The 112,867-nt window shown below is 69.9% G+C and carries 106 protein-coding genes (2 of these 106 cut by a window edge); 44 read left to right on the forward strand and 62 right to left on the reverse strand.

Annotated elements, in window-relative coordinates; all coding sequences use genetic code 11:
* On the forward strand, positions 1–1,700 hold the 3' portion of the coding sequence (locus tag ACIBG8_RS20115; RefSeq protein WP_397344355.1) for a BTAD domain-containing putative transcriptional regulator. It extends 1,237 nt beyond the left edge of the window; only the last 1,700 of its 2,937 coding nucleotides appear in the window; the start codon falls outside the window, past its left edge; the stop codon is at positions 1,698–1,700.
* Here ACIBG8_RS20115 and ACIBG8_RS20120 read toward each other — a convergent pair.
* From ACIBG8_RS20120 to ACIBG8_RS20160, 9 genes are all read right to left on the reverse strand, one after another.
* Positions 1,681–2,652: a hypothetical protein gene (locus ACIBG8_RS20120; protein WP_397344357.1), complete on the reverse strand. Its 972-nt coding sequence runs from the start codon at positions 2,650–2,652 to the stop codon at positions 1,681–1,683. The two genes, ACIBG8_RS20115 and ACIBG8_RS20120, sit on opposite strands and share 20 nt — an antisense overlap.
* On the reverse strand, positions 2,649–3,998 hold the full coding sequence (locus ACIBG8_RS20125; RefSeq protein ID WP_397344358.1) for a phenylacetate--CoA ligase family protein: 1,350 nt from the start codon (positions 3,996–3,998) through the stop codon (positions 2,649–2,651). Before ACIBG8_RS20125 ends, ACIBG8_RS20120 begins: the two co-directional genes overlap by 4 nt.
* 71 nt (positions 3,999–4,069) lie before the next feature.
* Positions 4,070–4,198: a hypothetical protein gene (locus ACIBG8_RS20130; protein ID WP_397344359.1), complete on the reverse strand. Its 129-nt coding sequence runs from the start codon at positions 4,196–4,198 to the stop codon at positions 4,070–4,072.
* Positions 4,199–4,726: 528 nt separating this feature from the next.
* A complete protein-coding gene (locus tag ACIBG8_RS20135) occupies positions 4,727–6,475 on the reverse strand; it encodes a DEAD/DEAH box helicase (RefSeq protein WP_397344360.1) in 1,749 nt (582 codons plus the stop codon).
* 86 nt (positions 6,476–6,561) lie between these two features.
* Positions 6,562–7,290 carry a hypothetical protein gene (locus ACIBG8_RS20140; protein ID WP_397344361.1) on the reverse strand — a complete coding sequence of 243 codons (729 nt, stop codon included), beginning with the start codon at positions 7,288–7,290 and terminating at the stop codon, positions 6,562–6,564.
* Positions 7,291–7,782: 492 nt separating this feature from the next.
* Entirely contained in the window at positions 7,783–9,174 is a 1,392-nt protein-coding gene (locus tag ACIBG8_RS20145; protein ID WP_397344362.1) for an MFS transporter, read from the reverse strand.
* A gap of 621 nt (positions 9,175–9,795) precedes the next feature.
* A complete protein-coding gene (locus ACIBG8_RS20150; RefSeq protein ID WP_397344363.1) occupies positions 9,796–10,527 on the reverse strand; it encodes a zinc metalloprotease in 732 nt (243 codons plus the stop codon).
* 380 nt (positions 10,528–10,907) lie between these two features.
* On the reverse strand, positions 10,908–11,162 hold the full coding sequence (locus ACIBG8_RS20155) for a DUF3039 domain-containing protein (protein WP_397344365.1): 255 nt from the start codon (positions 11,160–11,162) through the stop codon (positions 10,908–10,910).
* Complete coding sequence (locus ACIBG8_RS20160; RefSeq protein ID WP_397344366.1) at positions 11,159–11,635, reverse strand: hypothetical protein; 477 nt, start codon at positions 11,633–11,635, stop codon at positions 11,159–11,161. The genes ACIBG8_RS20155 and ACIBG8_RS20160 overlap by 4 nt, the downstream gene beginning before the upstream one ends.
* A 49-nt stretch (positions 11,636–11,684) precedes the next feature.
* Between ACIBG8_RS20160 and ACIBG8_RS20165 the strand changes: the two genes are divergently transcribed.
* Complete coding sequence (locus ACIBG8_RS20165; RefSeq protein ID WP_397344367.1) at positions 11,685–13,103, forward strand: cellulase family glycosylhydrolase; 1,419 nt, start codon at positions 11,685–11,687, stop codon at positions 13,101–13,103.
* Positions 13,104–13,154: 51 nt separating this feature from the next.
* Here the strand turns inward: ACIBG8_RS20165 and ACIBG8_RS20170 are convergent, their stop codons facing one another.
* Positions 13,155–14,735 carry an MFS transporter gene (locus ACIBG8_RS20170; protein WP_397344368.1) on the reverse strand — a complete coding sequence of 527 codons (1,581 nt, stop codon included), beginning with the start codon at positions 14,733–14,735 and terminating at the stop codon, positions 13,155–13,157.
* 157 nt (positions 14,736–14,892) lie between these two features.
* On the opposite strand from ACIBG8_RS20170, the gene ACIBG8_RS20175 reads away from it, so the two are divergent.
* The gene (locus ACIBG8_RS20175; protein WP_397344369.1) at positions 14,893–15,510 is read left to right on the forward strand and encodes a TetR family transcriptional regulator; all 618 of its coding nucleotides are present in this window, start codon (positions 14,893–14,895) and stop codon (positions 15,508–15,510) included.
* Here ACIBG8_RS20175 and ACIBG8_RS20180 read toward each other — a convergent pair.
* A complete protein-coding gene (locus ACIBG8_RS20180) occupies positions 15,507–16,085 on the reverse strand; it encodes a YqgE/AlgH family protein (RefSeq protein ID WP_397344370.1) in 579 nt (192 codons plus the stop codon). The two genes, ACIBG8_RS20175 and ACIBG8_RS20180, sit on opposite strands and share 4 nt — an antisense overlap.
* 113 nt (positions 16,086–16,198) lie before the next feature.
* Between ACIBG8_RS20180 and ACIBG8_RS20185 the strand changes: the two genes are divergently transcribed.
* The gene (locus tag ACIBG8_RS20185; RefSeq protein ID WP_397344371.1) at positions 16,199–16,759 is read left to right on the forward strand and encodes a hypothetical protein; all 561 of its coding nucleotides are present in this window, start codon (positions 16,199–16,201) and stop codon (positions 16,757–16,759) included.
* On the opposite strand, the gene ACIBG8_RS20190 is transcribed toward ACIBG8_RS20185, so the two are convergent.
* Complete coding sequence (locus ACIBG8_RS20190) at positions 16,749–17,369, reverse strand: TetR/AcrR family transcriptional regulator (protein WP_397344373.1); 621 nt, start codon at positions 17,367–17,369, stop codon at positions 16,749–16,751. The two genes, ACIBG8_RS20185 and ACIBG8_RS20190, sit on opposite strands and share 11 nt — an antisense overlap.
* Positions 17,370–17,434: 65 nt before the next feature.
* Between ACIBG8_RS20190 and ACIBG8_RS20195 the strand changes: the two genes are divergently transcribed.
* Positions 17,435–18,787, forward strand: coding sequence for an MFS transporter (locus ACIBG8_RS20195; RefSeq protein WP_397344374.1), 1,353 nt, complete (start codon positions 17,435–17,437; stop codon positions 18,785–18,787).
* 37 nt (positions 18,788–18,824) lie between these two features.
* Here ACIBG8_RS20195 and ACIBG8_RS20200 read toward each other — a convergent pair whose 3' ends face one another.
* A complete protein-coding gene (locus ACIBG8_RS20200; RefSeq protein WP_397344376.1) occupies positions 18,825–20,177 on the reverse strand; it encodes an alpha/beta fold hydrolase in 1,353 nt (450 codons plus the stop codon).
* 224 nt (positions 20,178–20,401) lie between these two features.
* Positions 20,402–21,811: an NAD-dependent malic enzyme gene (locus tag ACIBG8_RS20205; protein ID WP_397344377.1), complete on the reverse strand. Its 1,410-nt coding sequence runs from the start codon at positions 21,809–21,811 to the stop codon at positions 20,402–20,404.
* Positions 21,812–21,975: 164 nt separating this feature from the next.
* On the opposite strand from ACIBG8_RS20205, the gene ACIBG8_RS20210 reads away from it, so the two are divergent.
* Positions 21,976–23,106, forward strand: a complete 1,131-nt coding sequence (locus tag ACIBG8_RS20210; RefSeq protein WP_397344378.1) for a phosphatidylinositol-specific phospholipase C1-like protein — start codon at positions 21,976–21,978, stop codon at positions 23,104–23,106.
* Positions 23,107–23,301: 195 nt separating this feature from the next.
* Here the strand turns inward: ACIBG8_RS20210 and ACIBG8_RS20215 are convergent, their stop codons facing one another.
* Genes ACIBG8_RS20215 through ACIBG8_RS20225 form a run of 3 tightly spaced genes read right to left on the reverse strand, consistent with a single transcriptional unit; the run spans position 23,302 to position 25,414 of the window.
* The gene (locus ACIBG8_RS20215; protein ID WP_397344379.1) at positions 23,302–23,931 is read right to left on the reverse strand and encodes an AAA family ATPase; all 630 of its coding nucleotides are present in this window, start codon (positions 23,929–23,931) and stop codon (positions 23,302–23,304) included.
* 9 nt (positions 23,932–23,940) lie between these two features.
* Positions 23,941–24,879 carry a tetratricopeptide repeat protein gene (locus ACIBG8_RS20220; protein ID WP_397344380.1) on the reverse strand — a complete coding sequence of 313 codons (939 nt, stop codon included), beginning with the start codon at positions 24,877–24,879 and terminating at the stop codon, positions 23,941–23,943.
* Entirely contained in the window at positions 24,863–25,414 is a 552-nt protein-coding gene (locus tag ACIBG8_RS20225) for a MarR family winged helix-turn-helix transcriptional regulator (protein WP_397344382.1), read from the reverse strand. The genes ACIBG8_RS20220 and ACIBG8_RS20225 overlap by 17 nt, the downstream gene beginning before the upstream one ends.
* 215 nt (positions 25,415–25,629) lie before the next feature.
* On the opposite strand from ACIBG8_RS20225, the gene ACIBG8_RS20230 reads away from it, so the two are divergent.
* From ACIBG8_RS20230 to ACIBG8_RS20245, 4 genes are all read left to right on the forward strand, one after another.
* On the forward strand, positions 25,630–26,973 hold the full coding sequence (locus ACIBG8_RS20230) for a hypothetical protein (protein WP_397344383.1): 1,344 nt from the start codon (positions 25,630–25,632) through the stop codon (positions 26,971–26,973).
* Between the two features lie 28 nt (positions 26,974–27,001).
* Entirely contained in the window at positions 27,002–27,673 is a 672-nt protein-coding gene (locus ACIBG8_RS20235; protein WP_397344384.1) for a DUF4230 domain-containing protein, read from the forward strand.
* 72 nt (positions 27,674–27,745) lie between these two features.
* Complete coding sequence (locus ACIBG8_RS20240; protein ID WP_397344385.1) at positions 27,746–27,886, forward strand: hypothetical protein; 141 nt, start codon at positions 27,746–27,748, stop codon at positions 27,884–27,886.
* Positions 27,887–27,922: 36 nt separating this feature from the next.
* Complete coding sequence (locus ACIBG8_RS20245) at positions 27,923–29,671, forward strand: bifunctional metallophosphatase/5'-nucleotidase (protein ID WP_397344386.1); 1,749 nt, start codon at positions 27,923–27,925, stop codon at positions 29,669–29,671.
* 58 nt (positions 29,672–29,729) lie between these two features.
* On the opposite strand, the gene ACIBG8_RS20250 is transcribed toward ACIBG8_RS20245, so the two are convergent.
* Positions 29,730–30,905, reverse strand: a complete 1,176-nt coding sequence (locus tag ACIBG8_RS20250) for an acetyl-CoA C-acetyltransferase (RefSeq protein WP_397344387.1) — start codon at positions 30,903–30,905, stop codon at positions 29,730–29,732.
* Between the two features lie 84 nt (positions 30,906–30,989).
* Between ACIBG8_RS20250 and mce the strand changes: the two genes are divergently transcribed.
* From mce to ACIBG8_RS20265, 3 genes are all read left to right on the forward strand, one after another.
* Positions 30,990–31,403 (forward strand): methylmalonyl-CoA epimerase, encoded by a 414-nt coding sequence (gene mce, locus ACIBG8_RS20255; RefSeq protein WP_397344388.1) that lies wholly within the window; start codon positions 30,990–30,992, stop codon positions 31,401–31,403.
* Positions 31,404–31,592: 189 nt separating this feature from the next.
* Positions 31,593–32,906, forward strand: coding sequence for a DivIVA domain-containing protein (locus tag ACIBG8_RS20260; RefSeq protein ID WP_397346150.1), 1,314 nt, complete (start codon positions 31,593–31,595; stop codon positions 32,904–32,906).
* A gap of 115 nt (positions 32,907–33,021) precedes the next feature.
* Positions 33,022–34,083, forward strand: a complete 1,062-nt coding sequence (locus ACIBG8_RS20265) for an AI-2E family transporter (RefSeq protein WP_397344389.1) — start codon at positions 33,022–33,024, stop codon at positions 34,081–34,083.
* 41 nt (positions 34,084–34,124) lie between these two features.
* On the opposite strand, the gene ACIBG8_RS20270 is transcribed toward ACIBG8_RS20265, so the two are convergent.
* The 5 genes from ACIBG8_RS20270 to ACIBG8_RS20290 all read right to left on the reverse strand — a co-directional run bounded on the left by ACIBG8_RS20270 (position 34,125) and on the right by ACIBG8_RS20290 (position 38,181).
* Positions 34,125–34,895, reverse strand: a complete 771-nt coding sequence (locus ACIBG8_RS20270) for an alpha/beta fold hydrolase (protein WP_397344390.1) — start codon at positions 34,893–34,895, stop codon at positions 34,125–34,127.
* Between the two features lie 61 nt (positions 34,896–34,956).
* Positions 34,957–35,718 carry an SDR family NAD(P)-dependent oxidoreductase gene (locus ACIBG8_RS20275; RefSeq protein ID WP_397344391.1) on the reverse strand — a complete coding sequence of 254 codons (762 nt, stop codon included), beginning with the start codon at positions 35,716–35,718 and terminating at the stop codon, positions 34,957–34,959.
* An 11-nt stretch (positions 35,719–35,729) separates the two neighbouring features.
* A complete protein-coding gene (locus ACIBG8_RS20280) occupies positions 35,730–36,443 on the reverse strand; it encodes an alpha/beta hydrolase (RefSeq protein ID WP_397344392.1) in 714 nt (237 codons plus the stop codon).
* Positions 36,444–36,454: 11 nt separating this feature from the next.
* Positions 36,455–36,745, reverse strand: coding sequence for an ATP/GTP-binding protein (locus tag ACIBG8_RS20285; RefSeq protein ID WP_397344393.1), 291 nt, complete (start codon positions 36,743–36,745; stop codon positions 36,455–36,457).
* Positions 36,742–38,181, reverse strand: coding sequence for a 3-hydroxyacyl-CoA dehydrogenase family protein (locus ACIBG8_RS20290; RefSeq protein ID WP_397344394.1), 1,440 nt, complete (start codon positions 38,179–38,181; stop codon positions 36,742–36,744). The genes ACIBG8_RS20285 and ACIBG8_RS20290 overlap by 4 nt, the downstream gene beginning before the upstream one ends.
* Positions 38,182–38,217: 36 nt before the next feature.
* Here ACIBG8_RS20290 and nucS point away from each other — a divergent pair, with 36 nt between their 5' ends.
* From nucS to ACIBG8_RS20305, 3 genes are all read left to right on the forward strand, one after another.
* Positions 38,218–38,880 (forward strand): endonuclease NucS, encoded by a 663-nt coding sequence (nucS, locus tag ACIBG8_RS20295; RefSeq protein WP_397344395.1) that lies wholly within the window; start codon positions 38,218–38,220, stop codon positions 38,878–38,880.
* A gap of 318 nt (positions 38,881–39,198) precedes the next feature.
* On the forward strand, positions 39,199–40,494 hold the full coding sequence (locus ACIBG8_RS20300) for a carotenoid oxygenase family protein (RefSeq protein WP_397344396.1): 1,296 nt from the start codon (positions 39,199–39,201) through the stop codon (positions 40,492–40,494).
* Positions 40,494–41,051 (forward strand): GNAT family N-acetyltransferase, encoded by a 558-nt coding sequence (locus ACIBG8_RS20305; protein WP_397344397.1) that lies wholly within the window; start codon positions 40,494–40,496, stop codon positions 41,049–41,051. Before ACIBG8_RS20300 ends, ACIBG8_RS20305 begins: the two co-directional genes overlap by 1 nt.
* Here the strand turns inward: ACIBG8_RS20305 and ACIBG8_RS20310 are convergent.
* Entirely contained in the window at positions 41,044–41,637 is a 594-nt protein-coding gene (locus ACIBG8_RS20310; protein ID WP_397344398.1) for an SRPBCC family protein, read from the reverse strand. The two genes, ACIBG8_RS20305 and ACIBG8_RS20310, sit on opposite strands and share 8 nt — an antisense overlap.
* 115 nt (positions 41,638–41,752) lie before the next feature.
* Here ACIBG8_RS20310 and ACIBG8_RS20315 point away from each other — a divergent pair, with 115 nt between their 5' ends.
* Genes ACIBG8_RS20315 through ACIBG8_RS20330 form a run of 4 tightly spaced genes read left to right on the forward strand, consistent with a single transcriptional unit; the run spans position 41,753 to position 45,142 of the window.
* Entirely contained in the window at positions 41,753–42,580 is an 828-nt protein-coding gene (locus ACIBG8_RS20315; RefSeq protein WP_397344399.1) for an ABC transporter ATP-binding protein, read from the forward strand.
* Positions 42,577–43,401 (forward strand): ABC transporter permease, encoded by an 825-nt coding sequence (locus ACIBG8_RS20320; protein ID WP_397344400.1) that lies wholly within the window; start codon positions 42,577–42,579, stop codon positions 43,399–43,401. The genes ACIBG8_RS20315 and ACIBG8_RS20320 overlap by 4 nt, the downstream gene beginning before the upstream one ends.
* A complete protein-coding gene (locus ACIBG8_RS20325; RefSeq protein ID WP_397344401.1) occupies positions 43,359–44,528 on the forward strand; it encodes a sensor histidine kinase in 1,170 nt (389 codons plus the stop codon). Before ACIBG8_RS20320 ends, ACIBG8_RS20325 begins: the two co-directional genes overlap by 43 nt.
* Positions 44,525–45,142, forward strand: coding sequence for a response regulator (locus ACIBG8_RS20330; RefSeq protein WP_397344402.1), 618 nt, complete (start codon positions 44,525–44,527; stop codon positions 45,140–45,142). Before ACIBG8_RS20325 ends, ACIBG8_RS20330 begins: the two co-directional genes overlap by 4 nt.
* Here ACIBG8_RS20330 and ACIBG8_RS20335 read toward each other — a convergent pair.
* Positions 45,139–45,912, reverse strand: coding sequence for an alpha/beta hydrolase (locus tag ACIBG8_RS20335; RefSeq protein WP_397344403.1), 774 nt, complete (start codon positions 45,910–45,912; stop codon positions 45,139–45,141). The genes ACIBG8_RS20330 and ACIBG8_RS20335 overlap by 4 nt on opposite strands.
* 110 nt (positions 45,913–46,022) lie before the next feature.
* Here ACIBG8_RS20335 and ACIBG8_RS20340 point away from each other — a divergent pair, with 110 nt between their 5' ends.
* The 3 genes from ACIBG8_RS20340 (at position 46,023) to ACIBG8_RS20350 (ending at position 49,433) form a co-directional block, all read left to right on the forward strand.
* On the forward strand, positions 46,023–47,495 hold the full coding sequence (locus tag ACIBG8_RS20340) for an aldehyde dehydrogenase family protein (RefSeq protein ID WP_397344404.1): 1,473 nt from the start codon (positions 46,023–46,025) through the stop codon (positions 47,493–47,495).
* A 146-nt stretch (positions 47,496–47,641) separates the two neighbouring features.
* Positions 47,642–48,187, forward strand: a complete 546-nt coding sequence (locus tag ACIBG8_RS20345; protein ID WP_397344405.1) for a TetR/AcrR family transcriptional regulator — start codon at positions 47,642–47,644, stop codon at positions 48,185–48,187.
* Between the two features lie 196 nt (positions 48,188–48,383).
* A complete protein-coding gene (locus tag ACIBG8_RS20350) occupies positions 48,384–49,433 on the forward strand; it encodes a hypothetical protein (protein WP_397344406.1) in 1,050 nt (349 codons plus the stop codon).
* Positions 49,434–49,528: 95 nt separating this feature from the next.
* On the opposite strand, the gene ACIBG8_RS20355 is transcribed toward ACIBG8_RS20350, so the two are convergent.
* From ACIBG8_RS20355 to ACIBG8_RS20370, 4 genes are all read right to left on the reverse strand, one after another.
* A complete protein-coding gene (locus ACIBG8_RS20355) occupies positions 49,529–49,846 on the reverse strand; it encodes an STAS domain-containing protein (RefSeq protein WP_397344407.1) in 318 nt (105 codons plus the stop codon).
* 77 nt (positions 49,847–49,923) lie between these two features.
* A complete protein-coding gene (locus tag ACIBG8_RS20360; protein ID WP_397344408.1) occupies positions 49,924–51,093 on the reverse strand; it encodes a sensor histidine kinase in 1,170 nt (389 codons plus the stop codon).
* Positions 51,093–52,196 (reverse strand): ABC transporter permease, encoded by a 1,104-nt coding sequence (locus tag ACIBG8_RS20365; protein WP_397344409.1) that lies wholly within the window; start codon positions 52,194–52,196, stop codon positions 51,093–51,095. Before ACIBG8_RS20365 ends, ACIBG8_RS20360 begins: the two co-directional genes overlap by 1 nt.
* Positions 52,193–53,074 (reverse strand): ABC transporter ATP-binding protein, encoded by an 882-nt coding sequence (locus ACIBG8_RS20370; protein WP_397344410.1) that lies wholly within the window; start codon positions 53,072–53,074, stop codon positions 52,193–52,195. Before ACIBG8_RS20370 ends, ACIBG8_RS20365 begins: the two co-directional genes overlap by 4 nt.
* Before the next feature lie 108 nt (positions 53,075–53,182).
* On the opposite strand from ACIBG8_RS20370, the gene ACIBG8_RS20375 reads away from it, so the two are divergent.
* The 3 genes from ACIBG8_RS20375 to ACIBG8_RS20385 all read left to right on the forward strand — a co-directional run bounded on the left by ACIBG8_RS20375 (position 53,183) and on the right by ACIBG8_RS20385 (position 55,098).
* Entirely contained in the window at positions 53,183–53,770 is a 588-nt protein-coding gene (locus tag ACIBG8_RS20375; RefSeq protein WP_397344411.1) for a cob(I)yrinic acid a,c-diamide adenosyltransferase, read from the forward strand.
* Positions 53,771–53,803: 33 nt separating this feature from the next.
* Entirely contained in the window at positions 53,804–54,757 is a 954-nt protein-coding gene (locus tag ACIBG8_RS20380) for an NADP-dependent oxidoreductase (protein ID WP_397344412.1), read from the forward strand.
* A gap of 98 nt (positions 54,758–54,855) precedes the next feature.
* Entirely contained in the window at positions 54,856–55,098 is a 243-nt protein-coding gene (locus tag ACIBG8_RS20385) for a hypothetical protein (protein WP_397344413.1), read from the forward strand.
* A 106-nt stretch (positions 55,099–55,204) separates the two neighbouring features.
* On the opposite strand, the gene ACIBG8_RS20390 is transcribed toward ACIBG8_RS20385, so the two are convergent.
* The 20 genes from ACIBG8_RS20390 to rpmE form a co-directional block, all read right to left on the reverse strand.
* The gene (locus ACIBG8_RS20390; RefSeq protein ID WP_397344414.1) at positions 55,205–55,828 is read right to left on the reverse strand and encodes a hypothetical protein; all 624 of its coding nucleotides are present in this window, start codon (positions 55,826–55,828) and stop codon (positions 55,205–55,207) included.
* Between the two features lie 145 nt (positions 55,829–55,973).
* Positions 55,974–56,354, reverse strand: a complete 381-nt coding sequence (locus ACIBG8_RS20395) for a DUF2550 domain-containing protein (protein WP_397344415.1) — start codon at positions 56,352–56,354, stop codon at positions 55,974–55,976.
* 20 nt (positions 56,355–56,374) lie between these two features.
* Positions 56,375–56,776: a F0F1 ATP synthase subunit epsilon gene (locus ACIBG8_RS20400; protein WP_397344416.1), complete on the reverse strand. Its 402-nt coding sequence runs from the start codon at positions 56,774–56,776 to the stop codon at positions 56,375–56,377.
* Positions 56,777–56,834: 58 nt separating this feature from the next.
* Positions 56,835–58,268, reverse strand: coding sequence for a F0F1 ATP synthase subunit beta (atpD, locus tag ACIBG8_RS20405; protein WP_397344417.1), 1,434 nt, complete (start codon positions 58,266–58,268; stop codon positions 56,835–56,837).
* A gap of 1 nt (position 58,269) precedes the next feature.
* Entirely contained in the window at positions 58,270–59,172 is a 903-nt protein-coding gene (locus tag ACIBG8_RS20410; RefSeq protein ID WP_397344418.1) for a F0F1 ATP synthase subunit gamma, read from the reverse strand.
* A gap of 3 nt (positions 59,173–59,175) precedes the next feature.
* Positions 59,176–60,825: a F0F1 ATP synthase subunit alpha gene (gene atpA, locus ACIBG8_RS20415; RefSeq protein WP_397344419.1), complete on the reverse strand. Its 1,650-nt coding sequence runs from the start codon at positions 60,823–60,825 to the stop codon at positions 59,176–59,178.
* Positions 60,826–60,848: 23 nt separating this feature from the next.
* Complete coding sequence (locus ACIBG8_RS20420; protein ID WP_397344420.1) at positions 60,849–61,658, reverse strand: F0F1 ATP synthase subunit delta; 810 nt, start codon at positions 61,656–61,658, stop codon at positions 60,849–60,851.
* A complete protein-coding gene (locus ACIBG8_RS20425) occupies positions 61,658–62,212 on the reverse strand; it encodes a F0F1 ATP synthase subunit B (RefSeq protein WP_397344422.1) in 555 nt (184 codons plus the stop codon). Before ACIBG8_RS20425 ends, ACIBG8_RS20420 begins: the two co-directional genes overlap by 1 nt.
* A gap of 31 nt (positions 62,213–62,243) precedes the next feature.
* Positions 62,244–62,477: an ATP synthase F0 subunit C gene (atpE, locus tag ACIBG8_RS20430; RefSeq protein ID WP_397344423.1), complete on the reverse strand. Its 234-nt coding sequence runs from the start codon at positions 62,475–62,477 to the stop codon at positions 62,244–62,246.
* A gap of 73 nt (positions 62,478–62,550) precedes the next feature.
* Positions 62,551–63,345: a F0F1 ATP synthase subunit A gene (gene atpB / locus ACIBG8_RS20435; RefSeq protein WP_397344424.1), complete on the reverse strand. Its 795-nt coding sequence runs from the start codon at positions 63,343–63,345 to the stop codon at positions 62,551–62,553.
* 67 nt (positions 63,346–63,412) lie between these two features.
* Entirely contained in the window at positions 63,413–63,628 is a 216-nt protein-coding gene (locus ACIBG8_RS20440; RefSeq protein ID WP_397344425.1) for an AtpZ/AtpI family protein, read from the reverse strand.
* 65 nt (positions 63,629–63,693) lie between these two features.
* Entirely contained in the window at positions 63,694–64,116 is a 423-nt protein-coding gene (locus ACIBG8_RS20445) for a hypothetical protein (protein ID WP_397344426.1), read from the reverse strand.
* A gap of 131 nt (positions 64,117–64,247) precedes the next feature.
* Positions 64,248–65,510 carry a glycosyltransferase family 4 protein gene (locus tag ACIBG8_RS20450; RefSeq protein ID WP_397344427.1) on the reverse strand — a complete coding sequence of 421 codons (1,263 nt, stop codon included), beginning with the start codon at positions 65,508–65,510 and terminating at the stop codon, positions 64,248–64,250.
* 57 nt (positions 65,511–65,567) lie between these two features.
* Positions 65,568–66,833, reverse strand: coding sequence for a serine hydroxymethyltransferase (glyA, locus tag ACIBG8_RS20455; protein ID WP_397344428.1), 1,266 nt, complete (start codon positions 66,831–66,833; stop codon positions 65,568–65,570).
* Between the two features lie 40 nt (positions 66,834–66,873).
* Positions 66,874–67,248 carry a hypothetical protein gene (locus tag ACIBG8_RS20460; protein WP_397344429.1) on the reverse strand — a complete coding sequence of 125 codons (375 nt, stop codon included), beginning with the start codon at positions 67,246–67,248 and terminating at the stop codon, positions 66,874–66,876.
* Positions 67,249–69,309 (reverse strand): hypothetical protein, encoded by a 2,061-nt coding sequence (locus ACIBG8_RS20465; RefSeq protein WP_397344430.1) that lies wholly within the window; start codon positions 69,307–69,309, stop codon positions 67,249–67,251. It abuts the gene before it with no gap.
* Between the two features lie 83 nt (positions 69,310–69,392).
* Positions 69,393–70,040: an L-threonylcarbamoyladenylate synthase gene (locus tag ACIBG8_RS20470; RefSeq protein ID WP_397344431.1), complete on the reverse strand. Its 648-nt coding sequence runs from the start codon at positions 70,038–70,040 to the stop codon at positions 69,393–69,395.
* A gap of 10 nt (positions 70,041–70,050) precedes the next feature.
* Positions 70,051–70,905 (reverse strand): peptide chain release factor N(5)-glutamine methyltransferase, encoded by an 855-nt coding sequence (prmC, locus tag ACIBG8_RS20475; RefSeq protein ID WP_397344433.1) that lies wholly within the window; start codon positions 70,903–70,905, stop codon positions 70,051–70,053.
* The gene (gene prfA, locus ACIBG8_RS20480) at positions 70,902–71,954 is read right to left on the reverse strand and encodes a peptide chain release factor 1 (protein ID WP_397344434.1); all 1,053 of its coding nucleotides are present in this window, start codon (positions 71,952–71,954) and stop codon (positions 70,902–70,904) included. Before prfA ends, prmC begins: the two co-directional genes overlap by 4 nt.
* Positions 71,955–72,041: 87 nt before the next feature.
* Positions 72,042–72,260, reverse strand: coding sequence for a 50S ribosomal protein L31 (gene rpmE, locus ACIBG8_RS20485; RefSeq protein ID WP_397344436.1), 219 nt, complete (start codon positions 72,258–72,260; stop codon positions 72,042–72,044).
* Positions 72,261–72,496: 236 nt separating this feature from the next.
* On the opposite strand from rpmE, the gene ACIBG8_RS20490 reads away from it, so the two are divergent.
* Complete coding sequence (locus ACIBG8_RS20490; protein WP_397344437.1) at positions 72,497–73,693, forward strand: hypothetical protein; 1,197 nt, start codon at positions 72,497–72,499, stop codon at positions 73,691–73,693.
* 54 nt (positions 73,694–73,747) lie between these two features.
* Here ACIBG8_RS20490 and ACIBG8_RS20495 read toward each other — a convergent pair whose 3' ends face one another.
* The 5 genes from ACIBG8_RS20495 to thrC form a co-directional block, all read right to left on the reverse strand.
* Positions 73,748–74,383: a response regulator gene (locus ACIBG8_RS20495; protein WP_397344438.1), complete on the reverse strand. Its 636-nt coding sequence runs from the start codon at positions 74,381–74,383 to the stop codon at positions 73,748–73,750.
* Positions 74,384–74,393: 10 nt separating this feature from the next.
* Positions 74,394–75,626 carry a sensor histidine kinase gene (locus tag ACIBG8_RS20500; RefSeq protein ID WP_397344439.1) on the reverse strand — a complete coding sequence of 411 codons (1,233 nt, stop codon included), beginning with the start codon at positions 75,624–75,626 and terminating at the stop codon, positions 74,394–74,396.
* A gap of 371 nt (positions 75,627–75,997) precedes the next feature.
* Positions 75,998–78,133 (reverse strand): transcription termination factor Rho, encoded by a 2,136-nt coding sequence (gene rho, locus ACIBG8_RS20505; RefSeq protein WP_397344440.1) that lies wholly within the window; start codon positions 78,131–78,133, stop codon positions 75,998–76,000.
* Positions 78,134–78,590: 457 nt separating this feature from the next.
* Positions 78,591–79,505: a homoserine kinase gene (thrB, locus tag ACIBG8_RS20510; protein WP_397344441.1), complete on the reverse strand. Its 915-nt coding sequence runs from the start codon at positions 79,503–79,505 to the stop codon at positions 78,591–78,593.
* Between the two features lie 10 nt (positions 79,506–79,515).
* A complete protein-coding gene (gene thrC / locus ACIBG8_RS20515; RefSeq protein WP_397344442.1) occupies positions 79,516–80,556 on the reverse strand; it encodes a threonine synthase in 1,041 nt (346 codons plus the stop codon).
* A gap of 142 nt (positions 80,557–80,698) precedes the next feature.
* Here thrC and ACIBG8_RS20520 point away from each other — a divergent pair, with 142 nt between their 5' ends.
* Positions 80,699–82,171 (forward strand): glycosyltransferase, encoded by a 1,473-nt coding sequence (locus tag ACIBG8_RS20520; protein WP_397344443.1) that lies wholly within the window; start codon positions 80,699–80,701, stop codon positions 82,169–82,171.
* Positions 82,172–82,340: 169 nt separating this feature from the next.
* Here ACIBG8_RS20520 and ACIBG8_RS20525 read toward each other — a convergent pair whose 3' ends face one another.
* Both ACIBG8_RS20525 and ACIBG8_RS20530 read right to left on the reverse strand, forming a co-directional pair.
* Complete coding sequence (locus tag ACIBG8_RS20525) at positions 82,341–83,936, reverse strand: glycosyltransferase family 2 protein (protein WP_397344444.1); 1,596 nt, start codon at positions 83,934–83,936, stop codon at positions 82,341–82,343.
* Positions 83,933–84,958 carry a glycosyltransferase gene (locus ACIBG8_RS20530; RefSeq protein WP_397344445.1) on the reverse strand — a complete coding sequence of 342 codons (1,026 nt, stop codon included), beginning with the start codon at positions 84,956–84,958 and terminating at the stop codon, positions 83,933–83,935. Before ACIBG8_RS20530 ends, ACIBG8_RS20525 begins: the two co-directional genes overlap by 4 nt.
* 174 nt (positions 84,959–85,132) lie before the next feature.
* On the opposite strand from ACIBG8_RS20530, the gene ACIBG8_RS20535 reads away from it, so the two are divergent.
* Genes ACIBG8_RS20535 through ACIBG8_RS20555 form a run of 5 tightly spaced genes read left to right on the forward strand, consistent with a single transcriptional unit; the run spans position 85,133 to position 92,900 of the window.
* A complete protein-coding gene (locus ACIBG8_RS20535) occupies positions 85,133–85,567 on the forward strand; it encodes a hypothetical protein (protein WP_397344446.1) in 435 nt (144 codons plus the stop codon).
* Positions 85,564–87,060: a glycosyltransferase gene (locus tag ACIBG8_RS20540; RefSeq protein ID WP_397344447.1), complete on the forward strand. Its 1,497-nt coding sequence runs from the start codon at positions 85,564–85,566 to the stop codon at positions 87,058–87,060. Before ACIBG8_RS20535 ends, ACIBG8_RS20540 begins: the two co-directional genes overlap by 4 nt.
* Positions 87,057–88,904, forward strand: coding sequence for a glycosyltransferase (locus tag ACIBG8_RS20545; RefSeq protein ID WP_397344448.1), 1,848 nt, complete (start codon positions 87,057–87,059; stop codon positions 88,902–88,904). Before ACIBG8_RS20540 ends, ACIBG8_RS20545 begins: the two co-directional genes overlap by 4 nt.
* On the forward strand, positions 88,904–90,562 hold the full coding sequence (locus tag ACIBG8_RS20550; protein ID WP_397344449.1) for a glycosyltransferase: 1,659 nt from the start codon (positions 88,904–88,906) through the stop codon (positions 90,560–90,562). Before ACIBG8_RS20545 ends, ACIBG8_RS20550 begins: the two co-directional genes overlap by 1 nt.
* 22 nt (positions 90,563–90,584) lie before the next feature.
* Positions 90,585–92,900, forward strand: coding sequence for an ATP-binding cassette domain-containing protein (locus ACIBG8_RS20555; RefSeq protein ID WP_397344450.1), 2,316 nt, complete (start codon positions 90,585–90,587; stop codon positions 92,898–92,900).
* Here the strand turns inward: ACIBG8_RS20555 and ACIBG8_RS20560 are convergent.
* Positions 92,897–93,583, reverse strand: coding sequence for a TetR/AcrR family transcriptional regulator (locus tag ACIBG8_RS20560; RefSeq protein WP_397344451.1), 687 nt, complete (start codon positions 93,581–93,583; stop codon positions 92,897–92,899). The two genes, ACIBG8_RS20555 and ACIBG8_RS20560, sit on opposite strands and share 4 nt — an antisense overlap.
* Positions 93,584–93,631: 48 nt before the next feature.
* On the opposite strand from ACIBG8_RS20560, the gene ACIBG8_RS20565 reads away from it, so the two are divergent.
* A complete protein-coding gene (locus ACIBG8_RS20565) occupies positions 93,632–94,783 on the forward strand; it encodes an FAD-dependent monooxygenase (RefSeq protein WP_397344452.1) in 1,152 nt (383 codons plus the stop codon).
* Here ACIBG8_RS20565 and ACIBG8_RS20570 read toward each other — a convergent pair.
* The 3 genes from ACIBG8_RS20570 to ACIBG8_RS20580 all read right to left on the reverse strand — a co-directional run bounded on the left by ACIBG8_RS20570 (position 94,780) and on the right by ACIBG8_RS20580 (position 98,130).
* Positions 94,780–96,060, reverse strand: a complete 1,281-nt coding sequence (locus ACIBG8_RS20570; protein ID WP_397344453.1) for a homoserine dehydrogenase — start codon at positions 96,058–96,060, stop codon at positions 94,780–94,782. The genes ACIBG8_RS20565 and ACIBG8_RS20570 overlap by 4 nt on opposite strands.
* Complete coding sequence (gene lysA / locus ACIBG8_RS20575; RefSeq protein ID WP_397344454.1) at positions 96,057–97,439, reverse strand: diaminopimelate decarboxylase; 1,383 nt, start codon at positions 97,437–97,439, stop codon at positions 96,057–96,059. Before lysA ends, ACIBG8_RS20570 begins: the two co-directional genes overlap by 4 nt.
* 82 nt (positions 97,440–97,521) lie before the next feature.
* The gene (locus tag ACIBG8_RS20580) at positions 97,522–98,130 is read right to left on the reverse strand and encodes an anticodon-binding protein (RefSeq protein WP_397344455.1); all 609 of its coding nucleotides are present in this window, start codon (positions 98,128–98,130) and stop codon (positions 97,522–97,524) included.
* 51 nt (positions 98,131–98,181) lie between these two features.
* Here ACIBG8_RS20580 and ACIBG8_RS20585 point away from each other — a divergent pair, with 51 nt between their 5' ends.
* The 5 genes from ACIBG8_RS20585 to ACIBG8_RS20605 all read left to right on the forward strand — a co-directional run bounded on the left by ACIBG8_RS20585 (position 98,182) and on the right by ACIBG8_RS20605 (position 102,750).
* On the forward strand, positions 98,182–98,901 hold the full coding sequence (locus ACIBG8_RS20585; protein WP_397344456.1) for a hypothetical protein: 720 nt from the start codon (positions 98,182–98,184) through the stop codon (positions 98,899–98,901).
* Positions 98,898–99,887 carry a hypothetical protein gene (locus ACIBG8_RS20590; protein WP_397344457.1) on the forward strand — a complete coding sequence of 330 codons (990 nt, stop codon included), beginning with the start codon at positions 98,898–98,900 and terminating at the stop codon, positions 99,885–99,887. The genes ACIBG8_RS20585 and ACIBG8_RS20590 overlap by 4 nt, the downstream gene beginning before the upstream one ends.
* Entirely contained in the window at positions 99,887–101,218 is a 1,332-nt protein-coding gene (locus ACIBG8_RS20595) for a hypothetical protein (protein ID WP_397344458.1), read from the forward strand. Before ACIBG8_RS20590 ends, ACIBG8_RS20595 begins: the two co-directional genes overlap by 1 nt.
* Positions 101,219–101,287: 69 nt before the next feature.
* Positions 101,288–101,878: an RNA polymerase sigma factor gene (locus ACIBG8_RS20600; RefSeq protein ID WP_397344459.1), complete on the forward strand. Its 591-nt coding sequence runs from the start codon at positions 101,288–101,290 to the stop codon at positions 101,876–101,878.
* Positions 101,878–102,750, forward strand: coding sequence for a CU044_5270 family protein (locus ACIBG8_RS20605; protein ID WP_397346151.1), 873 nt, complete (start codon positions 101,878–101,880; stop codon positions 102,748–102,750). Before ACIBG8_RS20600 ends, ACIBG8_RS20605 begins: the two co-directional genes overlap by 1 nt.
* Positions 102,751–102,819: 69 nt before the next feature.
* On the opposite strand, the gene ACIBG8_RS20610 is transcribed toward ACIBG8_RS20605, so the two are convergent.
* The gene (locus ACIBG8_RS20610) at positions 102,820–104,649 is read right to left on the reverse strand and encodes a hypothetical protein (protein ID WP_397344460.1); all 1,830 of its coding nucleotides are present in this window, start codon (positions 104,647–104,649) and stop codon (positions 102,820–102,822) included.
* Between the two features lie 70 nt (positions 104,650–104,719).
* Here ACIBG8_RS20610 and ACIBG8_RS20615 point away from each other — a divergent pair, with 70 nt between their 5' ends.
* The gene (locus tag ACIBG8_RS20615; protein ID WP_397344461.1) at positions 104,720–106,348 is read left to right on the forward strand and encodes an asparagine synthetase B family protein; all 1,629 of its coding nucleotides are present in this window, start codon (positions 104,720–104,722) and stop codon (positions 106,346–106,348) included.
* Here ACIBG8_RS20615 and ACIBG8_RS20620 read toward each other — a convergent pair.
* The gene (locus ACIBG8_RS20620; protein ID WP_397344462.1) at positions 106,286–107,479 is read right to left on the reverse strand and encodes an MFS transporter; all 1,194 of its coding nucleotides are present in this window, start codon (positions 107,477–107,479) and stop codon (positions 106,286–106,288) included. The genes ACIBG8_RS20615 and ACIBG8_RS20620 overlap by 63 nt on opposite strands.
* A gap of 263 nt (positions 107,480–107,742) precedes the next feature.
* On the opposite strand from ACIBG8_RS20620, the gene ACIBG8_RS20625 reads away from it, so the two are divergent.
* The 4 genes in view from ACIBG8_RS20625 to ACIBG8_RS20640 are tightly spaced (each overlapping or abutting the next) and all read left to right on the forward strand, a layout consistent with a single transcriptional unit that may run on beyond the window.
* A complete protein-coding gene (locus ACIBG8_RS20625) occupies positions 107,743–108,666 on the forward strand; it encodes a DUF1702 family protein (protein WP_397344463.1) in 924 nt (307 codons plus the stop codon).
* Positions 108,663–110,429: an FG-GAP repeat domain-containing protein gene (locus tag ACIBG8_RS20630; protein WP_397344464.1), complete on the forward strand. Its 1,767-nt coding sequence runs from the start codon at positions 108,663–108,665 to the stop codon at positions 110,427–110,429. Before ACIBG8_RS20625 ends, ACIBG8_RS20630 begins: the two co-directional genes overlap by 4 nt.
* Positions 110,429–111,322 carry an enediyne biosynthesis protein UnbU gene (locus ACIBG8_RS20635; protein ID WP_397344465.1) on the forward strand — a complete coding sequence of 298 codons (894 nt, stop codon included), beginning with the start codon at positions 110,429–110,431 and terminating at the stop codon, positions 111,320–111,322. Before ACIBG8_RS20630 ends, ACIBG8_RS20635 begins: the two co-directional genes overlap by 1 nt.
* On the forward strand, positions 111,319–112,867 hold the beginning of the coding sequence (locus ACIBG8_RS20640) for an SDR family NAD(P)-dependent oxidoreductase (protein WP_397344466.1). The gene runs 3,908 nt beyond the window's last position; 1,549 of the gene's 5,457 nt are visible here — the first part of the coding sequence; the start codon lies at positions 111,319–111,321; its stop codon lies beyond the right edge, outside the window. Before ACIBG8_RS20635 ends, ACIBG8_RS20640 begins: the two co-directional genes overlap by 4 nt.

A 112,867-nucleotide genomic window follows, 5' to 3' on the forward strand; every position in this document is an offset into this window, starting at 1 on the left:
CGGACGACGAGGACGCCCGGTTGCTCCTGGAACGCGTCGCGGGCGTGGAGCGGATCAGGTCGGCGGGCGCGGCCGTCGAGGCGATCCTGCGGTCGTGCGGACGGCTGCCGCTGGCCGTACGGGCCGCCGGGGCCCGGCTGGCGACGCGGCCGCTGTGGCCGGTCGGCGAGTTCGCGTCGAGGCTGGCCGACCGGCGCCTCGACGAGCTGGTGGTGGGCGGGATCGACGTGCGGGCGTCGTTCGAACCGAGTTATGCCGCGCTGCCCGACGCGGCCAGGCGCGGGTTCCGCCTGCTCAGCCTCACCGGCGAAGGGAGCGCGCGCTGGTCGGCCGCCGCGCTGCTCCAGCTCACCGAGCTGGAGGCGGACTCCGTGCTCGAGACGCTGGTCGCCAGGGGCATGCTGCTGTCCACCGAGATCGACGTGGCCGGGCAGCCGCGTTACCGCCTGCACGACCTCATGCGGGTCTACGCCACCGAGCGGGCCGTGGACGAGGAGAGCGAGGCGGCCAGGCGGGCCGCGTTACGCAGCCAGGTCGCCGCGTGCCTGGTCAGGGCGCGCGAGGCGACCCGGGCGCTGCCGATCGCCATGGCTCCGCCGTACCCGGGAGGGTGGTCGGAGAGTCCGGGGGTCAAGGAGAGCGTCACGTGGCTGGCGGCCGAGCAGGACACGCTCGTGACGGCCGTGCGTACGGCGGTGCGCCTGGGTGACACGGCCACGGCTGCGGAGCTCGCGCATCATCTGTCCAGGTTCCTGACCATGGAGGGCTTCCTCGACGAGGCCGAGCGGGTGCAGCGGGTCGTGATCGACGCGACCGGCGACGAGCGTACGGCGTTGCGCGCCAGGCTGCTGCTCCTGCACGCCACCACGTGCAGGGGCAGGTTCGCCGAGGCGGAGCGCGAGGCGGGCGAGCTGCTGGGCGAGCTCGAACGCGTCGGCGACGCGCACGGCGCGGCGTACGCGCTGCTCACCCGCGCCGCGTGCCGTCACGGGGAGGGCGACCTCGCCGGCGCGCTCGCCGACGCCCGGCGCGCCGTCCCGATCCTGACGTCGTACGGCGACGCCGACGGCGTCAGTCACGCCTGGACCTGGCCGGTGTGGATCCACCTCGACGAGGGCGACTACGAGGAGGCGGCGCGCATCTGCCTGGAGCGGCTGCACGTGACGCGCAAGGACGACCACGAGGCCAGGGCCGACCTGCTGCGCGCCCTCGGCACCGCCCGCTATCTGCAGGGCGACGCCGCCCAGGCGGTCGAGTGCTACACCGAGAGCCTGCGGCTGTGGCAGCCGACGGGCAGCCGCATGGCGGTGGGCAAGGTGCTGCGCCGGTTGGGCGAGGCGCTGGGCGCTCTGGACAGGTTCGCCGAGGCGGCCGCTGCTCTCTCCGAGGCAGCGCGCCTGTTCAGCTCCTGCGGTGACGAGCTGGGCCGGGCGCTGGCCGGGCACGCTCTGGCCACCGTACGGCTGCGCCAGGGGCGCGCGCAGGAGGCGCGGGCCGGATTGCTCGCCGTACTCGAACAGCTCGGTCCGGACGGTCCCGTACTGTGGCGCGCGCGGGCGCTCAGGGATCTCGGCCTGGCCCATGCCTCGCTGGGGGACGCCGGGAGCGCGCGCACGGCGTGGGAACGCTCACACGAGCTGTTCGGCCCGTCGCAGGAAGGCGACCAGGTCGCCGCGTACCTCACTCGACCACCCGGATGACGACCGGCGTGCCGTCCAGCCCCGCCTGCCTGTACGCCCGCCTGGCCTGGCCGGGCGTCGCCCCCTCTGCGACGGGAACGCCCTGCGACAGCGCCACCCACGCGCCGGGAACCGTGGCAGGAACGGCGGTGAGGCTCTGGTCGACCTCGAACCGTACCGGCGCGTGGGTGCGTGCCGCCTTCCATCGCCGCCAGAACAGCCACTGCGCCACGATCAGCGGGCCGAGGATCGACAGCAGCGGAACGGGTCCGCCACCGGCGAGCACGAAGCCCGTGGAGATCACGATCAGGGCACCCGCCAGCCCGGCCGCCCACCACGCCGCGCGCCTGCCGTACGCGCGCAGGGCCACCAGGGGCCACAGCGCGAGCATCAGGCAGTCGCCCAGCCCGGTGAAGGAGGGGTCCTGGCCGTAGCGGGTGGCCATCATCGGTGCGAAGGGCAGCCCGTCGAGGCGGGCGACGAAGTCACTGGTGAGCGAGGTCAGCCCGGTGGCCAGCGTGTCGTAGACGGTGAGCGCCGCGGCCAGGGCGGCCACCTGGGCGGGCGTCATCGCGACCTGCACCCACATGTTCACCGCGCCGACGACCAGGGTGACCAGGACGAGGTCGTTCAGGACGAGCAGCGCGAGATCCCAGCCGAGGAAATACGCGCCGATGTCGGCGGCGCACACGGCGACAGCGGTCACCGCGGCGGCCCGTCCACCGATCACCGGCGCGAGCGTGAGCTGGACGACCGTGAACATCATCAGTCCGAAGATCGTCACCACGAGCGGCACGGGAATGTTCAGATAGACGAACGGCATGGCCACCAGCACGACGACCATGACGGCGATGTCGGCCCCGACGAACTTGCCCACCGGCGGCCTGGCCATGGTGAACCTGCTCAGGTAGAAGGCGGCCAGCGCCACCGTCACGACCAGCAGCGCGTTGAGCGCGAGCGCGTAGGGGATCATCGCGGCCGCTCGAAGGAATGCTCGATCAGGTCGGCTCGGACGTGGCACGGCGCTGGCAGCTCCTCCGGGCCCTCGACCAGCACCACCCCGGTGGACAACCGCTCTTCCAGCCGTACGGCCAGCGCCCTGTCCTTCTTGTCCGCCACCACGTACAGGACGCCGCCGTCGAGCGCGTAGCGGGAGGGCAGCGGCAGGTCGCGCTCCGCCTGGAGGGCGTCGAGGATGTCGCGGGTGGTCAGCCCCTGGTCGCCGACCATCCTGCCGAGGATGCGGGAGGTGGCGGGGATCGCCGCCCGCGCGCACTCCGGCGGCTCGGAGAGCACCCTGACCAGGTCGCCCGTCACGTACCGCAGCAGGAGCGTGGTGTCGCGGAACGCCGACCACGGCGTCACGACGAGCACGCCGATCGCGCCCGCCTCGGCGGGTTCCATCGTGACGGGGTCCAGGACCTCGACCATCCCCTGGTCGGCGGGCATATGCAGGTGGCCGTCCGCGCACACCTCGCCGCTGACCGGCGCGATCTCCGTCATGGAGTACCCGTCGTGCACCGGGGCGCCGAACATCTCCTCGGCGCGCCCCCGCAGGGCGTCGGTGAGCACTTCGCCGCCCGACCAGACCTCCTCCAGGCAGAAGTCACGCGGCGACCAGCCGCCCCGCTCGGCCTCCTGGACCAACGCGCCCAGGTACGAGGCGTTCAGGTTCAGGTGGGTGATCTGCGGGCGCCTGCCCGGCACGTGCAACGGCGTGGCCAGCCGGTCGAGCGCCACGGCGGGGTCGACGATGCCGAGGTTGACGAAGGCGGCGCCCGTCCTCGTCACGCCGCGCTCGGCGATGACCTGGGCGATAGAGCGGGAGCTGACCGCATTTGCCCAGATGTGGTCCGTACGGAGGCCACCGGACATCATCAGCGACAGCGCGGCCATCGCCGACATCAGCTCCAGCTCGTAGGCGGAGAACCACACCATCGTGGGCGCGCCCGTCGTGCCGGTGGTGTAGGCCAGGAGGGCCGGTTTGGCCAGGTCAGAGACGAAGGCGGACGGCATGCCGCGCAGCGCCTCCTTGCGGGTGGGCGGGATGATCCCGTCGTCCTTCAGGAGGTGGCGGTAGTAGGGCGTCTCTGTGGCGGCGTGCCGTACGGTCTGCTTGAGCCTGCGCCTGGTGAGGTCCTCCTGGATCTCGGGGTCGGTGGCGGCGAGCAGGTCGTCGGCGCCCTCGCCTGGGGAGCCGAACTGTTCCATGGTGGCGCGCATGTCGTCGACCAGGGCCGAGACGTCTTTGAGGCGGAACCGGCGCCCGGAGATCATCGACCAGGCGTAGCCGAGCTGGCGTACCGCGGTGCCGAACAACCTGCGTCCTTTCCGTCCGTTTCCAGCCGTGCCCCCGGGGGCTGCGATCCCCGGGGGCGTGTCGCGGCGGGTCAGCCGCTGTGGACGAAGACGGCGGTGGACAGGGCGCTGACGGCGAACTTGGCGTAACGACGCACGGTCTTGACCATCGGGATCTCCTTCGGTCCAGGCAGGCACTGGTCGCACCCGCTGCCCCCCACGATGAGATCGCCCCCTACAACATCACTACAAACCCCATACAATCGCCGCTATCTTCTGGCGGCGCTCCTGCGAGGCCCCGCAATACCGCCCTCCTCTCGCCAGAGGATCTCGGGGAGGAGCTCACGCTCCACGGATCCCACACACGGGGTCTGCTGAGTCCCGCCTTCACCCATGACAAGGCGTGTGCCGCTGCCGTGAAGCGCGTCAGGCATCGTGAGTGGGAACCGCGCCACGATCGCCGACATGGAACGCGCGACCCAGGCCGTGGTGCGCCACTGGACCAAGATCACGGTCAGGACGGAGGGCACCAAGACGGCCGCCGAGGCGGCTGTGACGAGACACTTTCCCGCCGAACCCAGCCAGTTTCGTTCCGGCGCGAATTCTCGGATCGCGTCGTGCGTGCTCGTTGGATCCCCCGCCAGTCACGCCCGCAGCCCCTTATATGCCACCACGCGCGGCCGGTCGCTGCCAGAGGTCGCCAGTCACAGCAGGACCAGGAGTGGGCGGGGCTTAGGAAGGTTGTTGGGTCAGCGGCGGCTGGTGGCCCATTGGCGGATCTTGTCGATGCGCTCCTGCACCTGCTCAGCCGTAGCCTGGGCGATCGGGGGGCCGCCGCAGGCTCGGCGGAGCTCGGAGTGGATCACGCCGTGTGGCTGCCCCGTGCGGTGGTTCCACGCGCCGACCAGGCCGTTGAGCTCCTTGCGCAGCTCCGCCATCTGCTCGTGCGGCGCCAGCGCCGCCGGTTCCGCCTTCGGGGCCTTGCGGCGGGCCGCCTGCTGGTCGGCCTGGCGTTTGCGGAGCAGTGAGGCCACCTGGTCCGGCTCCAGCAACCCGGGCAGCCCCAGGAAGTCCTCCTCCTCGGCCGAGCCGATCTCGGCGCCCGTGCCGAACTCGCCGCCGTCGAAGAGCACCCGGTCGAAGGTGGCCGTGGCCTCCATCGTCTCGAACGGCAGCTCGTCGCCCAGGACGTCGGGGTTGTCCTTCTTGCGGTTCGCGTTCTCCAGGAGGCTGTCGTCGAGCCCGTCGTCCTGCTGCCGCTTGTTGAGCACGTGGTCGCGCTCGAGCTCCATCTCGTTGGCCAGCCCCATGAGGGTGGGCACCGAGGGCAGGAACACCGAGGCCATCTCGCCGCGCTTGCGCGCACGCACGAAACGGCCGACGGCCTGGGCGAAGAAGAGCGGGGTCGAGGTGGAGGTGGCGTAGACGCCCACGCACAGGCGCGGGATGTCGACGCCTTCCGAGACCATGCGGACGGCGATCAGCCACCGGTGCTCGGAGGCCGCGAAGTCCTTGATCTTCTTGGACGCCCCTGGGTCGTCGGAGAGCACGACCGTGGCGCCCTCGCCGGAGATGGCGCGCAGGTGCTTGGCGTACGCGCGGGCCGTCTCGTGGTCGGTCGCGATCACCAGGCCGCCCGCGTCGGGAACGCTCTGCCGTACCTCGGTAAGCCGTCGGTCGGCGGCCTGCATGACCTGGCGGATCCAGTCGCCCTTGGGGTCGAGCGCGGCGCGCCAGGCCTGGGAGAGCTGGTCCTTGGTCAGCGGCGTGCCCAGCGTGGCGGCGATCTCGTCGCCCGCGCGGGTGCGCCACCGCATCTCGCCGGAGTAGGCCAGGAAGATCACCGGACGGACGACGCCGTCGGCCAGGGCGGGGCCGTACCCGTAGGAATAGTCGGAGACGCTGCGCTTGAAGCCTTCCGCGTCTTCTGCGTACTCCACGAAGGGGATCGGGCTGTCGTCCGAGCGGAACGGCGTGCCGGTCAGTTGCAGGCGGCGGGCCGCTGGCTCGAAGGCCTCGCGGATGCCGTCGCCCCACGACTTGGCGTCGCCCGCGTGGTGCACCTCGTCGAAGATGACCAGCGTCTTGCGCGCCTCGGTGCGCGCCCTGTGCAGCGCCGGGTGCATGGCGACCTGGGCGTAGGTGACGGCGACGCCGATGTAGTCGCGCGAGGTGGCGCCCTGGCTGTTCTTGAACTCGGGGTCGATGCCGATGCCGACCTTGGCCGCGGCGTCGGCCCACTGGCGCTTGAGGTGCTCGGTGGGCGTGACGATGGTGATCGCCTTGATCACCCCGTTGGCCAGCAGCTCGCTGGCGATGCGCAGGGCGTAGGTGGTCTTGCCCGCGCCGGGGGTGGCCACGGTGAGGAAGTCGCGCGGTTCTGTCCGGAAATAGAGGTCGAACGCGTCCTGCTGCCACGCACGCAACTTGGGCGCGGTGCCCCAGGCAGCACGGTCAGGATAGGAAGGCGACAGGTGGGACGCCGCGAAGGTGCTCACAGTGACCCAAGAGTAATCGGGGACACCGACAAGACGTGCCGTGCAGACGTGATCCTGGTCAACCTCATCCTCGCGTGCTATGAGCGTTATCTCACGCTCTCCATCAGGGCGTCGAGCGCCTGTCTCCCGGCTGGTTCGTCGGGTTGCAGCAGGCCGAGCAGCATCGCCGTCCTGCCGTTCCGAGTGAGAATCATCACTCGAAGATAGGCGGGCCGGTTGACCACGTCCTTGTACTCAGCGCGTAGCGAACGGCTGCCCGGTGCGTCCTTGACGATGCCCACGGTGTCGCCCTGCAGGATGAGCTGCGAGTAGACCTCCGCGGCCTCCTTAACGTCGATGGAGTCTCTCACAGGCCTGGCCATGAGCACGGCACCCTGCCCATTCCGGGCAACCGACGTGAACCCGGTCACCGGGGGCACCACGCCCTTCGCCCAGCCGGCGGGCAGCGGGATCGTGACGGCCGCCTCGGCGTCGGTCAGCGTGTTGCTCACCGGCTCGGGCGTGTAGGTGCGCATGATGCCCACGACCAGCGCGGCCACCAGCCCGGTGGCCAGGATCAGCGCCAGGACGGCGCCGACCCTGCGTCCCGTACGCCTGCGTACGGGCACCCGGTGCGGCACGGTCGGCGTGCCGTAGCGCCTGGCCGAAGGTGGCAGGCCGTCCCATTCCTCGCGTTCTGCTGTCCTCCTCAGCTGGGGGTTCCACGGCGGGTCTGTCTCCTCGCCACGGCGCGCGCCCCACGCGGGCTCCGTGTCTTCTGGAGGAGTACGGCGGCGCCCGGGCCCTTCCGGCCAGACGCGGTGATCATCCTCCATGACACCTCCTCGTCCGCTGTCCTATCACTCCTTGGCGCGACGCTCAGGCGTTCCGTGATCACTGGGACGGGAGGGGGAAATGAGTCACCTCGACGCTACATTCCGGCCCCCATGACGCACGGGATCGCACTGTCGGCCACGGGGGGGCGGCCCCCATGCCCGTACGCCACCGTACGGACAACGAACGGACCATACGGCCCCGCACGGTCGCGGACGGCCCATACGGCCGCGCCCAGGCCGCGCAGGCGGACCACACAGCACCGCACGGGTCGCGAACGGACCACATGCGGGCGGACCATACAACGCCGCGCCGGTCGCGGACGGACCGCACGCGGGCGCACCGCACGACCCCGCACGGATCGCGGGCGGACCCGCACGTGGGCGCACCACACAGCGCCCCACGGGTCGTGTGCGGACCACATGTGGGCGGACCGTACGGTGGCGTACGGGGTCGTGGGTGGACCGTACGGGGGCGTATGGAGGGTGGTGGGGTTAGGCGTCCTTGACGCGGGCGGAGACGATCGTTCCGGTGAGGCCGACCAGGGCCATGAGGCAGACGATGACGATGAAGCCCGTCGCGATCTGGTCCTTGGCGTGGCCGACGACGTTGATCAGTGCGCCGCCGACACCCACCGCCAGGGCGGATCCGAGCATGTCCGTCACCGACAGCGCCGCCGAGTTCGCGCCCTGCTCGTTGGCCGGGGACTGGCGCATCGCCGTCACGCTCACTGTCGTCATCCCGATGCCCATGCCGAACCCGGCCACGATCCATGCGGGCACGGCGATCCATCCGGTCACTCCGGGCAGTACGGCCAGCAGGGTCACCAGGCCACCAACCGTCACGCACGCGGCGCCCAGCCTGATCCGCCGGTGGGCCTCGGCGGTGCGCCTGCTCTGCAGGTACGACCCGGTGGACCAGCCCAGTGCGCCCGTGGTGAGCGCGATGCCCGCCTCGGTCGCGTTGAACCCCTTGACCTGCGTGAGCGCCAGCGGGATGAAGTAGTTCACGCCGAAGAACGTCGCGGACAGCATCCCGCGCATCATGATCGTGGTGGGCAGCCCCCGCCCGAACCTGAGCGCGCCCGGTGGCAGCAACCTGGGCAGACCAAAGCCGAGCATGACAAAACCGGCGACGATGGCAGCGGCGCCCCAGGCCGCGTGCAGGTGCACCGTGTCGACGCCGTACAGCAGCACTCCGGCCCCAGCCGCAGTCCCGGTCGCGGCCAGGGACATCGGGATCGGCCTGGACCGTGGGCCCGTCGACGGTTCGCCCGCGATTCCGGCGCTCTGCTTGAGGGCGGGGATCAGCATGACGAGCGCGGGGATGACGAGCGGGATGATGCCGAAGAACACGGCACGCCAGGTCCACGCCTGGGCGACGATGCCCGCAGCGGCGGGGCCGACCATCGAGGGGACCACCCAGGCGGCCGACAACCCGGCGAAGATCTTGGGCCTGGCCTCCGGCGGGTAGACCTTCGCGATCATCACGTAGATGGCCACGACGGTCGAACCCGCGCCAAGGCCCTGGATGACGCGGGCGAGGACGAACAGCTCCTTGTTCGCCGCCGCACCGGCCAGCCCCATGCCGATGACGAACAGCAGTACGCCGAGGAGGAAGGGGATGGTCTGGCCGCGCCGGTCCGACCACAGGCCGGAGACCACGTTGGCGAAGAGGCTGGCGATGAGGAACGCCGACAGGCTCATGCCGTAGAGGTTGAGGGCGTCGAGATCCTTGGAGACGACCGGCATGACGACGCCGACCGACATGCCCTCGAAGGCGATCAGGGTGACGACGAGCAGGATGCCGATGGTGGCGGCGCGGTACTGAGGACCGAAGATCCGGGGCGGGGAGTATGGAGTGTCTAGTGTCTTCGGTGCTGTCACCTGAACATCCTAGTTGCACCGATATGGCCTGTCATGGACCGGGTCGCCGGGCTGTCAACCCCCAGTCAATCCGTACGGCCCAGCCGCCTGCTCGGCCACCCCGGGGAAGGACGCTCGCGGGGAGGGGTCGCGGCGTGGGGAAGGGACGCGCATCACGGGCTTGAGGGTGTGGGGCTTGCGAACGAGGGGTGCAGGCGAAGGAGGGGGTGGCTAGTGGCCGTGGCGGCCGGAGGGCTATGGCGCAGAAGGAGGGTGGATGAGCGGGTGGCGGCTGACCGAGGGCGGGGTGAGCGGGGGCGGGGAGTGGCGGGGCGGGGAGTGGCGTGAGAGCGAGGGAGGGGTGGCTAGTGGCCGTGGGGGGCCAAGGGCTATGGGCGCGGAAGGTGGGTGGATGCGTGGGTGACGCCTGGCCGGGGGTGGGGTGAGCAGGGTGGGGCTGGCCGAGGGCGGGGCGAGCCCTGCGGGCGGAGCTGGGCGAAGCGGGGCTGGGCCGAAGGGGGGCTGGGCCGAAGGCGGGCTGGGTGAGCGGGCGGGGTGAGCGGGTGGGCTGGGCCGAAGGCGGGCGGGGTGAACGTGGGGCTGGCCGAGGGCGGGGCTGGCCTGGAGGGTTAGCGGGTTGGGTTAACGGGGGTCTGGGTTGGTGAGGGTGGTGCGGTAGGCGGACCACATCTCGTGCATGCGCACCGCCTGCCCCTTCGTGAACTCCGACATGCACCGGTCATACGCGTAGTCCATGAAGTTGTGGATCGGGTCCTTGCCCCCACCCGGGCAGGTGTCCTTTCCTGCCGGGCAGCCCTCGGTGGGCATCTCCTCGGCCGGCGTGTCGTCCACGCCGTCGCCCGGTGCGCCGCAGCCGTTTTCGAAGGTGTGGAACAACCCCAGCCAATGGCCGATCTCGTGAACGCCCGTGTATCCCCGGTTGAAGTTACGCAACGCCCCACCAGGCAAGCTGCGCCAGTCGATCACCACCCCGTCCAGCAACGGGCCGCCGTCATACCAGTACGGGTACGTCGAATACCCCAGCACCAGCTCGCTCAACTGCGCGATATACAGGTTCAGAGTCTCCGGCCCGCCCCGCCGCAAAGACGACTTCATCGCGGCCTCGTTCCCCAGCGGGTCCGCGAACCAGGACGGGTTCCTGGTCACCACCACCGCTTCCAGGACGAACCGCACCCCGGTGTCCACCCCGCCGTACCGCCCGCCGTACGCGGCGTTGAGCGTGGCGATCTGGCTCCTGACCGCCGAGTCCGGCGCCCGGCGGCGTCCGTCCGTGAGCACGTGCACGACTGTCGGTACGGTGACCTCGACGGCCGGCGCCCGGTCGCCGAGCCGCCGCGCGAGGTCGTCCAGCATCCCGGGCACGGACGGCGAAGGCCCAAAAGGCACAGAAGCCATAGAAGGCCCGGAACGCCCGGAAGCCGTAGAAGGCCCGGAACGCCCGAAAGCCATAGAAGGCCCGGAACGCCCGAAAGCCATAGAAGGCCCGGAACGCCCGAAAGCCGTAGAAGGCCCGGAGGGCCCGGAAGGCGTAGAAAGTCTGGAGGGCGCGGACGACCCAAGGGCGCACGAGACGGTGGCAACCGCTCGCGTTGCGGCAAAAGGAATGAGCCCGGCCGCGAGCAGGCACACCAAAGAAACGGCGGTCGCGCGCCGGGCCATGCAGTCCCCCGATATGAGCTGGTCAGTTACCCGACCGTAGCTCTACGGAGTGTCACAATCCGTGACCAACACACTTACTGCTTGTCGTCATCGTCGCCGCCCTTGGGCAGCCCTTCGTAGATCTCCTTGCACTCCGGGCAGACCGGGTATTTCTTCGGATCACGACTGGGCACCCAGACCTTGCCGCACAGGGCGCGGATCGGCGTCCCGGTCACCATGCTCTCGGTGATCTTGTGCTTGTCGGCATAGTGCGCGAAACGCTCGTGATCGCCGTCACCGTGTGAGGTCTGCGGCGTGGTTTTCTGCTCAGGGAGGATCTTCGTGCTCACCCCATCGAGTCTAAGCCCGCAGGCAAGCGGCCCGCCGTACGCCTCGGCAGTGACGCGAGCGCCGGCAGCCACCCGAGCGCGATCCCCCACAGCAGCCCCGCGATCAGACCGCCCACGAGGTAGCCCAGATAGCCCCCGAACCCGGCCCCCGCCACCTGCGACAGCACGACGGCCCGGAGCAGTCCCGCAACAAGGGACCCCAGCACGAATGCCCCCCAGGTACCCCAGAAGCCGCGCACGGAGCGGTAGACCACGAGCACCAGCACCAAAGCCGCCACCGAGTCAGCCCAAGTGAGCCACCCCGTCTCCCCCAGCGGCACGACACGCAACCCAGGCAGCCCGTACGGAGCACCGATGGCGGAAGGCACCGTGAGCAGCCCGACACGCGTGGCGAGCAAGCCCCCGAACAGGCCGAAGGCGATGACGATCACCAGGGTCACGATCGCCGGCAACCTATTGCGAACAAAGCTCATGTTCGGCAGGCTAGCGCCGACAATGATTCTGGCGGAAGAGGGTGCCCGGATGAAAGCGGCTCGGCTGATCGCCGGAGTGGCGATGCTCGCCGTCGTGGTCGGGGGCGGCGTCGCGTCGGCGACCAGGGGCACACCGAAGCCCTCCGAGCGCTTCGTGACCGACGACCAGGGCAGGACGCTGATCCTGCGCGGCTTCAACGCCTCCAGCAGCGCCAAGGGCACCCCGGACGCGATGCCCGAACTGACCGAGGCCGACGTGGCCAAGGAATATCAGGACATGGGCACCAACTTCGTGCGCTTCCTGATCCAGTGGCGCGCAGTGGAGCCCCAGCCCGGCGTCTATGACACGAAATATCTGGACAAGGTGGCGGAGCGCGTCCAGTGGTACGCCAAACGCGGCTACCACGTCATGCTCGACATGCACCAGGACCTGTGGGGCAACTCCATCACCCCCACCGGCCAGGCCGGAAACGGCGCCCCAGCCTGGGCGACCCACCTGGACGGCCTCCCCGTGAAGACGGACCACTTCACCTGGGAGATGTACTACCTCGAACCCGGCGTCATCCGCGCGTTCGACCACTTCTGGAACACCACCGGCGACCACCCCGAGCTCCTCGACCACTATGCCAAGGCCTGGCAGCAGGTCGCGGCCAGGTTCAAGGACGACCCCGCCGTCATCGGCTACGACCTGATGAACGAGCCGTGGGGCGGCTCGGTGCAGGGCGCCCAGTTCGAGAGCGGCCCACTCGCCGAGCTCTACAGAAGGTGCATCAAGCAGATCAGAGCCGTCGACGAGGACAGCTGGATCTTCGTCGAACCTCAGGCCGTGGGCGTCAACTGGGGCCTGCAGTCGGCCCTGCCCGCCTTCGACGACCCGCGCGGCGGCCAGCCGCGCATCGGTTTCGCCCCGCACGTCTACCCGCTCCCCCTCGACCTGGGCGACGACTACACGGCGGGCTCCCGCGAGTGGACCGACCGCACGCTGGGCTGGTGGCGCGACAACATCCTGCGTACGGCGGAGCGGCTCAGGGCGCCGATCCTGCTGGGCGAGTTCGGCATGGACATGACCCGGCCGGGCGCGACCGACCTGCTCAACCGCATCCAGGACATGAACGACCAGATGGGCGTGTCCGGCTTCTCCTACTGGTCGCGCGACCCAGGCCCGTGGGGACCGTACGACAAGGGAAAGGCGACCCCGCTGGTCGCCGCCTTCGACCGCCCCTACCCCAGGGCCATCGGCGGCCGCCCGAAGAAGATCTCCTACGACGCGAGGACCCACGCGCTCACCGTCGTATTCGAGGCCAACGAGACGGGCCCGACCGAGATCTACCTCCCCAAGTCGACCTTCCCGAAGGGCGGCAAGCTGACCGAGGAGCTCGGCGAGACCACCTGGGACGCGACCACGCGCATCCTCACCGTCAAGGCCCCGCAGCGCAACACCATCACGCTGACGGTGGTCCCCAGATAGCAGTACGGCTCCCGCCCCGGGCGATGGGGCGGGAGCCGTACCTGGTGAAGGTCAGCCCACGTGGACGGGGGCGCCCTCGGTCTTGCGTCCGGACTTCACGAACAGGGCCAGGACGGCGGTGAGGATCGCGACGCCGGTGCTGACGGTGAACGCGATGTGCATGCCGTCCATGAAGGCGTTGTGCACCGCGTCGGTCAGGATCTTGACCGCCTGCTCGGGCAGGCTCTGCGTCACCTGCGGCGGCAGGCCTCCGAACGCGGCGGCCTTCTCCAGGCCGGCGAGCTCTTCGGGCTTCATCGCCTGGGCGGCCGGGCCGAGGTAGCCGGGCAGCTTGTTGGAGATGACACCCGCCATGACGGCGCCGAGGATGGCCGTGCCGAGCGCGCCGCCGACCTGCATGGCCGACTGCTGCACGCCACCGGCCGCACCGCTGAGCTCCATCGGGGCGTTGCCCACGATGATCTCGGTGGCGCCGACGAACACCGGCGACAGGCCGAAGGCCAGCAGCAGGAACGGCAGGCCGGTCTCGAAGAAGGTCGCGTCGACGGTGAGCTGCGACATAAGGAACATCGACAGCGCGGTGATCAGCAGACCGGCGGCCATCGTGTACTTCGCGCCGAGCTTGCCGATCGCCAGGGCCGCCAGCGGCGAGGCGACGATCATGCCCGCGCTCATCGGCAGCATGCGCAGACCCGCGTCGAGCGGCGACAGGCCGTGCACTCCCTGGAAGAAGAAGCCCAGGAAGAACATCGCGCCGAACATCGCGAACGCGACCATCATCATCAGCACGGTGCCGATCGAGACCGAGCGGTTCTTGAACAGCGACAGCGGCACCAGCGGCTGCTTGGCCTTGCTCTGCCACCAGATGAACGCGGCGGCGAGGATCACGAAGGCGGCCGTCCACCCGAGGGTGGTGGCGCTGCCCCAGCCCCAGGCGGGGGCCTTGATGATCGTCCAGACGAGCGAGAACATCATGCCGGACAGCAGCAGGACACCCAGCCAGTCGACCTTGGCCAGCGTCTCGATCCGCTTCTCCTTGATGATCAGCAGACCCATCACCAGGGCGATCACACCGACGGGCACGTTGATGAAGAACACCGACTGCCAGCTGACGTTCTCCACGAGCAGGCCGCCGACGATCGGGCCGGCCGCGCTGGACAGGCCGATGATGGCGCCCCAGGCGCCCATGGCCTGGTTCAGCTTCGGCCCGGGGAACGCTCCACGCAGCAGCGCGAGCGCGGCGGGCTGGAGCAGCGCGCCGAACAGGCCCTGGAGCACGCGGAACACGATCAGCATGGTCACCGAGCCGCTGAGGCCGATGGCCAGCGAGCTCAGGGCGAAGCCGCCCACACCCACCAGGAAGACGCGCTTGTGCCCGAACAGGTCACCGAGCTTGCCCGCGGTGATCAGGAAGACCGCCAGGGCGAGCAGGTAGCCGTTGGTCACCCACTGCATGTCGGCCATGGTGGCGCCCAGCTTGGCCTGCATGACCGGGGCGGCGACGCCCATGACGGTGCCGTCGAGCATCACCATGATGACGCCGAGACACACGGCCAGCAGAGTCAGCCACGGATTGCCCGCAGGCCTTTCCTCCGCTGGTGGTGGCGGCGCCACCGTCTGCGCTTGAGCCACTGGGGGTCCCCCTCGTTCCTCGCGCCCCACACTGGGGCAAACATCCCACAATCCTCAGGTAGGTTATGGCAGAGAATGACAGATGACAAATGGTTTTATTTGGCGCATCATGTCTTCTGTCACACTATGACATGAAGGTTTCCGGGAGGTGACACCTGTGGGTCTGCGTGAACGCAAGAAGGAGAAGACGCGCCTGGCGCTCTTGGACGCGGCGCTTGAACTCTTCCTCGAACAAGGATACGAGTCGACCACGGTGGACCAGATAGCGGGGTCGGTCGACGTCTCCCCCCGGACGTTCTTCCGCTACTTCGCCAGCAAAGAGCACCTGGTGTTCTGGTTCCACGACCACGGCGAGGAGGTCATGCGGGCCGTCTTCGACGAGCGTCCCGCCGACGAGCCCCCGTTCACCCTGATGGCCCACGCCCTGCGCGCCGTACTCCGCGACATGGAGGACTCAACGCCCGAGGACAGCCAGCGATTCCTCAAGATGCACAGGCTGATGGAGGAGAACCCGGCGCTGGTCGGCAAGTCGGTCGCCCGCGGCAACGAGACCGAGCGGCGGCTGTCTGCGGCGATCGCGCTGCGCATGGGCGTCGACCCGGCCAAGGACCAGCGGCCGCAGCTCGTGGTGGCCTTCGCGATGGCCACGATGCGGGTGGGTTTCGAGTGCCACGACGGGCCGGTCACCGACCTGTCGGAGGTCGTGACCCGGATGGAGGAGACGCTCCGCCTGGCCGAGGTCAGCTTCCGCCCCGGCTGGGATCTGGCCTCCTAGTTCATCGTCGGATCGTCCGGGCAGGTCGCCACGAAGGCGAGCTCGCCCGGCTGGCGCCGCAGCACGCGGCGCCACAACGTGCCCGGATCGGCGTTGAAGGTGTCGCCCGACTCGGAGTCCACGACGTACCAGGCGCCCTCGGCGATCTCGGTCTCCAGCTGCCCCGAGGTCCAGCCCGCGTAGCCGGCGAAGATCCGCATCTGGGCGATCTGCCCCTCCAGGATCTCGGGCGGCGCGTCGAGGTCGACCGTGCCCAGGCGGGACACGGCCGGGGTGCCGGAATGCAGCCTGCGCCACCCCAGCGGCTCCTCGCCGCTCGGCACGGCGGCCAGCGCGAGCGCGCTGTCGGTCTGCACGGGGCCGCCTTCGAACAGCACGGAAGGCCCGGTGACCAGCGGGTCCCACACGGGGAGCACCTGGGTGACGCTGATCTCGCTCGGGCGGTTGAGCACCACGCCGAGCGTTCCGCTGTCGCTGTCGTGCTCCAGGATCAGCACGACGCTACGCCGGAAGTTGGGGTCGTCGAGCAGTGGGGTCGCCACCAGTAACCCACCGACGTAGATCGCCTCCGCCATACATCCATCATGAAGGCTCGGTGGGGCATATGGCTCCCCCGGGTAGGCGATGTTACGCAGCGTACACATTTGGGCACTGTACGTATCAAAGATCACCTTCTCGGGAGCAGCACATGATTTTCGGACCCCGACTGGCACTGGCCGCGCTGGCCGTGCCCGCGACCCTGCTCCTCCTCCCGGCCGCCGCTTCGGCCAACGATTCCAAATCGCCGCTCACCGTGAGCCTGGGCAAGCTCGACTGCCGGTGGAACAGCATCACCGTGAAGATCACCAACACCGGCTCGCCGCCCAAGAGCGACACCTACACCGTCAAGGCCGACAAGGTCGTGGTCGACTCCCAGGAGCTCGACCCGGGCGACGACCCGGAGACCGAGAAGGTGCAGATCCCGCGCGGCGACACGGTGAAGATCTCGGTGACCTCCCAGCTCTCCAGCGAGCAGATCTTCTTCGACAAGGTCACGAACAAGTGCAGGCAGCCCTACCGGCGCGATCGCCGCGACCACGACTACGGGTACGGTCACCGCCTGCCCTACACCGGGCCGCCCGCGGACTTCATGGGCAAGCTCGCCACCGCCGGCGGCCTCCTGCTGACCGGCGGCATCGTGTGGTGGTACGGCTCCATCTGGCCGCGCCAGACCCCGGGCGGCCGCCGCTACCCCGGACTCAAGGCGTGACAGGCCTGAACGCTCCCGCCCTGGCGGCGGCCAGCACCCGCCTGGCCGCCGCCTCGGCCACCGCCTCGTCCACCGGCTCGCGCGTCACCACCAGCCGGTAGTACAGCGGCCCCGAGACCGCCCTGATCACCTCGGCGCCGTCCGTCCCTTCGGGCAGCTCCCCACGCGCCACCGCCAGGTCGACCACCTTGGCCCACTCCTCGATCCGCCTGCCGTAGAACCTGCGCAACGCCTCGGCGGCCTCCTCGTCGCACGTCCCCGCGGCGATCACCGCCTGGAACGTCGCCCCCAGCCGCGGATCGTTGACCGCGTTCAGCACGCCGTACGCGTTGGCGAGCAGGTCGGTCTCGATGCTGCCCGTGTCCGCGTGGCCGGCCGACTGGTCGGCCAGCTCGGTCATCAGGTCGACCACCAGCCCGGCCGGGCCGCCCCAGCGCCGGTACACGGTCGTCTTCCCCACCCCCGCCCGCGCGGCCACCTGGTCCATCGCCAGCCCGTGGAACCCGTGCTCCACCAGCTCGTCCTGCGTCGCCTCCAGGACGGCCGCGCGCACGCGGGCCGTACGCCCTCCAGGCCTGACCGTTCCCGCCAAATGGGTCTGCTGTTCCATTAGGACTCCAACCGTGTTAGTGTTCCCATCATCTTAACGGGAACACAGACCCATTAGAAGGAACCATGCTCCTCCAGACGACAATGACAGGACGGCAGAAGCTCGTCCTGGTCCTGCTGCTCGGCGCCCAGTTCATGCTCGCCGTCGACTTCTCCATCCTCAACGTGGCGCTGCCGGTGATCGGCGAGGGGCTCGGCTTCTCGCTCGGCGGGCTGCAGTGGATCGCCACCACGTTCGCCCTCGCGGCGGCCGGTTTCACGCTGTTGTTCGGCCGGATCGCCGACCTGTTCGGCAGGCGCAGGATGTTCATCGCCGGGATGGCTTTGCTGGGGGTGTCGTCGCTGGCCGGAGGGCTGGCGGTGTCGCCCACCATGCTGCTGGTCGCCAGGGTCGCGCAGGGCCTGGCGACCGCGATCGTCACGCCTGCCGGGTTGTCGCTGCTGACCACCTCGTTCCGCGAGGGGCCGCTGCGGGCCAAGGCGCTGGGGCTGAACGGCGCGCTGATGTCGGCCGGGTTCACCTCCGGCGCGATCCTGGGCGGGTTGCTGACCGAGTTGCTGAGCTGGCGGTGGGCGTTCCTCATCAACGTGCCCGTCGCGCTCGCCGTCCTGGTCGCCGCGCCCGTCCTCCTCAAGGAGAGCCGTCCTGACGTGCGGCCGCGCATGGACGTCCTGGGCGCCATCACCGTCACCGGCGGCCTGCTCGCGCTCGTCTACGGCCTCACCCACGCCGGGGAGTACGGCTTCGCCGACCCGGTCGCGCTGGGCTCGCTGGCCTTGGGCGCGCTTCTCCTGGTCGGGTTCTGGTTCGCGGAGAAGCGCGCGGTCTCGCCGCTCGTGCCGCTGTCGATCCTGCGGCGGCACAACGTCCGGTGGGGCAACCTGGCCGGTCTGATCGCCTTCGCCACCGAGACGTCGCTGGTCTTCGTCATGACGCTCTACCTGCAGAAGGTGCTCGGCTACTCGGCGCTCACCACCGGGCTGGCGTTCGGCGTGCTCGGCATCGGGACGGTCGTGGGCGGCGTGGTGGCTCCCCGTGTGCTCGCCCGCGTCGGGAACCGCAGGGCGCTGGTGTACGGCTTCGCCGTCCAGGGGGGTGCCACGGCGGCGCTGGCGCTGCTGGGCGCCTCGCAGGGGTGGATCTGGCTGCTCCTGGCGGCGACCTTCGTCGGTGGGGTGGGCAACATGGTCGCCATCGTGGGGTTCATGGTCACGGCGACGTCGGGGCTGCCGGACTCGGAGCAGGGCCTGGCGACCGGGCTGGCCACGATGACGCAGCAGGTCGGCATCACGATGGGCATCCCGGTCATGAGCGCGGTGGTCACTGCGGCGATGGGCTCGGGCAACGTCCTCGGTGGCATCACCGTGGCCGTGCTGGTCAACGCGGCCCTGGCCCTCGCGGGCACCCTCACCCGATGACCCACCCTCCGATCCCCTGGCCCCTCACACGACGGGGTCAGGGGTTTTTCACGCCTGGGGGTGTGGTGGTGCAGGTGGTCGGGGCGGTCCTGGGGCCTGGGGCGATGAGGTAGCTCTTCACCAGGTCCGCCTGGCAGCCCTCGTTGAACAGCTTCATCGCGTGCGTCCAGTCGGGCAGCACGACCAGGCTCCCCCGATCCCCCAGCTGCCCGGCCACGGCCCGCGACCACGCCAGCGGCGTCGCGTTGTCGTACCGGCTCTGCACCAGCAACATGGGGTGGTCCGCGACGCTCCGGGCCGGGCGCTGCGGGTTGGCGACCGGCGACGGCCAGCCCTGGCACGACAGGATCGCCTTGGCCGCGTTGGGCGAGTACCCCGCGCCGAGGTCGGCACGGAGCGCGGCCGCCGAGCTGTACCGCAGGTCGAAGTCCTGGCACACGATCGGATCCGCGTAGTTCACGGTCTTGCCCGGCCGCTCGTCCTCGGCGGGCTCGGCCGTCCACTTCTTCCCATGGGAAAGCGTCTTGAGGTAGTCCGCGACGATCGGCCAGGCGGGTGTGAACAGCATGCCGTCGATCTCGGCCCGCACCCCGTAGTCCGCCCCCATCCGCGCGAACGCGGCGGCCGGGTCCTTCCCGTGCAGCGAGCACGCCCTGTCCTTCCCACACCACCGCACGAACTCCCCGAACGCCTCGTCCAGCGCCCTGCCTGCCGTACTCGCGAAGGTCCTGGCCGTGGCGCTGTGGTCCATCGTCCCGTCGAGTACGGCGGAGCGCAGGGTCCCGCCGAAGCGCGCCGCGTACTCCTGGGCGAGCAGCGTGCCGTACGAATGCGCATAAAGGTTGATCTCCTTGACCCCCAGCGCCTGACGCACCGCCTCCAGGTCCCGGGCGGCGCTGGCGGAGTCGAGGTGGTCGAAGGCGGGCCCGGACGCCTTGCGGCACTCCTGGGCCAGGGCGAGGTTCTTACGTCGCACAGCGTCGAGCTCGGCGTCCGTGCGGGGCAGCGAGGTCGGCATGACCGCCTTGACGGCGTCGGTGGGGCAGGTGAGCGGGCTGCTCTTGCCGACGCCGCGCGGGTCGAGGCTGACGATGTCGAAGACCTTCTCCAGCCCGCCGAACTCCGGACTCCCCGCGATCGTCTCCACCCCTGACCCGCCAGGGCCGCCGGGAAGGTAGACCAGCGTCCCGAGGCTCTTGCCCTGCGGCGCCATACGCCTGACCACGGCCACCGGCATCCGCGCCCCGTCCGGCTGGTCCCAGTCCACCGGCACGGACACGCTGCCGCACTGCGCCCCCTCACCACACGGCTTCCAGGTGACGGTCTGCGGCGCCTTTTCGCAGGCGACGAGCAGGGGTACGGCGAGCAGGAGTCCAACGGTCTTGCGCACGGGTGCCCTTTCAGCGAGGTGTTTGCCTCACACACCCTGGCGCACCCACGCCCCCCGCATATCGACCAAAGGAACAGCCCCCACCTGGCCAAACGTCCACATCTCACTACACCCGAGGTCCCACATGGGCCCTCTAACCCCAAAAAGGACCCCAGCCACCCAGTCACCTGAGGTCCTTCACGGGCCTGCAGGTGTGCTGAGGGCTGGGGTCCTTCTTAGAAGGGTTACGCCTCGGTGAAGCCTCTCGCGCGCCCGCCCGCGGACTCGCGGACCGCCGCAGCCACCGCCGTCGCGACGTCCGGGTGGAACACGCTCGGGATGATGTAGTTGGGCCCCAGCTCCTCCGGCGTCACCACGGAAGCCAACGCGTGCGCCGCCGCCAGCAGCATCTCCTGCGAGACCCCGTCCGCCTGCGCGTCCAGCAACCCACGGAACACCCCGGGGAACGCCAGCACGTTGTTGATCTGGTTCGGGTAGTCCGACCGCCCCGTGGCCACCACCGCGGCGTGCTCCCGCGCGTCGTCGGGCGACACCTCGGGCTCCGGGTTCGCCAGCGCGAACACCACCGCGTCACTCGCCATCGTGGCGATGTCGTCGCCGGTCAGGATGCCCGGCGCGGACACCCCCACGAACACGTCGGCGCCCTTGACCGCCCCGCGCAGATCGCCCGAGTAGCCCTCGGCGTTCGTGTGCTCGGCGATCCACCGCAGCGAGTCGTCGAGGTCCTCGCGCCCCAGGTGCACGGCGCCCAGGTAGTCGCAGACGACGACGTTGCGCGCGCCCGCCGCCAGCAGCAGCCGGAGTACGGCGGTGCCGGCCGCGCCCGCGCCAGCCATCGTGATGCGCACGTCCGCGATCGGCTTGTCGACCACGCGCAGCGCGTTGGTCAGCGCGGCGAGCACGCAGATCGCGGTGCCGTGCTGGTCGTCGTGGAACACCGGGATGTCGAGCAGCTCGCGCAGCCTGCGCTCCACCTCGAAGCAGCGCGGCGCCGAGATGTCCTCCAGGTTGATGCCGCCGAACCCGGGCGCGATGATCTGCACGGTCCGCACGATCTCGTCGACGTCCTGCGTGTCGAGGCAGATCGGCCAGGCGTCGATGCCGGAGAAGCGCTTGAACAGCGCCGCCTTGCCCTCCATGACCGGCAGAGCGGCCGCAGGGCCGATGTTGCCCAGTCCGAGTACGGCGGAGCCGTCGGTGACCACGGCCACGCTGTTGCGCTTGATCGTCAGGCGCCGCGCGTCCTCTGGGTTGCGCGCGATGGCCATCGACACCCGGGCGACGCCGGGCGTGTAGGCCATGGACAGGTCGTCACGGTTGCGCAGCGGCACCTTCGACTTCATCTCGATCTTGCCGCCGAGGTGCATGAGGAAGGTGCGGTCGGAGACCTTGTGGATGACGACGCCCTCGACCGCTTCGAGCTGGTCGACGATGACCTGGGCGTGGTCGGTGTCGCGCGCCGCGCACGTGACGTCGATGCGGATCTTCTCGTGGCCCGCGTTGGTGACGTCGAGCGCGGTCACCACGCCGCCTGCTGACTCTACGGCGTGGGTGAGCTGGCTGACGGCCTTGCCGCCTGCGGGCACCTCGAGCCGCACGGTGATGGAGTACGACACACTCGGGACGGTGGCCACGTCAATCCGCTCCTTTGCGCCTGACCAAGACTGCATCCATCGTGCCATCTCCAGCGAGTGACCGTGCCCGTCACCTGATCGAGACCACTATTTACGGATATTTCCACAAGAAGTCGTGAATTTCTTGATCGGAAGTTCATCGGTATCACCGATGGTCGTCGATCATGAGGAGTTCCATGCGCATCCCGGCCATGCTCGCCGCCGCGACGCTCGCCGTACTGACCACTTCGACCCCGGCGACCGCGGCCAGGCCCGAGCTCAGGATCAACCAGATCCAGACCATGGCCACGCACAACAGCTACCACCGCGAGCTGACGGACGCAGAGAAGGACGTCCAGCGCAGGACGGACAAGAACTGGTGGAACCTGCAGTACTCGCACACCGCGTTGCCCAACCAGTTCACCTCCCAGCACGTGCGCGGGATCGAGCTCGACGTGCTGCCCGACCCGCAGGGCGGCCTTTACACGCAGCCGCTGGTGCGCCGCGACGCGGGACTGCCCGCTTTGACCGACCCCGATCTGGCCAAGCCCGGTAACAAGGTGTTGCACTGGCCGGACCACGACTACGGCTCCAACTGCGTCACCCTGGTCAAGTGCCTCACCCAGGTGCGCGAGTGGTCCGACGCCCACCCTGGGCACCTGCCGATCACGATCCTGACCGAGCTGAAGCGCACCGACCCGGCCAAGGAGGCGATGGGCGGCGCCAAGAGCCCGCTGTGGGACGGCCCGCTGCTCGACGCGCTCGACGCGGAGATCCGTTCCGTGTTTCCCGACGAGCGGCTCATCCGGCCCGACGACGTGCGCAGGCCCGGTCTGACGTTGGAGCAGTCGGTGCTGAGGTACGGCTGGCCGGCGCTGGAGCCTTCGCGGGGGAAGGTGATGTTCTTCATGGACAACCAGGGCGCGGACGTGCAGGCGCCGTATCTGGCCGGGCGGCCGAACCTGGAGGGGCGGGTGCTGTTCACCAACTCGCGTCCCGGACGTCCTGACGCCGCCTTCGTCGGCTGGAACGACCCCACCCCCGAGATCGCCGACATGGTGCGCAAGGGGTATTACGTGCGGACCCGCTCCGACGTGCCCTTCGTCGAGGCCCGCTCGGGCGACACCACGCGCCTCAACGCGGCGCTGGCCAGCGGGGCGCAGATGGTGAGCACGGACTTCCCGGTGATCGGCCTGTCCGCCCGCCAGGGCTCCGAGTACGTCGCCGAGCTTCCCGGGGGCGCGGTGGGCCGCTGCAACCCCGTCAACGCCCCCCGCTCCTGCCGCGACGACCGCATCACCCGCGAACACCGCTGACCTCTGGGGAACCACCCTTCTGACGGGATCCCTCCTTGGAAGGACCTCGCCTCCCGCTAGTGAGCCGTTCTTTTAGGGGAGTTCTTCGCCCCGGGCGAGACGGCGCCGGCCGCCGCGCCTGTCCTCAGAAGGACGGGTCCCCAGCGGCGGCCAGGCCCCTCACGAGGGGATCCCGTCAGAAGGGCGGCCCCTCCGTCAGTCGAGGGATTCCGCCGCACTCACGATCAGGTCCACACACACCTGGACCGGGATCGTGGTGCTGTCCACCACCAGGTGGTAGTGCACAGGATCGGCCGGGTCCGAGCGGTAGAAGTGCTTCACGTAAGCCGTCCGCGCCCGGTCGTTGTCCTCGACCACCCGACGCGCCTCCCGCTCCGTGAGGTCCGCGAACGTCGCCGTCTGCTGGACGCGCCGCTTGAGCGGCGCATCCAGCCGCACGTGCAGGGCCGCAGGATGCTCGGCCAGCACCAACGCCCCGGCCCGCCCCAGGAACACCCCGCCCTGCGCCCGAGCCGTCTGGACGATCATGCGCTCGGTGCGGTGCACGAACTCCTCGGGCGCGAGCGGCATCGCGCCGGGAACGTACATGTCCACCCCGCCGAAGGTGACCGTCGGCAGCCGCATCGCTCCTGACAGGAGCCTGCCGAGGCCGTGTTCCGCCCTGTCGTCGTGGGCCAGCGCCTCCTCCAGCGTGCAGCCGAGCTCCTCGGCCACCGCACTGGGGATCGCCCGGTCCACGAAGGGCACGCCGAGCCGTTCGGCGACGGCCGGGCCGATGAGGCTGCCGGCTGTGCCGTACGTCGCCGAGATCGTGACGACCCGCATGCCCTCAGGTTAGAACAGCGCGCTCGCCAAAGCTCTACGTGCCTTGGCCAAAGATGGGTCTTCTGCGGGAAGCGCGTCGAACAGGCCGAGCAGGTGCTTGCGCACAGCGTCGCGTTCGTCGCCCGACGTGCGCTTGACCGTGGCCACCAGCCGGGCGAAGGCCTCGTCCACCTGGCCGGCCAGCATCTCGAGGTCGGCGCTGAGCAGCTGCGCCTCGATGTCGGCCGGGTCCTGCGCGCGGCGCTGGATGTCGGCCGGGTCGGCGGACATGGTCCGCTTGATCAGCCCGACGCCCGCCAGGCCCATCCTGGCGTCCTCGTCGTTGGGCGAGCGGGCCAGCAGCCGCTGGTAGGCCGCGTCGGCCGCGTCGAGGTCGCCCTTGTCGATGGCGTCCTCGGCGGCCAGCAGGTCGGGGTCGACCGGCGGGCCCTGCGGCGCCTGCTGCTCGTCGGCCTCGCCGTCGAGCTGCGGCCGCACGTCGGGGTTGGCCTCGTAGAACTGCTCGACCGCGCCCATCAGCTCGTCCAGCCAGCGCTTCACCTCGGCCTCAGGCAGCACCTGCTGGAAGCCGGTGACCGCCTGCCCCTGGAAGATGGCCAGCACGGTCGGCACCGCCTGCACGCGCAGCGCCTGCGCGATCTGCGGGCTGGCGTCGACGTTGACCCTCGCCAGGATCGCCATGCCGCGCGTGTCGCCGACCACCTTCTCCAGCACCGGGCTCAGCTGGGCGCTGCCCGGCGACCTGGGCGACCAGAGGTCGAGGATGACGGGCTGCGTCATCGAGCGGTCGATCACGTCGGTGGTGAAGGTCTCCTCGGTCACCTCGACGACCGAAGAGGCCGCCTGGGGACCAGCAGCCTCACGCCGGGCCTGCGCCTCGAGTGCCTGCTTACGCGCGCCCAGATCGATCGCTCCGTAGAGCGACCCGGGCCTAGAGAAGTCCGCCATAGTCCTCATCTTGCCGCATGGGCGGGGGCGCGAAGTCACCAGCGGCCACCCGGAGCGTTCGCAGGTGGCTGAACATGTCGCTCAGCTCCGCCTCGCCGTACATCGTCATGCCGAACTCCGCGCCCATCAGGTCGGCCGTCGCGAGCTGGACGACCTCCCTGCCCTTGTCGGTGATCTCGGCGAGCACGCCGCGCCCGTCGCGCGGGTTGGGGCGGCGGGCGACCAGGCCGGAGCGTTCGAGCCTGTCGACGGTGTTGGTGACGCTCGTGGGGTGGACCATGAGGCGCTCCCCCATCTTGGACAGCGGGAGCGCGCCCGACTTGCTGAAGGTCAACAGAACCAGCGCCTCGTATCTGGCGAAGGTCAAGTCATAGGGCTTCAGGAGCGAGTCAAGTTGCGACAGCAGGATCTGGTGCGCTCTCATGATCGAGGTAACGGCGGCCATGGCGGAGGACGGTCCGAAGTGAACACGCCAGGTCTCAGCGGCGCGCTCGATGGGATCGAACGGCAGGTTGAGCGACTTCGGCTGCGACACAGCGCTACGTTAGCGCGCCGCTCGTCCTGGTTCGTATAGTTACGGAGAGCGACGAGATTCAGCGGTTGACCAAGAACCCGGACGAGAATCATCACGCTCAGTTATGGTTCTCGCATCGAAGGGTGATGCGGACACCAAAGCCGTGGGGACGGCTGTCTCGCATCGCCTACGGGGGCACGGGGGGTGCTTGATGTACGAAATCAACGGGAAAACGGGTGCGTGAGCATCCCGGCGTCACACGCGAGGAGCTGAAGCAGAGCGCGGCCGTCACGATGGCCGTGCTGCTCGCCGTCGGACTGGTCGCCGCATGGAGTGTGCTGATCCCCGGGGTGGACGCCTGGGAGAACATCGTCGTCGCGGTCATCGGCTCGCTGCGGCTCACCGGGCCGGTCGCCGCCGCGTTCGCGGCGTGGGTCGCCCTGCGCAAGCGGCGTGCCGTACGCGGCCGGTCGCTGTCGACGTGGCGTGCGCTCAAGGCGCCGCTGTCCATCGTGCTGGTCGTGGTCGGCTCGTTCGCCGCGACCGTGCTCGTGCTGGCCGTCAAGACCGTCATGACCGACCAGGCGGGCCGGCTCAACCTGGCCGGGCTGGGCATGGGCATGGCCGGGCTGGCGCTGTACGCGGTGATCGGCTGGGTGGCCGGATGGCTGGTGCCGCACGCCGCGACGCCGCCGCTGGCCGGGCTGGCCTGCTACGCGCTGTTCACCTGGCTGGCCGAGGGCAGGACGTGGGCCGACAAGCTGGCGCCGGGCACCGGCGAGCCGTACGACCTGTTCCAGGGGCTGAACGGCGCGGCCTTCCTCGACCAGACGTTGTGGCTGCTCGGCATCACGGCCGCGCTGCTGCTGGGCTGGACGGCCGTGGTGACCAGGCAGGTGCTCGTGCTGGCCTTCGCCGCGCTCGCCGTACTCGCGGCGGGCACCGGCGTGGCCAGGCTGCTGACCGAGCCGAAGGCGGCCAACGCGCAGCCCATCGCCTACGCGTGCCAGGAGTGGCCGATCACGGTGTGCGTGCATCCGGGGATGCGCAGCGGGCTGACCGAGCTGGGGGCGGCGTTCACCAAGATCGCCTCGCGGCTGTCCGGCACGCCCGCCGCGTTCACCAGGGTGGAGCAGCGGCCGCTCGACGACTCGCTGCGGCAGACCTCGGGCGTGGTGCCCATCCACATGGCCGACCTGTCGGCGGGCTTCGCCGACCAGGCCGCCTACGACTACGTCGAGTCGCTGGCCGCCAAGTGCGAGGGAACGCCCGGCGGTTACCGCGACATCGTCATGGCGTGGTTGCGCGGCGAGCCGCTGCCCGGCGGGCCGCTGCCCGAGCACCAGTACGCCGCGGCCTGGTTCTCCGGGCTCAACGAGCACCAGCGGCGCGAGTGGCTGCGCATGTTCTACAGCGACTTCCAGGGGTGCAAGCTGTCCGCCAGGCACTTCGGCGGCGGTCCAGCGCAGGTCGCGGACCCGGCGCGCCCGGCGCCGAGCTCCGCCGAGGTCTATCCGATCTACCCGACGTCCAGCGTCGAGACCTACGGACCGGAGATGTCACCCTCAAGCTGGCAATGATCGTCTTTGAGGGGGTAGTGAAGTCCCCATGAAAACTACCCCCCAGGCGCCGACGGCCGTAGCGCCGCGCCGGCGCCGCAGGTGGCGATATGTGGCGGGCCTCCTCGTGCTGGCCGTCCTCCTGGTGGTCGGCGGCAGGCTGGCCTGGTCGTGGGTCAACCCCTTCGGCGAGCAGACCGTCGACCGCAGCCAGCCGGTGCTGCTGGAGTCCATCCACAACCTCAGCAGGTTCGAGGCGGCCACGGGCAACTTCCAGGTGGTGGTCGACCTGGAGAAGGACGCCAACTTCCTGCCCGACGCGATCAAGGGCACCCGCACGCTGTTCGTCGGCGCGGGCAACGTCGACGCCTACGTCGACTTCAGCGGCCTGGCCAAGGACGCCCTTACCGTCTCCAAGGACCGCACTCAGGTGACCCTGCGCATACCTAGGGCACAGCTGGAGAAGCCGAACCTGGACAACTCCCGTTCCTACGTCTTCGCCCAGCAGCGCGGGCTGCTCGACAGGGTGCAGGATTTCCTCTCCTCCTCCCCCGGTGACCAGCGGGAACTCTACGTCCTGGCGGAGAAGAAGATCAGCGAGGCGGCCGTCAGCAGCGATCTGCGCGCCCGCGCGGACACCAACACCAAGGCGATGCTGGAGGGGCTCCTAAGGTCGCTGGGCTTCACTAAGGTCTCGGTGAAGTTCGTGGACGAGGCCTAAGGCATGCCGGGGAGCAGGAGATAGGGCATGAGCCCGATGTGGGGGTGTGCGCCTTAGGAGCAATCTATAAACATGCACAGCGAATACGACTACATGGTCATGAAGAACCGCGCCAACGAGCTCCAGCGTGAGGCAGCGGACCACCGCCGGGTACGCGAGGCGAAGAAGGCGAGCGGCAAGCGCTCCGTGTTCTCCCGCTTCTTCGGCTCGTAACCCCAGAGATACCTCGGGGCGTTACCCTCGCGCCACATGCACAGCAAGAAGCTCATCGTGGCCGGGGTGACCACCCTGGCGGCCCTCGGCGCCGCCCTACCCGCGGCAGCCGCCTCCCCCAGCAAGACGGTCACCGTCACCGTGATGGGTACCTCTGACCTCCACGGCAACACCCTGAACTGGGACTACTTCAAGAACGCCGAGTTCGACGACAAGGCGCACAACGACGTCGGCCTGGCCAAGGTCTCCACCCTGGTCAACCAGATCCGCGCGGACCGCGGGGCCGACCACACACTCCTCTTCGACTCCGGCGACACCATTCAGGGCACCCCTCTGGCGTACTACTACGCCAAGGTCAAGCCTGTGAACGAGACCCGCGAGACGCACCCGATGGCCAAGGCGATGAACGCCATCGGGTACGACGCGGTGACGCTCGGCAACCACGAGTTCAACTACGGCCTCCCCCTCCTGGCCACCTGGGTCAAGCAGATGAAGGCGCCCGTGCTCGGCGCCAACGCCGTCAGCGCCCGCACCGGGCTGCCCGCCTACAAGCCGTTCGTCATCAAGACCATGCACGTGCGCGGCGAGAAGCCGATCCGCGTCGGCGTGCTCGGGCTCACCAACCCCGGCGTCGCCATCTGGGACAAGGCCAACGTCGAGGGCAAGCTCCGCTTCACCGACCTGGTCGACTCCGCCAAGAAGTGGGTGCCGGTCATCCGCGGTCTCGGCGCCGACGTCGTGGTCGTCACCGCGCACGCCGGCGACAGCGGCCTGTCCTCCTACGGCGGCGACCTGCCGATCGAGAACGCCTCGGCGCTGGTCGCCGAGCAGGTGCCCGGCGTGGACGCGGTGCTGTTCGGGCACGCGCACAACGAGGTGGCGCAGAAGTTCGTCACGAACAAGGTGACCGGGCAGCAGGTGCTGCTCACCGAGCCGTCCAAGTGGGGTCAGCGGTTGTCGGTGATCGACTTCCAGCTCGCCAAGGAGCGCGGGAAGTGGGTGGTGACCGGCAAATCCTCCCAGACGCTCAACACCAACACGGCCGCCGAGGACCAGAAGATCGTCGCGCTGATGAAGCCGCAGCACGACACCACGGTCGCCTACGTCAACCAGGTCGTGGCGCAGTCGAAGCAGGAGCTGTCCGCCGCCGAGTCGCCGTACAAGGACACGCCGATCCTCGACTACATCCAGAAGGTCCAGACCGCGGCGGTCACCAAGGCCATCGGGTCCGACCTGCCGGTGCTGTCGATCGCCGCGCCGTTCAGCCGCACCGCCGTCTTCCCCGCCGGGCCGGTGTCGATCCGCGACATGGCCGGACTGTACATCTACGACAACACGCTCACCGCGGTGAAGCTCACCGGGGCCCAGCTCAAGGACTACCTCGAGTACTCGGCCAGGTACTTCAACCAGCTCGCCGTGGACGCGCCCGTCGACCTCGCCACGCTCACCAACGCGGGCAACACGCCTGACTACAACTACGACCAGCTGTCCGGCGTCTCCTACGACATCGACATCAGCAAGCCGGTCGGCCAGCGCATCGTGAACCTCACCTTCGACGGCCAGCCGATCCCGGCCGACAAGGCGTTCGCTGTGGCGGTCAACAACTACCGCCAGTCGGGCGGCGGCGGCTTCCCGCACGTCTCCACGGCGCCGGTGCTGTACAACGCGCAGGTGGAGATCAGGCAGGCCCTGATCGACTACGCCACGGAGAAGGGCGTCATCGACCCGGCCGACTTCGCGGTGGCCAACTGGAAGCTGGTCCGCGAGGGCAAGCCGGTCTTCTAGTCACACAAGAAGGGCCGCACACCCGTGCGGCCCTTCCTTCTCGTACGGCGAAGCGTCCCTAGGGCGCCGGGACGGTGATGATCAGGGCGTCGCCCTGGCCGCCACCGCCGCACAGGCCGGCCGCGCCCACGCCGCCGCCGCGACGGCGAAGCTCGTGGGCCAGGGCGAGCACGATGCGCGCCCCCGAGGCGCCGATCGGGTGGCCCACGGCGATGCCGCCGCCGTTCACGTTGACCTTGTCCATGTCCAGGCCGAGGTCGCGGGCCGACTGCAGCACCACCGCCGCGAACGCCTCGTTGATCTCCACCAGGTCCAGGTCGGACACCGACAGCCCCTGCTTGCCCAGGGCGTGCTTGATGGCGTTGGCCGGCTGCGACTGCAGCGAGTTGTCCGGCCCCGCCACGTTCCCGTGCGCGCCGATCTCGGCCAGCCAGCTCAGCCCCAGCTCCTCGGCCTTCGCCTTCGACATGACGACCACGGCGCACGCGCCGTCGGAGATCTGCGAGGCGGACCCCGCCGTGATGGTGCCGTCGGCCGCGAAGGCCGGGCGGAGCTTGGCGAGCGTCTCGACCGTGGTGTCCGGCCGTACGCCCTCGTCGTCCTTGAACAGGCCCTTCTTGGGCACGTCCACGGGGACGATCTCGTCGTCGAGCACGCCGTTCTTGATCGCCGCGGCGGCGAGCTGGTGCGAGCGGGCGGAGAACTCGTCCTGCTCGGCGCGCTGCAACCCCAGCCGCGTGTTGTGGCGCTCGGTGGACTCGCCCATCGACACCTGGTCGTACACGTCGGTGAGCCCGTCGAGGGCCATCGAGTCGACGATCCCGGCCGGGCCGTACTTGACGCCCTTGCGCAGCCCGGGGATCAGGTGCGGCGCGTTGGTCATCGACTCCATGCCGCCGGCCACGACGATGTCGAACTCGCCCGCCCGGATCAGCTGGTCGGCCAGCGCGATCGCGTCGAGGCCCGACAGGCAGACCTTGTTGATCGTCAGTGACGGCACCGACATCGGGATGCCCGCCTTGACGGCGGCCTGGCGCGACGGGATCTGGCCGGCGCCCGCCTGGAGCACCTGCCCCATGATCACGTACTGCACCTGCTCTGGAGCGACGCCGGACCGCTCCAAGGCGGCCTTGATGGCGATGCCGCCGAGGTCGACGGCGGACAGCCCGGCCAGTGAGCCGAGCAGACGTCCGATGGGCGTACGAGCTCCGGCCACGATGACGGAACCAGACATACCAGGGGCCTCCTGTGCGCGCGAGGGGTCGTTTGACACGATACCCAGGACGACCTGGAACACCGCCATGGAGGTAGGCCACACATGCTCATGCGCATCGACCACATCGGGATCGCCTGCCACGACCTGGAGGAGAAGATCGCGCTCTTCTCCGGTCTTTTCGACCTGGAGGTCGTGACCCGCGAGGTGAACGAGGAGCAGGGGGTCAAGGAGGCCATGCTGCGCATCGCGGGCGACTCCTACATCCAGCTGCTGGAACCGCTGTCGGAGGACTCGCCGGTCGGGAAGTTCCTGGCCAAACGGGGCGAGGGCGTGCACCACGTCGCCTTCGGCGTACCCGACGTGGCCGAGGCCATGGAGGAGGTCGCGGGAAGGGGCGCGAGGCTGCTCGACGAGGCGCCCAGGCACGGCTCGATGGGGTCGTCGATCGCGTTTCTCCACCCCAAGGATGTGGGAGGAATGCTCACGGAGCTGGTCCAGGCGGCCAAGCCCAGGTAAACGCAAAAAAGGTTCATATGTAACTAGTCACGCAGAAAGTTGGACGGGGCCTCCAAGGCGGCAACAGCGGAGTACGCTGGCTTTCCACCGGACATGGAGCCTGCCGTGAGGCACAGGCTCCTGGCTCGGATCGTCCCGAACCCCCCGTCCGGCGATGTAGCCGTCTCGACAACCCAGGATCGAGCCTCCATGCAGTCCGACATCGACGCCCAGCTCAACAACTTCTTCGAGGACGCCCCAGCGCGGGAGTTCGACGTGGTGCTCCGTGGTTACGACCGGCACCAGGTCCACGACCACCTGAAGCAGATCGACAACGAGTTGCGCCAATCCCGCGAACAGGTCACCTCTCTCCAGCGTGACCTTTCCGACTCCCAGCGCCAGCTTCAGGAGCAGGAGCGGCCGACCTATTCAGGGCTCGGCGCCCGCATTGAGCAGCTCCTGCGCCTTGCCGAGGAGCAGGCGACCGAGCTGGTGCAGGCCGCGAGATCCGAGGCCAACGAGATCAAGGCCGGCGCCAAGGTCGAGGCAGCCGACCTGCGCGCCGCCGCCGAGAGCGAGGCCGCTGAGAAGCGTGCCCAGGCCACGCGCGAAGCGGACGACATGAAGGGCACCGCGGAGCGTGAGGCCGAGGAGATCCGCTCGACCGCCCGCCGCGAGGCGGACGAGCTGACCAACACCACAGAACGCGACGCCGCCAAGCTGCGCGCCACCGCCGACCACGAGGTCGCGGAGAAGCGCGCCGACGCCGAGCGCGAGATCGCCAAGCTGCGCACCACCACCGAGCGTGAGGTCGCCCAGCTGCGCGCCTCGACGAAGCGCGAACGTGACGAAGTCCTCACCACCGCCAAGCGTCAGGCCGACGAGATGCGCGCCCAGGCTCAGCGCATCCTCGAAGAGTCCGAGGCGAAGCGGGCACAGGACGAGGCCGAGTTCGAGATCCAGCTGGCATCGCGCCGCGAGGAGGCGGAGCGCCAGGAGGCTGAGCGCCACTCCACCGCGCAGGCCGCGACCCAGAAGCTGGTCGCCGAGGCCGAGCAGCGCGCGGCCACCGCCGAGCAGCGCGCCACCAAGGCCACGCAGCAGGCCGACCAGAGTCGCCGCGAGGCCGACCTGCACGCCAAGCAGCTGGTCGCCAACGCGCGCAAGAACGCCGACCAGATCGTCGCCGAGGCCAAGTCGAGCGCGGAGACGGTGATCTCCGAGGCGAAGGCCGAGGCCGAGCGCACCCGCAGCTCCATGCAGCGCCAGGTCGACGACCTCACCCGCCAGCGCGACAGCATCACCAGCCACCTGGCGCAGCTGCGCCAGCTGCTCGGTGGCGCCGCCCTGCCGGGCATGGAGGCGGAGCCGGCGCCCGTCGCGGCCGCACCGGTCAAGCCCGCGATCGCGGCCTCTGCCGCGACCAACGGCGCGGCGGACAAGCCGGCCCAGCCCGCCGCCGCCGCGGCGGCTGCCAAGCCGGAGCCGAAGTCCGAGGACGACGCGGAGTGGTGGCAGGAGTAGGCCCCAGGCTCATTCCGGGGGTTTGACTGACGGCTGAAGAGAGCCTGGCGACCTTGATGGTCGCTAGGCTCTCTTTTTGTTTCCGTACGGCTTGCCCCTCTTTGATGGAGTTCGCGTGTCTGAGCCCGAGTCCGACTACGGCTTACCCGGGAAGCCCTTCACCCGCGGCCCCTTCCTCGTAGGGCTGATCGGCGGGCTCGGTGTGCTGACCGCGATCGGCATCGCGCAGCTGCTCACCAAGTCCGTCAGCGTCATCATCCTGATCGTCGTGGCGCTCTTCCTGGCCGCCGGGCTGAACCCGGCGGTGGAGGCGCTGCAGCGCAGGCGGCTGGCCAGGCGCTGGGCGATCACGATCGTGTTCTCCGGGGTGATCGTCTTCTTCGTGCTGTTCGGGCTGGCGATCGTGCCGCCGGTGAGCCAGGAGATGTCGGACTTCGTGCAGGCCGTACCCGGCTACTTCGAGCAGCTCAAGAACAACCCGACGCTGCGCCAGATGGACGCGGACTACCAGATCGTCGCCAAGGTCGGCGACTTCGTGACCCAGAACGTCGTGCCGTCACTTGCCGGTGGGCTGGTCGGGGCCGGGCTCGTGGTCCTGGACGGGGTGTTCACCGGGCTCACGCTGCTGGTGCTCATGCTGTACTTCCTCGGCTCGCTGCACACGATCAAGACGTACGTGCTCAAGCTCGTCCCCGCCTCGCGGCGCCCGCGCATCGAGGCGATGGCGGACGAGGTGCTGGCCGGGATCGGCGGCTACGTCGCGGGCAACGTGCTGATCTCGGTGATCGCGGGGGTGCTGAGCTGGGCGTTCCTGTCGATCCTGGGCGCGAAGTACGCGCTCGCGCTGGCCCTGGTGGTGGCGCTCACCGACCTGATCCCGCTGGTGGGGGCGACGATCGGCGCGGTCCTGGTGTCCGCCGTGGCCTTCCTGCAGTCGGTGCCGATGGGGATCGCGTGCGTGATCTTCTTCGTCATCTACCAGCAGGTGGAGAACTACCTCATCTACCCGCGCGTGATGAAGCGCTCGGTGGACGTCGCCCCGGCGGTCACCGTCATCGCGGCGCTGTTCGGCGGCGCGCTGCTGGGCATCGTCGGCGCGCTGCTGGCCATCCCGGTGGCCGCGGCGATCGCGCTGATCATCCGCGAAGTGGTCCTCCCCCGCCAGGAAGCCGCCTAGAGCTCCTGACAAACGCCAGAAATCACCAGATGAGGGTGTTCTCAGGACAGGGGTTTGACGAAGTCGGCCACCGCCCGGTTGAAGGCCTCCGGCTGCTCGACCGCGCTCAGGTGGCCGGCCTGCTCGATGACCGTCAACCGCCCGTCGGGTACGGCACGCAGCATAGCCTCGGCGTCGCTCACCGGAGCCAGCTCGTCCTCCTCCCCCACGATCACCAGAGCGGGCACCTTCAGCGCCGCCAGCGTGTCGAAGGAGTCTGGACGCCCGGCCATCGCCCGCTGCGCCCACGCCACCGCTCCCGGCGGCGCCGACTGCACCAGGCCCCTGACCCGGCCGAACACCATCGCCCTGCGTTGCTTGGTGGTGGCGCCGAGCAGGGTGGGCAGCACCTCCTCGACGAGCACCCCGGTGCCGTCGGCGAGCACCTTGGCGGCGATGCGTTCCCTGTTCTCCCTGGCCTGCTGCGTGTCCGCGGCCGCCTTGGTGTCGGCGAGGATCACCCCCGTCACCCGGTCGGGATGCCTGCGGCAGAACGCCATGGTGACGTAACCGCCCATCGACTGGCCGCCGACCACGGCCCGCTCCACCCCTTCCGCGTCGAGCACCCGGGCGACGTCGTCGGCCATGGCGTCCATGGACGGCTCGTCGCCGCCGAGCAGCGACCCGCCGAAGCCGCGCAGGTCGGGCGTGATCACCCGGCAGGTCGCGGCGAGCCCTTCACGCTGGGCGAGCCACATGGCGGAGGAGAGGGGAAAGGCGTGGAGCAGTACGACCGGAACACCGTTCCCGGCTGATCTCGTGTAGAGCTGCACGGACCACACGGTAGCCCGGTTCCGTCAGACAATCACTCCACGGCATATGCCAAATATCCCCTTATGACGTAGCAGTGAGGCCGCCGTCGATGAAGAGCACCTGCCCGGTCATGTAGGAGGAGGCGGGGGCGGCGAGGAAGACGGCCGGAGCGGCCATCTCCTCCGGCGTACCCCAGCGGCGCATCGGGACGCCGCCGATCGTGGACCTGCTGGCCGACTCGTCCTCCCACAGGTTCCTGTTGAGGTCGGTGGCCGTCCACCCCGGGCAGAGCGCGTTGACCCGCACCCCGGCACCGGCCCACTCCAGCGCCAGCGACTTGGTGAGCGCCACCAGCCCCGCCTTCGCGGCAGCGTACGGAGCAAGGAAGGGGGCGCCGCGCGCCGCCACGGACGCGACGTTGATGACCGAGCCAGACCCGCGCTCGAGCAGGTGCGGCGCCACCGCGTGGCAGACCGCCATGGCCGAGTCGAGGTTGAGCCGCATCAGCTTGTCCCACCCCGACAGCCGCAGGTCCTTGAACTCCACCAGGAAGTTGGAGCCACCGGCGTTGTTGACCACGATGTCGAGGTGCCCGAGCGCGTCGATCGAGGCATGGACGGCCGCCGCGGCCGCCTCGCGGTCGGTGAGGTCGGCCGGGATCGCGACGGCCCGCCGTCCGAGCGCCGTGATCTCCTTGGCCACCTCGTCGAGCGCCTCCTGCGACCGGGACACCAGCGCCACGTCAGCCCCGGCGGCCGCGTAGGCCAGCGCGACGGCCCGTCCGATGCCCTTGGACGCGCCCGTGACCAGCGCCCGCTTGCCTGAGAGATCGAATGCCTGCATAGAACAAGATTCTAGGGAGAATCCACCTCGGTGGGGAGGGGGTAGGCGGTCGGGTTGACCCGCTTGACGATCTCGTCCAGCGCGATGCGCACGTACGGCTCGCCGACCCACAGGTGTTTGGCGCCCTCCACGCCCATCACCTCGGCCTGCGGCACCCGCGCGAACCGCTTGATCGCCTCGGCCGGGCGCAGGTAGTCGTCGAACTCCGGCACCAGCACCGTGAGCGGCCTGCCGAAGGCGGCCCACCCGTCGAGGTCCTCGTCGGTGGCCCTGTGCAGGGGCGGCGAGAGCAGGATCGCCCCCTCCACCAGCGGGTCGCGCGCCCACTTGAGCGTGAGCTCGGTGCCGAACGACCAGCCGACCACCCAGACGTGCGGCAGGTCGTGGTACTCGGCGTACTCCAGCGCCGCCGCCACGTCGAACCGCTCACCCTCGCCCCCGTCGAACGTGCCCTGCGAGGTGCCGCGCTCGGAGGAGGTGCCGCGGGTGTTGAAGCGCAGCACCGCCAGGTCGGCCAGGGCGGGCAGGCGGTAGGAGGCCTTCTTGAAGACGTGGCTGTCCATGAAGCCGCCGTGGGTGGGCAGCGGGTGCAGCGTCACCAGGGTGGCGACGGGCGGCCGCTCCAGCGGCAGCGCCAGCTCGCCGACGAGGGTCAGCCCGTCCGCGGTCACCAGCTCGATCGGCTCCCGCCTGGCGGGCAACACCGTCGCCGCACGGATCTCCATAAAGGTCCCCTCTAGTAACGGCTGCGGCCGGGGCCGCGGTCCAGTCGCTTGCGCCAGCAGGCCGTGTGCCAGTGGCGGCGCTCCGCGTCGCCGCCGCTCCAGCTCGGCCAGGCCACGATGTGCGGCTCGCCCGGCCGGATCTGCTGCTCGCAGCCGGGACAACGATAGGGCTTGTCCGAGGTGGAGCCGGTGAGCATCCTGACCTTCCACTCCCCGTCCGTCGCCTCCTCCACCCGGTCCATGCCACGCGGGAAGCCGAACGGCCGGGTGGACTCCTTGCGTCTGGCGCGGCGCGGGCTCATGGGCGCGGGAACGTCGTGAGCCCGGCGGTGACCAGCCGGTCGAGCAGGGGCGCGGGCGCGAAGGAGGGTTCGCGGTACTCGGCGTAGAGGGCACGCAGACCATCGCGTACGGTCGCCAGCCCGTACGCTTCGAGCTGCTCGAACGGCCCGGCCGGATAGCCGCAGCCGAGCTTCATGGCGGCGTCGATGTCCGCGATGGAGGCGTAACCGGACTCGTGCATGCGCACAGCGTCATTCAAGTACGGAAATATCAGCGCGTCGGCGATGAATCCGGCGCGGTCGCGGCACGCCACCGGCGTCAGCCCGATCACCTTCAGCAGGTCACGGGCGGCGAGCGCGGCCTGCGGCGCGGTGAGCACGGTCGAGGCGACCTCGGCGACCTGCGTCCCGACCAGGTGCACGCCGACCAGCCGCTCGGGATGCGGGAGCCGTACGGCATGCTCCACGACCGGCCGGTCGCCCACCTGGAGGACCACGCCGGGGTCGTCGGACTCGGTGAACCCCGCCTGGGCCAGCCGCTCGGCGAGCTCCGCAGAACCGGCCACCCGCACCGTCGTCACCGCGGACTTCTCCTCGGGGACGGGATCCTCCGGCCCGTGGAACCCGCGTCCGCTCTTGCGCCCGAGCAGCCCGGCCGAGACCAGCTCGCGCAGCAGCGGCGCCGGGGCGTGGCGGCGGGAGCGGGTCTCGTCGAAGAGCACCCGCATGATCTCGTAGGAGGTGTCGAGCCCGATGAGGTCGAGCAACGTGAAAGGACCCATGGGCAGGCCGATGCCGAGCTTCATGGCGGCGTCGATGCCGTCGCGGTCGGCCGTACCCTGGCCGAGCAGCTCGGCGGCGTGGTTGAGGTAGGGCAGCAGGAGGCGGTTGACCACGAACCCGGCCCGGTCCCCCACGACCACCGGCGTCTTGCCGAGCGCTCTGGCCAGGTTCCCGATCTCGGCGGCCAGGCCGGGCTCGGTCACGACCGTGTGCACGACCTCGACCAGGCGCATGACCGGCGCGGGGTTGAAGAAGTGCATGCCGATCACCCGGCCAGGACGCCCGGTGGCGGCGGCGATCGCGGTGACCGACAGGGAGGAGGTGTTGGTGGCGAGCACGGTCGACGGCTTGCAGATGCGGTCGAGGTCGGCGAAGAGCGCGACCTTGTACTCCAGGAGCTCGGGGATCGCCTCGATCACCAGGTCGGCGTCGCGCAGGTCGTCGCGCGCGGTGGTCAGCGTGACGCGGCCGAGGACGGCGTCGCGCTCGGCCGGGTCGAGCCTGCCCCTGTCGACCGCGCGCCCCGTCGAGCGCTCCAGATGCCCTCGCCCCCTGGCCAGGGCCTCGGCGTCGGCCTCGACCCCGATCACCCTGAGCCCGGCTCGCGCGAACACCTCGGCGATCCCGGCACCCATCGTGCCCAGGCCCACCACACCCACCATTTCGAACGCCATGCGACCAGTTTTCCAGAGCCGCTAGGGTTGACGGTCATGCGGCTGGTCATCGCGCGATGCAGCGTGGATTACATCGGACGGCTCACGGCTCACCTGCCGATGGCGCCCCGTCTCATTCTCATCAAGGCGGACGGAAGCGTGAGCATCCACGCGGACGACCGCGCCTTCAAGCCGCTCAACTGGATGAACCCGCCGTGCAAGCTCAAGGAGGACGGCGGCACCTGGACGGTCACCCATGGGAAGACAGGCGAGAAGCTCGTCCTGACCATGGAGGAGGTCCTCCACGACTTCAGCCACGAGCTCGGGGTGGACCCCGGGTTGATCAAGGACGGGGTGGAGGCGCACCTTCAGGAGCTGCTCGCCGAGCACATCACCACGCTGGGGGCGGGGTGGACGTTGGTGCGGCGGGAGTACATGACGGCCATCGGGCCGGTGGACATCCTGTGCAGGGACGCGCAGGGGGCGACGGTGGCGGTGGAGCTCAAGCGGCGGGGGGACATCGACGGGGTGGAGCAGCTGACCCGGTATCTGGAGCTGTTGAACCGGGATCCGCTGCTGTCGCCGGTGCGTGGGATCTTCGCGGCGCAGGAGATCAAGCCGCAGGCTCGGGTGTTGGCGGCGGACCGCGGGATCGACTGCGTGACGCTGGACTACGACGCTTTGCGTGGGATCGAGCCGGAGAACCCGACTCTCTTCTGACCACCCTTCCACCGACACGGCGCGCACCCTTCGCTTGGGGGCGCGCCTCTTTTACGTTGGCCAACCCTCCTCTGACGTCGACCCACCGACCCGGCGCGCACCCCCGTAAGTGGCGTGCGTCCTTTTGACGCGCTGCACGGTGCGCTTAAAGCGGCGCGCGTGCTCCCCCGCCCTTCCGTCCCCCAGACCATCCCTAAAAGGAGGCCAGCCACCTACGGAGGTGCGCGCTGGGTCGGTGGGGCGTGGTCAGAGGGGGTGCAGCAACATTCCGACCTTCCACTGTTGACATGTGAAGGCTTAACGTTCCACTATTGGAGCATGACTCCTGCCTACCTCTCCGGCAACCTCGCCCCCGTCCCCGACGAGATCGACGGTCACGACCTGCCCGTCACCGGCGTCCTCCCGCCCGAGCTCACCGGCCGGTACTTCCGCAACGGCCCCAACCCCCGCCCCGGCGAGGACCCCGGCCACTGGTTCGCCGGGCACGGCATGCTCCACGGCGTCAGGCTGCGCGACGGCCGCGCCGAGTGGTACAGGAACCGCTGGGTCAAGACGAAGAAGTTCACCGAAGACGCCCCCCTCGTCACCAGCACCGGCATCGACCTCACCGCCGGATCCGCCAACACGAGCGTCATCAGGCACGCCGACCGCATCCTCGCCCTCGTGGAGACCAGCTTCCCGCACGAGGTCAGCAGGGATCTCGACACCATCGGCCCGGTCGACTTCGGCGGCAAGCTGACCACCGGGATGACCGCCCACCCCAAGCAGGACCCGATCACCGGCGAGCTGCACTTCTTCGGCTACGGCTTCTTCCCGCCCTACCTGACCTACCACCGCCTGTCCAAGGCGGGCGAGCTCGTCGAGAGCAAGGAGATCGAGGTCCCCGGCTCCACGATGGTGCACGACTTCGCGATCACCGAGCACTTCCTGGTCTGGCTCGACCTCCCACTGACGTTCCAGCTCGACCGCGGCGGCATGCCGTACGCCTTCGACGACGCGTACGGCGCGCGCATCGGCCTGACCCCGCGCGCCGGCGGCACGACCACCTGGTTCGACGTCGACCCCTGCTACGTCTTCCACGTCGGCAACGCCTACGAGGACGCCCAGGGCCGCGTCGTGCTGAGCGGCGCCCGCTATGCCCCGGAGGTGTTCAAGGCCGTCTGGGGTCGCATCGGCGGCGCCACGGACCCCGCCAGCAAGGCCGCCGTCCTGGGCGGCGCCGTCCTGCACCGCTGGACGCTCGACCCGGCCTCCGGCGCGGCCAAGGAGGAGGCGCTCGACGACAGGTCCGTCGAGTTCCCCACGTTCAACGACGACCGGATGGGCCTGTCCAGCCGCTACCTCTACACGGTGGGCGACGGCGCGATCGTGAAGTACGACGACCAGACCGGCTCGGCGCTGACGCTGGACGTCGGCGGCAGCGCGGGCGAGGCCGTGTTCGTCCCAGCCGAGGGCGGCACCAGCGAGGACGACGGCTGGCTGATGTCCATCGCCACCTCGGGCGAGTCGTCGCGGCTGCTCGTGCACGACGCGCACGACCTGAAGGAAGTGGCTAGCGTACGGCTGCCGCGCCGGGTCCCGGCGGGCTTCCACGGGAAGTGGCTGGAGGACTGATGGAGTTCAGGGCGGCGGATCGAAAGGCGGACGCGGCGGTCATCGGCGAGGTGATGGCCAGGGCGTTCCACGACGACCCGGTGATCGGGTGGTTGCGCCCCTCCGACACGGCAGGCATGTTCGCCACTCTGGCGACATACGTGCACGCGTTGCCCACGCTGGTCTTCCGCGACGGCGTCCCGGTGGCCGCGTCCCTGTGGGATCCGCCCGGCCACCAGCCGTCCGAGCAGGAGCAGAACGACTCGCTGACCCCGTTCGTGGCCTGCATGGGCGACGGGATCGAGCGCGGACTGGCCCTGGAGGAGACGTTCGCCAAGCACCGCCCGGCCGAGCCGCACTGGTACCTCGCCCAGATCGGCACCGACCCCGCCGCCCAGGGCCTGGGCATCGGCGGCGCGCTGCTGCAGGCCGGGCTGGCCAGGCGCGACGGCCTGCCCGCCTACCTGGAGAGCAGCAAGGAGTCGAACATCCCCTTCTACGAGAAGTACGGCTTCGCCGTGACCGAGACGATCGAGCTGCCCGGCGGCCCCACCGTCTGGGGCATGAGGCTCAGCTGACGTCCGGCGCGTACTGAGCGCGGGCCACGCCGGCCGCCTCGGCGATCTGCTCATCCGTGGCGGAACCCGAGGCGGCCGCGGTCCACGCCTGGATCGAGGCGAGGTTGAAGCGCTGCACCTCGAGCGAGTTGGCCGCCTCGACCGGGTCGCCCTCGACGCCGTCGAAGTGCAGCGCCAGCCCGAGGAAGGCCCCGTCCCACCCGGGCCCCACGAAGAGCGCCCCCGCCGTGCTGCCCGCCATCGCGAGCGGCACCGTGTGCTCCAGTTGCAACACCGTGGCCGGACCTTCGGCGGTGAGCCGCAGCTCGACCAGGCTCTCCGGCCCGCCGAACGTCACCCTGATCAGCTTCGGCCGCTCGCACTCCAGGATCTCGCCCCCGGCGTTCCCCTCCAGCTGGAACGAGCCGCCGACGCGCAGGTCGCCGCTGATCGGCAGGAACCAGCGCTTGATCCGGTCGGGATCGGTCAGCGCCTCCCACAGGTCGTCCGGCGTGGCCGGGTAGCTGCGCCGCAGCAGCACGGCGACGGACTCGCCGCCGCGCACCTCGCGGTCGATGGCGCCGATCTGATCACGTAGGTCGGTCATGCCCCATTACTACAGTCGCCGCTTATATAAGTCAAACCTGGTCCTCCGTTCGGTGGACACGGCGGTCCATCCGCCGATGGTGCCGCGCGAGCCGTACGAGAAGGACGCTGGACCCATGACAACAGCAGTGAGCGTGCGAGGCCTGACCAAGCGCTACGGCGCGGTCGAGGCCGTCAGGGGCATCGACCTGGAGATCAGGTCGGGAGAGGTGTTCGCGCTGCTCGGCCCGAACGGCGCGGGCAAGTCGACCACCGTGGAGATCCTCGAGGGCTACCGCCGGCGCGACGGCGGCGAGGTGCGGGTCCTGGACACCGACCCCGGGCGGCCCACCAGGCCGTGGCGCAGCCGGCTGGGCATCGTGCCGCAGGATGCCGCCGACGTCGCCGAGGCCAGCGTGCGGGAGACGGTCAGGCACTTCGCCGGGTTCTACCCGCGGCCGAACGACCCCGACCAGGTCATCGAGCAGGTCGGCCTGACCGACAAGGCGGGCACCCGGGTGCGCAAGCTGTCCGGCGGGCAGCGGCGCAGGCTCGACGTCGCGCTCGGCGTCATCGGCCGCCCCGAGGTGCTCTTCCTCGACGAGCCGACGACGGGCTTCGACCCCAAGGCGCGCAGGGCGTTCTGGGAGCTGATCAGGAACCTCGAGGACACCACGATCGTGCTGACCACGCACTACCTGGAGGAGGCCGAGGAGCTTGCCGACAGGGTGGCGGTGATCGCCGGGGGCCGGATCGTGGCCGAGGGCGATCCGCGCACGCTCGGCGGGCGCGCCAACGCCAAGGCCACCGTGACCTGGGCGGACGGCGAGGAGCTCACCGACACCCCGACGAAGACGGTGGCCGAGCTCATCAGGCACTACGACGGCGAGATCCCTGAGCTCCGGGTGACCAGGCCGACCCTGGAAGACGTATACCTGCGACTGATCGAGGAGAACGCGTCATGACCATCACCACCGCGAAGCAGGCGACGGCGGCACTGCCCTCCGCTCTCCAGGTCGGCCTCTCCAGGGCGCTCTACGAGCTCAAGCTCTTCTTCAGGGAGAAGGAGCAGGTGGTCTTCACCTTCTCCCTCCCGGTCGTCTTACTCCTGCTGTTCGGCTCGGTCTTCGAGGGCACGATCGACGGCAGCGGCATCACCGTCGCCCAGATCTACGCCGCGGCCATGATCGCCTCCGGCATCCTCAGCGCGAGCCTGCAGAACCTCGGCACCACCATCGCCGTCGAACGCGACCAGGGCGTGCTCAAGCGCCTGGCGGGCACCCCGATGCCGCCGAGCTCCTACTTCCTCGGCAAGATCCTCAGCGTCCTGGTGATCGCGCTGATCGAGGTGGTGCTGCTGCTGGCCGTGGCGGTCCTGCTCTACGACGTCCCGCTGCCCACCGACTGGTTCACCTTCTCGTGGGTGTTCGTCCTCGGTCTGACGGCCGGCTGCCTGCTCGGCATCGCCGCCAGCGGCATCGCCAGGTCGGCCAGGAGCGCGGCCGCGGTCATCACGCTGCCGTTCCTGGTGCTGCAGTTCATCTCCGGGGTGTTCATCCCCTTCACCAAGCTGCCCGAGTGGCTGGTCACCATCGCCTCGTTCTTCCCGCTGCGGTGGATGTGCCAGGGCTTCAGGGCGGTCTTCCTGGGCGACGCGGGCGCCGCCCTGGAGATCACCGGATCGTACGAGCTGGACCGGGTGGCCCTGGTACTGGGAGCCTGGTGCATCGGAGGCTTGCTGCTGTGCGTAAGGACATTCCGGTGGAAGAGCCGTCGCGACGGGTGAGCGCGGCAGGCCCGCACGCCTGGCAGCTGTTATGGGGCTGGGAACTGCTACTGGTGGCCACGATCATGGTCCCGGTGGTGTTCCTGGCCCTGTCGGTGCGGCCGCCGGGAGAGCGGGCCCTGGCCGCCGCGGGACTGCTGGCCATCCTGCCGCTCTACTTCTTCCTCGGGCGACCGGCGATCCTGGAGGACCGGCCGAGGTCCGGGCTCGTCTACATCGTGCTGATGATCGCCTGCTACGTCCCCAGCGCCGCCCTCTTCGACGTCTCCACCTTCACCCTCTTCGGCGTCTGCACCCAGGCCTTCCTGGTGCTGCCCGCCCGCCAGGCGCTGGTCGGGGTGCTCGCGCTGTCGGCAGGGCCGGTGATCAGGATCCTGCGCACGTCGTCCGGCAGGGACGCCGTGTTCGACCTGCTCGTGCTGATGACCATCGTGATCTTCTTCAGCGGGACGTTCGGCGTGTGGATCGAGCGCATCACCAAGCAGAGCAGCGAGCGGGCCAAGCTGATCGAGGAGCTGGAGAACACGCGCGCCGAGGTCGCCAAGCTGTCGGCCGAGCGCGGGGCGCAGGAGGAGCGCGAACGGCTGGCCGGGGAGATCCACGACACCCTGGCCCAGGGATTCACCAGCATCATCATGCTCGTCCAGGCGGCGCAGGCCGCGCAGGACCCGGCGCGGCACCTGGGGCTCGCCGTACAGACCGCCAAGGAGAACCTGGCAGAGGCGCGCGCGCTCATCTCGGCGCTCGCTCCCCCGCCGCTCGACGCGTCCTCGCTGGCCGAGGCGATGCGCAGGGTCGCCGGTGGGCTGGACCTGCCGGTGGAGGTCGAGGTGGAGGGCGAGTCGCGGCCGCTGCCGACGCATACGGACGTGGTGCTGGTCCGCGCGCTGCAGGAGGGGCTGGCCAACGTGCGCAAGCACGCGTCGGCGTCCTCGGTGCTGGTCAGGCTGGTGTACGGCGAGCAGGCCGTACGGCTGAGCGTGACGGACGACGGCGTCGGATTCACCGGCGATGACGGCTTCGGGCTGCGCACGATGCGCGGCAGGGTGGAACAGGCGGGCGGCTCGCTCGCGATCAGGAGCGCACCCGGCGACGGGACGACGCTGACCGTGGAGGTACCGGCGTGATCAGACTGCTGATCGTGGACGACCATCCGGTGGTGCGCGCGGGGTTGCGCGGCATGCTGGAGGCGGCCGAGGGCATCGGCGTGGCGGGCGAGGCGTCGTCCGGCGACGAGGCCGTCGTCAGGGCGCGCGAGCTGGAGCCCGACGTGGTGCTCATGGACCTGCGGATGCCCGGCGGCGACGGGGTCGGCGCGATCTCCCGCATCGTCGCCGAGCGCCCGTCGACCAGGGTGATCGTGCTGACCACCTACGAGACGGACACCGACATCGTGCGCGCCGTCGAGGCGGGCGCCGCCGGTTACCTGCTGAAGGACACCAGCACGGCCGACCTGCTGTCGGCCATCGCCGCCGCGGTGCGCGGCGAGACCGTCCTGTCGCCGTCGGTCGCCACCAAGCTGGTGACCAGGATGCGCGGCCCCGCGCTGGAGTCGCTGACGCAGCGGGAGGTGCAGGTGCTGGCCCTGGTCGCCAAGGGCATGACGAACGCCGACATCGGCCGGGCGCTGTTCATCGGCGAGACCACGGTCAAGACGCACCTGCTGCGCATCTTCGGCAAGCTCGCCGTCTCCGACCGCACGGCGGCGGTGACCACGGCGATGGAGCGCGGGCTGCTCTAGCCGAGGTCCTTGAGGAAGGCGGCCAGGGCGTTCTGGAGCTTGGGGGCGTAGCTGGGGACGCGGAACATCTCGTTGGCGTGCGCGGCGCCCGGATACACCTTGAGCGTGGCGTCCTTGGTCACCTTGCTGAGGGCCTTGGCGGTGTTGTAGGCGCCGTAGTCGTCCTCGGCGACGGCGTAGACGACCGGCACCTTCAGCGACGCGGCCTCCTTCTCCAGCTCCGGCAGCCCGCCGGACAGCACGATCACGCCTGCGGGGTCGGCGTTGTCCCTGGTGGCTGCGTTGAGCGCGACGGAGCCGCCGAGCGAGCCCCCGGCGTACACGACCTTCTGCGCGCCGAGCTCCTCGAGCTTGCCCGCCACCGCGACCAGGTCGCTCGACCCCTTGCCGACGGCGGCGGGGATGCCGACCTGGGTGGGGATGAAGGAGTAGTCGAAGATGGCGGCCCGGTAGCCGCGCTTGGTGAGGTCCTGGACCCAGGGCAGCCAGTCGCACAGGTGGCCGACCAGCGTGTTGGCGACGACCACGGCGACCGGCCCGTCGCCGGCCACCCCGACGGCGAACGGCTGGCCGCCGGGCGCGGTGACGACGTGCGTGGTGAGCGGCACCTCGGGCCCCTGCGGGCAGCCGAGCAGCTTGGGCCCGCTCGGTGAGGGGCTCACTGTGGGAGCGGGGGTCCCGGCGGGCGTGGACGGGGACGCCGTGGTGCCCCCACCGCCGCATCCGCTGGTGAGGACGAGCGCGAGAAGAAGTGTTCCCCAGCGTCGCATGGCGCCAGTCTTGATCGGGTTTCCCGGCACTTCCAGACGATCAATCGCACCGCAATGCAATCGTCACCTAGCCGGTTGTAAGTGAGGATTTACCGGCCTATCGTGACGCCATGACGACCGTGACGTTCGAGTCCGTGAACCCGGCGACCGGCGAGGTCGTGGGCAGCCACCCCAAGCAGACGGCGCAGTCCGTCCAGGAAGCCGTGGGCAGAGCCGAGGTGGCCGCCGCCTGGTGGGCCGAGCTCGGCGCGGCCGAACGCAGGCGCAGGCTGCTCGACTACAAGGCCGTGATCGCCCAGCACATCCGCGACCTGGCCGACCTGGTCCACGCCGAGACCGGCAAGCCGGTCGGCGACGCGACGCTGGAGATCGTCCTGGCGATCACCCACATCGACTGGGCGGCGCGCAACGCGCACAAGGTGCTCGGCAGGCGCCGGGTGTCCACGGGCATGATCGGGATGAACCTGTCCGCGACGCTGGAATACCTGCCGCTGGGCGTCGTCGGCGTCATCGGCCCCTGGAACTACCCGGTCTTCACCCCCATGGGCTCCATCGCCTACGCGCTCGCCGCCGGCAACGCGGTCGTCTTCAAGCCCAGCGAGCTCACTCCTGGAGTCGGCGTACGGCTGGCCGAGCTGTTCGCCGAGTCCGTGCCCGAGCACCCGGTCTTCCAGACGGTCACCGGCCTCGGCGAGACGGGCGCGGCGCTGGCCTCCGACCCGCGGGTCAAGAAGATCGCCTTCACCGGCTCGACCGCGACGGCCAAGCGGGTCATGGCGGCCTGCGCGGAGAACCTCACCCCGATCGTCGCCGAGTGCGGCGGCAAGGACGCCTTCATCGTCGACGCGGACGCCGACCTCAAGGCGGCGGCCGACGCGTGCCTGTGGGGCGCGATGTCGAACGCGGGGCAGACGTGCGTGGGCGTGGAGCGCGTCTACGTGGTCGACTCCGTGTACGAGCCGTTCATGCGGGAGCTGGCCGAGGGTGTGGCCAAGGTGAAGGCGGGCGAGCACTACGGGCCGATCACCATGCCGGGGCAGCTCGACATCATCCGCAGGCACATCGACGAAGCCACCAAGTCCGGAAAAATCATGACTGGCGGGCCCGAGTCGGTCCGCGCGCCGTTCGTCGACCCGGTGATCGTCGAGGACGTGCCGGAAGACTCGCCCGCCGTACGCGAGGAGACGTTCGGGCCGACGATCACGGTCAGGCGCGCCGCGGACGCCCGCGAGGCGCTGCGGCTGGCCAACGACTCCGCCTACGGCCTGGCCGGGACGATCTACTCCGGCAACACGCGGCGGGCGATGGAGCTGGCCCGGCTGATGCGCAGCGGCATGACCGCCATCAACTCGGTGATCTCGTTCGCCGGGGTGCCCGCGCTGCCGTTCGGCGGGGTGGGCGACTCGGGGTTCGGGCGCATCCACGGGGCGGACGGGCTGAGGGAGTTCGCCAGGCCCAAAGCGATCTCCCGGCAGCGCTTCGCGATGCCCGGGATGAACCTCACATCCTTCTCCCGAGGGGCCGGCGAACTTGAGCGGCTGATCAGGCTTGTCAGCATCTTGCATGGACGACGTAAGAGGTAATCTGTCCGCTCTTTCCGAAAAGAGATCATCCGTCCATAATTGTGGGTTCTGGGGGCTCACGATCATGTTTGGACGGGTGGAATGTGAACCGGTCTTACCGGGGAATGTCGGCTGAGCAAAGGCTGGCTGACAGGAGAGAGCGGCTGATGTCGGCCGCGTACACGCTCTACGCGAAGCCGGGATTCGCGTCGACGACGATCGAGCGGTTATGTTCCGAGGCGCGGATCTCCAATCGCGCCTTCTACGAATGCTTCGGGGGCCGGGAGGAGCTCCTTCAGGCGGTACACGAGCGGTGCGTGGAGGAAAGCCTCACCGCCGTGTCCAAAGCGTTACAAGAAGCGCCTAACACGCTTGACGGGAGAATAAAAGCCGGAATACATGCTTATATCGAATTCGCAACGGCCGATCCGCGCCGGGCGAGGATCATGCATGTAGAGGTGCGCAGGTCGGGGGACGTGCTGACGGCGGCGAGGCAGCGGGCAGTGGAGTCGTTCGCCAGGCTCGTGGAGGACGCTTCCGCCGACTATCCGGAGCCCGCTCCGCTCAATCGCCATCTGCTGGCGCTCGCCGTGATAGGAGCACTTCAGGAGTTGCTCATCGAGTGGGTGCTGGGCGAACCGCAACCGGAGCTCGACGACCTCGTCGGCGTCGCCGTACATGTGTTCAGCCGAGCGTTCTCACCCGTTTCCTGACGCGCGCCTGACAGGTTCCGATTACGCAGCGTGATTACATGGGCAAGTGCTCCGAGGGATAATCACCCCGCTAATCGGCATCTCGGTCGCTTTGGGAGCCGCCGCGTGCGGTCATGTCACGGCGGCTCCACTGACCGAACGGCTGGGATTCACGCCTTCGGCGCCCGTCGTCAAGCGGAGTCCTCCGGTCAGCCCATTGCCGCAGAAACAGGTGCAGGAGCAGCCGCTGAAGCGGTCCTGGTGCCCTGAGGTCAAGGGCGCCAGGCCCATGTCGGTCTTCGACCGGTGCAGGCTGCGTCCCGGCGAGCGGCCGCCGCAGTTCGTGGTCATCTCCTTCGACGGCGCTGGCGTGGACGACCAGGAGTGGTTCCCCGCCTTCCGCGAGGCGGCCAGGCGCGACCGGGCGTCCCTGACGTTCTTCCTGTCCGGCGTCTACCTGCTGCCGTCCGACCGGCGCCACCTCTACCACCCGCCGGGCCGCGAGCCGGGCAGCTCCGACATCGGCTTCCAGCGCCCCTCCCGCATGGTCGAGCAGGCCGAGGAGCTGACCGCCGCCTGGGAGGAGGGGCACGAGATCGGCACCCACTTCAACGGCCACTTCTGCGGCCCCAAGGGCGTCAACTCGTGGTCGGCCGCCGACTGGAGCAGCGAGATCGACCAGTTCTACTCCTTCGTCGAGGACTGGCAGCTCAACTCGGGCAACACCGGCCTGCCCGACCTGCCGTTCCGCATCCGCGAGGTGGTCAAGGGCGGCCGCACGCCGTGCCTGGAGGGCGACCGCCGGGCGATGTTCACCGCCTTCAAGAAGTACGGCTGGCGCTACGACGCCTCGGGCACCGGGACGGTGAGCTGGCCGCGCAGGAGGGGTGGGCTGTGGCAGTTCCCGCTGCCCAGCATCAACCTGCCGGGCACCGACCGGACGGTGCTGGGGATGGACTACAACTTCTTCGCCATCCAGAGCGGCGCCAAGTCGGGCGAGCCGTTCCACTGGAACCGGTGGGAGCGGCAGACCGGGGACGCTTACCTGCAGGCGGTGGAGCAGGCGTTCGAGACCGACCGCGCGCCGGTCTTCATCGGCAACCACTTCGAGAGCTGGAACGGCGGCATCTACATGCGCGCCCTGTTCCGGCTGATGGACGAGGTGTGCACCAGGGACGAGATCCAGTGCGTCTCCTTCGAGCAGCTCGCCGACTGGCTCGACGCCCAGACCCCGGCCACCCTGGCGAGGCTCCGGGCGGACGCCTGAGACAAAGGTGAGGGCGAGGGGCCGCTGAACAGCACCCTCGCCCTCAAATATATGGCGATGTCCGGCGCACTCCCGAGAACCGCCGGCATGTCGCCTCAGGCCACCGCGGCCACCGGTACTTCCACGCAGAGGACTCGATTCAGCCGAGTCACCGCAAGCACCCGCATGATCCGTGGGGGCACCCCCCGGAGTACGAGGCGGCGTTGCGCGCCTACAGCGCGCCGATGCGTGCCCACGAGCACTCCCAGCCCGGTGGCGTCGATCATCTCCAACTCGGAAAGGTCGACAATGAGATCGCCCTGGCCGGAATCGACTGCGTGATGCAGTCGCGGACGTACTCCAGCCGAGGTGCCCGCGTCGAGACGCGAACCGACCTCCACCACCTGTGCGCCAGGTTTACCCCGGACTCGCATGCCACCTCCTCAGGTCACGCTGCGATCTAATCACGCAACGTAGTCATACCCTCCCACAGGGTGCCTGCCGAAGTGAACTACCCCCTAATCGCCGCCTTATTCGGCGCGAGCGGGATGACCGCGGTGAGGACGAAGTCGCCGTCCCGATCTGCCTGCGCTGACGCACTTCCGCCCACGGCGGCGAGCCTTTCCGCCATTCCGGTGAGCCCGCTGCCCAGGTCCTCGACGGGTCGCCCGAGGACCCCGTCGTTGCGCACTTCCAGTGACGCTGCGTAGTCGTCGAAGCGGATCGTGATATCGCATCGGGTCGCGTCGCTGTGCTTGAGCACGTTGGTGACCGCCTCGCGGACGGCGTAGGCGAACACCGGCGCGACGCCCTCGGGCGGGTCGCGGTAGGGCAGGTGCAGCTCGCAGGCCACGTCGGCGGCCTCGAGCACGCTCCTGACGCTGTCCAGCTCGGCCGCCAGGTCCAGCTCGCGGTAGCCGCGCACCGCCTGGCGCAGCTCCTTCAGCGCCTTCCTGGTCAGCTCGTGCACCTCGCCCATCTCGGCGGTGGCCGCGCCGGGGTCGGCCTTCGCCAGCCGTACGGCCAGCTCGGTCTTGACGGCGATGGCCGAGAGCTGGTGGCCGACCAGGTCGTGCAGGTCGCGCGAGAAGCGCAACCGCTCCTCTGCGACGGCCAGCCTCGTCTTGGCCTCCTGCCCCTCGCGCGCCCTGACGGCCAGCTGCCAGATCCACACCCACAACCGGTTGGACGGCGGCAGCGAGGCGAGCAGGACCAGGTAGACGGCGGCGGACATCAGCAGGGTGCCCCCCGCCTCCAGGCCGGTCCCGGCTGACCCGCGCCCGGCGAGCAGGTTGATCCCGATGGCCGCCATGGAGACCGTGAAGGCGCCCGCCCCCATGGCCAGCGCCGTACGCCCCGACACCCCGATGACGGCGATCCCCGCCCAGCACACGACGAGGACGCTCCACCCGAACGGCTCGACGCCGCCCAGCAGCGCCTCCGCGACCGCGATCGCGCCGGCGGCCACCACCTCGCGCCTCGGGTACCTCTTCTCGAAGATCGCGTTCGTGATCCGCAGGTAGAGCCAGACGAACAGGCCTCCCATGACGACGAGAGGCACCAGCAGCGCCCAGTTCAGCGTGCCGGACAGCGTGCCCAGGACGAGCGCCAGCGCGACGAAGACCAGCGGAGTGTTGAGCATCAGCCTGGTCAGGCGTCGCGCCCGGCGCATCTCGTCCATCAGCCCGCGCGCAGCACTTCGCCGAGCTTGACCCTGGCCCCCGTACGGAGAACCGCCCGCTCGTACACGCGGGCGCCGATGAACAGCACCCCCACCACGGCGCCGACCATCAGCAGGCCGGACAGCCCCACCTCCCACAGCGGCACGTCGCTGGCGGCCATCCTGACCGGCATCACCATCGACGAGAACGGCGGGATCAGCGACAGCACCCTGGCCAGGGTGCCGGTCGGCTCTGAGCTGGCGAAGAAGGCGACGAAGTAGGTGGCCATGATGAGCATGGTCATCGGCGTCAGCACGTTGCCCACCTCCTCCTGCCTGGACACCAGCGAGGCCAGCGCGGCAGAAAGGGTGGCGAAGAAGGCGTAGCCGAGCACGAACCAGACCAGCACCCCGGCCACGATCCCCGGCATGCCGGGCGGGAAGTCCAGCGCCAGCCCGGAGGCGAACGACGCGCCCACGCCCACGGCCAGCACGGTCACCAGGTTGACCAGGCCGAGCGCGCCCAGGCCGATGATCTTGCCGCCGAGCAGCTGCCACGGCCGGACTGAGGTGAGGAGGATCTCCACGATCCTGCTGCCCTTCTCCTCCACCACGCCCATGGCGACCATCATCGCCTGGCCGAGGATCAGAATGAAGAGCAGGACCACGAGCACGGAGGCGATCCCGGTGCGGGCCGCCTGGTAGCGGGTGTCCGCGCCGACCGACTCGACCTGCAGCGGCGGGATCTGCACGCCTGCCGCACCGAGCTTGACCTCGCGGTTCACGCTCTGCATGAGCACGCCGAGCTGGGAGTCGATCTCGCCGTCCGTCAGCACCTTCGACCCGTCGACCAGCACCGCGTCGACGTCGCCGTCCAGCAGCGCCTTCGTGGCAGCCGCCCGGTCCGCGAAGGTCCGCCATTCGAAGGTCGTGTCCGGCGCCTTGAGCGGGAGCTGCTGGGAGTTGACCGTGCCGAGCTTGTAGGAGTCCGGGCCGCCGAAGAGCTTCGGCGCGAACGACAGGGCGCCCACGATGACCGCGGTGACGAGCAGGCCGATGACGAAGGCCTTCGTCCGCAGGTGGGTGGTGATCTCGCGGCGTGCGACGAGCATCATCGCGCTCATGCCACGGCCTCCTTGAAGATCTCGGTGAGGGTGGGCTGCTCCAGCCCGAAGTGTTCGACCCGGCCCGCCTTCACGGCGCGGCTCAGGATCTCCTGGTCGTCGCCGGTCGCGGTCATCAGGACCTGGCGGTCGCCGTTCACCGTCAGGTCGCCCGGCAGGCCGTCCGCCCAGCCGGGCGCCGCGTCGCGGACGACCACCTTGAGCGTGCGGCCCTCGGCGGCGCGCAGGTCGGCGACCGTACCGCTGGCCACCATCCGGCCGCGCGCCACGATGCCCACCGAGTCGCACAGCCGCTCGACCAGTTCGAGCTGGTGGCTGGAGAAGATCACCGGCACTCCCCCGCGCGCCCGCTCCAGCAGGGCGGAGGCCAGCGCGTCGACCGCGATGGGGTCGAGGCCGGAGAACGGCTCGTCCAGGATGAGCACGTCGGGGTCGTGCACGAGGGCGACGGCGAGCTGGACGCGCTGCTGGTTGCCCAGCGACAGCGCCTCCACGGCGTCGCCGCGCCGCTCACCGAGGCCGAGCCGTTCGATCAGCGCGTCGGTCGCCTTGCGCGCCGGCTCGGGGTCGAGGCCGTGGAGACGGCCGAAATACTCGATCTGCTCGGCGACCCGCATCTTCTGGTAGAGGCCGCGCTCCTCCGGCATGTAGCCGATGCGGCGGCGCTCGGCGAAGGTCAGGGGGCTGCCCTGCCAGGTCACCTCGCCGGAGTCCTGCTGCAGCACGCCCATCACGATGCGCATGGTGGTGGTCTTGCCGGCCCCGTTGGCGCCGACGAACCCGAACATCTCGCCGGGCCGTACGGAGAAGCTGACCCCGTCCAGGGCGACCTTGCCCTCCGGCGCGAACCGTTTGCGCAACTCCGATATCTCAAGCATGGCGCTAATAGTGCCGCTTGATCCGTTTGTCCTGGTAGTCGCGGCAATCACCGGCCGGTGGTGTCTCCTGCGTGCGATCGAGATGACATTTGTCATTACGCTGACACCATGACGCGCGCGGACAAGGACAAGCCTGTCGTTCTCTCCAAGATCTATACCAAGACCGGCGACGACGGCACGACGTCGCTGAGCGACATGAGCAGGACGGCCAAGACCGATGTACGGCTGGCCGCCTACGCCGACGTCGAGGAGGCCAACGCGCATCTGGGCCTGGCGCTGTCGTACGGCACGCTGCCCTTCGCCGACGTCCTGGTGCGCATCCAGAACGAGCTGTTCGACCTGGGCGCCGACCTCGCCACGCCGGTGGTGCCCGACCCGTCGTTCCCGCCGCTGCGGGTGGAGCCCTCCTACATCGAGTGGGTGGAGAGCCAGTGCGACCACTTCAACGCCGAGCTGCAGCCGTTGCGCAGCTTCATCCTGCCCGGCGGCGACCCGGCGACCGCGCAGCTCCACGTGGCCAGGGTGACCGTACGGCGAGCCGAGCGGACGGCGTGGGCCGCGCTGGAGGCGCACGACGACGTGAACCCGCTGACGGCGAAGTACCTGAACCGGCTGTCCGACCTTCTGTTCATCCTGTGCAGGGTCGCGCACGGCGGCAACGAGATCCTCTGGCGTCCCGGCGGCACCCGCTCTTGACTATCGGAGCACCGCTCCGCTTATGCTGTGCGCATGAAAGCTGTGCGCGTTCACGCCTTCGGCGGTCCTGAGGTCCTCGTGTACGAGGACGTGCCCCTGCCCTCTCCCGGTCCTGGCGACGTCCTCGTGCGGGTGCACGCGGCGTGCCTGAACCCGCCCGACTGGTATGCCCGCGAGGGGTACACCATCGTGCCCGAGTCGATCCGCCCGGAGCGCCCCCTGCCCTTCACCCCCGGCTCCGACATCTCGGGCGTCGTGGTCGCCGTGGGTGCCGGGGTGGAGTCGTGGCAGGTGGGTGACGAGGTCTTCGGGCTGGTACGGTTCCCCAGCCTGGGCGACGGCGGGATGGGGTACGCCGAGTACACCACCTCCCCGGCCTCGCACCTGGCCCGCAAACCCGCTTCCCTGAGCCACGTGGAGGCGGCAGCCGTCCCGATGGCCGGACTGACCGCTTACCAGTACCTCTTCGACCACGTAGGGCTGGAGCGGGGCAGGAGCGTGCTGGTGAACGGCGCGGCGGGCGGAGTGGGCCATTTCCTGGTGCAGCTCGCCAAGACCCAGGACGCCCACGTGACCGCCGTCGCGTCCGGCCGCCACCGGTCGTTCCTGGCCTCGCTGGGGGCGGACGAGTTCATCGACTACACCACCACGGGGTTGTCCGGCGCCGTGGACCACGTGTTCGACACCGTAGGCGGCCCTTCTGCGTACAAGCTGCTGGAGGTGGTCAAACCCGGCGGAACTGTAAGCCCTGTCTTCTACGGCGAGTACCACAGAGAGCAGGCGGCACTGCTCGACATCACCTTCCCCTCGGGCCAGGTCCACTCGGACGGCCAGCAGCTGGAAGCGCTGGCCAGGCTGCTCGCATCAGGCCAGATCCGCGTAGGAATCGACAGCGTGTACCCCCTGGCAGAAGCCCCACAAGCCCACAAACGAGCCGCCGCAGGCCACATCCAAGGCAAGATCGTCCTACAGGTTGAAGATTCCTAAAAAATCTTGAAGAAAGTGTCGTAATGGGCGGGGTGTGTTCGACGTCTTAAGTGAGAGGCCCCCTACAGCGGGAGCCGCCGGAAGGCAGGGAGACCACCATGAACACCACGACCCTCGCCCAGGTCCTCTTCGCCTCGGCGCTCCAGTCGTCGGACAACCCCTCCCCCGCCGAGGTCCGCACGGTGATCGACCACCAGCTGTGCGTGGGCGACCCGTCCCGGTGGGCCGCCTACGTGGCCCAGGAGGCCGGCGACCACCCGGACTCCTACGTCGGCCGGATGCGCTGGGCCCTGACCTGCGTGCACGAGGCGTATAACGAGACGCGACTGGTGGCGGCATAAGGCCTCGCGAGCCCCCTTGACCGGTGGGCCGGGCTGAAGATCCAGCCCGAGGATGGTCGCTCTGGCCTGGCTGTTCAGCAGGCAACGTATCGACGAGATCGCCCGCCTACCGGCCGGTTGCGTCCGTTGGCGGCACGACGGGTTCCCGATCCCCGAGGGCTCTCGCGAGGTCCTCGCCCGGGACGCCGTCTGCCTGCTCGACGTCAGGCTGCGCGCCACAGCCCAGTGGGTGCCGCACCCATTCCGGATGCGCCTCGCCGACCTCGATGCTGTTCTCATCAAGAGCATTGGCGATGTGGAAGCGGCCCGTGTCGAAGACGAACTCCACCGCGAGGGTACCGGCCGCCATGTCACGGCGGGATGGCCGCCACTCAAGGAGCCCTACCTCGCGCAGTTCATGGCCGATGAACGGCTCAAGCCGCTCATCGGCGCTGGACCACGCCGGAGTCAGCTCGAACCACTCCCAGCCGATGATCGCAGCCGTCGTGTCGACGGTGTTCCAGCTGATCGACAGCTCATCGAACTTCGAGTGGCTGATCTCCACTTGAACGCCGTCGAAATCCAAGGCGACTGGGCAATCGGCGTACCAGTCTCCGTCCTCGACGAAACGCACGATCGCGAAGCCAGTCAGACACCGACCACCCAGCGCGGCCAGTGCCTGTCCGTGCTCCTCGCGGACGGCCTTGAGTCCAACAAGGAAGGTCGGCTCGAAGCCGGAGATACCCAACACAACACGCCATTGTCCAGGTACATCACGTCAGTTAAGAGCCCCAGCCCGCAACAGACGGGCACTGCCTGCGATGGCCAGCCACCGCAGGACCGGGGGCGGGTGGGTGGGGCCGAGGGGAAAAGGCGGGGGTGGGAAGGCTGGAAGGCTAGGCGACGTCGAGGTAGGCGCTGGGTGGGGCGGATTCGAGCCACGCCAGAAACCCAGTCAAAGCGTCCTCACTCATAGCCAAGGAAAGCACCCCGGAAGGCCCAGTGCAGTCCACCGCCCACTGCCCAGGCTCGATCTCCCGCCGCTGCGAAACAACAAGGCCGCGCCTCGCAATCGCGTGGCGCGGCCGCAGTCGCACTCCCATGAGCGGGATCCAGTGGAGCTCCCCGTCGGCATAACGGGCCACCCCGCTCTGCCACCCATGGCTGCCTACTCGCAGCCGACAGGGCACGCTCCCCCTGGACCGAGCCAGGGAAAACCCACGAACAACCACAAGGGCGGCGAGCAGCAGCACCCCAACCAGAATCGCTACCGCCATCGCCGCCCCCTGTGAAAAGATCAGACCTCTTCGCCCGCCGCACGCAGTCGCGCCCGAGCCCGCTTGGCCTCGACCGCCGCGTCGGCGTCCTCCTGGTTGGCCTCGATCGAGGCCTGGGCCCGCTCGAGCGCGTCACGGGCCGCCGCGACGTCGACCTCGGAGCCGAGCTCGGCCACCTCGGCCAGCACCGACACCTCGTCGTCCGCCACGGAGATGAACCCGCCGTGCACCGCGGCCACGAGGTCGTCCGCGCCTTCCCGCTTCACCCGCAGCACGCCGCCCTCGACGAGGACGCCGAGAACAGGTGCGTGTTGCGGCATAATACCGATCTCGCCGTCCACGGTCTTGGCTATCACCATGTCGGCTTCGCCCGACCAGATCTCACGCTCTGGCGAGACAACACCTACGCGTAGCTTGGCCACGTTAGGTTCCCTTCCGGTCAAATGCCCCCGCCCCGGAGGGCGGAGGCATCGTGGACGATCAGCGCTCGAGTTCCTTGGCCTTCGCGACGGCCTGCTCGATGCCACCGACCATGAAGAACGCCTGCTCAGGCAGGTGGTCGTACTCGCCGGCGCACAGACCCTTGAAGGACGCGATGGTCTCGTCCAGCGGAACGTTCTCACCCGGCTGGCCGGTGAACGCCTCGGCGGCGTACATCGGGTGCGAGAGGAAACGCTCGATGCGACGGGCCCGGTTGACCGTGACCTTGTCCTCTTCGGACAGCTCGTCGATACCGAGGATCGCGATGATGTCCTGCAGCTCGCGGTACTTCTGCAGGATCCGCTTGGTCTCCTGGGCCACCGTGTAGTGCTCGAGCCCGACGATCTGCGGGTCGAGAATACGGGAGGAGGAGTCGAGCGGGTCCACCGCGGGGTAGATGCCCTTCTCGGAGATCGGACGGGAAAGAACCGTCTGAGCGTCGAGGTGGGCGAACGCGTTGTGCGGCGCCGGGTCGGTGATGTCGTCGGCGGGCACGTAGATCGCCTGCATCGAGGTGATCGAGTGGCCTCGCGTCGAGGTGATGCGCTCCTGGAGCACACCCATCTCGTCGGCGAGCGTGGGCTGGTAACCCACGGCCGAAGGCATGCGGCCGAGGAGGGTGGAGACCTCGGAACCGGCCTGGGTGAAGCGGAAGATGTTGTCGATGAAGAGCAACACGTCCTGCTTCTGCACGTCACGGAAGTATTCCGCCATCGTCAGCGCGGACAGCGCCACGCGGAGACGGGTGCCCGGCGGCTCGTCCATCTGGCCGAAGACGAGCGCGGTGTCCTTGAGGACGCCCGCCTCTTCCATTTCCAGCCAGAGGTCGTTGCCCTCACGGGTACGCTCGCCGACGCCGGCGAAGCAGGAGGTGCCACCGAAGTTACGGGCGACTCGGCGGATCATCTCCTGGATCAGAACGGTCTTGCCGACACCGGCGCCACCGAACAGACCGATCTTTCCACCCTGCACGTACGGCGTGAGCAGGTCGATGACCTTGATGCCGGTGACCAGCATCTCGGTGCGCGACTCGAGCTGGTCGAACGCCGGGGAGGGGCGGTGGATGCCCCACTTCTCGGTGATCTTCAGCGAGGAGGTCGGCACGTCGAGCGACTCACCGAGCGCGTTCCACACGTGACCCTTGACGACGTCGCCGACGGGCACCGAGATCGGCTCGCCGGAGTCGGTGACGGCCGAGCCGCGCACCAGGCCGTCGGTGGGCTGCATGGAGATCGCGCGAACCAGGTTGTCGCCCAGGTGCTGGGCGACTTCCAGGGTCAGCTTCTTGGTCTCGCCGCTGAGCGTGACCTCGACGTTCAGCGCGTTGTAGATCTCGGGCATCGCCTCGACGGGGAATTCCACGTCGACGACGGGACCATTGACACGAGCTACGCGGCCCGTGCCGGTCGTGGTCTCTACGGTCTCTGCAGTCATTTCACTCTTTCCCCGCTGCGGCGTCTGCCAGCGCGTTGGCGCCGCCGACAATCTCGCTGATTTCCTGGGTGATCTCCGCCTGGCGAGCCTTGTTCATCTCCTGGGTGAAGGCCCGGATGAGCTCGTTGGCGTTGTCCGTCGCCGACTTCATGGCCCGGCGGCGGGCGGCGTGCTCCGAGGCGGCCGACTGGAGCAACGCGCTGAAGATGCGCGACTCCACGTACCGCGGCAGCAAGGTGTTGAGCACCTCGTCCGCGGTCGGCTCGAACTCGAAGTACGGCGGGATCGACGTGGTCTCGGTGGCCTCGGTCTCCTCGACCTCCAGCGGCAGCACGCGCTTGACGACGACGTTCTGCGTCAGCATCGAGACGAACTCGGTCGACACGATGTGGATCTCATCGATCCCGTTGTCGTCCTTGAACGCCTCGATCAGCACGTTGGCGATCGCCTTGGCGTCAGCGTACGAGGGGCTGTCGGAGAAACCGTCCCACTGGCCTGCCATGTCACGCCCGCGGAAGCTGTGCCAGGTGATGCCCTTGCGGCCCACCACGTACGGCACAGCATCCACACCGCGGTCCTTGAGCAGGCCGCGAAGGGCCTCCGCCTCGCGCAGCAGGTTCGCGTTGAACCCGCCACAGAAGCCGCGGTCGCTGGTGATGATCAGCACACCGGCCTTGGTGGGGTTGTCCTTGGCCACGGTCAGCGGGTGGCTGACGCTGTCGGTGTTGCTGACGACCCCGGTGACGGCGCGAGTGATCTCACGCTCGTACGGCAGGGCCGCCTGCATCCGCTGCTGCGCCTTCACGATCCGCGAGGAGGCGATGAGCTCCTGGGCGCGCGTGATCTTGGCGGTCGACTTGACCGACTTGATCCGCCGCCTCAGCAGCCTTAGCTGGGCACCCATGGCCTACTTCTTCTCCGCCGCGCGGACGACCTTGCGGATCTTCTCCTGGCCGACCTCGTCGGCCTCCAGCGGTGCGACCGGCTCGTCGTTGACGAGCAGCTCACCGGAGGAAGTGGTGAAGCCCTTCTTGAAGTCCGTGATGGCGTCCTTGAGAGCGGTGACGGTGTCGTCCGTCAGCTCCCTGGTCTCGCGGATCGTGTCGAACACGCCCTTGTGACCGGACTGGATGTAGTCGAGGAACTCCGACTCGAAGCGGCGGATGTCCTCGACCGGGACGTCGTCGAGCTCACCGGTGGTGCCGGCCCAGACCGAGACGACCTCGCGCTCCAGGGAGAACGGGCTGTACTGCGGCTGCTTGAGCAGCTCCACCAGACGCAGACCCCGCTCGAGCTGGGCCTTGGAGGCGGCGTCGAGGTCGGAGGCGAAGGAGGCGAAGGCCTCCAGGTCGCGGTACTGCGACAGGGCCAGACGGAGCGTACCGGCCACCTTGCGCATGGCCTTGGCCTGCGCGGAACCACCGACTCGGGAGACGGAGATACCGACGTTGATGGCGGGACGCACACCGGCGTTGAACAGGTCGGTCTCGAGGAAGACCTGGCCGTCGGTGATGGAGATGACGTTGGTGGGGATGAACGCCGAGACGTCGTTGCCCTTGGTCTCGATGATCGGCAGACCGGTCATCGAGCCGGCGCCCATGTCGTCGGAGAGCTTGGCGCAGCGCTCCAGCAGACGCGAGTGCAAGTAGAAGACGTCGCCGGGGAACGCCTCGCGGCCCGGCGGGCGGCGAAGCAGCAGCGACACGGCGCGGTAGGCGTCGGCCTGCTTGGTCAGGTCGTCGAAGACGATCAGGACGTGCTTGCCCTGGTACATCCAGTGCTGCCCGATGGCGGAACCGGTGTAGGGGGCGAGGTACTTGTAACCCGCGGCGTCGGAGGCCGGAGCGGCGACGATGGTGGTGTACTCCATCGCGCCCGCCTCCTCCAGGCGAGCCTTGACCTGCGCGATCGTCGAGCCCTTCTGGCCGACGGCGACGTAGACGCAGCGAACCTGCTTGGCCGGGTCGCCCGACTGCCAGTTCTCGCGCTGGTTGAGGATCGTGTCCACGGCGATCGCGGTCTTGCCGGTGCCACGGTCACCGATGATCAGCTGGCGCTGACCACGGCCGATCGCGGTCATGGCGTCGATCGCCTTGATGCCGGTGGCGAGGGACTCCTTCACCGGCTGGCGCTGGACGACCGAGGGGGCCTGTAGCTCGAGGGCGCGAAGGCCCTCGGACTCGATGGCGCCCTTGCCGTCGAGCGGCTTGCCGAGGGGGTCGACCACGCGGCCGAGGAAGTTGTCGCCGACGGGCACGGACAGGACCTCGCCCGTCCTGCGGACCGTCTGGCCCTCTTCGACCTTGCTGAAGTCGCCCAGGATAACGACACCGATTTCACGGGTGTCGAGGTTCAGTGCCAGGCCGCGCGTGCCGTCCTCGAACTCGAGCAGCTCGTTCGCCATCGCCGAGGGCAGGCCGGAGACGTGGGCGATGCCGTCGCCACAGTCGACGACGGTCCCGATCTCCTCGCGCGCGGCGCCTTCCGGTTCGTACGCCTGGACGAAGCGCTCAAGCGCGTCCCGGATCTCGTCCGGCCGGATCGTAAGCTCCGCCATCTCTCTTCAGTCTCCCTATTCGCCTAGCCGGCCAACCGGCGGCGGACTTCTTCGATTCGTCCCACGATGGTGGTGTCGATGATCTCGTCGCCGATGCGAACCGAGAACCCACCGAGCACTCGCGGATCGACCTCAACGTTCAGGTGCACGTCGTGGCCGTAGGAGGTGCGCAGCCACGCCGTGAGGCGCTGCTTCTGCTCCTCCGAGAGCGCGACGGCGCTGCGCACCACCGCGACAAGCCGCTGGCGCTGCTGCGCCACCAGCTGCCCGAACTGCTCCAGGCCACTTTCCAGACTACGTCCACGCGGGTGCACTGCCAGCTGCGTGATGAGGCGCAGGCTGGCCGGTGCGACCTTGCCGCCGAGGAGGTCCTGCAGCAGCTGCTGCTTGCCCTCGGCCGGCGCGGAGACGTCGGCGAGTGCCCGACGAAGGTCGGGGTTGGCGGCGATGATGCGACCGAAGCGGAAGAGCTCGTCCTCCACGTCGTCGAGCTTGCCCTGGCTCTCCGCCTCGGCGGCCGAGGCCACCACGGCGAGCCGTTCGAGCACGTCGGCCAGGTCGCCGGGGCGCGACCACTTGGCCTCGACCGCCGCGACCGTGACCTCCAGGGCGGCGTCGCCGACCTTGCCCTGCAGCAGGGCGCGTGCCGTACCGGCCTTCTGAGCGGTGGGCCTGGCCGGGTCCGACAGGGCCCGGCGCAGTCCATGCTCCCGGTCCAGCAGATCGGCGACCGCGGTCAGGTCCTCGGCCAGCCGGCCGAGGTCTGCAGACGCCGCCACGGCGTTGAAGCGCTCTTCAACCGCGGCCAGCGAGGTCCTGCTCAGACCGCGCATCAGCGGACCGCCTCGGCAGTGGAGTTCTCCAGCTCGTCCAGGAAACGGTCGACCGTACGGCGCTGCCTGGCCTCGTCCTCGAGGGACTCGCCCACGATGCGGGTGGCCAGATCGGTCGACAGGCGGCCGATCTCGGTGCGCAGCTGGGCGAACGCCTGCTGGCGGTCGGCCTCGATCTGGGCGTGCGCGGCCTCGATGAGACGGCGGGCCTCTGCCTGCGCCTCTTCGCGGAGCTCCGCCTTGATCTGCGCGGCCTGCTCGCGAGCTTCCTCGCGGAGGCGGGCCGCCTCGTGCCGAGCCTCGGCCAGGTGGTCGCGGTACTGCTTCTGCAGTGCCTGCGCCTCGGCCTGAGCTTCTTCCGCTCTCTTTATGCCGCCCTCGATAGCGTCAGTTCGCTCGGCCAGCGTCTTCTGGATACGCGGGACGAGGACCTTGATGAGGAAGAAGGCGACGACAGCGAACGAGAAGATACCGACGACGAGCTCGTAGGTGTGCGGAATCAGCGGGTTGGAGCCGCCTTCCTCCGACGCGAGGAGCGTAGCTGCCTTAATCATGGATGCAGCCTTTCGTCAGGGGTTCTTCCGGTTACTTGATGGTCTGGAAGATGAAGGGCGCGACCAGACCGAGCAGGGCGAGGGCCTCGGTGAGAACGAAGCCGAGCAGCATGTTCTGACGGATCAGGCCGTACGCCTCGGGCTGGCGCGCGATGGCCTGCACACCCTGGCCGAAGATGATTCCGACACCGATGCCGGGGCCGATGGCGGCGAGACCGTAGCCGATGGCGGTGACGTTGCCGGAGACCTCAGCGAGAAGGCTCATTGCTGTTATTCCTTTACTGGACGGCCGGTGAAGCGGAATCTCACCGGTCACGGACTATTCCGGTATGTGGTTCTCAGTGGTCGGCGTGCAGCGAGCTACCGATGTACATCGAGGCCAGCATCGCGAAGAGGAACGCCTGCAGGAACTGGATGAACATCTCGAACGCGGTGAAGATGATCGTCATCACGACGCCGATCACACCGACGGACGCGCCGAGAGGGGTCAGCTTCTCGAAGAGGAACCAGAAGCCCACCATGGAGAAGAACGCAAGGAGCATGTGGCCTGCGAACATGTTCGCGAAGAGTCGCACGGCGTGCGTGAACGGCGCGATGATCATGTTCGAGAGGAACTCGATCGGAGCCAGCAGCAGGTAGATCGGCTTGGGCAGGCCCGGCGGGAACATCATGTTCTTGAAGTAGCCGATCGGGCCCTGGTGCTTGAAGCCCAGGTAGATCTTCAGGATGTAGATCGAGAGTGCGAGCACGAGCGGGAAGGCGATGTGCGAGGCGACCGGGAACTGCATCAGGGGCACGACACCCATGAGGTTCCAGACCAGGACCAGGAAGAAGAGGCTGAGCAGCAGGCCCATCCACTTGTCCGCGTCCTTGCCGAGGAACGGCCGCGCGACCTGGTCGCGGACGAACATGTAGCCGTACTCACCGATGTTCTGGATGCCCTTGGGGACGAGCTTCGGGTTCGCGAAGGCGCCCCAGCAGAAGACCACCACGATGATCGCCGCAAGGATGGCCAGCAGAACCGGCTTGGTGAACCAGTCGACCCCGGGAATGATCGGGGGAAGGTTGAACAGCTCGTCAGGGGTCGGTGCGCCGAACTCATCGCCAGCAGCGAGGACCGTCAGCGTGTTCACGCGGCGTTCCCTTCAACGTCGTAGTGGATCACAAGGGTTTCCTCAGCGAAGCGATCGCGGGATGTGGCTAGCGACCGTACTTGCGGTAGACCAGGTAGACGGCGAGCACGATCCCCAGCACGATGCCTATGGGGAAGAACGCGGACGTGTCGAGCCAACGGTCCAGCAACCAGCCGCCACCGCCATAGACCGCCATCCCGGCGAGCAGATAGCTGGGGATCGACCAGGCGGCGTTGGCGAAGTCCTGACCGTCGTCTTCCGGTCGGCGTTCCTGTTCGCTCATCGCGCGCCCGACGATAGCAGGCGAGCGGGGGACTAGTCATATCGGACCCCATCCCTTTACCTGCTTCATGAGTCACCGTGCCCGGGGACTTTGGCGTCGGGGTCGACGTAGAGCATCTTGGTCTTCATGAAGGCGCGCACCTCGGCGCCGGTCCACACGATCGTGCAGACCACGACCGACCAGGCGAACGCCTTGGAGTTCCACATGGTGGTGTCGCCGAACTTGGCGAGCATCACCATGATCACCACCACCTTGACCAGGTAGCTGACCATGGCGGCTGCGGCCATCATCTGCGGGGACACGCGGGCGGCGTAGGAGACGACAATCACACTGATGCTGAAGAAGACTCCGACCAGCAGGGTTCCCACGGCCGCGCCGAGCGCGCCCTTCGGTCCTGCCACCAGAAACGACACGATGATGGCGACGGCTCCCACCACGAGTGTGGGCAGCGCGGCGCTTTTGAGTACGCGCACGTCGTTGGCCTGCATCGGTGCTCCAGAAAGCCGGTTATCAAGCGAGCGATTGCTACCCCCAGAGGCGCACTCTGTGGGGTCCCTGCTCGTGAAAGATATCACAAGCTCCTGTAAGGGCGCTTTTACCTGCCGTTTCTAGTTCGCGATCATGACTGGATCGGGAACGAGGGGATCGCCGCGCTCTCGTCCACCGACCTGCGCTCCTGCAGCGGTCGCATGACCGGATTGTCCGCCCTGATGGGCGGCATCGGACCGGTGGGCGGGCCGTCGTCGTCCTTGTCGGGACGCTTGCGCCGGGCAGCGTGCGCGCCACCCTTACCGCGCCAGCGCGGCAGGGCCATCATCACGAGTACGGCCAGCGCGAGCACGATGAACACCGGGAACATCAGCAGCGGAACCGTGATGACCGCCATCGCGACCATGCCGAAGGCGAACAGCGACGTCCACGCGTACATGATCAGCACGGTCTTGGTGTGCGAGTGGCCGATGTCGAGCAGCCGGTGGTGCAGGTGGCCGCGGTCGGGCGCGAACGGGGACAGCCCCTGCGAGGTGCGCCGCACCACTGCGGTGATGAGGTCGATCAGCGGCAACACCAGGACCGAGGCGGGGACCAGCAGCGCGATCAGCACGCCGAAGCGGTTGATGCCCTCGATGACCGTCGGGTCCTGCGGCGTCACGGTGACGATCGAGGAGGCGAGCACCAGGCCGATCAGCATCGCGCCGGTGTCGCCCATGAAGATCTTCGCCGGGTGGAAGTTGTGCGGCAGGAAGCCCACGCACATGCCGATGAGGATCGCGGTGATCGCCGCCGTCGTGCCGATGCGGTCGCCGTCGAGCTCCTGTTCCAGGAAGATCGAGTAGGCCCACGTGCCCATCGCCGAGATGCCGACGATGCCGGCGGCCAGGCCGTCCAGACCGTCGACGAAGTTGACCGCGTTGATCGTCACGACCACGACCATGATGGTGATGATCGTGCTCAGGTTGTAGTCGAGGCTGGTCGAGCCGCCCCAGGCCTTGGGCAGCGGGATGTAGGTGAGGCGCAGCCCGAAGGCGACGAGGACGCCGGCGGCGGCGATCTGGCCGCCGAGCTTGATGAAGGCGTCCATGCCCCACCAGTCGTCCAGGAAGCCGGTGAACGTGATCAGGCCGCCCGCCGCGATCAGCGCGATGATCGTGTTGCCCTCGCCGAGGGTCACGCCCGTGTTGGCCAGCTTGCCCGCGACCAGCAGCCCGGCGACCAGCCCGCCGTACATCGCGAGGCCGCCCAGCCTGGGCGTCGGCGTCGTGTGCACGTCGCGGTCGCGCACCTCGGGCATGGCTCCGATGCGGATCGCGAACCTGCGGACCAGCGGGACCAGCAGGTAAGTCGCAGCCGCTGCGATCAGCGCCATGAAGAGGTATTCGCGCACGGACCTAGTTTCCCGGATGCTCCGGCCAGGTGTGACCGGAAAACGACACAGACCAGCTTAATATTCGCTGAGATATGGCTTGTGGATGGCCACCATACCCGACACACGTTCCTGCACTTCAGCGGCATTTTCTGGATATCGGATGGCTTGCGCCACCAGCGTTCCCACCTCCTTGAGCTGCTCAGGCCCCATTCCCTGAGTTGTGACACAGGGCGTGCCGACCCTCAGGCCGGAGGTGATGGAAGCGGGTTCCGGGTCATACGGGATGGCGTTCCTGTTAAGCGTGATTCCGGCGGCCGCGCATCTTTTCTCCGCCTCGGCGCCGGTCACCTCGATCGCGCGCAGGTCGATGAGCGCCAGGTGACTGTCCGTGCCGCCCGAGACGGGCCGCATTCCCTCGGCGGCCAGCGAGTCGCAGAGCGCCTTGGCGTTGGCCACCACGCGCTGCGTGTATCCGGCGAACTCCGGCGCAGCCGCCTCGGCGAACGCGACCGCCTTGGCGGCGATCGCGTGCATCAGCGGGCCGCCCTGGACGAACGGGAACACCGCGCGGTCCACCCGTGCGGCCAGCTCCGCCGTACAGAGGATGCCGCCGCCGCGGGGGCCGCGCAGGGCCTTGTGCGTGGTGAAGGTGACCACGTCCGCGTACGGCACGGCCGACGGGATCGCGCCACCGGCCATCAGCCCGATCGTGTGCGCCACGTCGGCCAGCAGCCAAGCGCCCACCTCGTCGGCGATGCCGCGGAACGCGGAGAAGTCGATCAGCCGGGGGTAGGCGGTCGCGCCGCAGACGATGACCTTCGGCTGGTTGCGCAGCGCCAGGTCCCTGACCTCGTCGTAGTCGATCTGCTCGGTGTCGCGGCGGACGCCGTAGGAGACGACGTCGAACCAGCGGCCGGAGAAGTTGACCTTGGAGCCGTGGGTGAGGTGGCCGCCGTGCGGGAGCGCCATGGCCAGCATCGTGTCGCCGGGCTGCAGGAGCGCGGCGTAGGCGGCGAGGTTGGCGCTGGCGCCCGAGTGGGGCTGGACGTTGGCGTGCTCGGCGGCGAACAGGCGGCGGGCGCGGTCGATGGCCAGGCGCTCGGCTCGGTCGACGACCTCGCAGCCGCCGTAGTAGCGCCTGCCCGGGTAGCCCTCGGCGTACTTGTTGGTCAGCGTGGAGCCGAGGGCGGCCATGACGGCCGGGCTGGTGAAGTTCTCGCTGGCGATCAGCTGCAGGCCTCCGCTCGCCCTTTCGAGCTCGTCGAGGAGGATCTGCGCCATTTCCGGGTCCTGGCGTTGGAGCAGGGTGAAGTCCGGTCCGAAGAACGGCTCTGCTCTCATTTCACCACTGTAAGCCGGTCTGTCCGATTTTCACACGCGATCAGGAGAATGCGTGCGGTGAGCCGACTGCCGACGGGATCCAGCGGGGGGTGTCCGCCGCCTGGTCGCTGATCGCGGTCAGGACGGACTGGCGGTAGAGGCCGAGGCGGGTGCGCCACTCGTTCAGGTCCTCCACGTAGCGGGCGCCGACGGGGGCGTCCCACGTCTGCGGGCTCCTGGCGAGCTGGTAGGCCTTGTCCAGGGCGCTCGTGAGCGCCTCCAGCATCGGCACGACGGTCTGCCAGGCGGTCACCAGGCGCTGGTAGTCGGGGTTGAACTCCCACGCGCTCGGCTGGCCGTCCAGCGCGCCGGCGCCGGTGCTCGGCGGCGTCTCGCCCGGCTGGCGCGGCTGGGGGGCCGGCGGGTCGACGTACATCTACGAGCTCCTCTCGGGGGCGCCGGGCTCGATCTGGCCCGCCGGGCCGTCCGGCTCGATGACCTCCGGCACCCACTCGCCCTTGCCCCATTCACCCGCTGGGACCCTTACGTCGGGCATGTCCATGGGTTCGATGTCGCGGGCGTGATCCATGAGCGTCTTGAGCGCCTCGGCGGTGGGCGGCTTGGCGTTGACGGTGACGACGTCACTGCCGTCATTGGCCCAGTCCACGACATTCCCGGTACGGCCCTGCCCCACCTCCCCCGCTCCCCCAGCCGTGGTCACAGTCGCCGCACCCCCTCCAGCCGTGGTGTCGGTTCTCGCACCAGCGGTCGTGTCGTGGGTTTGGGTGCCTGGGGGGTCGAGCCGGGTGTTGGCCGCGCCGGGATCCACCGAGCCGGGCGGGCCGTCGGGCTTGATCGGTTGTGGGGCCCAGTCGCCCTTGCCCCACTCCCCCGCCGGCACCTTCACATCGGGCATGTCCAACGGCTGGATGTCGCGCGCATGGTCGACCAGCGTGCGCAGCTCGGCGGCGGTCGGCGGGGTCACGTTGACCGACACCACGTCGCTGCCGTCGTTGGCCCAGTCCACGACATTCCCGGTACGGCCCTGCCCCACCTCTCCCGCTCCCCCTGCCGTAGTCGCGGTCGCCGCATCCCCTCCGGCCGTGGTGTCGGTTCTCGCACCAGCGGTCGTGTCGTGGGTTTGGCTGCCTGGGGGGTCGAGCCGGGTGTTGGCCGCGCCGGGATCCACCGAGCCGGGCGGGCCGTCGGGCTTGATCGGCTGCGGGGCCCAGTCGCCCTTGCCCCACTCCCCCGCCGGCACCTTCACATCGGGCATGTCCAACGGCTGGATATCGCGCGCATGGTCGACCAGCGTGCGCAACTCGGCGGCAGTCGGCGGGGTCACGTTGACCGACACCACGTCGCTGCCGTCGTTGGCCCAGTCCACGACATTCCCGGTACGGCCCTGCCCCACCTCTCCCGCTCCCCCTGCCGTAGTCGCGGTCGCCGCATCCCCTCCGGCCGTGGTGTCGGTTCTCGCACCAGCGGTCGTGTCGTGGGTTTGGCTGCCTGGGGGGTCGAGCCGGGTGTTGGCCGCGCCGGGATCCACCGAGCCGGGCGGGCCGTCGGGCTTGATCGGCTGCGGGGCCCAGTCGCCCTTGCCCCACTCCCCCGCGGGCACCTTCACATCGGGCATGTCCAACGGCTGGATCTCGCGCGCGTGGTCGATCAGCGTGCGCAGCTCGGCGGCGGTCGGCGGGGTCACGTTGACCGACACCACGTCGCTGCCGTCGTTGGCCCACTTGGACACGTCGGCCGCCGTCGTGTCGCCGGTCACCACGGGCAGGTCCACGGGCTGGACTGCGTCGATGTTCTCCAGCAGGTCGGCCAGTTCCTCCGCGGTGGGCGGGTCCAGGGGCACCTGCAGCACCTTCACGCCGTCCACCTCGACCACTCTGGGCTTCATGCCCGTCTGGTCGATGTCGTCAGGATGGTCCTTGGCTGGGGTGTCCACGATGCCCTGGTCGTCGGGCTCCGCGCCCCGATCCCGCCTGCCGTCGTGATCCGCGTCCTTGGGCTGCTCGTCGTGCACCGCCTTGGGCGGGTCGTCCTGGGTGGCCTTGGGCGGGTCGTCCTGGGTGCTCTTCGGTGGATCGTCGTGCGTTGCCTTGGGCGGGTCGTCCTGAGTGGACTTCGGTGGGTCGTCCTGAGTGGACTTCGGCGGGTCGGTGGTGTCGCGGGGGTTGTCGTACGGCGAGCGGCCGCCGTCCCGCGTCTCCTTCGGGTCGTCGCCCCCCGACGTCGGCGTGACCACCTGGTCGTCCTTGACCGGCTCCTTCTTCTCCAGGAGCGCCAGCCGCGCCGTCACGTCGTGCACCATCGTGTCGCACGCGTCCGCCACCTGCACCGGCCGGTGCGTGGCCGGAGTGGCCAGCCCGGCGCCGCCCATGAGCTGCCCGATCCGCCCCTCGAGCGTCCTGAGCTGCGTCGCGGCCTGCTTCACCTCCGCCAGGAGGTCGCGAACCAGCGCCGGATCCATCCCGTCGAACTTGCCCATGAGCCACTCCCAGAAGTGTCAGCGCACTTCACGGTAGGTGGATCTCAGTGCTTCCCGCCCGAGGGATAGCCAAAGGGCATCGATCAGCCGTCGGTGGCGACGTACCCGATGATGCCGCGCAGCTTCTCCACCGGGATCGCGCCCTTGCGCAGGAGTCGCGGCACGGCAGTGGTCAGGTCGAGGATGGTCGACGGCGTGTTGTCCGTACACGGGCCGCCGTCGAGGTAGACGGCGACGGAGTCGCCGAGCTGCTCGAACGCCTCGTCGGCCGTCGTCGCGGCGAGCGCGCCCGAGCGGTTGGCGCTGGAGACGGCCATCGGGCCGGTCTCCTTGAGCAGGTCGAGCGCCACCGGGTGCAGCGGCATGCGCAGCGCGACCGTGCCCTTGGTGTCGCCCAGATCCCACGACAGCGCCCGGTTGGCCTTGCACACCAGCGTCAGCGCGCCGGGCCAGAAGGCGTCCACGAGGTCCTGGCCGTAGGCGCCCAGGTTCTCCACCAGGGCGTTGGCGGCCCGTACGGTGCCCACGAGCACCGGCGTCGGCATGTCGCGCCCGCGCCCCTTGGCCTCCAGCAGCGCGGTGACCGCCGACGGCGTGAAGGCGTCGGCGCCGATGCCGTAGACGGTGTCGGTCGGCAGCACCACGAGCTCGCCCCGCCGTACGGCTGCCGCCGCCTCGGTCAGGCCCTCGGCCCGCTGGTCGGGGTCTGCGCAGTCAAAACGTCGTCCCACGGCGTGCATCCTATTCCTGGCCGTACTTGGCGGTGACGAAGCGGTCCCTGCGCGTCAGGTCCTGGCGAAGCCGTACGTCTCGCCAGCCGTTGTCCTCAGGGAAGGTGAGATAGACAGATTTGCCCTGCTCGTCGGCGTGCTCCACGGCGACCCAGCCGCCCGGACGCAGCAGCCTGCGTGCCGTACGCTCGACCGCTCTGACCTCGTTGAGACCGTCGGCCCCCGTGCCGTAGAGGGCGCGGGACGGGTCGTAGTCGCGGACCTCGGGGTCGCGCGGGATCGCGCCGGGCGGGATGTAGGGCGGGTTGGAGATGACCAGGTCGACGCGCCCGTTGAGCTCGGGCAGCGCCTCGGCCAGGTCCTCCGGGTGCAGGGTGACGCGGCCCTGGCCGTGCTCGGAGATGTTGCGCTTGGCCCAGCTGTAGGCGTCGGGGTCGACCTCGACCGCGTGCACCTGCGCCAGCGCCACCTCCTGGGCGATCGACAGCGCGATCGCGCCGGAGCCGGTGCCGAGGTCGACGACCAGCGGCTCGGTGACGTCCATCTCGCGCAGGCGCTCGATGGCCCATCCGGCGACCACCTCGGTCTCCGGCCTGGGCACGAACACGCCTGGGCCAACGGCCAGCTCCAGGTAGCGGAAGTAGGCGTGGCCGGTGATGTGCTGCAGCGGCTCACGCGCTTCGCGCCTGGCGATGCCCTCCCAGAAGAGGGCGTCGAAATCGGCGTCCTTGACCGTGTGCAGTTCACTTCTGCGCACGCCGTGGACGAAAGCCGCGATCTCCTCCGCGTCTGTGCGCGGCGACGGCACTCCGGCCTCTGCGAGCCGGGCGGTTGCGAGAGCGATCTCGTCCAGCAGGAATGTCATGAGTGTTGTGCGAGCTTCTCCGCCAGTTCGGCGTCGATGAGGGCCTGGGTGACGGCGCTGAGCTCACCGTCGAGAACCTGGTCGAGGTTATACGCCTTGAAGCCGACGCGGTGGTCGGAGATGCGGTTTTCCGGGAAGTTGTAGGTGCGGATGCGCTCAGAGCGGTCCATGGTACGCACCTGCGACTTGCGTTCCGCCTGCGCGGCGGCCTCGGCCTGCTCCTGCGCGACCGCCAGCAGGCGGGCTCTCAGGATGCGCATCGCCGACTCCTTGTTCTGGAGCTGGCTCTTCTCGTTCTGGCAGGAGACCACGACGCCGGTGGGCAGGTGGGTGATCCGTACCGCCGAGTCAGTGGTGTTGACGCTCTGGCCGCCGGGGCCGCTCGACCGGTAGACGTCGATGCGCAGGTCGTTCTGGTCGATGTTGACCTCGACCTCCTCGGCCTCCGGGTAGACGAGCACGCCGGTGGCGCTGGTGTGGATGCGGCCCTGCGACTCGGTGACGGGGACGCGCTGCACGCGGTGCACGCCGCCCTCGTACTTGAGCCTGGACCACACGCCCTCGTCGCCCTTGGCCTTGATGGCCACCGTGACGTCCTTGTAGCCGCCGAGGTCGGAGTGCTGCGCGTCGATGATCTCGGTCTTCCAGCCGAGGCGCTCGGCGTAGCGGAGATACATCCTGAGGAGGTCGCCGGCGAACAGCGCGGACTCCTCGCCGCCCTCGCCCTGCTTGATCTCCAGGATGATGTCCTTGTCATCGTTGGGATCGCGCGGGATGAGCAGGTGAGTCAGCTTCTCCTCCAGGTGGGGGATGCGCTCCTCCAGCTGGATCGCCTCCTCGGCGAACGCCTCGTCCTCGCTCGCGAGCTCCTTGGCCGCCGACAGGTCGCTTCTGACGCTCTCGAGCTCGCGGTAGGTGCCGACGATCGGGGTGAGCTGGCGGTAACGCCGGCCCAGGGTGCGCGCCTTGTTCTGGTCAGCGTGCACGGAGGGATCCGCGAGCTGCAGCTCCAGCTCGCTGTATTCGCTGAGCAACTCGTCGAGATTCACCGTGCGTCTCCGTTTCGTTGAGGCCTTTCACCAAGAACGCCGACCCGGACGCGCGCATGCGCGATCTCCGGGCCGGCGTCAGGGGAGCTACTTGCTCTGGGCCTTCTTGCCGAAGCGCTGCTCGAAGCGGGCCACGCGGCCGCCGGTGTCGAGGATCTTCTGCTTGCCCGTGTAGAACGGGTGGCAGGCGGAGCACACGTCGGCGTGGATCGTGCCGTTCTTGGCGGTGCTGCGCGTGGTGAACGAGTTGCCACACGTGCAGGTCACCTGGGTGACGTTGTACTCGGGGTGGATGTCGCGCTTCATAGCGGTCCTTTCGGGGTGCGGTCGCCGGGTCGCCATCTGTAGTGGGCGGGAACCGGAACCGCGTCAATCAGGGTTCGGCTACCAGTGTGCCAGATGCTGGAACCATCCCAGGCCACGCGGCATTCCCCGCATGGGTTGACGTGCGTTTATGGACGAGTCACTCCAGTCACACTAGGCTCCCGCGCACAAACCGTTACTTTTCCCTCATATTGACCGAGCAGAAGGACACCCATCAAATGAAGAAGAGGATGCGGTTGCTACTGGCGACCGCAACGGGGGCCGCGCTACTCACGGGAGGCCTCGCCACCACAACAGCCGCATCGGCGAAGGCCATCGCCGCCTGCGAGCTCGCCGCCGACGTCAGCAGCATCAGTATCGGCGACGCCTTTGTCCCTCAGAAGGACGACAACAAGGTAGACATCTCCATCAACGTCAAGGAGCTCTTCGGTAAGCCTGTCGAGGCTCCGGACCTCTACAACGTCGAGGAGACCTCGCCTGCCGGCACGCCGGACGCCGACAAGACGTTCCTTCTCAAGAAGGACGTCAAGAGCATCAAGGCGGAAGTCTTCCGCACCGGTGAGACCACGGTCCGCGAAGTGACGCTCGGCGCTCTCCCCGCCGACATCACCGGCAAGGGCAACAAGATCGAGAACGGCAAGGCCCACGTGGCCAACGTTCCCGCGACGTCCGAGATCAAGGGCTCCTTCCTCATCAAGGAGGCCGACAAGGACAAGACGGGCAAGTGGACCGTCAAGGTCACCGTCACCCGGGCCGCCTCCACCGAATCCTGCAAGGAGTTCGACGTCTCCGGGAAGGCCGGGCTCACCGGCGCCACGGTGACGCCCAACCCTGTCTCCCTGGTCAAGGGTAAGGACGTCCGCGTCTCCGTAAAGGTCTCGGCCAAGGACGCCAGCTCGGTCAGCGCCGTCCTCCAGAGCGACGAAACCTCTGAGTCCTACGACCTGGGCACTCTCGCCAAGGGCTCCGACGGCATCTACCGTGGCGAGACCTACTTCGCCGACGACACCGCAGCCGGCAACTGGACGCTCGTCGCCAGGGCCGTCCGTGGCGGTCAGGCCGTTGAGGGCACCGCCGACTTCTCCGTGAACGCCCCCTCCGGCGGCGCCTCCAAGAAGGCCAAGGCGCGGGTGACGATCTCGGCGCCGGCCAAGGTCAAGGCCGGTAAGACGTTCAAGATCTTCGGCAAGGTCTACCGCGGCACCAAGGCCTACTCCGGCAAGATCGTCGAGGTCTACTTCAAGAAGAAGGGCTCCTCGAAGTACACCTTCATGGGCTTCGCCAGGGCCACCTCCACCGGCAAGTACACCAAGTCCTTCAAGGGCAAGACCGACGGTTACTGGCGCGTCAAGGTGCCGGGCACCAGCAAGACCCGTAGCGCGATGTCCCCCCAGGAGTTCGTCGACATCCGCTAGTCACCAAGAAACACCTGGTACGGCCTGCATCCTCAACCCCGGGTGCAGGCCGTATTAGCGTTCCAGGTAAGCCAGCACCGCCAGCACCCGCCGATGGTCGTCCGGCGCGGGCCCCAGGGCCAGCTTGGTGAAGATGCCCGTGATGTGTTTCTCCACCGCCCCCTCCGTGATCACCAGTCGCGCCGCGATCGCCGTGTTCGACCGTCCCTCCGCCATCAGCGCCAGCACCTGGCGCTCCCTCGGCGACAGCGAGTCCAACGGCGCCCCCTTGCGCTGTCTGCTCAGCAACTGCAACACCACCTCCGGATCGACCACCGTGCCCCCAGATGCCACCTGGCGCACCGCGTCCAGGAACTCCGCGACGTCCGCTATCCGCTCCTTGAGCAGGTAGCCGACCGCGCGCCCGAGGAGTTCGCTGGCGTACCGCTCCTCGACGTACTGAGACAGCACCAGCACCGGGAACCCCGGACGCCCGGAACGCACCGTGAGGGCCGCGCGCAGGCCCTCGTCGGTGTGCGTGGGCGGCATGCGGACGTCGACGATGGCCAGATCGGGCCGGTGTTCCTCGACGGCGGCCACCAGGGACGGCCCGTCGTCCACCGCCGCCACCGTCGTGATGCCGCCGTCGGCCAGCAGCCGGACGAGACCCTCGCGAAGCAGGACGGAATCCTCGGCGATCACCACACGCATGGGGACATGCCTACCACTCGCAGGGAAGTTCGGCGCGGACGAGGGTGGGGCCGCCGGGCGGGCTGTGCACGACGAGGAGCCCGTCGATCGCGGCAGCCCGGTCGGACAGCCCCGCCAGCCCGCCACCCGCCTGGGCGAAGGCCCCGCCGAGCCCGTTGTCGTACACCTCGACCACCACGCACAGCCCCTGCCTGCTCACCCGCACGGACGCCTCGGTGGCGCCCGAGTGTTTGGCGACGTTGGTGAGCGCCTCCGCCACGACGAAGTAGGCGATGCTCTCGACGGCGGCGGGCGGCCGGTCGGCGATCTCCACGGAGACGTCGACGCGGACGGGCGCGCGGGCCGCGAGGGCGGACAGGGCGGCGTCCAGGCCGCGGTCGGTGAGGATCGCCGGGTGGATGCCTCTGGCCAGGTCGCGCAGCTCCTGGATGGCCGCCCTGGTGCCGCTGCGGGCCTGGGCGAGCAGCTCGCGGGCGGCCACGGGGTCGCTGTCGAGCTTGGCCTCGGCGCGGCCCAGGTCCATGGCGACGGCCAGGAGGCGCTGCTGGGCGCCGTCGTGCAGGTCGCGCTCGATCCTGCGCCGCTCGGCCTCCGCCGCGTCGACGCCCCTGGCGCGGGTCTCGCGGAGGTACTCCTCCTGGTTGCCGCCGAGCAGGACCACGGCGAGCGTGCCGTGCAGCCAGGCCATTCCGCGTACGGCGTAGGCCGCCAGGGGCAGCGCCACGAGGCCGAGCAGGCACGCCAGGATCGCCTTGGGCCAGCTGTCGACCACGATGAGGTCGTTGACCTGCACGCCTGCGCCCCCGGCGTAGAAGGCGGGCGCGAGGATCAGGCCGATCGACACCACCCAGACCACCAGGGACACCACGAACTCCACCATGCTGAGCGGGAAGAGCAGCAGCAGGTAGCCGAGGTCCTTCCAGGTGGCCGGGTCGCCGAACAGCCACGACAGGTGCCTGCCCAGCCCCTTCTCTGGGCGGGGACGGTAGGGGTCGGGGATGTCGACGCCGAAGGCGAGGCGCATGAGGCGGCGTTCGAGCATGGCGGCGGCGCGCCAGAGCATCATGGTGGCGAGCAGGAGCGGGAACCCCACCCAGACGATCATCAGCGCGCCGGAGAACGGCACGGCGACGGCCAGCGCGACGAACCAGCCCAGCCCCAGGACGAGGCTCAGCAGCAGGTAGGGCGCCGCCCGCCACGTCCGCACATCCGCCAGCACAGCGACCGGCCCTTGCATCCCCATGTCTCCACTGTGCCGACTTCGGGGGCCCGGTGGAATGGAGCAGACATGCCTCTCGAAGGTGGGGATAACCCTAAGACCCATTTTGTACGGCTATCGCCAGCAGACACCCACCCGCCGTAGGTGGCCGGCCTCCTTCGAGGGACACGGCCGACGAGCGTGCAAGATCCCGCCGCAACGCCGCCATAGGCCACCCGCCGCGAGAGGGACGATGTAACGGCGACCGGCCCCGTGGGCCTGGAGTGCCGTGGACCGGCAGACCCCGGCCACGGTCGGCGAGTAGCGATCCCCCGGCCCCGCCGTACCCCCAGAAAGACCGGCAAAAGCGGAACGCCCCGGCACCGAAAGGGTGCCGGGGCGTCCTGCAGCGCGGGTCAGTCGCGGTCGTTGCTCACCGTGGTCTTCTGGACCTGCAGGAGGAACTCGGCGTTGGACTTGGTCTCCTTCATCTTCTCCAGGAGAAGCTCCAGAGCCTGCTGCATGTCCAGCGCGTGGAGCACCCTGCGGAGCTTCCACACGATCTGCAGCTCGTCCTTGCCCATCAGGATCTCTTCCTTACGCGTGCCGGACGCGTCAACGTCCACAGCGGGGAAGATGCGCTTGTCGGCCAGCGACCTGTTGAGCTTGAGCTCCAGGTTGCCCGTGCCCTTGAACTCCTCGAAGATGACCTCGTCCATCTTGGACCCGGTCTCCACCAGCGCGGTGGCGAGAATGGTCAGCGAGCCGCCGTTCTCGATGTTGCGCGCGGCGCCGAAGAAGCGCTTGGGCGGGTACAGCGCGGTCGAGTCGACACCGCCGGACAGGATACGACCGGACGCCGGAGCGGCCAGGTTGTACGCGCGGCCCAGACGGGTGATCGAGTCGAGCAGCACGACCACGTCGTGACCCAGCTCCACGAGACGCTTGGCGCGCTCGATGGCCAGCTCGGCGACCGTGGTGTGGTCCTCGGCCGGACGGTCGAAGGTCGAGTGGATGACCTCGCCCTTGACCGAGCGCTGCATGTCGGTGACCTCTTCAGGCCGCTCGTCCACGAGGACGACCATCAGGTGGCACTCGGGGTTGTTGCGGGTGATCGCGTTGGCGATCGACTGCAGCACCATCGTCTTACCGGCCTTGGGCGGGGAGACGATGAGGCCACGCTGGCCCTTGCCGATCGGAGCGACGAGGTCGATGATCCTGGTGGTCAGGATGTTCGGCTCGGTCTCCAGGCGCAGGCGCTCCTGCGGGTAGAGCGGCACCAGCTTGGCGAAGTCGGGGCGGTTGCGCGCCTGGTCCGGGTCCATGCCGTTGACGGTGTCCAGGCGGACCAGGGCGTTGAACTTCTCCCTGCGCTCACCCTCGCGCGGCTGCTTGACGGCGCCGGTGACGACGTCGCCCTTGCGCAGGCCGTTACGCCTTATCTGGGCCAGCGAAACGTAGACGTCGTTGGAGCCAGGCAGGTAACCGCTGGTCCTGACGAACGCGTAGTTGTCGAGGATGTCCAGGATTCCGGCGATCGGGATCAGGACGTCGTCGTCGCCGATGACGGGCTCGTTGCTGTCGAAGCGGTCGCGGCCACGGCCACGGTTGCGCTCCCGGAAACGACCCCTGCGGCCGCGGCCGCCCCCGTCGTCGTCCATGCCGCCGTCGCGCTGGTCGTTGCCACCGCGGTCGGGCCCACGGGAGTCGCCGCGCGAGTCGCCACGGTCGTTGCGGGCGGGACCGCGGGAGTCACCGCGGTCGTTACGGTCGTTGCGGTCACCGCGGTCGTTCGCACGGTCACCACGGTCGCCGCGGTCGTTGCGCTCGGAAATCCGGTCGTTGCGCTCCGAGATGCGGTCGTTCCTGTCGGAGACCCGGTCGGAAGCCCCGCGGTCGGAGACCCCGCGGTCGGACGGACCACGGTCGGAAACCCGGTCACCACGGTCGGAAACCCCGCGGTCAGACGGGCCACGGTCGGACGGGCCACGGTCGTTGCGGTCGGACGGGCCACGGTCGTTGCGGTCGCGACGCTCGCCACGGCTGCGGCGCTCGCGGCGGCTCTCGCCCCGCTCGGCGCGCGTGTCGCCCTGACCCGCCTCGGACTGCTGCTCGACAACCGGCTCCGCGTGCGTCACGGCGGGCTCCGCCGCCACGACGGCCGCGGCAACGGGCTCGGCGACCGGCTCGGCCGGCGCCTCGACCGCCGCAGCGGGGCGGGAACGTTCCCTGCGTGCGCGGGTGGGCCGCTCGGCGGCGGGAGCCGCCGGCTCAGCGGCAGGCGCGGATACCGCCGGGGCCGAAGCCGCCGGGGCGCTGTCACCCGTCTTCTCCTGGATGGCCGCGATGAGCTGGCTCTTCCGCATGCGCCCGGTGCCGCTGATGCCCAGTTCGGCGGCCATCTTCTGCAGCTCGGGCAGCACCTTGGCGGACAGGCCGGTGCCGGAGCGACGCGCGCGGGTCTTGGCCGCGGGCGAAGTGGGGGTGTCGCCGGACGCCGGCTGCGCAGGTGAGCCTGATGCGTCGGAGAGGAGTTCGGTGGTGTCGCTCAACTAAAAGGTCCTTCCCAGGGGTCGGGCGCCGGATTTTCTCAGCCGGGCGTCCCGGAGGTGCTTGCGATCCGGCGGGACAGACCGGGTCGGGGTGCACATTGCGATCTTCGGCCGCCGCTGAGGACGGCCGCCACTTTTGGGGAGGGATGCGTCCAGGCCGCCACAGGACGGTGGCGCGTGGAGGACAACCCCCAGATTGCTGTCGCCAGCCAGATGTCGAGGTGATTCGAACGCGCAGATCCCCGTCAACGCCGCCTCGCGTTGCGCCAACCGGGTGTAGGCCAACCGGAGGCAACGGATTCCGGGGAGACAGCCACGCTGCCCACGCCTCGCGACGTGAAGCATGATGCAGCGATGTGTGACTGACAAGCACGCACCCAACAAGGGGGCATCTGGTGCGGCACTCAGCCTAACATCACCAGCGCACACGGCTATTCCCTGAAGGTCTAAAGAGGCATCAGCGTGTCTCGGGAAACTGGACGCTCGCACCAACCGGGTCGACGTCCATTAGCTGGATGTGCCAGTCATTACCCACTTCTGGCGCGATCAAATCCTGCGAATCCGGTGTCGAAAACGCAAGAATCGTGGGACCCGCTCCCGAAACGACTGCGGGTACGCCCACTGCACGAAGACGTTCTATCAGATCCGCTGTCAGCGGCATCGCAGGCGCGCGGTAGTTCTGATGAAGTCTGTCCTCTGTGGCCGCCAGGAGCAGGCTGCGTTCCGGTCGTTGGGTGAGCGCTGCGATCAGCAACGCGGCCCTACCGGCGTTGAAGGAGGCGTCCTTGTGGGGCACGTCCTTCGGCAGCAATCCCCGAGCGGTCTCGGTGGACAACCGCGTCGTGGGTACGAGCGCGACGGGCCGGACTGTCGCATCCGGCACCAGCCTCACCCTATGCGGTACACCAGAGTGATCGGTCCACGCAACCGTCAGCCCTCCGGCCAGGCAGGGCGCCACGTTGTCGGGATGCCCCTCCATCTCGGTGGCCAGCGCCAGCACCTCGTCGTCCGAGAGTGTTCGCTCAGAGCCGAGAGAGGCGAGGGCGCGGGCGGCCAGGATGCCCGCGCAGACGGCCGCAGACGACGATCCGAGCCCGCGCGTGTGCGGGATGCGGTTGACGCAGTGGAGGCGGATGCCGCGCGGCTGCGCCATGCCCATGCGGTCGAACGCCTTGCGCATGGCCACGATCACCAGGTGGCCCTCGCCGAGGTCCACCTCGCCCGCGCCCTCCCCCTCCACGGTGACCTCGGCGCGGTCGCCGGTCAGCGCCGCCGTGACGTCGTCGTAAAGGCTGAGGGCCAGGCCGAGGGAGTCGAATCCGGGGCCCAGGTTCGCGGAGGTAGCGGGCACACGGATATGAACAGTGCTCATTCAGCTCTTTTCAGATCAGGGACAGAGCGCCCGCCGCCGCGTGAACGTCGACGGGGATGGTGACCGGGGCCGGCGCGCCGGAGATGGCCCAGTCGGGGTCCTTGAGCCCGTTGCCGGTCACCGTGCAGACGATGCGCTGGCCCGGGTCCACGAGGCCCTGGGCGTGCGCGTGCAGCAGGCCGGCGACGCTGGCCGCCGAGGCGAGCTCGACGAACACGCCCTCCTCCTGCGCCAGCAGCTTGTACGCAGCAGCGATCTGCCGGTCGGTCACCGCCTGGATGACGCCGCCCGACTCGTCGCGCGCCGCCTCGGCGAGCTGCCACGAGGCCGGGTTGCCGATGCGGATCGCGGTCGCGATCGTGTGCGGGTGCGCCACGGGCGCGCCGTCCACGATCGGCGCGGAGCCGCTGGCCTGGAAACCGAACATCCGGGGCGACTTGTCGTACTCCTTGTAGCCCATCCAGTAGGCGGAGATGTTGCCCGCGTTGCCCACCGGGATGCAGTGGATGTCGGGCGCGTCGCCCAGCGCGTCGACGATCTCGAACGCGGCCGTCTTCTGCCCCTGCAGCCGGTAGGGGTTGACGGAGTTGACGAGCGCGATCGGGTATTCGGACGACAGCTTGCGCGTCATCTCCAGGCAGTCGTCGAACGACCCCTCGACCTGCAGCAGCGTCGCGCCGTGCACGAGCGCCTGGGCGAGCTTGCCCATCGCGATCTTGCCGCGCGGCACGAGGACCGCGCAGGTCAGCCCGGCGCGCACCGCGTAGGCGGCGGCCGAGGCGGAGGTGTTGCCGGTCGAGGCGCAGATGACCGCCTTGGCGCCCTCCTCCACGGCCTTGCTGATGGCCATGGTCATGCCGCGGTCCTTGAAGCTGCCCGTCGGGTTGGCGCCCTCGACCTTGAGGTAGACCTCGCAGCCGGTCAGCGCGGAGACCCGGTGCGCGGGCACGAGCGGCGTGCCGCCTTCGAGCAGCGTGACCACGGGCGTCGTCGCCGTCACGGGCAGCCGGTCTCGGTATTCCTCGATGAGGCCACGCCATGCCCTGGTCATAATGACTCCCTACCTGCGGTGTTGGCTCCAGAGTCTAGAGCCATCGGCCCCGGAGGGCGCGTCGGGCGTCCAAGGTGTGGACAGAGCTATTCAGGAAAATCTCAGCATCCCCCGCTATGGTCTGGCGTAGGGGGTCAACACCATGAACGCGCGTCCTGCGATGAGGCAGAACGACTACTCCACGCTGACACCGCCCGAGCTCGGCGAATGGACGCCGGCGCTGCCGGTGAGCGTGATCGTCCCGGCCCATGGCGGGCCGCATCTGGATCTGACGCTGGCCGCGCTGGCGGCGCAGACCTACCCGGCGCACCTGATGGAAGTCCTGGTCGTGGACGACGGCAGCGAGCCGCCGATCGAGCTGCCGGAGATCAGGCCGGTGGACACCAGGGTCGTCCGGGTGGAGACGGGCTGGGGCATCTCCAACGCCGTCAACACCGGCGCCAAGGCGGCGGACGGGCAGGTCATCCAGCGGCTCGACGCCGACATGGTGACCTGCCGGGAGCACATCGAGGCGCTGGCCAGGTGGCACCACGTCACCGACTACGTGGTCGCGATCGGGATGAAGACGTTCGTCGAGGCTCCGGCGCTGTCGCAGAAGGAGGTCTTCCAGGCCAGGCGGCTGGCGGAGATCTTCGACCTGGACGCGGGGGTGCCGAGTTCCACCGAGGCGACGATCGCGAAGACGGACGGGCTGCGGGCCAGCCGCAACCCCTATCACGTGTGCACCGGACCCACCTTTTCCCTCCATCGAGAGATATTTCATGCTGTGGGGGGTCTTGACCCGAACGTGCTGCGCGGGGAGGACACCGAGTTCGCCTACCGCCTGGCCATGCACGGCGTCGTCTTCGTCCCCGATCCTCGGGCGGAGGCGGTGCATCTCGGGCTTCCGTCGCAGCGCGTCGACAAGGAGCGGGCCGTACGGGCCGTCGAGCCTTACCTGGCCCACCGCATCCCGCTCCGTCGTGACCTGCGCAAGGACGCGGGGCGGCGGTGGCTGGTGCCGTACGTGGAGATCGTCCTCGACGTGACGGACACTCCTGAGCAGGTCGTACGGCAGGCGGTGGCGGCGGCGCTGGGCGGGAGGCTGCAGGACGTCGTGGTGACGCTGACCGCCCCCTGGTCGCTGCTGCCCGAGGGGCGGCGGTCCGTCCTTGGCGACCCCGACTTCGAGTTGCGGCTCATGCGCGATCTGTTCTCGGGGGACGACCGGATCCGGTTGATCGACGAGGAGGCGGCGACGCCCGCTCCTTCGCCGTTCCGCTATCGGGGGCCGGTGGACGTGCCGCTGCACCGGGCGACGCTGGAGCGCATGGTGGAGGATGTGCAGAAGGACCTGACGGGGGTGCTCGTCGTGGACCTTCCCGGCGGGCGTACGGCCCGCTTGGAGCGCACGTCGGCTCTGGCGCGGGCGCGGCTGCTCGGCGACCCGGATGACGACGTGGACCGCATCATCGAGGTCACCCACGGCGTACGGCACGCCGACCCGGCCCGCTACTGGCCCGCCCCCCGGCCCGCAGAAGCCCCGAAGCCCGTGGAGCCTCCCAAGGCGGTGGAGATCCCGCCCGTGGAGTCCTCTCTCTTCGGCCGCCTCAAGTCCGCCCTCCGCTCGGGCTGAGCACCACTAGAACGACAAACCCCAAAAGAGCCTGCCCCTCTGAAAAGCTGAGGGCCTCTCGAAGACCCTGAGGTCCTTTGGGGGCTGGGGTCCTTTTCAGGAAGGTTTCTGCGGGGGCTGGGACCCTGAGGGGGTTGAGGTCCCTAGGGGGCTGAGGGCCTTGGGTGGGTCAGTCTCTGCGGAGGGCGCGGCGGACTGAGGAGGCCAGGAGGGCTCTCATGCCCTGCCGTGCGCGGGCGGCGGCGGCCAGCTGGCGGCGGAGGGAGCTGACCTCGCGGCGCATCTCCACCGTGCTCTTGCGCCACCGCCCGGCCTCGTCCTTCCACCGCGCCACCTGCCCGCGCAGCCGTTCGACCTCCTGGGACAGGCGCACGGCCTCGGCGGATGCCTCCAAGCGTGCCCGATATGCCCCACGTCGCCCTACGAGACCCTGTGCGGAGCGGGTGAAACCATAGCTCTCCCCCTCCAACCAGCACACACCCGAAACCTCATCCACCACGTCGTCCAGGCTCTCCCCAGGCCCGACCAGCAACGACGCACGCGCGAACGCCGACGTCCGTTCCAGGCGCGCGGCGACCACCCCGGCCGCCGTCTCCTCCAGGAGCACGTTGACCAGCCCCTGCCCCTCGTCCCGGGCCACGTCGAGCAGCGCCGCGAGGCTGTCCTCCCCCGGCACCCACCCCACGGGCAACCGCCACACGTACGGCACCGCCGGGTCCACAACGGGGGCGTCGGCCAGCCGTACCCGCCCCTCATACGCGTAGTGACCACGCAGCAGCACCAGGTCCAGAGAAGGATCGCGCAAGGGGCTGCGCAGGTCCCTGGACAGCGAGTCCCACGGCCCGACGAGCACCACGCTCACGTCCGGCACCGTACAGGCGAGGACCGCGTCGACGACCGCCCTGGTCTCCTCGTACCCCCCGGCGGGCACGACGGCCGCGACATAGGGGACCTTCCACTGCCGCCCCGGATGGCCGCGCAGCCACCGGTAGGCCGGGATCCGGTCGGCGACGGTCGCGTGGCTCACCCGGTCGATGGGCTGCTTGTCGCGCATCCGCATCGTCGGCCCCAGGTGATAGGCGCGGGCCAGCGGCGCGGGCACGAAGACTGCGCCCGCCTGGGCGAGCCGGTAGCCCATCTCGGTGTCCTGCCCCAGGACCAGCTCGTCGTCCATCGGCCCGGCAGCGTCGATCAGCCGCCTGTTGACCGAGGTGGCGCCGCCCACGTGCAGGCTGAAGGGCCGCTGCGGGTTGGCGGTGAGCCCGTCGGTGCGCTCCACCAGGTCCACGATCCACGCGTGCGGCTCGGCCGGCTCGAAGGCGGCGACCAGGTCGTCGGGCAGCGAAGCGGGTACGGGAGCGGACGTGAACCTGATGTAGCTGGTCACCACCAGGTACGGCGCGCGATGGTGCCAGCGCATGTGCTCCTCGAGCGCGCCCGGGGTGAGCAGCACGTCGGAGTCGAGCCAGTGGATGACGTCGCCCGTCGCCACCGCCAGCCCCGCGTTGCGCGCGCTCGCCCGCCCCGGCGTCTCGCACACCACCAGGCGTACCCACGAGGGCACGCGCAGCGGCGGGGAGCTGCCGTTGTCCACCACGACGACCTCGGTCAGCGCGGCCGGGTAGGTCTGCCTGGCCAGCGCCTCCAGCGCCAGGTCGAGCTTGTCCTGGCCGCCGTAGGCGGGGACGACGACGCTGACGCGCAGGGTGGGGGGCCGGTCCGGCAGCTCGGCGAGCGGCCGGTAGTCGTTGCCGCGTACCCTCATGCCGCTTCCAGCAGCTGGCTGGGGCGGAATCCGCGCCACTGGCTGGAGGCCACCCGCAGGAAGTGGGCGAGCGGCAACTGCCAGGTGTGCTCGTCGCCGAGCGTGCGGCGCAGGACATAGCCGAGGCCGTGGGTGCGGTAGACGCCCGCGCCCGCCTGCCTGGCCGCCTTGAGGAAGAGCCTGTCGACCGCGCGCGGCTCTGCCGCGAAACCGCCCAGCCTGTGGAAGGCGTCGGTGGCCAGCAGGATCGTGCCGCCCGCCACGTGGTCCGCCCATACCTCGCTGGGGTAGGCGGCGCCGCTGGCGAAGGTGGTGCGCCTGATGGTCACGTCCAGTGGCTCCAGGTAGAAGAACTCGGCCGTGGTGCCGACGATGTCCGCGCCGGTGTCGGCCACGGCGAGCAGCAGGTCGGAGAGGTGCTCGGGGCCGTACCAGTCGTCGTCGTCCCACTTGGTGAGGTACGCGCCGGACGCGCGGGCGGCGGCCCGGTTGAGCACCTCGCCGAACGGCACGTCGGCGTCGGCCTCCACGCAGGTCAGCGGGAGGGGGCAGCTCGCCACGGCCTGCCGTACCTCCTCCAGGGGGACGCCGTGCAGGCCGAGCACGACCTCGACCTCGACGTGGCGCTGCCTGGCCATCTGGGCCAGGGCGAACCCGACCAGGTGGGGGCGCTTGCTCGACATCACGACGCTCACCGAGGGGCGGTCGGCGCGGCGCAGGGCCAGGCGGCGCAGCCGTACGCCGTGCTCCTGCCTGCGCAGGGCGGCCACGCAGCGGCGGGTGCCGTCCGGGCGGTGATCCAGCCACGAGCGGTCGGCGAGCAGTGCGCCGAGCTCGGGCGGGACCCAGGGGGGAACCTCGGCGGACGTCAGGGGGGCGCCTGTGGCGGCCAGCCGCATGATCTCGTCCAGCGGGACCTCGCGGGCGGGCCACTCGATCTCCAGGGCCCAGCCGTCGTCGGTCCAGCGCAGGGGCTCCGCATCGGCTGTCCCCTGCGTCACGCCGTAGGGGATGGCAGTCATTGGGGGTGCGCTCCTCGACCGGTCGAACTCAAGTCGGCGCCTACCTTACGCCGGTTTGTTAGCCGTATTGGCATGCGGGTTTCCCAGGTTCTGCTCAGGTTCCTGTGGCACGGTAGGGACGGGAGTTTATTAAGGTGTAAATATCCAGATTACCGAGAGTAAAGAGCGACAAGGATGCTTTCGCCCCGCAGATTGGCAGCGACCGCCGCAGGCCTCGCCGTTCTGGTGTTCGCGGCCCTCGCGCTGCTCACCCTGATGGGGACGATCGAACCAGGCACGGCAGCGACGGCCGTCGCCCTGTTGATCACCATTGGCGCGCTCGCCTTTCTCGTCTTCGTCGTGCGCAGGCTCGACGGCAGGACCCACCGCATCGACCTCAGGGTGAAGAAGAACGACGCGCAACTGGCCGGGACAGCGGCCGCGCTGAAGCGGATCGAGGCCAGGCTCGATCAACTCGCCCGGTCGATCGAGGACACGGCCGTCAGGCGCAACGAGGATCTGGGCGCCATCCTCGCCTCGCTCGGCGAGGACAGGGTCAACGCGATGGCGCGCGCCCGGGAGGTCGAGGAGCTGCGCGCCGAGGTCCGCGGCATGAAGGACCGGGTGTGACGGCCAGGGTCAGGCACAACGACTACGGTCCTGTGCGCCCTCCGGCGCTGGGCGGCTGGGAGCCGAGCAGGACCGTCACCGTGGTCGTCCCCGCCTACGGCGACCAGGAGGCGCTCGACCGCACGCTGGCCGGGCTGGCTGCGCAGACCTACCCGCCGCGCCTGCTCGACGTGATCGTCGCCGACGACGGCAGCGACCCGCCGCTCAGGCTCGCCCCCTCGGCCCCCGCCCGCAGCAGGGTCGTGCGGGTGACCAGCGGCTGGGGGCGCGGCGCGGCCAGGCAGACCGGGGCGCTCGCGGCGACCGGCGAGGTGATCCACTGGCTCGACGCCGACATGATCCTTTCCAGGGAGCACATCGAGGCGCACATGCGCTGGCACCACCTGATCGACTACGCGGTGGTGATCGGCGACATCCGGTTCGTCACCTCCGAGACGTTCGAGCCCGACGAGGGCACGGTCCAGGAGTACACGGCCAAGGTGCTGGAGTCGACGGACATGCTGCGCGACGCGGGCACGAGCGCCTATCTCGTGCACACCGGCGCCACCACCTCGGTCTCCGCGGCGCTGCTGAGGGCGGCCGGCGGGGTGAACGCGGGGCTCAACATGGCCGAGGACACCGAGCTCGGCTACCGGCTGGCCCAGGCGGGCGCGGTCTTCATCCCGGACAGGGAGGCGCGCAGCTGGCACGTGGGCGAGTCGACGGTGATGCGCCGCGAGAAGGAGGTGCACCGCCACAACTGGTCCTTTCTCGGCGACCTCGTCCCCGAGCTGCGCTGGCTGCGCTCGCACCCCCGGCGTCAGTGGCTGGTGCCGTACGTCAGGGTGGTGGTCGAGGCCACCGGCTACGAGGACACCCGGGCCACGGTCGACTCCGCCCTGGCCGGTACGGTCCCCGACGTGGCGGTCACCGTCGTCGGTCCCTGGGGCAAGCTGACCGCTGAACGCCACTCCTCGCTCGACGACCCCCTGCTCGACCTGCGGCTCATCGCCAACCTCTACGCGCACGAACCACGCGTGACGCTCGCGGAGAGCGCGCCGCCGTCCGCCGCCCCCTCGCCGTTCCTGCTGACGGTCCCGTCCGGCTGGACCCTGGGCGCGGAGACCCTGGCCAAGCTCGTACGGCTGGCCGACCAGGACGTCACCGGCCTCGTCTGCGCCGCCCTGACCGAGACGGCGACCGGCGTCGTGTCCGCCAGGCTGGAGCGCACCGCCGCCTACGCCCGCGCCAGGCACTTCGACGGCGAGCCTGACGACGTCGTGGACGAGCTGTTCGGCGCGCTGTGGGTCGGCGGCGGCGAGCTGGGCTTCACCGACGTGCCGGAACCGCTGGCCGGAGACCCCGCCAAGTGGCGGGCCGTGGCCGCCAAGCGCCAGGAGGAGATCAAGGTGCTGGAGGCCGAGGTCGCCGAGCTCCGCGCCCGGCTGGACGAGCAGCCGCCCCCCGAGCCGCCCAGGCGGAACCCGCTCGCGCGGCTGTGGGGCGACAGGTGATCGCCGAGCTGCTCGCCGACCTGCCCAAGGCCGCCGTCTTCCACGTCGGCGTCCGCCAGGCGGTCGACGGCGTCGACCTCGACCTGCTGGCCGCTCCCCTGCCCGAGGGGCGGGTGAGCGAGGTGCTGGTGATCGCGGGCACCCCTGCCGACCTGCGCAGGGCCTCCTCCCTGCACAAGCTGCTGCCCGAGGCGACGCGCGTGGTGGTGGCCGTCCTGGACACCCCCGCCTCGCACCCGGCGCCCGTGCCTACGCCGACGCCCGCCCACCGGTGGCGCACGCTCACCGACCTGCGGGTCCACCAGCCGAAGAACCGGGTCTGGGTGGTCGACGCGCACTTCTCCGCGCCGGTCCCGTCGGGTCGGCTGGTGGCCGCCACGGCCCGCGCCTTCGCCGGTCACCGGCTCGACGTGATCGCCGCCCCTGCCGCCGGTCTCGCGGGCGCAGGAGCGGCGGCATGGCGTCCTGGCGACCCCAACGCCACCCCGGCCGAGCTGAGCGGGCCGGTGCCGGAGCGCGTGGGCGCGCCGGGCAGCGACGTGGTGGTCCGTACCGTGGACGGGGGCGGGCGGGACTTCGAGGGCGACGACCCCGTCGACCGGCCGACGGCGGCGGCCGCGAGCTGGGAGCGGCTCGGCCGTCCTGGCGGCACCGAGCTGGCCGACCCCGACCTGATGTCGGAGCCGTCGATGATCCCGCCGGTCGACGAGCGCCTGGTCAACCCGCAGGGATTCGTCACCACGCCGTCGCGCGGCGTGGCGATGCTCACCGAGGTGTCCGGGCGCTGGACCGTGGTGCTCGACGGCGAGCCGCTGATCGCGTTCGCCGCGTCTGGCGGCGTCACCGACGCCGACGTGGCCAGGCTGCGCCAGGTGCGCGGGGTGGAGATCGACTGGCGGCACGCGCACAGCGGCCCGCTGGCCGCCGTCCGCGTGCTCGCCGGGCTCGCGGCCGCCGGGGTGCCGCTGGTGGCCGACTCGGTGCCGCGCTGGGCGGGCGCGCTCGGCGACCCGCTGGCGGCCCTGCTCACCACCCCCGTCGACCTCGCCGACGACCTGCGCCGCGAGGAGCATTCCGTACGGCTGCGCAGGCAGGCCCTGCGCACGCACGGCGTTGCGGCCAGGTGGGAGCAGCTCGGCGCACCGGCGCCCGCTCCCCCGCTGGTCTCGGTGCTGCTGGCGACCCGCAGGACCGACATGGTGGGGTTCGCCCTCGACCAGATCGCCCGCCAGCGCGACGCCCAGCTCGAAGTCATCCTGGCCCTGCACGGCGTGCCCCAGGGGCATCCGGACGTCGAGAAGGCCGTCGCCGCCTTCGACGGCCACCTGACCGTGGTCGAGGCCAAGGCGGAGTCGATCTTCGGCGAGGTGCTCAACGAGGCGGCGTCCCGAGCGTCGGGGTCGTTCCTGCTGAAGATGGATGACGACGACTGGTACGGGCCGGACTTCCTGTCCGATCTCCTGCTGGCTCATTCCTATTCCGGGGCACAGGTTGTCGGCACGGTGCCGGAGTTCGTCTACCTGAGCTCGATCGACGTCACGGTGCACCGCAAGCAGATCACCGAGCAGATCACCAGCTTCGTCGCGAGCGGCACGATCCTGGTGGAGCGCTCGGCCTTCCAGGCGGTCGGCGGGTTCAGGCCGCTGCGCCGTTCCGTGGACACCCAGTTCCAGGAGGCCCTGCAGGCGGCGGGCGGGCAGATCTACCGCACCCACGGCCTCGGCTACATCCTGCGCAGGGGCCCGGCGGCCAACCACACCTGGCAGGAGCCGATCGGCACGTTCCTCCAGCGCAACAGGCAGCAGTGGCGCGGCTTCCGGCCCAGCGCGCTGATGGAGCTGTGATGCGGATCAGGCGCAACGACTACGGCGAGGCACCTTCCGGCCCGTGGGAGCCTGCGCTGACGGTCACCGTGGTGATCCCCGCGCACGATCGGCAGTCCACTCTCGATCTCACCCTGGCCGCGCTGTCGGCGCAGAGCTACCCGCCCGAGCTCCTCGACGTGATCGTCGTCGATGACGGGAGCGCTCCCGCGCTGCGGATCCCCCCGCTCGCGCCCGGCCGCACCAGGATCATCCCCACCAGATCCGGCGGATGGGGGCGCGCGTGCGCGGTGCAGACCGGCATCGAGGCCGCCACCGGCGAAGTGATCTTCGTGCTCGACTCCGACATGGTGCCGCACCGCGAGCACGTCGAGGCGCACATGCGCTGGCACCACCAGGCCGACTATCTGGTGGTGCTCGGCTGGATCGACTTCACCGCGGACACCGCGCTGCCCTCGCCCGCCTCGGTCAAGGAGGGGCTGCGCGCGGGCAAGGAGGACGCGCTCTTCACCCTGTCCGAGCAGCGTCACGACTGGGCCGAGCAGATCGTCGAGGAGCACGACGGCCTGCGTACTGCGCCGAGCGCGCTGGCCTCGCGCGTGCACGTGGGTGCCACGGCGTCCTACCCGGCCGCGCTGCTGCGCGAGATCGGCGGCATGGACACCACGCTGATCCTGGCCGAGGACACCGAGCTGGGCTACCGGCTGACCCAGGCGGGCGCGGTGTTCGTGCCCGAGCCCGCAGCGCGCGCCTGGCACGTGGGGCTGCCGACGGCGATGCGCGACTGGGCCGAGCTCAAGCGCTACAACGACCCGTTCGTCGCCGACCGCGTGCCGTACCGGCGGTATCTCCGGGCGGAGCCGGGCAGGCAGTGGCTGGTGCCGTACGTGGACGCCTTCGTCGAGGCCGCCGGGTACGAGGACGTGCGGGCCACCGTGGACGGGCTGCTGTCCTGCTCGCTGCCCGACGTGCGGGTCACGGTCACCGGCCCGTGGTCGCACCTGACCGCCGGCCGCCGCTCCCCCCTGCGCGACCCCGACCTGGACCTCCGCCTGATCCAGGCCACCTTCCAGCACGACGCCCGGGTACGGCTTGCGCCGCCGGGCGAGCACGCCTCGCGGGCGCCGTTCCGCCTGCACTGCCCGCCCGGCTGGGTGCCCGGCGGCGACGCGGTCGAGCGGCTGGTCGACCACCTGGAGGAGAGCGACGGCGGCGCTCTGCACGTGGTCCTGGCCGAGACGGCGACCGGGGTGATCGGGGCCCGGCTGGAGCGCACGGCCGCGCTGTCCAGGGTGGCTCGGGTCTCGACTCCTGGAGAGCATCCGGACGACGTGCTCGACGAGGTCTTCGGGCTGGAGTGGGTGGACGGCCTGGAGTTCGGCTTCGCCAGGCGGCCCAGGGTCTACCCGCCGCGCCGCCGCCCGGTGCCGGAGATCCAGCTGATGGCGGCCGCGCACGAGCGGGAGGTCGCCAGGCTGCGCAGGCGTACGGCTGCGCTGAAGGCGGAGGTCACCCAGCTGCGCAGGGAGGCGGCCAAGGGCAGGCGGGACTCGGCGCGCTGGCGGGACAAGGCGGAGCACTGGCGGCGCGAAGCCGTACAGCTGTCGAGGGCCAGCGACCGCACGGTGATCAAGCGGGCGGTCCGGCGAATGCGTAATCTAGCCTTTCCCGACCCATAGATTCGGCGGTTGAAGGGGCGAGATGACGGCGTTGCTGGTGCAGTCCCCCGCTGGGTCTGTGCGGCTGGAGCCCGGTCAGCGGTTGGTGATCGGTCGCGGGGGCGACGTGGCGATCGTCGACTCCCGGGTGTCGCACCACCACGTCGAGGTGTTCTTCACCCACGGGCGGTGGATGTTACGCGACCTCAACAGCCGCAACGGCACCTTCCTCGGCGAGGACCGCATCACCATCCTCGACCTGAGCACCCGCCGCGCGGTACGGCTGGGCAGCTCGGACAACGGCCCGCTCCTCGACCTCCGGCCGGAGGTCGTGCACGTGGACGTGGCCCCGCCCAGGGCGCCCGAGACCACGCAACGCAGCGACAGTCCAGGACGTCCCTCGGGGGCCCAGGTCAGGCAGGCCGTCCCCGACTGGGTGCTGCCCGCGGCGCCCGTGCTCCGCGTCGGCCGCGCCCAGGACAACGACCTGGCGCTCGCCGACGACCTGCTGGTCTCGCGCCACCACGCCGAGATCCACCAGACGCCGCACGGCCCCTTCGTCCGCGACCTGCGCAGCCAGAACGGCACCTACGTCAACGGCCACCGCGTCCACGAGGCGTACGTGCAGGTGGGCGACCTGGTCTCGGTCGGTCACTACCAGCTCGTGCTGCATCCCGACCACGTGGCCGTGCACGCCGACGTGGGCGTGGTCTCGCTCCAGGCCGAGGAGCTGACCGTGCGGATCGGCAAGGCCGTCCTGCTCGACCGGGTCACCCTCCACCTCGACGGCTCCAGCCTCCTCGCCGTCGTCGGCCCGTCGGGGGCGGGCAAGTCGACGTTGCTCGGCGCGCTGACCGGGGCGAGACCGGCCACCAGCGGGCGCATGCTCTACGAGGGCCGCGACCTCTACGCCCACTACGACGACCTGCGCCACCGCATCGGCCTGGTCCCGCAGGACGACATCCTGCACAAGGAGCTCACCGTCGAGCGGGCGCTCGGCTACGCGGCCGCCCTGCGCTTCCCGCAGGACGTCTCGGCCGCCGAGCGGCGCCGGCGCATCGACGAGGTGATCGACCAGCTCGACCTGGGCGAGCGGCGCAAGCTGCGGATCGACAGGCTCTCCGGCGGGCAGCGCAAGCGCACGAGCGTGGCGCTGGAGCTGCTCACCAAGCCGTCGCTGCTGTTCCTGGACGAGCCGACCTCGGGGCTCGATCCCGCGCTGGACAGGGAGGTGATGAACACGCTGCGCGACCTGGCCGACGACGGGCGCACGGTGGTCGTCGTCACCCACAGCGTGCTGCACCTGAACGTCTGCGACCGGGTCCTGGTGTTGTGCCGCGGCGGGAAGGTCGGCTACTTCGGGCCGCCCGACCGCCTGCTGGGCTTCTTCGGCGCCCAGGAATACTCCGACGTCTTCAAGATGGTCGCCGAGGAGCCCGACCGGTGGGCGGCCGCGTTCCGCGCCTCGCCGTTCTTCGCCGAGTACTGCGGCACGGTCTCCGGCCCGGGCGGCGACCCGCGCGCGTCGTCCCCGCCGCCGGTGCCGCCCAGGCAGAGCCGGGTGCGGCAGTTCACGATCCTGGCGCGCCGGATGGCCGCGGTGATCCGTTCCGACAAGCTGGCCGCGCTCTCGGTGATCGGGCTGCCGATCGCGCTGGCGCTGATGACGCGGGTGGTGGAGGGGACGGCCGGGCTCGCGCCCCCGCCCAGGGGCCGTTCCGAGGAGGCGGGCACGCTCCTCATCATCCTGATCTTCGGCGCCGCGCTCATGGGGTTGATCGGGGCGATCAGGGAGATCGTCAAGGAGGGGCCGATCTACCAGCGGGAACGGGCCGTGGGGCTGTCGCCCATGGCCTATCTGCTGTCCAAGGCGGCCGTGCTCGGGGCGATCAACATCGTGCAGTCGGTGCTGTTCGTGTCGCTGGCGCTGGTGGGCAGGAAGCCGCCGGACGACCCGCTGGTGCTCGGGTCAGGGCGGGTGGAGATCGTCGCTGTGGTCGCGCTGGTGGCGTTCACCTGCAGCATGATGGCGCTGCTGGTGAGCGCGGTGGTGTCGACCAACGAGCAGGCGATGATGGTCATGGTCGTGCTGATCATGGCGCAGTTCGTGTTCATCGGGAAGCTCATCGAGGTCGTCGGCAGGACCGGGCTGGAGCAGCTGACCTGGTTCGTCCCGACCCGCTGGGGATACGCGGCCGCGGCTGCCACGGTGAACCTCCGCAAGATCGACATCGCGCGGCCCACTGACGCGCTCTGGAACCACACCGCCGGGGCCTGGCTGACGGCGATGAGCGTGCTGGTGCTCATGGCCGTGGCCCTCGCCGCGGGCACCCGGCTCGCGCTGCGGCGCTATCGCTAGCCCATGGTGGCGGCGATGCCGTCGAGGAGCTGTTCCAGACCCCTGGTGAAGGCCTTCTCTCCCCTGCCGGACTCGTGCGGCCCGCGAGCCTCCACCATGACGCGGATGGTGGCGGGGTAGGCGCCGTCCCTGATGATCGAGTCGCCGTAGTCGCCCTGCGCCGCCAGCCACGCGTCGAAGTCGAGGCCCCTGGCCGCCACCTCGCTCGTCACCGCCCCCTGCACGAAGAGCTGCACGGTGGTGACGGAGACGAGCATCTCGTCGGCGCTGAGGCCGTGCCCGTCGATCGCCTGGTACCAGGCCTCCATCCAGCGCAGGCTGCCCGGCCCGAGGTTGGGCCTGGCCGCGGCGACCGGCGGCAGCCACGGGTGGCGCAACATCAGCGCCCTGCCGGCCTCGGCCAGCGCGCGCAGGTCGGCGCGCCACTCCCCCGATCGGGGCGGCGGGTCCTGGGCCCGCATCGCGGCGTCGACCATGAGGTCGAGCAGGTCGTCCTTGCTCGTCAGGTACCGGTAGAGGGAGGCCACGCCGACGCCCAGCTCGGTGGCCACGCGGCGCATGGAGACCGCGTCGATGCCCTCGGCGTCCGCCACGCGCACGCCCGCCTCGGCCACCTCGTCGCGGGTGTGGGCGGGCTTGGGACCGCGGGCGTTGCGCTCCGGCCTGTTCCAGATGACGTCCATTGAGTAGAGTATAACTGCGAACAACGTTCCTAGTTTTAGGAGGCACTCGTGGAGTACGACGTCATCGTGGCCGGGGCCGGGCCCGTCGGGCTGATGCTGGCGATCGAGCTGCGCCTGGGCGGGGTCTCGGTACTGGTCCTCGAACGGGCGGCCGAGCCGTACACGGAGTTGAAGGCGGGGTTCATGGGGGCGCGCTCGATCAACGCGCCGAGCACGGTGACGCTGCACAAGCACGGCCTGCTCGACGCCGTACGGCAGGCCGCGCTGTGGTGGTACACCCCGGGCGACGAGATCCCCGCCGGGGCCTTCATCGGGCACTTCGCCGGGCTGAACCTGAGCCCGGAGCACCTCGACCCCGCGATGGAGGCGCCGCCGCACGGCGGCGGGGCGATCGCCATGCTCGATCTGGAGACGATTCTCGCCGAGCGGCTGGCGGAGCTCGGCGGCCAGATCCGGCGCGGCGTCACCGTGGACGCCTACGCCGAGACCCCGTCAGGCGTCCTGGTGAACGGGGTCCACGCCGCCCGGTGGCTCGTCGGGTGCGACGGCGGCCGGAGCACCGTGCGCAAGCTGGCCGGGATCGCCTTCCCCGGCAACGACGGCGAGTACACCGGCCGCGTCGCCCTGACGGAAATTTCGGGAGACCTCCCCATGGGCGGCTGGACCCGCACCGCCACCGGTTCCTACGTCCACGGGCCGATCCCCGGCCGGATCCACACCGTGGAGTACGGCGAGCCGGTCGACCGCGACGCGCCGCTCACCCCCGAGGAGATGACCGCCAGCCTGCGCCGCGTCACCGGGCTAGACGTCGAGGTCACCAAGGTGCACATCGGCACCCGCTACACCGACGCCACCCGGCAGGCGGCCACCTACCGGCACGGCCGGGTGCTGCTGGCGGGCGACGCTGCGCATATCCACTCCCCCGCCGGCGGCCAGGGGCTGAACCTGGGCATCGGCGACGCCTCCTGCCTCGGCCCCAAGCTGGCAGCCGTGGCGCGCGGCGAAGCCGTACCGGACCTGCTGGACACCTACACGGCCGAGCGGCACCCGCTCGGCGCGTGGGTGCAGGCGTGGAGCGACGCCCAGACGGCGCTCAGCCGCCCGGACGTGCGCACCGAGGCCCTGCGCGGGGTGATGCGGGACCTCCTGGACACCACGGACGGCGCCACCTACGTGCTCAGGCAGATCTCCGGGCTCTAGTCGTCGCCCTCGACGCGCATCACGCTGGCGATGGCGCGGACGATGTCGAGCTCGCGCAGCCCCTCCATGCACGCCGTGAGTGCCGCGTCGCTGGCCCGGTGGGTGACGATGACGAGCTGCGCGTCGTCGCCGCGCCCCTCCTGGCGGACCGTCTGGATGGACACGTCGTGCTTGGCGAACAGGTCGGCCACCCGCGCCAGCACGCCGGGCTTGTCCGCCACGTCCAGCGCCACGTGGCACCGGGTGACGGTGTCGCCCATCGGATGCACCGGCAGCGAGGCGTAGGTGGACTCGTCCGGCCCGCGGGTGCCCGCCAGGCGGTTGCGCGCCACGGCGACCAGGTCGCCCAGGATGGCGGACGCCGTGGGCGCGCCGCCCGCTCCTGCGCCGTAGAACATGAGCTGACCGGCCGACGACGCCTCGACGAAGACGGCGTTGTAGGCCTCGCGGACCCCGGCCAGCGGGTGCGACCTGGGGATCATCGCCGGGTGCACGCGCACCCCGATCGAGCGGCCGTCGTCGGACTTGGCGCAGATGGCCAGCAGCTTGATGACGTACCCCATGGCCTTGGCGCTGGCCACGTCGGTCGCGGTGATCTCGGTGATGCCCTCGCGGTGCACCTCTGCCGCCGTGACGCGGCTGTGGAAGGCGAGCCCGGCGAGGATGGCCGCCTTGGCCGCCGCGTCGAAGCCCTCGACGTCCGCCGTCGGGTCGGCCTCGGCGTAACCGAGCGCCTGGGCCTCCTCCAGCGCGTCGGTGAACGAGGCGCCCGTGGAGTCCATCTTGTCGAGGATGTAGTTGGTGGTGCCGTTCACGATGCCGAGCACCCGGGTGACGTGGTCGCCGGCCAGCGACTCGCGCAGCGGGCGGAGCAGCGGGATGGCCCCGGCGACGCTGGCCTCGAAGTAGAGGTCGCCGCCGCCTCGCCGCGCCGCCTCGTACAGCGTCGCGCCGTCCTCGGCGAGCAGCGCCTTGTTGGCGGTGACGACCGACTTCCCGCGCTCCAGCGCGGCCACGATCAGCGTGCGGGCGGGCTCGATGCCGCCGATGACCTCCACCACGACGTCGACGTCGTCACGGGTGACGAGGCCGAGCGCGTCGGTGGTGAGCAGCGCCGGGTCGAGCTCCGCGTCCCGTTTTCTACCCATCCTGCGTACGGCGACGCCCGCCAGCTCCAGGGGCGCGCCGATGCGGGCGGCCAGGTCACCGGCCTGCTCGTGCAGGAGCCTGATGACCTGGGAGCCGACGACGCCACATCCCAGCAACGCGACTTTCATAGCTGCCCCCTGAGCAGATCGTCCTCGGTCTCACCCTGCACGATCACCCGGGACGCTCCGCCGGAGACGGCGACGACGGCTGGCCTGGGCAGGTAGTTGTAGTTGCTCGCCAGCGACCTGCAGTAGGCGCCGGTCGCCGCGACGGCGAGCAGGTCGCCGGGCGCGAGGTCGGACGGCAGGTAGTGGTCGCGCACGACGATGTCGCCGCTCTCGCAGTGCTTGCCGACGATACGGCTCAGCATCGGCTCGGCGTGCGACTCGCGGGAGGCGATCGTGGCGGAGTATTCGGCGCCGTAGAGGGCGGTGCGGGCGTTGTCGCTCATGCCGCCGTCGATGCTGACGTAGGTGCGCAGGCCCTCGACGTCCTTGACAGTGCCGACCTCGTAGAGCGTGATGCCGCCTGGGCCGACGATGGCCCGGCCGGGCTCGACGGTCAGCCTGGGCACCGGCAGCCCCGCACCCGTGCAGACCTTGGCCACGATCTCGCGCAGCGCGTCGGCGATCTCCTTGATGTCGGGCGCGATGTCGCCGTCGACGTAGGCGATGCCGTAGCCGCCGCCCAGGTCGAGCTCGGGCAGGACGACGCCGTGCTCGTCCTTGATCTGGACCAGCAGCGCGGCCAGACGGCGCGCGGCGACCTCGAACCCGGCGGTGTCGACGATCTGCGAGCCGATGTGGGAGTGCAGGCCGACCAGCTCCAGCTGGGGAAGGGCCAGGATCCTGCGTACGGCTTCCGCGGCCGCGCCGGTGTTGAGCGACAGGCCGAACTTCTGGTCGTCGTGCGCCGTGGCGATGAACTCGTGCGTGTGCGCCTCGACGCCGGTGGTCACGCGGATCATGACCTTGGGGCGCTTGCCGTACTGGTCGGCCAGGTAGCCCAGGCGGGCGATCTCCTCGTAGGAGTCGACCACCAGATGGCCGACGCCGACCTCGAGGGCCCTGCTCAGCTCGGCGGCCGACTTGTTGTTGCCGTGCATGGTGATGCGCTCGGGCGGGAAGCCGACGCTGAGCGCGACGGCGAGCTCGCCGCCGCTGGCCACGTCGAGGCCGAGGCCCTCCTGGTCGAGCCAGCGGACGATCTCCTTGCAGAGGAACGCCTTGCCCGCGTAGTGCACGTCGGAGCCGTCGAAGGCGCTCTTGTAGTCGCGCATGCGTGAGCGCACGTCGTCCTCGTCGACGACGTAGAGCGGCGTGCCGTACTGGGTGGCCAGGTCGCGGACGTCGACGCCGCCGATCGTGAGCGCGCCCTGTGTCCTGCCGGACGTTCGCGGCCAGATCGCGGGGTTGATCCGGTTGAGGTCGGCGGGCGCCAGCGGCGGGCGCTCCTGGGGCAGCATCTCAGCGTGCCGGTCCCCGGCGGGATGGGCGAATCGACTCACCTGAACGAGGCTATCGGAACCGGTGATACCCCTGGACCCGGTGCCCACGTATCGAGACGCGATCAAGAGATTTTTACGCTTATTAGCCTTCTGCCCGAATATTCTGCAACAGATCCCCTACGGCACGCGCCAGCCTCACTCGCGCGGTGTGCACCCTTTCCGGTGTTTCATCCCCCTTGGGAATGGCTGGGGCGTGCTCATGCGCGTCATGAAAGGCGAGCGCCAGCCTGACCAGATACGTGTCCCACCCGGGCGACCGGCTCACCCGCCTGCCGGGCACCTCGGCCAGCGCCCGCAGGACCGCACGATCGCAGGGATGGTCGAGCAACTCGGGCACGAACGGCTCGCCAGGCACCCCGAGCTCCCTGGCCCACCGCTGCACATTGCAGGCCCGCTCCGCCGCATATCTCACGACAAATCCGGGGTTGTCCCAGGTGCGCGGGAAATCCGGCCAAGGATCCGGAAAGTCCAGCGGCTCGACGTCCTCCACGAGCGCGCCCGGCACCTTTAGGGTCACCACCAGCATCCCGTCGGTCCTGGTCGCCACGGTCACGCCGGGAATCGCCCGCAGCTGGCCGAGATCGACGGGCCGGCGCATCGCGGCAGAGGAGACGAAGGTGGCCTCACGCTCCCACGTCCCCTGCGGGATGGGCGGCTCCCCCAGCACGTCGGCGATCCGTCGCACGCTCACCGCACGAGGCTACTCTGGCGAACTGGGGCTCCAGCTCACTAGTGTTCTCACGTGACGCACCCCCCTCCTTCGCGTGACACTCCCGGTCACGCCCGGCGGCGGGCCGCGCGCGTGACGGTGGCGGCCGTCGCCCTTCTCCTACTGGCCGAGCCCGCTTACGACACGTACGCGGCCGGGGACCTCCCGCTCGTGGTGGGCGAGCCGATCTACTCCGCCGCCCAGCTCGACGACGGATGGCAGCTGACAGGCGCCTCAGGAAGGCGCTGGATCCTGCGTGACGCGCTGTCCTGGCCGGTGGTGAGTCCCGACGGCAGGAAGCTCGCCTACGACAGCGACGGGCGCGCCGGCCCGGTCATCCACGATCTGGCCACCGGCGAGGTCACCGACACCCCGTATCCGCTGAGCTCGAAGGACCTTCTCAGTGCGGGCTTCTCGATCGACGGCCGGTACCGGGCGGCCTTCACGGGCGACGAGACGATCGTGCTCGACATCCGCCCCGACGGCACGGTCGTGCGGAGGCTCCCCTACGAGCCGTACGGCGAGACCGTCGCCTCAGCCGACGGACGCACCCTTGTCGTGCACGGCGCACACAAAGGGGTGGAGCTGGTGGATCTGGACACGGGCAAGGTACGCAAGCGACTCCCGGTCATGGGCATGGAGGATCTGGTGGGCTGGAAGGATCCGGACACCGTCCTGGTCGCCACCGCGGACGGCCGGGCAGAGCTCGACCTGACCAACGGCGCCCTCACCCCGGCCGGGAAGAGCTCGTGAGCCGCCGGTGGGCGCGGCAGGTCCGCGAAGTCCGGCTCGTCCGGTACTTCGTGCTACCGGTCGCCACCGTCCTCACCGCGATCGTCGTCGCGCGCCTGTTCAGTCCGCCGCCGTCCATGTCGGCGCCCGCCCGCCACGCCGAGGCCTCCTGCGAGTCCCGGCAAAGCGACCAGCCCGTAGGCGGGATCGTCTGCGCGGGGGTCACCCTGACGCTCTCCTCAGGCGCCAAGCGCACGCTCGACACGGCAGCCACCCGGGTCGTCGCGCCCGCCGTGTACACCGACCCCGGCCCGATGCAGCCCACGGACATTCCCTTCGAGCCGCGGTGGACGGCCGACGTCGACGTCCCGACCGTGATCGGCGGCGGCGGGTATCGCGTCGCCTACCTCGACGCGCGCGAACACCGCTTCGTCGCCCTCGACCTGCGTACCGGCAGGAAGCGGCCGCTGACCCCGGTGCTGAGCGCGGAGGAGATCGGCAAGCGCTCCTCCCTGGCGATCTCGATGGACGGCCGGCTGTTCGCCGTCTCCCTCGCGAAGTATCCGCGGGTCATCGTGACCGACTTCGACACCGGGCGGGCCCGCGACGTCCCCGGGATCTGCCAGGTGAAGGGGCTCAACGACGACGTGCTCGTGGGCAACCGGTGGTGCTGGACGAACCGGGGCGGCAATCTCAACGCGCTCGTCGCCGTCCACTTCGACGGCTCGAAGCCCACCCCTCTGGACAACTGGTTCCTGGCCGGCCCCACCACTCGGGGCATCTACCTCACTCTGTCCAGGGATCCGCGCAATCTCCTCCTGTACGACGTCAAGACGGGCCAGGCAACCGGGGGAGCGCGCCTGCCGCGCGGGCTCACCGTGCTCGGCTGGCTGGACGAGCAATACGTCCTCGTGCAGTCCAAGAGCGGCGGCTCCTCCCGGTTCGACGTGCGCACGGGCGCCCAGGAAGAGGTCTACGGCGTCTGGTCCTTCGGAACGGGGTCGTGATGGAGGCGGAGAACGGCTCCTGGTCGGCGCCACTGCTGCGATCTGCCCTGCTGCTGACCGGTGACCCGGCGCGCGCGGCCGGGCTCGTCGCGTCGGCGCTCACCACGCACGGCGACACCCAGGTCGCCTACTTCATACTCTACCGGCGCTTCCTGTGGCCCCCGCGCCGCTGGTCACGCCCCTCCTGGGCGGGGTCGCTCACCCGGCGGGAGGTGGCGATCGTGGTCGCGGGCGTGCACGACGGCTGGCCGGTGGAGGACGTCGCCGACCTGGTCGGCCGGAGCCCTTCCCATGTACGGAGGGTCCTCGGCGAACAGTCGTACAGCGCGGAGACCCTGCACGAGCTCGCGGGCTCCCCGGACGTCACCCGGATCGCGACGGTGACCGAGGAGGGCAACCGCCGCGGGGTTCGTTCCTGGATCGCCGCCCTCATCGCCCTCAGCGTCGCCATCGTCATCGCGTTCGTGCTCCTTCCCGAGGACGACGGCCCGGCGGCGGCGGCGTGGCCCGTCCCCACGCCCGCCTACACCCCGCCGACGGCCGCCGACCTCCCCCGGACCCTCCGGAGTCCCCTCGCCATGGGATATCCGCTGGACGACCCCTATGACGAGTACGAGAGCCGCGACCTCTGGCACGTGGTGGACACCGCGGGTGTCCACTGGGTGGTCCGCGACGCCAATCCCGACGACCGCGGCCTCCAGATCAGCCCCGACGGCACGAAGCTCGCCTACAACAGCCTGCGACACCACGGGCCGGTCGTCGCCGATCTGGTCACCGGCGAGCTGCTGCCCATCAACGGCGACGCCTACGCGGTGAACGCGTTCTCCCTCGACGGTCGCCACCTGGCCCGCTGGATGGAGGACGACGAGAAGCCGCAGGTGAAGATCATCGATCTCGAGCGGCCCGAGTCGCCGAAGGTCTACCGGAACGTCAGGTTCGGCGGATGGACCAGCAAGGGAGCCATCCTCATCGCTGAGGACAGGACCCTTCTGGCGCGTCCCGGCCGAGCAGCCGTGCGCGTCTCGTCCTTCAGCTCCGGCGACCCCGTCCGCGTTTCCGCCGACGGCAGGCTCGCGGCCTCGGGTGGGGACGAGCTCGTCATCGTCGATCTTCCGTCGGGGAAGACCCTGCGCAGGTTCCCCCTGCCCGAGCTCACCCGCGTGACCCTGCACCGCTGGCTGACGCCCACGAGCATCCTCGTGGAGCTCCTGCGATCCGACGACGGGGCGGACGACGCGCGCCTGTTCGAGGTCGACATCCGCACCGGTAAGCTCACCCAGCTCGAAGCCGATCTCTGGACCGAGGTGCCCCGGGCGTTCGGAATTCGGTAGAAAACCGGGAACCGGGGCCGCCTCTCGCGGCAAATACCTCCGACACAACGGACTCCCGAGAGGCATGAGATGCGAGAGGCACCGTCATGGCCGTGGGCCGCCGAGGCGGCCGACGACGCCACGGTGATCGCCCGATCCCGGCACGATCCGGAACGGTTCGCGCTGCTGTTCACCCGCCACGCCCCGGCGATCAAGCGCTACGCCGTGCGGCGGCTCGGCGTTGACCCCGCCGAGGACATCGTCGCCGAGACGTTCACCACGGCGTTCCAGCAGCGCGCGTCCTACGACCTGTCGCGCGGCGACGCGCGGCCCTGGCTGTACGGCATAGCCACCAACCTCATCGGACGGCACAGACGCCGCGAGATCGCCCTGTACCGGGCGCTGAGCCGCACGGGGGCGGACTCGGTGCTCGAACCCTTCACCGACCAGGTCGAGCGCCAGGTGACCGCGGAGGCGGCGCGGCGCAGCCTGGCGTCGGCGCTGGCCGGGCTGCCCAGGGGGCACAGGGACACGCTGCTGCTGGTGACGTGGGCGGAGCTCACGTACGAGCAGGCGGCGGAGGCGCTCGGCGTCCCGGTGGGGACGGTGCGATCGCGGGTCAACCGGGCCCGGGGGAAGTTGCGCAAGACACTTGGCGACCTGAACGGAGACATGGCGTGATGGACGAACTCGACCTGCTCAACAGGTTCCGCGACGAGGTTCCCGCCCAGGTGGACCTCCGTGCCGAGGAGCGGCGGCTGGCTGCCGCGATGCTCGCCCCGCCGAGGGCGGCGAAGAAGAGGGTCTCGCGCGTGCGGGTCGGCTTCGCGCTGGCCGCCGCCTGCGCGATGTCCGTCACCTTCGTCGCGGTGGCCAAGGGCCGTGGCCCCTCCGACGCGCCTCAGGTCTCCTTGCTGGAGCGCGCGGCGCTCGTCGCTGAGCGTACGGCCGCCACCGACATCCGCCCCGACCAGTGGTACTACCAGAAGGAGTCGATGCACACCGGCACATTCGAATTCTGGTTCCGTATGGACGGCACGAAGACGGCGATCAAGGAGAACGGCGGCGAACTCCGCACGGGCCCCGGCGAGAAGGGCCCGACCAACCCGGCCAAGACGCAGCTGGAAGTGGACGCCCTGCCCGGCGACCCGGACGCCCTGCTGACCCACTTCCGCGGGCTCTCGAAGGAGCTGTACCCGCTGTCGATCTGCCAGCCCGACTGCCCTGCCGACCGTGAGCAGGACGTGAAGGCGTTCGGCGCGATCGGCTGGTACCTGAAGTACGGCCCGATCGTCCCCCCGGAGAAGACAGCCGGGATGTACCGCGCGCTGGCCAAGATCCCCGGCGTCACGGTGACCGAGAACGACACCGACGCCACCGGCCGCAAGGGCGTGGGCGTGACGTTGGACCTGGGCCAGGCAGGCAAGGGCACCTACATCCTGGACCCGGCCGACTACCACTACATGGGCGTCAAGTCCCTGGTGGACGGCCGGACGGTCGGCATGACCGTCCTCGCCTCCGGCGTCGTCGACAAGCCGGGCCAACTGCCCTAGAGCTCCCCTCACAGCTCTCCGAAGCGTTCTGGGCGCTCTCGAGGTGAAGGGTCCTTCTTGTCCGGAGGGTCAGATGAGGGCGTGGGGTTCCGCGGAGCCGTACTCGACGAGCTGGGCGGCGCCGAGCATCCAGCGGTCCTCGTCGCGCACCCGCACGTAGCCGAACCGGTCCGCCGAGAAGACCTTCACCCCGTCCGTACGGCACTGCCGCATGAGGACGTCGTCCCACCCGTCCGTCAGGTCGGCGAAACCCAGCGAGCGCAGCGCGTTGCGCCGCGCCAGCAGGGTGGCGCCGGTGATCTCCGGCACGTGGGTGTACTCGGCCTCCGGCTGCTTCAACAGGGTGGCCTGGGCGTTGCGCAGGTGTGCGTAGTAGGCCGCCTTGCCGACGATGTCGGCGGTGGTGAACAGGAAGGCCCTGGTCAGGTCGGCCAGGTAGTGCGTGCCGTACACGTCGCGCGGGTCCATCACCGCGACCAGGTCCGCCTCGCACAGGTCGAGCCCGTGGTTGAGCATCGCGCCGATGGTCAGCGACGGGTCCAGCGGGCGGTGGATGACCTCCACACCGGGCAGCGCCTCCGACGCCCGGTCGGCGGACCCGCCGAAGAGGATCAGCTGCGCCACGCCCGACTGCCTGGCCACCTGCGCCAGGGCGTGCTCGAAGAGCGTCGAGTCGGGCACGGGGAGGATCACCGACGTGTTCAGGGTGGCGCGCGCGCTGGGCAGGCCGATGGCCTCCAGCAGCTCGTCCACCCGGTGCGTCATCGTCCCTGACGCGTAGGCCCGGCGCAGCGCCACGTGCGCCCGCCGGGAGTCCTCCGCGGGCCCGATGGACGTCCCGCAGGCGGCGATCTCGGCCAGCCGCCACTGGGGCGTCCCCGGCGGGCAGTCGACGGCCGCCGGCCAGCGGTAGGACGTCAGCACGTCGGGATAGGCGAGCTGTGGCGGCACGAGCTGGTCGAGGGTGAGCACCCGGTCGAACCGGGTGCCGCCCAGCGGCAGCGGGTTGTGCACCCTCGGCTGGATGCCGAACGGCAGCCGCGGCCACCCGACGGCCGGGTCGGTGGTGAAGCGGTGCTCGAACAGCTCGGCTGCGGCGCTGTAGTCGGCGACGCTCCCCTGGGTGTGCCAGAAGACGGTGCGGATGCCGCGCTCGGCGCACCACGCCAGCAGCGCGCGCAGTCCCTCGCCTGGCGGACCGACCAGCTCCTCGGCCCACGGCCCGGAAAGGACGGACTCGACCACGAGCAGGTGCGGCACCTCCTGCGGGAGCACGCGGGCGAAGTCGCGCGGCGTGAACCCGGTGGTCTGCCGCCACTCGTAGCGCAGCAGCGCCTCGACGTGCGGGTCGGCGATCACCGCAGCGGTGAGGTGCGGCCGGGTGTTGGGCCCGGTCGGCACGCGGAAGGGCTTGAGGGTGAACCTGCTGCCCTCGACCGTGCGGGTGGAGGTGGTCGCCTGGAAGGCAGCCCCAGGACGCTCGACCTTGGCAGATGACACCGGCTTGCGCTTGGGGGCCACCGGGCGCTTGACCGGCTTGGCCGCCCCCTTGAGCCCCTTGGCCAGCCGTACCGGGTTGCTCTTGCCCGACTTGATGGCGTCGCCTATGCGGCTCCACCGCGCGACCTTCATCGAGGAGAGCTTCCATTGCGCCACCTCGGCCTGGTAGCGCTGCTCGGCCAGCTCCTTGCGCAGCCGCTCGGCCTCGGCCCGCTCGTCGTCGAGCTGCTCGTTCGCCTCACCCAGCCGCTCGGCCAGTGACCTGGCCTCCTGCGTGCTGCGCTCCGCCTCGGCCAGGCGCGCCTGGGCCGCGTCGAGCAGCCGCGCCAGCTCGGCCGCGTGCTCAGCCTGCGCGATCGCATCGCGCAGAGCGCGCCTCGTGCTCTCCAGCTCCGTCACCGGACCTCCGCTCTCTCAGCCCGGCAAAGGATACTCTTTTGCGAGAAGCGGCTCGAAGGGATGAGATCCGGTGCAGTTCAATGTGAGGCCGTACGTCTGCGGCGCCCTCGGCCGGATCGACAGCGTCCTGATGGGGAAGCTGACCGGCGCGGGGCCGCGCACCAAGCCTGCCCTGCAGACACCCGAGGCCGCGCTGTTCAGCTCGGCGCCTTTGCCCCCCTACCACCGCGAAGACGGAAATTTCGCGTTTTCGTGGGGTGAGCGGAAGCCCACCCGGACCAGCGAGTGGATCTCGGTCGCGGAGACCTACGAGACCCCTGGCCTCATCGGGGCGGGGAAGAAGATCACCCTGCACGCGGGCGCGCTGGGCCTGGTCGACGTCTACTACGTGCGTACCGGCGACGCCGTCTACTTCTCCTCGCTCATCCAGCCGCTGCTGTCGCTGGTGCAGGTAGAGATCGACTGGACGGCGTGGGCCTCGATCCTCCAGGTGACCTTCCCGCTGGGCGAGGCCACGCCGTACACGCAGGTCAAGCGGTTGCCCGGGGCGAGCGCCCTGGTGTTCGACGGCGAGCGGCTGTCCACGGAACGGCGGTTGCCGCGCTGGCTGCGCAGCGAGCCGTACGAAGCGTGGAAGAGCGCCGGCGAGATCGTCGAGATCCTGCACGAGGTGTACAAGGACTACGACGGGCGTCCGCTGCTCGTGCCGGTCAGCGGCGGCTACGACTCGCGGCTGCTGTGCTCGATCGCCGTGGCGCGCGGCGCGGACGTGGAGTCGTGGACGACCAGCCCGGACGACGGCACGGACACCGACATCGCGTTCGCGAGGGCGATCACCGGCGAGCTGGGCGTGCGGCACCGGGTGATCACCCAGGACGCCGCGGACTACCCGCAGGACGCGCTGGAGGTGGCGCGGAGGCTGGAGTACCTGACGCCGCATCACGCCTGGTACGCGCCGTTCGCCAAGGAGGTGCACGGGTCGGGCCGGATGCTGATCGACGGGCTGGCCGGTGGGCCGCTGCTGAAGAACTTCATGGTCAGCGGGGCCGCGCTGGAGGCGTCCAACCAGGCGGAACGGCAGGCGGCGCTGCTGTCCTCGCTGTCGCTGGGCGAGCCGTCCGCGCCCTTCCTGTCGCCCGAGGCGAAGGCGTGGATGGACGACGTGGTGCGGCAGGAGTTCGCCGCGGCCACGTCCATGCTGCACGGGCACCGGGCCGAGCTGCCGCTGTCGGTGCTGCACACGCGCACCGTGCGCGGCATCGCCCGCTCGGCCGTCAACCTCGTGGGGCCCGAGGCGTCGTTCGCCGCGCCGTTCATCCATCCCGACTTCTTCGACGCCGCCCTGTCGGTCGGGGTCGCGCGCAAGGACGGCGGGAAGTTCTACCGCGAGGTGCTGCACGCCGCCAACCCGCGGGTGGCCGCGCTGCCCTCGACGAACGTGGTCAAGCAGCCGCTCCAGCGGGTGCCGCTGCGCTCGACGGCGGCGCCCGCCAGGGCCTACTCCCACCGGATGCTGGAGAAGGTGGCCGAGCGGGCGCCCGGACTGCTGTCTGAGGAGATGCACGTCGTGATCGCGGGCGGTCCCGACGCGCTGACCCGCTTCAACGGCTGGAACGACCGCTTCTGGGTGCGCGGCCTAGTGCTGTTCGGCGCCTGGCTGACCGACTTCGACGACCTCGACGTGACGGCTCCTTTCTAGGAGGAGTACGGCGGGCAGCATGATCGCCGCCGCTCCCAGCAGGGCCGCCCTGATGGACAGCCGCTCGGCGAGGAGGCCGAGCGGCGGCCCGCCGGCCACCTGGCCCGCCGCGTCCACCTGGCTGACCAGGGAGTAGACGGTGGCCCTGGTGGCCGACTCGGTCCGTACGGCGAGCCAGGAGTCCATCAGCGGCCCCGTCGCCGCCCTGAACAACGCGATGCCCACCGAGGCGAGCGCGGCGAGCCAGAAGCTCCCGGCGAGCGCGAACACGATCGTGGCGAGGGCGCACCCGGCCCTCAAAAAGGCCAGCAGCCCGGCGGGCCTGGCGAGGTTCGCCCGCCGCCTGACCACCTCGGAGACGCCGATCGCGCCGAGCATCCCGGCGACCGACAGCGCGCCGAACCAGCCGACCGACGGGATGCCCAGCTCCAGCAGGTGCACCTGGGTGAGCCGGTCGAGCCCCTCGCTGGCGAAGGCGGTGAAGGCCAGCGAGCCCAGGATGAGCATCAGCGCGCGATCGCGCCTGGTCACCCGGAGGGCGGCCACCGCCTGGGAGCGCATCGAGACGCTTCTGGCGGACGGGGTGAAGTTGTGCTCGCGCATGGCGGCGACCAGGAACAGGCCGAGCGCCAGCCACACGGAAGCGGCGACGACGATCGGCACGTTGAGCCCGAACCCGGCCAGCGCCACGCTGGCCCCGATCCCGGCGATCCCGCCCGCCTGGGCGGCCTGCGAGCCGCGCACCAGCACGGGTCCCGCCTTGGACGGGCCGACCTCGTCGACGATCCACGCCTCCTGGGCGCCGTCGACGAACGTGGCCCCGATGCCCCACACGACGTTGGCGACGAGGATCGCGGCGAACGCGGGCACCAGGCCCTCGATCATGATCCCGGCGCCGAAGAGGAGGTAGCCGATGATGACGGACAGGCGCCTGCTGCGCAGGTCGGCCAGGACGCCGGTGGGCACCTGGGCGAGGAAGCAGACGGTCTCCAGCAGGGTGCCGACGAGGATCAGCTGCAGCGGGCTCAGCCCGGCGACAGTGGCCTGGTAGACGAGGTTGAGAGTGAACGCGGTCGCGCCGGCGAAGGCGGACACGCCGCGGATGACGAGATACGTGGCAGAGGCACGCAAGAAAGGCTCCACGGGGTCGAAAGGAAGGTTTCCGGGGTGACTCCGCGTGCCTTCATGTCACCCTCCCCCGCCTCGTCCCGTTCTTCCCACCCTTTTGAAGATCAAAAAGGACCTCAGGTGGTTACGGCGCCCACGGTAGGTGGGGGCGTGGAGTTGCGGCAACGGGGTTTTTCTAATGCTGTGGCGATAAACCGCTCATGCCATCGTGTGCACGGACCGCGCATGCTTGATCGCGGTTAGTGCACTCCCTAGCTTCAGCATGCATGAGAAGGCTCCTGCACCAGGACCCTGCCCAGGTCGATTTCGAGCGGCGGGGATTCCGCCTCGGACCGGCCAGATCCACGCTGGAGGCCGCCGGGCTGGCCTTCCTGACCGGGTTCAACGCCGCCAACGAGGCGCGCGACGTCAACGACGTCTCCGCGCGGATCGGGACGCTGCCACCCGACCGATGGGGCTTCGCCTACGAGGGCGCCGGGATGGCGTTCGCCGTCCACGACGTGCTGACGCTCTCGCGCGGCGCCCGCCTGGCCGCCCTGCTGGACGGGCCGGGACGCGACTACCCGCACCTCATCCACGTCGGCGCCGGCTGGGCGTTCGCCAGGATGCGGCTGCGCCCGTGGGCCATGCCCAACGCGCTCGACCCGCTGCTGCGCTGGCTGTCGTGGGACGGCTACGGCTTCCACCAGGCGTTCTTCGCCACCGAGCGGGCGCTGGTCGGCCAGCGGGTCGAGGCGGGGGTGACCGGGGTACGGCTGGCCGTGCGCGACCAGGGGATGGGCCGGGCGCTGTGGTTCGCCGAGTGCGCCACCGCCGACCCGATCGCCGCGCGCATCGCCTGCTTCCCGCCCGAGCGGCGCGGCGACCTGTGGAGCGGGGTCGGCCTGGCCGCGACCTACGCGGGCGGCGCGGGAACCGACGAGCTCGTACGGCTGGCCAGGCAGGCGGGCGACTACCGGGCCGAGCTGGCGCAGGGCGCCGCGTTCGCGTGTGCCGCTCGATTGCGGTCGGGGATCGTGCCGGTGCACACGCAGGTGGCGGTGACCGTACTTGCTGAAGTGGATCACGAGCGGGCTTCGGCGTGGACGGACGAGGCCATGCGCCACGTCACGCCGACCGCCGAGGGATACCAGTTGTGGCGCGCCGGGATCCGGCGGCTGTGGGGTTCGAGAAGGAGTGTCCAGTCATGAGACGCCATGCGGTGCGCATCGCCGTCGCCCTTTCCTGCGTGGCTGCCTGGCAGCTCACCAGGCTGCCAGAGCCGTCCAGCGCCGAGCCGGCGGCGCCGTTCCGGTTCACCGCGCAGGCGGTCAACGCGCCCGACCGCCCAGGTGACCGGCGGGTGCGTACGGTGGCCGGGCCGTACGAGCACATCAGCGCCTGGATCTCCTCGGTCGGCGCGGGCGCCGGGCTGTTCTCCATGGACGGCGGGCCGGCGCGGGACCTGTGCCTGGTCGACCCGCGCACGGACACGGTGACGGTGAGCCGGGTGACCGGCGGCGGCTACCGCCCCTTCACCCTGCGCCCGGCCACCGCGATGCCCGCGACCGCGCCCATGGGGTGCGTGCCCGCCGACCTCAACGAGGACGGCGCGCAGGACGTGCTCGTCTACTACTGGGGCCGCTCCCCCGTGGTCTTCCTCGGTAAGGCGGGCACGACGTCGTTCGCGCCGCGCGAGCTGGTCTCGCCGCCGCAGGTGTGGAACACCAACGCGGCCACGATCGGCGACTACGACGGTGACGGCCACGTCGACCTGGTCTTCGGCAACTACTTCCCGGACGGGTCGAAGGTGCTGGACCCGTCGGCCACCGACGTGGTGATGACGAGCTCGCTGTCCAACGCCTACAACGGCGGCACGAACCGGCTCTACAGAAGCGTCGGCGGCTGGTTCGCCGAGGCGCGCGGCGCCTTCACCGACAAAGCCACGGGATGGACGCTGGCCCTCGGCACCCAGGACCTCAACGCGGACGGCCTCGGCGACCTCTACGTGGCCAACGACTTCGGACCCGACCAGCTCCTGATCAACGAGTCGAAGCCGGGCAAGGTCGCCTTCCGCGAGGTCACCGGCGTCAGGCACCCGGCCACGCCGAAGTCGAAGGTCGTCGGGCGCGACTCGTTCAAGGGCATGGGCGTCGCGTTCGCCAGCCTGAACGGCGACGCCGTACCGGACATCCTGGTCAGCAACATCACCGAGCCGTTCGCGCTGCACGAGAGCAACTTCGCCTTCGTCTCCGGCGACGGCTCGTGGGACGACCACAGCGAGGACCTGGGCCTGTCGCGCACCGGCTGGTCGTGGGACGTGAAGGCGGCCGACTTCGACAACGACGGCAGCCAGGAGGTCATGCACGCGACCGGCTTCGTCAGGGGCGAGGTCGACCGCTGGGCGCAGCTGCAGGAGGCGGCCACCTCCAACGACCTGATCCTGTCGCACCCGGCCCTGTGGCCGAACGTCCGTCCAGGCGACGACCTGTCCGGGCACGACACCAACAGCTTCTTCACCCGCTCGGCGCCGGGCGGCCGCTTCGTCGACGTCGCCAGGCAGGCGGGCGTGGGGACCGACGCGGTCTCGCGCGGGTTCGCGCTCGGCGACGTGGACGCGGACGGCAGGCTCGACTTCGTGGTGGCCAACCAGTGGGGCCAGTCCACTCTCTACCGCAACGCCTCCAAGGCCGGACCGTCGGTCACGCTGAGCCTCCGGGTCCCGGCGTCCTGCGGCGCCCAGGCCACCCGGCCCGCGATCGGCGCCGCCGTCACGCTCGGCGGGCTCCAGCAGCAGCTCTACCCGGCCAACGGCCACGGCGGCGTGTCCGCCCCCGAACTGACCTTCGGTACGGCCGGCGGCCAGGCGAAGCTCTCCTGGCGCGACGCCTGCGGCACCCTCAGGACCGGGACCGTCACCCTGGCGCCCGGCCGTCACGCCCTTCTGCTCACCGACCACATCAAGGAGGCGTGATGGACAAGCGCAGCGCGGCGCTCCGCAGGTTCGCCATGTCGATCACCCTGGCCACCGTTCTCGGCCACACCATCCTCGGCTTCGAGCAGGCCTATCTCACGCCGATCGTCGGCGTGCTCACCGGCCTGGTGGCCGAGGCCGCCTTCGAGTGGATCGACGCGGCGGCCCACCGGCGGCCGCCGCGCTACGCGGGGCTGTCCCGTGGCCAGCTGATCGACTTCTTCCTGCCCGCCTACATCGGCGGCCTGGCCTGCGCCATGCTGCTGTACGGCAACGCCCACCTGATGCCGACGGTCCTGGCCGTGCTCATCGCCGTGGGCAGCAAGTACGTCATCCGGGTCCGTGGCAAGCACGTGCTGAACCCGTCGAACTTCGGCATCGTCTGCGTGCTGCTGCTGTTCCCGTGGGTGGGGATCGCACCGCCGTACCAGTTCACCGAGTGGCTGTCCGGGCCGTTCGACGCGCTCGTGCCGCTCGTGCTGCTCACGCTGGGCACGATGCTGAACGCCAAGCTGACCGGGAAGATGCCGCTCATCCTGGCCTGGGTGGGCGTGTTCGCCGCCCAGGCGCTGCTGCGCGGGGCCGTCACGGACGTCTCGGCGATCAGCGCGCTGCTGCCCATGACCGGGACGGCGTTCGTGCTCTACACCAACTACATGATCACCGACCCGGGGACGACGCCGTTCACCAGGCGCGGGCAGATCGCCTTCGGGGCTTCGACGGCGCTGGTGTACGGGCTGCTCGTGCAGTTCCACGTGGTGTTCGGGCTGTTCTTCGCGCTGGTGATCGTGTGCGCGGGGCGCGGGGTACTGCTGGCCGTACAGGGTCGTGGGAAGGCGGGGGCCGTCGAGGCCAGCCCGTCCGCCGCTCCGCAGCCCGCGATGACGTCATGATCGCGGTCGTCGGCCTGGGGTGCCGATTTCCTGAGGCCGACGACCCGGGACAGCTGTGGGACAGCGTCCTGACGCGGCGGCGGTCCTTCAGGCGGATGCCGTCCGAGCGCCTGGACCTGGCCGAGTACTACGACGCCGATCCGCAGGCCGAGGACAAGACGTACAGCACTCGGGCGGCGCTGCTTGAGGGGTGGGAGTTCGACCGTTCCGCGTTCCGCGTGCCGGGTCCCGTGCACCGGGCCACCGACCCGGCGCACTGGCTGGCGCTGGAGACGGCGGCTCGGGCGCTGGCCGACGCCGGGTTCCCCGGTGGGGAGGGGCTGGCTCGGGACCGGGTCGCCGTGGTCATCGGGAACACGCTGACCGGGGAGATGACGCGGGCGGCCACGCTGCGCGCCCGCTGGCCGTACGTGCGCCGGATCCTTTCCGACGCCCTTTCCTCCGGCTTCACTGAGGAACAGCGAGCCGACGTGCTCGCGCGGGCCGAGGCCGCCTACCGCGCCCCGTTCGAACCGGTCGGCGACGAGACGCTGGCAGGAGGGCTGGCGAACACGATCGCCGGACGGATCTGCAACCACTTCGACTTCAACGGCGGTGGGTACACGGTCGACGGGGCGTGCGCCTCGTCGTTGCTGGCCGTCGTGGACGCCTGCACCCAGCTGGCCGACGGTTCGTGCGACTTCGCGCTGGCTGGCGGGGTGGACCTCAGTCTTGACCCGTTCGAACTGGTCGGCTTCGCGAAGGCCGGGGCGCTGGCGCGGACCGCGATGCGCGTCTACGACGAGCGCGCCGAGGGCTTCTGGCCCGGCGAGGGATGCGGGGTGGTGGCCCTGATGCGAGCCTCCGACGCCCGTTCTCTGGGGATCCCCGCGTATGCCGAAATAGCCGGATGGGGCGTGTCCTCCGACGGCGCCGGCGGCATGACCCGACCTGAGCGGTCTGGCCAGATGCTCGCGGTACGGCGAGCCTGCGAACGCGCAGGCATCTCCCCCACCGCCGTGGGCCTCTACGAGGGCCACGGCACCGGCACAGCAGTGGGCGACGAAACAGAACTCTCCGCCCTCCTGACCATCCGCCAGTCCCCAGCAACAACCGCCGAGGCCGCGAGTGGAGCCTCACCGGGCTCGGCCGTGCCCAGCTATGCCGTGCTCGGCTCCGTGAAGGCGAACATCGGCCACACCAAGGCAGCCGCAGGCGCGGCGGGACTGATCAAAGCCGCGATGAGCATCGCCTCCGGCATCCTCCCGCCCGCGACGGCCTGCGACCGCCCCCACGCCCTCCTCCGCGACTCCTCGCTACGCATCCTCCACACCCCGGAACCCTGGCCGGACGGAGACAGGATCGCCGGAGTGAGCGCCATGGGCTTCGGCGGCATCAACACCCACGTCATCCTCCGCACCCCCACCCACCCCCGCCACCTCCCCACCCAGCAACCCCCTCTCTCGGAGGAAGCCGCCCTCTCAGGGGAAACCCTCCCCGCGGGAGAAGCCCTTCCCCCCAAAAGAACCCCAGCCCTCACCGGCGCGAGGACGCCGACGACGGTCG

It is taken from the genome of Nonomuraea sp. NPDC050556, assembly GCF_044457355.1.
Lineage (GTDB): Bacteria > Actinomycetota > Actinomycetes > Streptosporangiales > Streptosporangiaceae > Nonomuraea.

What these genes read in the sequence shown, in the direction of transcription:
- ACIBG8_RS20260 (WP_397346150.1), top strand. Translation starts at nt 31,593, where the DNA reads ATGCAGTCCGACATCGACGCCCAGCTCAACAACTTCTTCGAGGACGCC.
- ACIBG8_RS20210 (WP_397344378.1), top strand. Translation starts at nt 21,976, where the DNA reads ATGAGGAGTTCCATGCGCATCCCGGCCATGCTCGCCGCCGCGACGCTC.
- ACIBG8_RS20550 (WP_397344449.1), top strand. Translation starts at nt 88,904, where the DNA reads ATGCGGATCAGGCGCAACGACTACGGCGAGGCACCTTCCGGCCCGTGG.
- ACIBG8_RS20625 (WP_397344463.1), top strand. Translation starts at nt 107,743, where the DNA reads ATGAGAAGGCTCCTGCACCAGGACCCTGCCCAGGTCGATTTCGAGCGG.
- ACIBG8_RS20365 (WP_397344409.1), bottom strand. Translation starts at nt 52,196, where the DNA reads ATGAGCGCGATGATGCTCGTCGCACGCCGCGAGATCACCACCCACCTG.
- rpmE (WP_397344436.1), bottom strand. Translation starts at nt 72,260, where the DNA reads ATGAAGCGCGACATCCACCCCGAGTACAACGTCACCCAGGTGACCTGC.
- ACIBG8_RS20385 (WP_397344413.1), top strand. Translation starts at nt 54,856, where the DNA reads ATGAACACCACGACCCTCGCCCAGGTCCTCTTCGCCTCGGCGCTCCAG.
- ACIBG8_RS20555 (WP_397344450.1), top strand. Translation starts at nt 90,585, where the DNA reads ATGACGGCGTTGCTGGTGCAGTCCCCCGCTGGGTCTGTGCGGCTGGAG.
- ACIBG8_RS20345 (WP_397344405.1), top strand. Translation starts at nt 47,642, where the DNA reads ATGTCGGCCGCGTACACGCTCTACGCGAAGCCGGGATTCGCGTCGACG.
- ACIBG8_RS20300 (WP_397344396.1), top strand. Translation starts at nt 39,199, where the DNA reads ATGACTCCTGCCTACCTCTCCGGCAACCTCGCCCCCGTCCCCGACGAG.
- ACIBG8_RS20250 (WP_397344387.1), bottom strand. Translation starts at nt 30,905, where the DNA reads ATGTCTGGTTCCGTCATCGTGGCCGGAGCTCGTACGCCCATCGGACGT.
- ACIBG8_RS20275 (WP_397344391.1), bottom strand. Translation starts at nt 35,718, where the DNA reads ATGCAGGCATTCGATCTCTCAGGCAAGCGGGCGCTGGTCACGGGCGCG.
- ACIBG8_RS20465 (WP_397344430.1), bottom strand. Translation starts at nt 69,309, where the DNA reads ATGGGCAAGTTCGACGGGATGGATCCGGCGCTGGTTCGCGACCTCCTG.
- ACIBG8_RS20560 (WP_397344451.1), bottom strand. Translation starts at nt 93,583, where the DNA reads ATGGACGTCATCTGGAACAGGCCGGAGCGCAACGCCCGCGGTCCCAAG.
- ACIBG8_RS20525 (WP_397344444.1), bottom strand. Translation starts at nt 83,936, where the DNA reads ATGAGGGTACGCGGCAACGACTACCGGCCGCTCGCCGAGCTGCCGGAC.
- ACIBG8_RS20280 (WP_397344392.1), bottom strand. Translation starts at nt 36,443, where the DNA reads ATGGAGATCCGTGCGGCGACGGTGTTGCCCGCCAGGCGGGAGCCGATC.
- ACIBG8_RS20360 (WP_397344408.1), bottom strand. Translation starts at nt 51,093, where the DNA reads ATGGACGAGATGCGCCGGGCGCGACGCCTGACCAGGCTGATGCTCAAC.
- ACIBG8_RS20395 (WP_397344415.1), bottom strand. Translation starts at nt 56,354, where the DNA reads ATGGCGGTAGCGATTCTGGTTGGGGTGCTGCTGCTCGCCGCCCTTGTG.
- ACIBG8_RS20290 (WP_397344394.1), bottom strand. Translation starts at nt 38,181, where the DNA reads ATGGCGTTCGAAATGGTGGGTGTGGTGGGCCTGGGCACGATGGGTGCC.
- prmC (WP_397344433.1), bottom strand. Translation starts at nt 70,905, where the DNA reads ATGACATTCCTGCTGGACGAGATCGCTCTCGCAACCGCCCGGCTCGCA.
- ACIBG8_RS20285 (WP_397344393.1), bottom strand. Translation starts at nt 36,745, where the DNA reads ATGAGCCCGCGCCGCGCCAGACGCAAGGAGTCCACCCGGCCGTTCGGC.
- ACIBG8_RS20165 (WP_397344367.1), top strand. Translation starts at nt 11,685, where the DNA reads ATGAAAGCGGCTCGGCTGATCGCCGGAGTGGCGATGCTCGCCGTCGTG.
- ACIBG8_RS20120 (WP_397344357.1), bottom strand. Translation starts at nt 2,652, where the DNA reads ATGATCCCCTACGCGCTCGCGCTCAACGCGCTGCTGGTCGTGACGGTG.
- ACIBG8_RS20160 (WP_397344366.1), bottom strand. Translation starts at nt 11,635, where the DNA reads ATGAGCTTTGTTCGCAATAGGTTGCCGGCGATCGTGACCCTGGTGATC.
- atpD (WP_397344417.1), bottom strand. Translation starts at nt 58,268, where the DNA reads ATGACTGCAGAGACCGTAGAGACCACGACCGGCACGGGCCGCGTAGCT.
- ACIBG8_RS20310 (WP_397344398.1), bottom strand. Translation starts at nt 41,637, where the DNA reads ATGACCGACCTACGTGATCAGATCGGCGCCATCGACCGCGAGGTGCGC.
- ACIBG8_RS20375 (WP_397344411.1), top strand. Translation starts at nt 53,183, where the DNA reads ATGACGCGCGCGGACAAGGACAAGCCTGTCGTTCTCTCCAAGATCTAT.
- ACIBG8_RS20150 (WP_397344363.1), bottom strand. Translation starts at nt 10,527, where the DNA reads ATGCTGGACGACCTCGCGCGGCGGCTCGGCGACCGGGCGCCGGCCGTC.
- ACIBG8_RS20380 (WP_397344412.1), top strand. Translation starts at nt 53,804, where the DNA reads ATGAAAGCTGTGCGCGTTCACGCCTTCGGCGGTCCTGAGGTCCTCGTG.
- ACIBG8_RS20630 (WP_397344464.1), top strand. Translation starts at nt 108,663, where the DNA reads ATGAGACGCCATGCGGTGCGCATCGCCGTCGCCCTTTCCTGCGTGGCT.
- ACIBG8_RS20535 (WP_397344446.1), top strand. Translation starts at nt 85,133, where the DNA reads ATGCTTTCGCCCCGCAGATTGGCAGCGACCGCCGCAGGCCTCGCCGTT.
- ACIBG8_RS20445 (WP_397344426.1), bottom strand. Translation starts at nt 64,116, where the DNA reads ATGCAGGCCAACGACGTGCGCGTACTCAAAAGCGCCGCGCTGCCCACA.
- ACIBG8_RS20595 (WP_397344458.1), top strand. Translation starts at nt 99,887, where the DNA reads ATGGAGGCGGAGAACGGCTCCTGGTCGGCGCCACTGCTGCGATCTGCC.
- ACIBG8_RS20635 (WP_397344465.1), top strand. Translation starts at nt 110,429, where the DNA reads ATGGACAAGCGCAGCGCGGCGCTCCGCAGGTTCGCCATGTCGATCACC.
- ACIBG8_RS20320 (WP_397344400.1), top strand. Translation starts at nt 42,577, where the DNA reads ATGACCATCACCACCGCGAAGCAGGCGACGGCGGCACTGCCCTCCGCT.
- ACIBG8_RS20180 (WP_397344370.1), bottom strand. Translation starts at nt 16,085, where the DNA reads ATGGCGGAGGCGATCTACGTCGGTGGGTTACTGGTGGCGACCCCACTG.
- ACIBG8_RS20600 (WP_397344459.1), top strand. Translation starts at nt 101,288, where the DNA reads ATGCGAGAGGCACCGTCATGGCCGTGGGCCGCCGAGGCGGCCGACGAC.
- ACIBG8_RS20305 (WP_397344397.1), top strand. Translation starts at nt 40,494, where the DNA reads ATGGAGTTCAGGGCGGCGGATCGAAAGGCGGACGCGGCGGTCATCGGC.
- ACIBG8_RS20570 (WP_397344453.1), bottom strand. Translation starts at nt 96,060, where the DNA reads ATGAAAGTCGCGTTGCTGGGATGTGGCGTCGTCGGCTCCCAGGTCATC.
- ACIBG8_RS20410 (WP_397344418.1), bottom strand. Translation starts at nt 59,172, where the DNA reads ATGGGTGCCCAGCTAAGGCTGCTGAGGCGGCGGATCAAGTCGGTCAAG.
- ACIBG8_RS20220 (WP_397344380.1), bottom strand. Translation starts at nt 24,879, where the DNA reads ATGGCGGACTTCTCTAGGCCCGGGTCGCTCTACGGAGCGATCGATCTG.
- thrC (WP_397344442.1), bottom strand. Translation starts at nt 80,556, where the DNA reads ATGACCAGGGCATGGCGTGGCCTCATCGAGGAATACCGAGACCGGCTG.
- ACIBG8_RS20495 (WP_397344438.1), bottom strand. Translation starts at nt 74,383, where the DNA reads ATGCGTGTGGTGATCGCCGAGGATTCCGTCCTGCTTCGCGAGGGTCTC.
- ACIBG8_RS20340 (WP_397344404.1), top strand. Translation starts at nt 46,023, where the DNA reads ATGACGACCGTGACGTTCGAGTCCGTGAACCCGGCGACCGGCGAGGTC.
- ACIBG8_RS20235 (WP_397344384.1), top strand. Translation starts at nt 27,002, where the DNA reads ATGAAAACTACCCCCCAGGCGCCGACGGCCGTAGCGCCGCGCCGGCGC.
- ACIBG8_RS20215 (WP_397344379.1), bottom strand. Translation starts at nt 23,931, where the DNA reads ATGCGGGTCGTCACGATCTCGGCGACGTACGGCACAGCCGGCAGCCTC.
- ACIBG8_RS20140 (WP_397344361.1), bottom strand. Translation starts at nt 7,290, where the DNA reads ATGGAGGATGATCACCGCGTCTGGCCGGAAGGGCCCGGGCGCCGCCGT.
- nucS (WP_397344395.1), top strand. Translation starts at nt 38,218, where the DNA reads ATGCGGCTGGTCATCGCGCGATGCAGCGTGGATTACATCGGACGGCTC.
- ACIBG8_RS20240 (WP_397344385.1), top strand. Translation starts at nt 27,746, where the DNA reads ATGCACAGCGAATACGACTACATGGTCATGAAGAACCGCGCCAACGAG.
- ACIBG8_RS20425 (WP_397344422.1), bottom strand. Translation starts at nt 62,212, where the DNA reads ATGATTAAGGCAGCTACGCTCCTCGCGTCGGAGGAAGGCGGCTCCAAC.
- ACIBG8_RS20605 (WP_397346151.1), top strand. Translation starts at nt 101,878, where the DNA reads ATGGACGAACTCGACCTGCTCAACAGGTTCCGCGACGAGGTTCCCGCC.
- ACIBG8_RS20245 (WP_397344386.1), top strand. Translation starts at nt 27,923, where the DNA reads ATGCACAGCAAGAAGCTCATCGTGGCCGGGGTGACCACCCTGGCGGCC.
- thrB (WP_397344441.1), bottom strand. Translation starts at nt 79,505, where the DNA reads ATGAGCACTGTTCATATCCGTGTGCCCGCTACCTCCGCGAACCTGGGC.
- glyA (WP_397344428.1), bottom strand. Translation starts at nt 66,833, where the DNA reads ATGAGAGCAGAGCCGTTCTTCGGACCGGACTTCACCCTGCTCCAACGC.
- ACIBG8_RS20355 (WP_397344407.1), bottom strand. Translation starts at nt 49,846, where the DNA reads ATGCGAGTCCGGGGTAAACCTGGCGCACAGGTGGTGGAGGTCGGTTCG.
- ACIBG8_RS20335 (WP_397344403.1), bottom strand. Translation starts at nt 45,912, where the DNA reads ATGCGACGCTGGGGAACACTTCTTCTCGCGCTCGTCCTCACCAGCGGA.
- ACIBG8_RS20185 (WP_397344371.1), top strand. Translation starts at nt 16,199, where the DNA reads ATGATTTTCGGACCCCGACTGGCACTGGCCGCGCTGGCCGTGCCCGCG.
- atpA (WP_397344419.1), bottom strand. Translation starts at nt 60,825, where the DNA reads ATGGCGGAGCTTACGATCCGGCCGGACGAGATCCGGGACGCGCTTGAG.
- mce (WP_397344388.1), top strand. Translation starts at nt 30,990, where the DNA reads ATGCTCATGCGCATCGACCACATCGGGATCGCCTGCCACGACCTGGAG.
- atpE (WP_397344423.1), bottom strand. Translation starts at nt 62,477, where the DNA reads ATGAGCCTTCTCGCTGAGGTCTCCGGCAACGTCACCGCCATCGGCTAC.
- ACIBG8_RS20420 (WP_397344420.1), bottom strand. Translation starts at nt 61,658, where the DNA reads ATGCGCGGTCTGAGCAGGACCTCGCTGGCCGCGGTTGAAGAGCGCTTC.
- ACIBG8_RS20370 (WP_397344410.1), bottom strand. Translation starts at nt 53,074, where the DNA reads ATGCTTGAGATATCGGAGTTGCGCAAACGGTTCGCGCCGGAGGGCAAG.
- ACIBG8_RS20530 (WP_397344445.1), bottom strand. Translation starts at nt 84,958, where the DNA reads ATGACTGCCATCCCCTACGGCGTGACGCAGGGGACAGCCGATGCGGAG.
- ACIBG8_RS20460 (WP_397344429.1), bottom strand. Translation starts at nt 67,248, where the DNA reads ATGTACGTCGACCCGCCGGCCCCCCAGCCGCGCCAGCCGGGCGAGACG.
- ACIBG8_RS20190 (WP_397344373.1), bottom strand. Translation starts at nt 17,369, where the DNA reads ATGGAACAGCAGACCCATTTGGCGGGAACGGTCAGGCCTGGAGGGCGT.
- ACIBG8_RS20500 (WP_397344439.1), bottom strand. Translation starts at nt 75,626, where the DNA reads ATGGGGATGCAAGGGCCGGTCGCTGTGCTGGCGGATGTGCGGACGTGG.
- ACIBG8_RS20440 (WP_397344425.1), bottom strand. Translation starts at nt 63,628, where the DNA reads ATGAGCGAACAGGAACGCCGACCGGAAGACGACGGTCAGGACTTCGCC.
- ACIBG8_RS20315 (WP_397344399.1), top strand. Translation starts at nt 41,753, where the DNA reads ATGACAACAGCAGTGAGCGTGCGAGGCCTGACCAAGCGCTACGGCGCG.
- ACIBG8_RS20520 (WP_397344443.1), top strand. Translation starts at nt 80,699, where the DNA reads ATGAACGCGCGTCCTGCGATGAGGCAGAACGACTACTCCACGCTGACA.
- ACIBG8_RS20490 (WP_397344437.1), top strand. Translation starts at nt 72,497, where the DNA reads ATGAAGAAGAGGATGCGGTTGCTACTGGCGACCGCAACGGGGGCCGCG.
- ACIBG8_RS20195 (WP_397344374.1), top strand. Translation starts at nt 17,435, where the DNA reads ATGCTCCTCCAGACGACAATGACAGGACGGCAGAAGCTCGTCCTGGTC.